The sequence below is a fragment of the Pseudorhodoplanes sp. genome, from assembly GCF_059499825.1.
This window is the reverse complement of sequence record NZ_JCABZI010000002.1, coordinates 164,948-279,393: the sequence shown is the minus strand read 5'-3', so window position 1 is coordinate 279,393 and position 114,446 is coordinate 164,948. Positions and strand designations below refer to the sequence as shown.

Annotated in this window: 103 protein-coding genes, 1 tRNA gene and 1 pseudogene (1 of these 105 cut by a window edge); 73 read left to right on the top strand and 32 right to left on the bottom strand. The window is 63.2% G+C overall.

Translation table 11 applies throughout. The annotated features are described in order from the left end of the window. Positions 1–3 carry the 5' end (the start) of a UDP-glucose dehydrogenase family protein gene (locus AC5I5I_RS04705; protein ID WP_495970387.1) on the bottom strand. It extends 1,299 nt beyond the left edge of the window, so 3 of the gene's 1,302 nt are visible here — the first part of the coding sequence; the start codon lies at positions 1–3; its stop codon lies beyond the left edge, outside the window. A 165-nt stretch (positions 4–168) separates the two neighbouring features. On the opposite strand from AC5I5I_RS04705, the gene AC5I5I_RS04700 reads away from it, so the two are divergent. The 16 genes from AC5I5I_RS04700 to AC5I5I_RS04625 all read left to right on the top strand — a co-directional run bounded on the left by AC5I5I_RS04700 (position 169) and on the right by AC5I5I_RS04625 (position 16,317). Next, a complete protein-coding gene (locus AC5I5I_RS04700; protein WP_495970385.1) occupies positions 169–735 on the top strand; it encodes a hypothetical protein in 567 nt (188 codons plus the stop codon). Positions 736–802: 67 nt separating this feature from the next. Further along, complete coding sequence (locus AC5I5I_RS04695; protein WP_495970383.1) at positions 803–1,825, top strand: glycoside hydrolase family 108 protein; 1,023 nt, start codon at positions 803–805, stop codon at positions 1,823–1,825. A gap of 1 nt (position 1,826) precedes the next feature. Continuing rightward, positions 1,827–2,261, top strand: coding sequence for a hypothetical protein (locus AC5I5I_RS04690; RefSeq protein ID WP_495970381.1), 435 nt, complete (start codon positions 1,827–1,829; stop codon positions 2,259–2,261). Between the two features lie 2 nt (positions 2,262–2,263). Next, positions 2,264–2,617, top strand: a complete 354-nt coding sequence (locus AC5I5I_RS04685; protein WP_495970379.1) for a hypothetical protein — start codon at positions 2,264–2,266, stop codon at positions 2,615–2,617. Continuing rightward, positions 2,583–2,915: a DUF6968 family protein gene (locus tag AC5I5I_RS04680; RefSeq protein ID WP_495970377.1), complete on the top strand. Its 333-nt coding sequence runs from the start codon at positions 2,583–2,585 to the stop codon at positions 2,913–2,915. The genes AC5I5I_RS04685 and AC5I5I_RS04680 overlap by 35 nt, the downstream gene beginning before the upstream one ends. An 85-nt stretch (positions 2,916–3,000) precedes the next feature. Next, positions 3,001–3,675, top strand: coding sequence for a nitroreductase (locus AC5I5I_RS04675; RefSeq protein ID WP_495970375.1), 675 nt, complete (start codon positions 3,001–3,003; stop codon positions 3,673–3,675). 251 nt (positions 3,676–3,926) lie between these two features. Beyond that, on the top strand, positions 3,927–7,049 hold the full coding sequence (locus AC5I5I_RS04670; protein ID WP_495970373.1) for an FG-GAP-like repeat-containing protein: 3,123 nt from the start codon (positions 3,927–3,929) through the stop codon (positions 7,047–7,049). Positions 7,050–7,259: 210 nt separating this feature from the next. Further along, positions 7,260–7,616, top strand: a complete 357-nt coding sequence (locus tag AC5I5I_RS04665) for a PepSY domain-containing protein (protein ID WP_495970371.1) — start codon at positions 7,260–7,262, stop codon at positions 7,614–7,616. An 18-nt stretch (positions 7,617–7,634) separates the two neighbouring features. Then, positions 7,635–8,303 carry a response regulator transcription factor gene (locus AC5I5I_RS04660; RefSeq protein ID WP_495970369.1) on the top strand — a complete coding sequence of 223 codons (669 nt, stop codon included), beginning with the start codon at positions 7,635–7,637 and terminating at the stop codon, positions 8,301–8,303. 152 nt (positions 8,304–8,455) lie between these two features. Then, a complete protein-coding gene (locus AC5I5I_RS04655) occupies positions 8,456–9,823 on the top strand; it encodes an ATP-binding protein (protein ID WP_495971128.1) in 1,368 nt (455 codons plus the stop codon). A 221-nt stretch (positions 9,824–10,044) separates the two neighbouring features. Further along, entirely contained in the window at positions 10,045–10,521 is a 477-nt protein-coding gene (locus tag AC5I5I_RS04650; protein ID WP_495970367.1) for an RT0821/Lpp0805 family surface protein, read from the top strand. A gap of 85 nt (positions 10,522–10,606) precedes the next feature. After that, positions 10,607–12,025, top strand: coding sequence for a hypothetical protein (locus tag AC5I5I_RS04645; RefSeq protein ID WP_495970365.1), 1,419 nt, complete (start codon positions 10,607–10,609; stop codon positions 12,023–12,025). 163 nt (positions 12,026–12,188) lie between these two features. After that, positions 12,189–13,376 (top strand): c-type cytochrome biogenesis protein CcmI, encoded by a 1,188-nt coding sequence (gene ccmI / locus AC5I5I_RS04640; protein ID WP_495970363.1) that lies wholly within the window; start codon positions 12,189–12,191, stop codon positions 13,374–13,376. 6 nt (positions 13,377–13,382) lie between these two features. Next, positions 13,383–13,844, top strand: a complete 462-nt coding sequence (gene ccmE / locus AC5I5I_RS04635; protein ID WP_495970361.1) for a cytochrome c maturation protein CcmE — start codon at positions 13,383–13,385, stop codon at positions 13,842–13,844. After that, positions 13,841–15,820 carry a heme lyase CcmF/NrfE family subunit gene (locus tag AC5I5I_RS04630; protein ID WP_495970359.1) on the top strand — a complete coding sequence of 660 codons (1,980 nt, stop codon included), beginning with the start codon at positions 13,841–13,843 and terminating at the stop codon, positions 15,818–15,820. Before ccmE ends, AC5I5I_RS04630 begins: the two co-directional genes overlap by 4 nt. Positions 15,821–15,822: 2 nt before the next feature. After that, positions 15,823–16,317 (top strand): cytochrome c-type biogenesis protein, encoded by a 495-nt coding sequence (locus tag AC5I5I_RS04625; RefSeq protein ID WP_495970357.1) that lies wholly within the window; start codon positions 15,823–15,825, stop codon positions 16,315–16,317. Here AC5I5I_RS04625 and AC5I5I_RS04620 read toward each other — a convergent pair. Beyond that, entirely contained in the window at positions 16,314–16,886 is a 573-nt protein-coding gene (locus tag AC5I5I_RS04620; RefSeq protein ID WP_495970355.1) for a hypothetical protein, read from the bottom strand. The two genes, AC5I5I_RS04625 and AC5I5I_RS04620, sit on opposite strands and share 4 nt — an antisense overlap. Positions 16,887–17,120: 234 nt before the next feature. Here AC5I5I_RS04620 and AC5I5I_RS04615 point away from each other — a divergent pair, with 234 nt between their 5' ends. The 4 genes from AC5I5I_RS04615 to AC5I5I_RS04600 all read left to right on the top strand — a co-directional run bounded on the left by AC5I5I_RS04615 (position 17,121) and on the right by AC5I5I_RS04600 (position 24,387). Then, positions 17,121–18,665, top strand: a complete 1,545-nt coding sequence (locus tag AC5I5I_RS04615) for a Do family serine endopeptidase (protein ID WP_495970353.1) — start codon at positions 17,121–17,123, stop codon at positions 18,663–18,665. A gap of 400 nt (positions 18,666–19,065) precedes the next feature. Then, positions 19,066–19,749 (top strand): response regulator transcription factor, encoded by a 684-nt coding sequence (locus AC5I5I_RS04610; protein WP_495970351.1) that lies wholly within the window; start codon positions 19,066–19,068, stop codon positions 19,747–19,749. Positions 19,750–19,807: 58 nt separating this feature from the next. Beyond that, positions 19,808–21,262, top strand: a complete 1,455-nt coding sequence (locus AC5I5I_RS04605; protein ID WP_495971126.1) for a sensor histidine kinase — start codon at positions 19,808–19,810, stop codon at positions 21,260–21,262. Between the two features lie 134 nt (positions 21,263–21,396). Beyond that, entirely contained in the window at positions 21,397–24,387 is a 2,991-nt protein-coding gene (locus tag AC5I5I_RS04600; protein ID WP_495971124.1) for a bifunctional [glutamine synthetase] adenylyltransferase/[glutamine synthetase]-adenylyl-L-tyrosine phosphorylase, read from the top strand. A gap of 29 nt (positions 24,388–24,416) precedes the next feature. Here the strand turns inward: AC5I5I_RS04600 and AC5I5I_RS04595 are convergent, their stop codons facing one another. Beyond that, positions 24,417–26,720, bottom strand: a complete 2,304-nt coding sequence (locus AC5I5I_RS04595) for an ATP-binding protein (protein ID WP_495970349.1) — start codon at positions 26,718–26,720, stop codon at positions 24,417–24,419. A gap of 210 nt (positions 26,721–26,930) precedes the next feature. After that, entirely contained in the window at positions 26,931–29,570 is a 2,640-nt protein-coding gene (gene pepN / locus AC5I5I_RS04590) for an aminopeptidase N (RefSeq protein ID WP_495970347.1), read from the bottom strand. A 138-nt stretch (positions 29,571–29,708) separates the two neighbouring features. Here pepN and AC5I5I_RS04585 point away from each other — a divergent pair, with 138 nt between their 5' ends. After that, positions 29,709–30,674, top strand: a complete 966-nt coding sequence (locus tag AC5I5I_RS04585; protein WP_495970345.1) for a Bug family tripartite tricarboxylate transporter substrate binding protein — start codon at positions 29,709–29,711, stop codon at positions 30,672–30,674. Positions 30,675–30,851: 177 nt separating this feature from the next. On the opposite strand, the gene AC5I5I_RS04580 is transcribed toward AC5I5I_RS04585, so the two are convergent. After that, entirely contained in the window at positions 30,852–31,349 is a 498-nt protein-coding gene (locus AC5I5I_RS04580; RefSeq protein WP_495970343.1) for a hypothetical protein, read from the bottom strand. Between the two features lie 137 nt (positions 31,350–31,486). Between AC5I5I_RS04580 and dusA the strand changes: the two genes are divergently transcribed. The 5 genes from dusA (at position 31,487) to AC5I5I_RS04555 (ending at position 35,101) form a co-directional block, all read left to right on the top strand. Further along, positions 31,487–32,524: a tRNA dihydrouridine(20/20a) synthase DusA gene (gene dusA / locus AC5I5I_RS04575; protein WP_495970341.1), complete on the top strand. Its 1,038-nt coding sequence runs from the start codon at positions 31,487–31,489 to the stop codon at positions 32,522–32,524. A gap of 45 nt (positions 32,525–32,569) precedes the next feature. Beyond that, the gene (locus tag AC5I5I_RS04570; RefSeq protein ID WP_495970339.1) at positions 32,570–33,400 is read left to right on the top strand and encodes a sulfite exporter TauE/SafE family protein; all 831 of its coding nucleotides are present in this window, start codon (positions 32,570–32,572) and stop codon (positions 33,398–33,400) included. A gap of 14 nt (positions 33,401–33,414) precedes the next feature. Continuing rightward, a complete protein-coding gene (locus tag AC5I5I_RS04565) occupies positions 33,415–34,284 on the top strand; it encodes a helix-turn-helix domain-containing protein (RefSeq protein WP_495970337.1) in 870 nt (289 codons plus the stop codon). A 62-nt stretch (positions 34,285–34,346) separates the two neighbouring features. Next, entirely contained in the window at positions 34,347–34,772 is a 426-nt protein-coding gene (locus AC5I5I_RS04560) for a VOC family protein (RefSeq protein ID WP_495970335.1), read from the top strand. After that, positions 34,769–35,101: an MmcQ/YjbR family DNA-binding protein gene (locus AC5I5I_RS04555; protein ID WP_495970333.1), complete on the top strand. Its 333-nt coding sequence runs from the start codon at positions 34,769–34,771 to the stop codon at positions 35,099–35,101. Before AC5I5I_RS04560 ends, AC5I5I_RS04555 begins: the two co-directional genes overlap by 4 nt. A 10-nt stretch (positions 35,102–35,111) precedes the next feature. Here AC5I5I_RS04555 and AC5I5I_RS04550 read toward each other — a convergent pair whose 3' ends face one another. The 3 genes from AC5I5I_RS04550 to AC5I5I_RS04540 all read right to left on the bottom strand — a co-directional run bounded on the left by AC5I5I_RS04550 (position 35,112) and on the right by AC5I5I_RS04540 (position 37,706). Continuing rightward, positions 35,112–35,813 carry a TIGR02281 family clan AA aspartic protease gene (locus AC5I5I_RS04550; RefSeq protein WP_495970331.1) on the bottom strand — a complete coding sequence of 234 codons (702 nt, stop codon included), beginning with the start codon at positions 35,811–35,813 and terminating at the stop codon, positions 35,112–35,114. A gap of 4 nt (positions 35,814–35,817) precedes the next feature. Continuing rightward, positions 35,818–36,036 (bottom strand): DUF1289 domain-containing protein, encoded by a 219-nt coding sequence (locus AC5I5I_RS04545; RefSeq protein WP_495970329.1) that lies wholly within the window; start codon positions 36,034–36,036, stop codon positions 35,818–35,820. 74 nt (positions 36,037–36,110) lie between these two features. Beyond that, positions 36,111–37,706, bottom strand: coding sequence for a sensor histidine kinase (locus AC5I5I_RS04540; protein WP_495970327.1), 1,596 nt, complete (start codon positions 37,704–37,706; stop codon positions 36,111–36,113). Positions 37,707–37,971: 265 nt separating this feature from the next. Here AC5I5I_RS04540 and AC5I5I_RS04535 point away from each other — a divergent pair, with 265 nt between their 5' ends. Together AC5I5I_RS04535 and AC5I5I_RS04530 are read left to right on the top strand one after the other, a co-directional pair. Next, on the top strand, positions 37,972–38,583 hold the full coding sequence (locus AC5I5I_RS04535; RefSeq protein WP_495970325.1) for a glutathione S-transferase family protein: 612 nt from the start codon (positions 37,972–37,974) through the stop codon (positions 38,581–38,583). A 202-nt stretch (positions 38,584–38,785) separates the two neighbouring features. After that, positions 38,786–40,804, top strand: coding sequence for a caspase family protein (locus tag AC5I5I_RS04530; protein WP_495970323.1), 2,019 nt, complete (start codon positions 38,786–38,788; stop codon positions 40,802–40,804). A gap of 84 nt (positions 40,805–40,888) precedes the next feature. Here the strand turns inward: AC5I5I_RS04530 and AC5I5I_RS04525 are convergent, their stop codons facing one another. Beyond that, positions 40,889–41,761: an NAD(P)-dependent oxidoreductase gene (locus AC5I5I_RS04525; RefSeq protein WP_495970321.1), complete on the bottom strand. Its 873-nt coding sequence runs from the start codon at positions 41,759–41,761 to the stop codon at positions 40,889–40,891. Positions 41,762–41,903: 142 nt separating this feature from the next. Here AC5I5I_RS04525 and AC5I5I_RS04520 point away from each other — a divergent pair, with 142 nt between their 5' ends. Both AC5I5I_RS04520 and AC5I5I_RS04515 read left to right on the top strand, forming a co-directional pair. Beyond that, positions 41,904–43,034, top strand: coding sequence for an Mrp/NBP35 family ATP-binding protein (locus tag AC5I5I_RS04520; RefSeq protein WP_495970319.1), 1,131 nt, complete (start codon positions 41,904–41,906; stop codon positions 43,032–43,034). Between the two features lie 121 nt (positions 43,035–43,155). Then, positions 43,156–43,587 carry a hypothetical protein gene (locus tag AC5I5I_RS04515; protein ID WP_495970317.1) on the top strand — a complete coding sequence of 144 codons (432 nt, stop codon included), beginning with the start codon at positions 43,156–43,158 and terminating at the stop codon, positions 43,585–43,587. A gap of 30 nt (positions 43,588–43,617) precedes the next feature. Here the strand turns inward: AC5I5I_RS04515 and AC5I5I_RS04510 are convergent, their stop codons facing one another. Beyond that, a complete protein-coding gene (locus tag AC5I5I_RS04510; RefSeq protein ID WP_495970315.1) occupies positions 43,618–44,280 on the bottom strand; it encodes a Fe2+-dependent dioxygenase in 663 nt (220 codons plus the stop codon). Positions 44,281–44,430: 150 nt separating this feature from the next. On the opposite strand from AC5I5I_RS04510, the gene AC5I5I_RS04505 reads away from it, so the two are divergent. The 3 genes from AC5I5I_RS04505 (at position 44,431) to AC5I5I_RS04495 (ending at position 47,834) form a co-directional block, all read left to right on the top strand. Continuing rightward, the gene (locus tag AC5I5I_RS04505; protein ID WP_495970313.1) at positions 44,431–45,312 is read left to right on the top strand and encodes a hypothetical protein; all 882 of its coding nucleotides are present in this window, start codon (positions 44,431–44,433) and stop codon (positions 45,310–45,312) included. A gap of 178 nt (positions 45,313–45,490) precedes the next feature. Further along, a complete protein-coding gene (locus tag AC5I5I_RS04500; RefSeq protein WP_495970311.1) occupies positions 45,491–46,579 on the top strand; it encodes a TRAP transporter substrate-binding protein in 1,089 nt (362 codons plus the stop codon). Between the two features lie 166 nt (positions 46,580–46,745). Continuing rightward, the gene (locus AC5I5I_RS04495; protein ID WP_495970309.1) at positions 46,746–47,834 is read left to right on the top strand and encodes a TRAP transporter substrate-binding protein; all 1,089 of its coding nucleotides are present in this window, start codon (positions 46,746–46,748) and stop codon (positions 47,832–47,834) included. Between the two features lie 109 nt (positions 47,835–47,943). Here the strand turns inward: AC5I5I_RS04495 and AC5I5I_RS04490 are convergent, their stop codons facing one another. From AC5I5I_RS04490 to moaA, 4 genes are all read right to left on the bottom strand, one after another. Beyond that, entirely contained in the window at positions 47,944–49,608 is a 1,665-nt protein-coding gene (locus tag AC5I5I_RS04490) for a TRAP transporter large permease (protein WP_495970307.1), read from the bottom strand. Between the two features lie 22 nt (positions 49,609–49,630). Next, on the bottom strand, positions 49,631–50,215 hold the full coding sequence (locus tag AC5I5I_RS04485) for a TRAP transporter small permease subunit (RefSeq protein ID WP_495970305.1): 585 nt from the start codon (positions 50,213–50,215) through the stop codon (positions 49,631–49,633). A 112-nt stretch (positions 50,216–50,327) separates the two neighbouring features. Beyond that, positions 50,328–51,227 carry a DMT family transporter gene (locus AC5I5I_RS04480; RefSeq protein ID WP_495970303.1) on the bottom strand — a complete coding sequence of 300 codons (900 nt, stop codon included), beginning with the start codon at positions 51,225–51,227 and terminating at the stop codon, positions 50,328–50,330. A gap of 24 nt (positions 51,228–51,251) precedes the next feature. Next, the gene (gene moaA / locus AC5I5I_RS04475; protein ID WP_495970301.1) at positions 51,252–52,295 is read right to left on the bottom strand and encodes a GTP 3',8-cyclase MoaA; all 1,044 of its coding nucleotides are present in this window, start codon (positions 52,293–52,295) and stop codon (positions 51,252–51,254) included. An 85-nt stretch (positions 52,296–52,380) separates the two neighbouring features. On the opposite strand from moaA, the gene AC5I5I_RS04470 reads away from it, so the two are divergent. Further along, a complete protein-coding gene (locus tag AC5I5I_RS04470) occupies positions 52,381–52,761 on the top strand; it encodes a gamma-butyrobetaine hydroxylase family protein (RefSeq protein WP_495970299.1) in 381 nt (126 codons plus the stop codon). A 46-nt stretch (positions 52,762–52,807) separates the two neighbouring features. Here AC5I5I_RS04470 and AC5I5I_RS04465 read toward each other — a convergent pair whose 3' ends face one another. The 4 genes from AC5I5I_RS04465 to gph all read right to left on the bottom strand — a co-directional run bounded on the left by AC5I5I_RS04465 (position 52,808) and on the right by gph (position 55,213). Then, positions 52,808–53,398 carry a L,D-transpeptidase gene (locus AC5I5I_RS04465; protein ID WP_495970297.1) on the bottom strand — a complete coding sequence of 197 codons (591 nt, stop codon included), beginning with the start codon at positions 53,396–53,398 and terminating at the stop codon, positions 52,808–52,810. A 217-nt stretch (positions 53,399–53,615) separates the two neighbouring features. Continuing rightward, a tRNA-Val gene (locus AC5I5I_RS04460) sits at positions 53,616–53,690 on the bottom strand. Positions 53,691–53,742: 52 nt separating this feature from the next. Beyond that, positions 53,743–54,321, bottom strand: coding sequence for a PEGA domain-containing protein (locus AC5I5I_RS04455; protein ID WP_495970295.1), 579 nt, complete (start codon positions 54,319–54,321; stop codon positions 53,743–53,745). Between the two features lie 178 nt (positions 54,322–54,499). Beyond that, a complete protein-coding gene (gene gph, locus AC5I5I_RS04450) occupies positions 54,500–55,213 on the bottom strand; it encodes a phosphoglycolate phosphatase (protein WP_495970293.1) in 714 nt (237 codons plus the stop codon). A 113-nt stretch (positions 55,214–55,326) separates the two neighbouring features. On the opposite strand from gph, the gene rpiA reads away from it, so the two are divergent. The 9 genes from rpiA (at position 55,327) to AC5I5I_RS04405 (ending at position 65,306) form a co-directional block, all read left to right on the top strand. Further along, positions 55,327–56,034 (top strand): ribose-5-phosphate isomerase RpiA, encoded by a 708-nt coding sequence (gene rpiA, locus AC5I5I_RS04445; protein WP_495970291.1) that lies wholly within the window; start codon positions 55,327–55,329, stop codon positions 56,032–56,034. A gap of 29 nt (positions 56,035–56,063) precedes the next feature. Continuing rightward, a complete protein-coding gene (locus AC5I5I_RS04440; RefSeq protein ID WP_495970289.1) occupies positions 56,064–56,567 on the top strand; it encodes a DUF2059 domain-containing protein in 504 nt (167 codons plus the stop codon). Positions 56,568–56,586: 19 nt separating this feature from the next. Continuing rightward, a complete protein-coding gene (gor, locus tag AC5I5I_RS04435) occupies positions 56,587–57,972 on the top strand; it encodes a glutathione-disulfide reductase (protein WP_495970287.1) in 1,386 nt (461 codons plus the stop codon). Between the two features lie 61 nt (positions 57,973–58,033). After that, positions 58,034–58,894, top strand: coding sequence for a carbon-nitrogen hydrolase family protein (locus AC5I5I_RS04430; RefSeq protein WP_495970285.1), 861 nt, complete (start codon positions 58,034–58,036; stop codon positions 58,892–58,894). A gap of 215 nt (positions 58,895–59,109) precedes the next feature. After that, positions 59,110–60,195 carry a transporter substrate-binding domain-containing protein gene (locus AC5I5I_RS04425; protein WP_495970283.1) on the top strand — a complete coding sequence of 362 codons (1,086 nt, stop codon included), beginning with the start codon at positions 59,110–59,112 and terminating at the stop codon, positions 60,193–60,195. 124 nt (positions 60,196–60,319) lie between these two features. Further along, complete coding sequence (locus AC5I5I_RS04420) at positions 60,320–61,708, top strand: class II 3-deoxy-7-phosphoheptulonate synthase (RefSeq protein ID WP_495970281.1); 1,389 nt, start codon at positions 60,320–60,322, stop codon at positions 61,706–61,708. 235 nt (positions 61,709–61,943) lie between these two features. Further along, a complete protein-coding gene (locus AC5I5I_RS04415; protein ID WP_495970279.1) occupies positions 61,944–63,140 on the top strand; it encodes an omptin family outer membrane protease in 1,197 nt (398 codons plus the stop codon). Positions 63,141–63,168: 28 nt separating this feature from the next. Beyond that, the gene (locus tag AC5I5I_RS04410) at positions 63,169–63,528 is read left to right on the top strand and encodes a diacylglycerol kinase (RefSeq protein WP_495970277.1); all 360 of its coding nucleotides are present in this window, start codon (positions 63,169–63,171) and stop codon (positions 63,526–63,528) included. A 44-nt stretch (positions 63,529–63,572) separates the two neighbouring features. Beyond that, positions 63,573–65,306 (top strand): NAD+ synthase, encoded by a 1,734-nt coding sequence (locus tag AC5I5I_RS04405; protein ID WP_495970275.1) that lies wholly within the window; start codon positions 63,573–63,575, stop codon positions 65,304–65,306. Positions 65,307–65,362: 56 nt separating this feature from the next. Here the strand turns inward: AC5I5I_RS04405 and AC5I5I_RS04400 are convergent, their stop codons facing one another. The 4 genes from AC5I5I_RS04400 to AC5I5I_RS04385 all read right to left on the bottom strand — a co-directional run bounded on the left by AC5I5I_RS04400 (position 65,363) and on the right by AC5I5I_RS04385 (position 68,784). Beyond that, positions 65,363–66,487: a DUF2865 domain-containing protein gene (locus AC5I5I_RS04400; RefSeq protein WP_495970273.1), complete on the bottom strand. Its 1,125-nt coding sequence runs from the start codon at positions 66,485–66,487 to the stop codon at positions 65,363–65,365. Between the two features lie 119 nt (positions 66,488–66,606). Continuing rightward, complete coding sequence (locus AC5I5I_RS04395; protein ID WP_495970271.1) at positions 66,607–67,518, bottom strand: DMT family transporter; 912 nt, start codon at positions 67,516–67,518, stop codon at positions 66,607–66,609. A 35-nt stretch (positions 67,519–67,553) separates the two neighbouring features. Then, positions 67,554–68,186 carry a maleylacetoacetate isomerase gene (gene maiA / locus AC5I5I_RS04390; RefSeq protein WP_495970269.1) on the bottom strand — a complete coding sequence of 211 codons (633 nt, stop codon included), beginning with the start codon at positions 68,184–68,186 and terminating at the stop codon, positions 67,554–67,556. 88 nt (positions 68,187–68,274) lie between these two features. After that, positions 68,275–68,784 (bottom strand): MarR family winged helix-turn-helix transcriptional regulator, encoded by a 510-nt coding sequence (locus AC5I5I_RS04385; RefSeq protein WP_495970267.1) that lies wholly within the window; start codon positions 68,782–68,784, stop codon positions 68,275–68,277. 156 nt (positions 68,785–68,940) lie between these two features. Between AC5I5I_RS04385 and AC5I5I_RS04380 the strand changes: the two genes are divergently transcribed. Both AC5I5I_RS04380 and AC5I5I_RS04375 read left to right on the top strand, forming a co-directional pair. Then, positions 68,941–70,188, top strand: a complete 1,248-nt coding sequence (locus tag AC5I5I_RS04380) for a cytochrome P450 (RefSeq protein WP_495970265.1) — start codon at positions 68,941–68,943, stop codon at positions 70,186–70,188. An 84-nt stretch (positions 70,189–70,272) separates the two neighbouring features. After that, positions 70,273–71,271: pseudogene (locus AC5I5I_RS04375) on the top strand (class I SAM-dependent methyltransferase); the annotation flags it as partial. Between the two features lie 19 nt (positions 71,272–71,290). On the opposite strand, the gene AC5I5I_RS04370 reads toward AC5I5I_RS04375, so the two are convergent. The 3 genes from AC5I5I_RS04370 to AC5I5I_RS04360 all read right to left on the bottom strand — a co-directional run bounded on the left by AC5I5I_RS04370 (position 71,291) and on the right by AC5I5I_RS04360 (position 73,994). Beyond that, positions 71,291–72,097 (bottom strand): transglutaminase-like domain-containing protein, encoded by an 807-nt coding sequence (locus AC5I5I_RS04370; RefSeq protein WP_495970263.1) that lies wholly within the window; start codon positions 72,095–72,097, stop codon positions 71,291–71,293. A 148-nt stretch (positions 72,098–72,245) separates the two neighbouring features. Further along, entirely contained in the window at positions 72,246–72,518 is a 273-nt protein-coding gene (gene infA, locus AC5I5I_RS04365) for a translation initiation factor IF-1 (RefSeq protein ID WP_325607840.1), read from the bottom strand. Positions 72,519–72,542: 24 nt separating this feature from the next. After that, positions 72,543–73,994, bottom strand: a complete 1,452-nt coding sequence (locus tag AC5I5I_RS04360) for a DEAD/DEAH box helicase (RefSeq protein ID WP_495970260.1) — start codon at positions 73,992–73,994, stop codon at positions 72,543–72,545. 481 nt (positions 73,995–74,475) lie between these two features. Here AC5I5I_RS04360 and hmgA point away from each other — a divergent pair, with 481 nt between their 5' ends. From hmgA to AC5I5I_RS04330, 6 genes are read left to right on the top strand one after another with little or no spacing between them, the layout of a single operon-like run. Continuing rightward, positions 74,476–75,771: a homogentisate 1,2-dioxygenase gene (gene hmgA, locus AC5I5I_RS04355; protein WP_495971122.1), complete on the top strand. Its 1,296-nt coding sequence runs from the start codon at positions 74,476–74,478 to the stop codon at positions 75,769–75,771. Between the two features lie 14 nt (positions 75,772–75,785). Next, positions 75,786–76,346 (top strand): chlorite dismutase family protein, encoded by a 561-nt coding sequence (locus AC5I5I_RS04350; RefSeq protein WP_495970258.1) that lies wholly within the window; start codon positions 75,786–75,788, stop codon positions 76,344–76,346. Next, on the top strand, positions 76,346–77,365 hold the full coding sequence (locus AC5I5I_RS04345; protein ID WP_495970256.1) for a fumarylacetoacetate hydrolase family protein: 1,020 nt from the start codon (positions 76,346–76,348) through the stop codon (positions 77,363–77,365). The genes AC5I5I_RS04350 and AC5I5I_RS04345 overlap by 1 nt, the downstream gene beginning before the upstream one ends. A gap of 37 nt (positions 77,366–77,402) precedes the next feature. Then, entirely contained in the window at positions 77,403–78,353 is a 951-nt protein-coding gene (locus AC5I5I_RS04340; protein WP_495970254.1) for an MBL fold metallo-hydrolase, read from the top strand. Positions 78,354–78,356: 3 nt separating this feature from the next. Continuing rightward, positions 78,357–78,818, top strand: a complete 462-nt coding sequence (locus AC5I5I_RS04335; protein WP_495970252.1) for a hypothetical protein — start codon at positions 78,357–78,359, stop codon at positions 78,816–78,818. 28 nt (positions 78,819–78,846) lie between these two features. Next, a complete protein-coding gene (locus AC5I5I_RS04330) occupies positions 78,847–80,448 on the top strand; it encodes an FAD-dependent oxidoreductase (RefSeq protein WP_495970250.1) in 1,602 nt (533 codons plus the stop codon). Between the two features lie 49 nt (positions 80,449–80,497). Here AC5I5I_RS04330 and AC5I5I_RS04325 read toward each other — a convergent pair whose 3' ends face one another. Then, positions 80,498–80,947 carry a four-helix bundle copper-binding protein gene (locus AC5I5I_RS04325; RefSeq protein WP_495970248.1) on the bottom strand — a complete coding sequence of 150 codons (450 nt, stop codon included), beginning with the start codon at positions 80,945–80,947 and terminating at the stop codon, positions 80,498–80,500. Positions 80,948–81,072: 125 nt separating this feature from the next. Here AC5I5I_RS04325 and AC5I5I_RS04320 point away from each other — a divergent pair, with 125 nt between their 5' ends. Then, positions 81,073–81,273 (top strand): DUF2783 domain-containing protein, encoded by a 201-nt coding sequence (locus AC5I5I_RS04320; protein WP_495970246.1) that lies wholly within the window; start codon positions 81,073–81,075, stop codon positions 81,271–81,273. Between the two features lie 19 nt (positions 81,274–81,292). On the opposite strand, the gene AC5I5I_RS04315 is transcribed toward AC5I5I_RS04320, so the two are convergent. Both AC5I5I_RS04315 and AC5I5I_RS04310 read right to left on the bottom strand, forming a co-directional pair. After that, a complete protein-coding gene (locus tag AC5I5I_RS04315) occupies positions 81,293–83,569 on the bottom strand; it encodes a hybrid sensor histidine kinase/response regulator family protein (RefSeq protein WP_495970244.1) in 2,277 nt (758 codons plus the stop codon). A gap of 121 nt (positions 83,570–83,690) precedes the next feature. Then, entirely contained in the window at positions 83,691–83,999 is a 309-nt protein-coding gene (locus AC5I5I_RS04310) for a hypothetical protein (protein WP_495970242.1), read from the bottom strand. 258 nt (positions 84,000–84,257) lie between these two features. Between AC5I5I_RS04310 and cysS the strand changes: the two genes are divergently transcribed. From cysS to AC5I5I_RS04280, 6 genes are all read left to right on the top strand, one after another. Then, the gene (gene cysS / locus AC5I5I_RS04305) at positions 84,258–85,604 is read left to right on the top strand and encodes a cysteine--tRNA ligase (RefSeq protein WP_495970240.1); all 1,347 of its coding nucleotides are present in this window, start codon (positions 84,258–84,260) and stop codon (positions 85,602–85,604) included. Beyond that, positions 85,604–86,119, top strand: coding sequence for a GNAT family N-acetyltransferase (locus tag AC5I5I_RS04300; RefSeq protein ID WP_495970238.1), 516 nt, complete (start codon positions 85,604–85,606; stop codon positions 86,117–86,119). The genes cysS and AC5I5I_RS04300 overlap by 1 nt, the downstream gene beginning before the upstream one ends. 227 nt (positions 86,120–86,346) lie before the next feature. Then, positions 86,347–87,942, top strand: coding sequence for a citramalate synthase (gene cimA / locus AC5I5I_RS04295; RefSeq protein ID WP_495970236.1), 1,596 nt, complete (start codon positions 86,347–86,349; stop codon positions 87,940–87,942). Positions 87,943–88,074: 132 nt separating this feature from the next. Then, positions 88,075–88,449 carry a VOC family protein gene (locus AC5I5I_RS04290; protein WP_495970235.1) on the top strand — a complete coding sequence of 125 codons (375 nt, stop codon included), beginning with the start codon at positions 88,075–88,077 and terminating at the stop codon, positions 88,447–88,449. Between the two features lie 115 nt (positions 88,450–88,564). Beyond that, positions 88,565–89,941, top strand: coding sequence for an MBOAT family O-acyltransferase (locus AC5I5I_RS04285; protein ID WP_495970233.1), 1,377 nt, complete (start codon positions 88,565–88,567; stop codon positions 89,939–89,941). Positions 89,942–90,021: 80 nt separating this feature from the next. Beyond that, positions 90,022–91,050 (top strand): hypothetical protein, encoded by a 1,029-nt coding sequence (locus AC5I5I_RS04280; protein WP_495970231.1) that lies wholly within the window; start codon positions 90,022–90,024, stop codon positions 91,048–91,050. Between the two features lie 3 nt (positions 91,051–91,053). Here AC5I5I_RS04280 and AC5I5I_RS04275 read toward each other — a convergent pair whose 3' ends face one another. After that, positions 91,054–91,659, bottom strand: a complete 606-nt coding sequence (locus AC5I5I_RS04275; RefSeq protein WP_495970229.1) for an LOG family protein — start codon at positions 91,657–91,659, stop codon at positions 91,054–91,056. A gap of 162 nt (positions 91,660–91,821) precedes the next feature. On the opposite strand from AC5I5I_RS04275, the gene AC5I5I_RS04270 reads away from it, so the two are divergent. Genes AC5I5I_RS04270 through AC5I5I_RS04250 form a run of 5 tightly spaced genes read left to right on the top strand, consistent with a single transcriptional unit; the run spans position 91,822 to position 97,021 of the window. After that, positions 91,822–93,795 carry an ABCB family ABC transporter ATP-binding protein/permease gene (locus tag AC5I5I_RS04270; protein ID WP_495970227.1) on the top strand — a complete coding sequence of 658 codons (1,974 nt, stop codon included), beginning with the start codon at positions 91,822–91,824 and terminating at the stop codon, positions 93,793–93,795. A 3-nt stretch (positions 93,796–93,798) separates the two neighbouring features. Next, positions 93,799–94,497 carry a phosphatidylserine decarboxylase gene (locus AC5I5I_RS04265; RefSeq protein WP_495970225.1) on the top strand — a complete coding sequence of 233 codons (699 nt, stop codon included), beginning with the start codon at positions 93,799–93,801 and terminating at the stop codon, positions 94,495–94,497. 59 nt (positions 94,498–94,556) lie between these two features. Beyond that, on the top strand, positions 94,557–95,453 hold the full coding sequence (pssA, locus tag AC5I5I_RS04260; protein WP_495970223.1) for a CDP-diacylglycerol--serine O-phosphatidyltransferase: 897 nt from the start codon (positions 94,557–94,559) through the stop codon (positions 95,451–95,453). Positions 95,454–95,481: 28 nt separating this feature from the next. Next, on the top strand, positions 95,482–95,943 hold the full coding sequence (locus AC5I5I_RS04255; protein WP_495970221.1) for an urease accessory protein UreE: 462 nt from the start codon (positions 95,482–95,484) through the stop codon (positions 95,941–95,943). A 31-nt stretch (positions 95,944–95,974) separates the two neighbouring features. Next, the gene (locus AC5I5I_RS04250) at positions 95,975–97,021 is read left to right on the top strand and encodes a TRAP transporter substrate-binding protein (protein ID WP_495970219.1); all 1,047 of its coding nucleotides are present in this window, start codon (positions 95,975–95,977) and stop codon (positions 97,019–97,021) included. Here AC5I5I_RS04250 and AC5I5I_RS04245 read toward each other — a convergent pair whose 3' ends face one another. After that, positions 97,022–97,666: a glutathione S-transferase family protein gene (locus AC5I5I_RS04245; protein WP_495970217.1), complete on the bottom strand. Its 645-nt coding sequence runs from the start codon at positions 97,664–97,666 to the stop codon at positions 97,022–97,024. Positions 97,667–97,921: 255 nt separating this feature from the next. Here AC5I5I_RS04245 and AC5I5I_RS04240 point away from each other — a divergent pair, with 255 nt between their 5' ends. Genes AC5I5I_RS04240 through AC5I5I_RS04220 form a run of 5 tightly spaced genes read left to right on the top strand, consistent with a single transcriptional unit; the run spans position 97,922 to position 102,418 of the window. After that, a complete protein-coding gene (locus AC5I5I_RS04240) occupies positions 97,922–98,896 on the top strand; it encodes an ABC transporter substrate-binding protein (RefSeq protein WP_495970215.1) in 975 nt (324 codons plus the stop codon). Between the two features lie 4 nt (positions 98,897–98,900). Continuing rightward, positions 98,901–99,746 (top strand): ABC transporter permease, encoded by an 846-nt coding sequence (locus AC5I5I_RS04235; protein ID WP_495970213.1) that lies wholly within the window; start codon positions 98,901–98,903, stop codon positions 99,744–99,746. Further along, positions 99,743–100,543 (top strand): ABC transporter ATP-binding protein, encoded by an 801-nt coding sequence (locus AC5I5I_RS04230; protein ID WP_495970211.1) that lies wholly within the window; start codon positions 99,743–99,745, stop codon positions 100,541–100,543. Before AC5I5I_RS04235 ends, AC5I5I_RS04230 begins: the two co-directional genes overlap by 4 nt. Beyond that, entirely contained in the window at positions 100,533–100,922 is a 390-nt protein-coding gene (locus AC5I5I_RS04225) for a hypothetical protein (protein WP_495970210.1), read from the top strand. Before AC5I5I_RS04230 ends, AC5I5I_RS04225 begins: the two co-directional genes overlap by 11 nt. Then, on the top strand, positions 100,919–102,418 hold the full coding sequence (locus tag AC5I5I_RS04220; protein WP_495970208.1) for an amidohydrolase family protein: 1,500 nt from the start codon (positions 100,919–100,921) through the stop codon (positions 102,416–102,418). The genes AC5I5I_RS04225 and AC5I5I_RS04220 overlap by 4 nt, the downstream gene beginning before the upstream one ends. A gap of 8 nt (positions 102,419–102,426) precedes the next feature. Here AC5I5I_RS04220 and AC5I5I_RS04215 read toward each other — a convergent pair whose 3' ends face one another. Next, positions 102,427–103,923 (bottom strand): CoA-acylating methylmalonate-semialdehyde dehydrogenase, encoded by a 1,497-nt coding sequence (locus tag AC5I5I_RS04215; protein WP_495970206.1) that lies wholly within the window; start codon positions 103,921–103,923, stop codon positions 102,427–102,429. A 226-nt stretch (positions 103,924–104,149) separates the two neighbouring features. On the opposite strand from AC5I5I_RS04215, the gene AC5I5I_RS04210 reads away from it, so the two are divergent. From AC5I5I_RS04210 to AC5I5I_RS04190, 5 genes are all read left to right on the top strand, one after another. Then, a complete protein-coding gene (locus tag AC5I5I_RS04210) occupies positions 104,150–104,923 on the top strand; it encodes a motility protein A (RefSeq protein ID WP_495970204.1) in 774 nt (257 codons plus the stop codon). Between the two features lie 15 nt (positions 104,924–104,938). Next, on the top strand, positions 104,939–105,763 hold the full coding sequence (locus AC5I5I_RS04205; protein ID WP_495970202.1) for an OmpA/MotB family protein: 825 nt from the start codon (positions 104,939–104,941) through the stop codon (positions 105,761–105,763). 96 nt (positions 105,764–105,859) lie between these two features. Then, positions 105,860–107,794, top strand: a complete 1,935-nt coding sequence (locus AC5I5I_RS04200; RefSeq protein ID WP_495970200.1) for a potassium transporter Kup — start codon at positions 105,860–105,862, stop codon at positions 107,792–107,794. A 107-nt stretch (positions 107,795–107,901) separates the two neighbouring features. Next, a complete protein-coding gene (locus tag AC5I5I_RS04195; protein WP_495970198.1) occupies positions 107,902–110,052 on the top strand; it encodes a carboxypeptidase-like regulatory domain-containing protein in 2,151 nt (716 codons plus the stop codon). A gap of 274 nt (positions 110,053–110,326) precedes the next feature. After that, on the top strand, positions 110,327–112,243 hold the full coding sequence (locus AC5I5I_RS04190; RefSeq protein ID WP_495970196.1) for a potassium transporter Kup: 1,917 nt from the start codon (positions 110,327–110,329) through the stop codon (positions 112,241–112,243). A gap of 191 nt (positions 112,244–112,434) precedes the next feature. Here the strand turns inward: AC5I5I_RS04190 and AC5I5I_RS04185 are convergent, their stop codons facing one another. Further along, on the bottom strand, positions 112,435–113,856 hold the full coding sequence (locus AC5I5I_RS04185) for a L,D-transpeptidase scaffold domain-containing protein (RefSeq protein WP_495970194.1): 1,422 nt from the start codon (positions 113,854–113,856) through the stop codon (positions 112,435–112,437). Between the last annotated feature and the right edge of the window lie 590 nt (positions 113,857–114,446).

The window sequence follows — 114,446 nt, the reverse complement described above, 5'->3', positions numbered from 1 at the left end:
CATGGAGAGCCTCCGGAAGGAAGCTGCATGATCAGCCTCCCGTCCGCGACATGCGTGCGAATTATCTCAGGTTTGTAACAGCGGGGTGAAAGTTAGACGAAGTTCGCTGCGCCGACTCAATCTGTCGGCGTCTTCATTAAACCGTCACAAGGACTCACAGGTCATCGCATGACAGACCGTCCACACGGCGCGCCGTTGCGCGCCTTTCTCATTCATGGGCTGGCCGGTGGCCGGCCCTTTCACTTTTCCGGCGGGCTCGATGTGCTTGCCCGCAAGCTCAACGCGCAAGGCGTGTCGGCCAGCGTGCATGCGCAAGGTTCGTTCCTGCGTCCTTACGGCGAGGTGGGATTGATCGCGACTGCAGCGCGCGCCGCTGCCGGGACAGGCGCGCGGCCGGTGCTGATCGGGCATTCGATGGGAGCGGATGCGGCGCTGAAGGTCGCGGCTCAACTCGATGCTGCGCGGATCGCGGTGCCGCTTGTGGTGTGTTTCGACCCGACCAGTTTCCGGCTTCTGTTCGGACCGCCGCCGGTGCCGGCGAATGTCGCGCGGGCGCTGTGCTTCTATCAGAAGGTCAGCCCGCTCGGCCGCGGCTTGCTTAAGGCGGCGCCGGGCTTCAAGGGCGCACTGATCCAGGAGCAGGTGGCGACCATCCACAGCGTGGTCGATGACGATCCCGCACTTCATGCGCGTGTGCTTGCCGAGGTGAGGTCGTTGCGCCAGCCGGCCGCCTGATCGGCCTGAGCTGCTCATTCAACGCCGCGCATCCGAGCGCGTCCTTTTCATTTTCCAGGAGACCTCCATGGCGGCTTCGAATTACGACGCCTCGCTCGCGCGCGTGCTGAAGCATGAGGGCGGTTACACCAACCATCCGTCCGACCCCGGCGGGCCGACCAATTTCGGCATCACGATCCACGACTATCGGCGATACATCAAAGCGGACGGCACGGCCGCCGATGTGCGCAACATGCAGCTCGCCGATGCCGCGCAAATCTATCGCGCCCGCTATTGGCATGCGCTGCGTTGCGACGAATTGCCGGCCGGGCTCGATTACGCCGTGTTCGATTACGGCGTGAATTCCGGCATCGGGCGTGCGGCCAGGGTGATGCAGCGCCTGCTGAATATCGGGCAAGGCAAGAGCATGACCGATGCGGTGATCGCGGCCGTGCGCAAGACAAGCGCGGCGGCGTTGATCGAAAAGCTGTGCGACGAGCGAATGGCGTTTCTGAAAAGCCTGCGCACCTGGCCGGTCTTCGGTGCCGGCTGGAGCCGGCGCGTCGCCGAGGTACGACGCGATGCGCTGGCGATGGCCAGGGGTGCGGCGGTCGCGCCGCCGGTGGCTCCCCCCGCCAACGGCAAGGCACAGGTGCCTCAGCCAAAGGCCGCGCGGACCGCGACTACGGCGGGCGCTGTTGTTGCGGGCGGCGCAGCCGCGCAGGCCGCGGCATCGTCCGGAGCGTCATGGACGATGATCGCGGTTGTGCTTGTTGCGGGCGTTATGCTTGCCGTCGCCGGCTGGGTCGGCTGGACGCTGTGGCACAAGCACAGGCAGAACGCGCCGGCCATGGCTGCTGCCGGAACCGGCGTGCTGAGGGAAGCGGTGACATCGTTGCGCGAGCGTCTGAAGGGCTGGCGCACCCTGATCTTTGGCGGCGCCGTCACGCTGGCCGGCGCCGCACTCGACATTCTCGGCGCGTTCCAACTGGTCGATATCTCGCCGCTGCTGCCGCCCGAGCATGCGCTCAAGATCATTGCCGTCATCGGTGTCGTCACGGTGGCGCTGCGCCTCGTCACCACCGGCCGGGTCGGCAGCAAGGATTGCTGAGATGATGACCGCGATCCTGCTGAAGCTTGTGTCCCTGCTTGGCGGCGGTGCATTCGACGCGCTGCTCGGCCGGGTCGCCGACCTGCTCCAACGCAAGGCGAGCGACGATCTCGCGCGCTACCAGACCGGCGTTGCGGCCGACACCCAGATCGCGATTGCGCAGGTTAATGCGCAGATCGAGGCGCGCAAGGAGCAGGCAAAGCTGATGGAGGCCGATCGGGGCTGGTGGGTGACGGCATGGATCCGCCCGCTGATCGTCTATCCGTGCGTTCTGCATTTTGGGGCGATCGTGATCGATTCCACCTTTCGCCTCGGCTGGGGCATCGCCAAGCTACCGCCGCCCTATGACGGCTACGAGCAGGCGATCATCCTGTCATTCTTCATCGCGCGACCGTTCGAGAAAGTGGCGCGGGTGTTCGTGATGGGGCGGGGGTAGCGATGGATGAGGTCACACGTACAGAGATCGCACGTTTGCGTTGGCATCTAACGGCGCTGCGTTTTGAGCACGCCATGCTTCGACATTTTTGGGCATTGCGCAGCGTGAAATACGACCCGGATCAGCCCCGTGTTCCGGCCGGCAATTCGGACGGCGGCCAGTGGACGGGCGGCCACGGAGGAGAAGCCACTTTTTCCGCTGCGCGCAGGGTCTCTCCTGGTCTTGAAGCGCAATGTGATCTTCAATATCGCAGAGACATATTCCAGTGCCGGATGGTCGGATTACCTTCATGTTACACCGCTGAACTATTGAGGCCGTCAAATGATTGCGACCAGGACGCAAAAATTGCAGCGTGAGAACGGTGTGTTCGACATCGCGATCCGGATTTTTGCACCGGAGGGCAGCGGCCGCGCGTGGTCGTGTCGATACGAGATCGACTGGCCGGAAGGAATTCAAGTCATGCAGGCTTTCGGCGTGGACGCAGTTCAGGCTATCCTGCTTGCTTTTCAAATGATCGGCGCAGACATATACACTAGCAGCTATCACAAGTCCGGCAGGCTTATGTTCGATGAGCCGGGGCAAGGCTACGGATTTCCAGTGCCTGCAAGCATTCGCGATCAATTGATTGGAAACGACCGCAACTACGGTGCGTAGAGGTGCTCTCGCTCGATGCATGGACGGCTTGATCTCTGACGCGTCGCCCGTCTTTATGGGCGGGTTCGAACACGAGAGCCCACCCATGCACGTCCGCGACGCCGTCGCCTCCCGCTATTCCTGCCGCGCCTTCCTGCCGACGCCGATCCCCGAACAGACCGTTCGCGAGATCATCGAACGCGCCGCGCGCGCGCCGTCGGCCGGCAACATGCAGCCGTGGTGGATCGACGTGATCGCGGGCGCGCGGGTCGAAGCGCTCAAAGACCTGCTCGCACCGCGCATGAACGAATTGCCGCGCGCCGAGGGCACGGAATACACGATCTACCCGCCGGAGATGAACGCCACCTACCGCAAGCGGCGCTTCGAGGTCGGCGAACTGCTCTACCAGTCGATCGGAGTGCCGCGCGAGGACAAGCCGGCGCGCTACCGGCAATATGGCAGGAACTTCGAATTCTTCGGCGCGCCGGTCGGCATCTTCTTTTCCATCGACCGCGATCTCGGCGTCGCCCAGCATTCCGACCTCGGCGGCCTGATCCAGACCGTGATGCTTCTCGCACGCTGCTATGGGCTGCATACCTGCGCGCAGCAGACCTGGGCCTCCTGGCACATCACGGTGCCGGCCTTCCTCGAACTCCCCCCACACATGATGCTCTATTCCGGGATGGCGCTCGGCCATGCCGACGAGAGCGCCCCGATCAATTCCTGGCGCTCGCCGCGGGCGGCGCTGGATGAATTCGCGACATTCAGTGGCTTTGAGTGACGCCCTGGGGGTGACAGAGAAGGCCCATGGCCGGCTCGAATCGGGAACCACGTTTGTCGCCGCCGAGCCCCATCAGGTTCATGCGGACGATTTAATGCCTGAAGGACCGCCATTGCGGCCGTCTGGCGCATGTCCCGTGAACCGGAAGTAATGTTGCCGCTACCAACACCCTGAATGCCCCGGCGCGGGGCTTCGGGGGGACTTTCAGCGCTCTCCTGATATCTGAAAACCGGATTGCTCGGAGAGAGACGATGACCACGCTTTCGCAACTCGCCCAGTTGCAGCTCGAACTCATCAACCGTGCCCGTATGGACCCGGCCGCCGAGGCGGCGCGCTACGGTATGACCTCTTTGAATCAGTTCATTCAGGCCTCGTCCTCCGGCTTTCCCATCACGGCCGACCCCAAACAGGTCCTTGCCGGCAACAATCAGCTGACCGCCGCGGCTGTCGGACACAGCAACGAGGCCGCGCTGGATGGGTTTATCTCGCACACCGGAAACGGGGATGGCACCCCCGTGACGCGCATCATCAATGCGGGCTACACTGGAAACAATGTCCGGCGTGAAGAAAACATCGCGTTTAAGAATCAAAGCGCGTTTGCCTCGACTCCCGCCGACCTTCCGACGCGCGACCAGTGGGCCAAGCAGTTCTCCGAGCAATCACACTTCGACCTCTTCTTCGATGATCCGGCCAAAATGGATGGCGAAGACGGCGGCCATCGCCTTACCATGCTCGATCCGAGCTACAAGGAAGCCGGTATCGGCGTCACGATGGTTACAACCTATCCCACCTCGAACGGCGTGTCTGGCATCGATGCCAAATTCTACCAGACCCAGAATTTCGGCAATGCCGGTACCAATTCGTTCCTGACCGGCGCGGTCTACAACGACATCGACAAGGACAATTTTTACAGCCTCGGTGAAGCCGTAAAGGGCGTCACCGCCACGGTTCGCAATGCCTCCACCGGTGCGGTGATCGGCAGCGACACCACCGGCGACGGCGGTGGATGGTCGGTCGGCCAGCCGGGCGGCACCTACAAGGTAACGTTCTCGGGCGCCGGCAAGGGCGACGTCGCGGCGACCATCGAAGCCGGCTCGCTCAATGCCAAGATGGACCTGGTCAACGGCAACGAGATCTATGCGAACGCCAACACCACGCTCAACGAGGGCGCCATCGGTCTGCGTCTGATCGGCATCCAGAACATCAACGGCACCGGCAACGCGCTCGCCAACGTGATCACCGGCAACAAGGGCAACAACATCCTCACCGGGATGGGCGGCAACGACACCATCGACGGCCTCGGCGGCATCGATACGGTGGTGTTCTCGGGCAAGCAGTCGGACTACAAGATCGTCATCAACGGCAACACCGCCACCTTGCAGGACATGCGTGGCGGATCGCCGGATGGTATGGATACCATCACCAATATCGAGTTTGCGAAGTTCGCCGATGCCACGGTTGCCTATAGCGCGCTGAAGAACCAGACGCCTGCTGCGGCCGTCGCCGGTTCGGTGTCGATCAACGACATGGCGATCGCCGAGGGCAACGCCGGCACCAAGGTCCTGACCTTCACCCTGACGCGCGCTGGCGGCACCGCAGCCTTCGACGTGAACTTCGCAACCAGCAACGGAACGGCGATTGCAGGCGAAGACTTTGCCGCGACTTCAGGCGTCGTGCGCTTCGCGGCCGGCGAGACCACGAAGACGGTTTCCGTCACCATCAATGGCGATACCAAGTTCGAGGCCAACGAATCCTTCAACGTCAATCTCTCGAATGCCACCAACGGGGCGACGATTGCCGATGCGATCGGTGTCGGCACGATCCAGAACGACGACATCCAGGCCGTTGCCGGTTCGGTGTCGATCAACGACATGGCGATCGCCGAGGGGAATTCCGGCAGCAAGGTCGTGACCTTCACGCTGACGCGCGCCGGCGGCACCGCTGCCTTCGACGTCAACTTCGCGACCGGCAACGCTACGGCGATTGCGGGCGAAGACTATGCCGCGGCCTCAGGCGTCGTGCGCTTCGCCGCCGGCGAGACCAAGAAAACCGTTTCGGTCACAATCCTCGGCGATACCAAGTTCGAGGCCAACGAGACCTTTACCGTCAATCTCTCGAACGCCACCAACGGGGCGACGATTGCCGATGCGATCGGTGTCGGCACCATCACCAACGACGATGCCAACCGCGCACCGACCATTACCAGCAGCAATGTGAAGGTAGCTGCCGGAAGTTCGGTGGCCGTGACATCGATCTTCACCGCTCAGGATCTCGACGGCAATTCCACGATCACGAAATACGCCTTCTGGGACGCCGGCAACGGCGGCGGATTTTTCACGGTCAACGGTGTCGCGCAGGCCTCGGGCCAGTGGATCCATGTCGACGCTGCCAATCTTGGCAACGTGCGCTATGTCGGCGGTGTCAATGGCGGGGTGGAAAATCTGTGGGCGACCGCTTTCGATGGGAACGCCTGGTCGGTCAACAAGTCGGCTGTGGTGACCACGCTGCAGCGCGCGCCGGAGGACTTCAACAGGGACGGCAACACCGACATCCTGTTCCACAACAATAACGGCTCGGTGGCGATGTGGCAGATGGACGGGACCAAGGTCCTCGCCAATGTCGGCGTCGGCAGCCAAGCCTCAAGCTGGCACGCCAAGGATGCGTTCGACTTCAACGGCGACGGCAAGGCCGACATCCTGTGGCACAACGACAGCGGCGCGGTGCAGCTCTGGCAGATGGATGGCGCGAAAGTCGCCCAGAAGCTCGATCTCGGATCGATGGCGACCAACTGGAAAGTCGCCGACGTGAACGACTTCAACGGCGACGGCAAGGCCGAGGTGCTCTGGACCAACGAAAAGGGCCAGCTGCAGATGTGGAACATGAATGGTGCGGCTCACACCACCACCAATGTCGGCACCGTTGCCGCCGGCTGGACCATCCAGGACACCGCCGACTTCAATGGTGACGGCAAGGCCGACATCCTGCTGCGTAACGGCAAAAATCTCGCGATGTGGCAGATGGACGGCGGCCAGGTCGCCAAGACCACCACATTCGGCAACATGGGCGATGCGTTCCAATTCGCCGCGACCGGCGACTTCAATGGCGATGGCAAATCGGACATCCTCTGGCAGAACGACAGCAATGGCCAGATCGTGATGTGGCAAATGGACGGCACCGCGATCCTGAGCAACACGACAGTCGGAACGGCGAAGGGGTGGGATATCGCCAAGGTCGGGGACTTCAACCACGATGGCCGCGCCGACATCCTGTTCCAGAATGCCGCCGGCGTGATTGCGGAATGGCAGATGGACGCAAACAAGATCCTGGCCAACCAGACGGTCGGCTCGGTTTCCACCGACTGGCATATCGTTTGAGAGATGCCGGTTTGAGAGAAACGGCGAGGGACCGCTCGCGAGCGATGGCTCCGGCGGTCCCTTGCGACGGTTGACCCGAGCGCCGGATCCCGCCGGCGCGTCTGCAACTTTCGTCGGCTTCACGGCTTAGTGTCCGGGCCGGTTCCGGTCTCTCAATTCCTACGCCTGATATTCACCCGATATTCACGGGCCAACCCCTACACGCTGCCGATGTATCCCCGATCGCCGATTCTTCCTGTGGCTGTGCTGACCGCAGCGCTCGTTTCGCTTCCGGGCGCGCCGCTTGGCGCCCGCCCGGTGGCCGCTGCGGAACTGACCACCATCGCCCAGGCCAAAGCGCAATGCCTGACCCCGGCCCAACGCCGCAGTGTCGCCGCCAGCGGCAAGGTGGTGCCCCTGTCGCGGGCGATCCGCGCCGCGCGTGCCCGCAAGACGGATGTGGTTGACGCCAAGCTCTGCAAGGGGCCAAAAGGGCTGGTCTACCTGCTGACTCTGCTCGCGCAGGATGGCAAAGTCACCCGCGCTACCGTCGATGCCGCGAGCGGGTTGCTTACGGACGGCGGCTGATCCGGAGGGTTTTCAGTCTTGCGCCTCCTCGTCATCGAGGATGATCCCGACCTGAACCGCCAGCTCGCGACCGCACTGACCGAAGCCGGTTATGTGGTGGATCGCGCGTTCGACGGCGAGGAGGGGCATTATCTCGGCGAATCCGAACCCTATGACGCGGTCATCCTGGATATCGGGCTGCCAAAGATGGACGGGCTCTCGGTGCTGGAGGCGTGGCGGCGATCCGGGCGGGCGATGCCGGTGCTGATGCTGACCGCGCGCGATCGCTGGAGCGACAAGGTCCAGGGCTTCGATGCCGGCGCCGACGATTATGTGCCCAAGCCTTTCCATATGGAGGAAGTGCTGGCCCGCGTGCGCGCGCTGCTGCGCCGTTCGGTCGGCCACGCCAAAAGCGAGTTCAATTGCGGCCCGGTCCGGCTCGACACCCGCACCGGCCGCGTGGCGGTTGACGGCAATCCGGTCAAGCTGACCAGCCACGAATACCGGCTGCTGTCCTACCTCATGCACCACACTGGCCGCGTGGTTTCGCGCACCGAACTGGTGGAGCATCTTTACGATCAGGACTTCGACCGCGATTCGAACACCATCGAGGTGTTTGTCGGCCGCATCCGCAAGAAACTCGGGGTCGACGTGATCCAGACCGTGCGCGGGCTCGGCTATCTGCTGACGCCGCCCGATGTGCGCTAGCGTTCCGATTGCGCTTGTCTCGTTCGCGCCGGGGCTTTCGGGACACGGCATCGCTTCGCTCGCTTGTATTGCGAATCTCCGCGCCTTGAATTGTCGCCAGACGACAGGCGGGATTGGCGGGGACAAACCCGGCCATGCCCAATAGACAAGTGATGCGCGCGAACTCGCTGGCGCTGCGGCTGTTTCTGTGGGCCGCGGGCTGGACGATCGCCATCGTGCTGGTCACCGGCATCGTGCTGTCGTCGCTCTACCGCGACGCGGTGGAACGGGCGTTTGACGGGCGGCTGCAGGTCTATCTGCGTACGCTGGTGGCCGATCTGGCGGCGCCGGAAATTCCCGACGACAAGCTCGCACAGGGTGTCAGCGAACCGTTGTTCGAATTGCCGCTGTCGGGCTGGTACTGGCAGGTCACCAGGCTGGACAGCGCCAAGCCGGAAATCCACGCCTCGCGCTCGCTTTGGGACGGCGGCCTGGCGCGATTGCCGGTTCCTACAGCGGCGGCGGCGTTCGGCGTGCGCACCGGCTATGTCAACGGACCAGAGGATCAGCGGCTGCGGCTGGTCGAACGCAATGTCGATCTCGGCGAAGAGGGGAGTTATCTGGTTGCCGTCGCCGGCGATGCCGCCGAAATCGAAGACGACATCAGAAGCTTCAATCGGGCGCTGTTCGTGACCTTTTGCGCGTTGGCACTGGTGCTTCTGCTGACCACTGCGTTCCAGGTGCAGTTCGGCCTGGCGCCGCTCAAGCGTATCTCCCAGCAGCTCGCGGCGATCCGGTCAGGTCAGGCCGAGCGGCTGGAAGGCAGGTTTCCGGTCGAGATCGCGCCGCTCGCCCGCGAAGCCAATGCGCTGCTCGATGCCAATCGCGAAATCGTCGAACGCGCGCGCACCCATGTCGGCAATCTCGCGCATGCGCTGAAGACGCCGCTATCGGTGGTGATGAACGAGGCCGCCGCGCGCGCCGACGATCCGCTCGCGCAGAAGGTCCGCGAGCAGGCCGAGGTGATGCGCGACCAGATCACCCGCCATCTCGAACGCGCGCGCATGGCGGCGCGGCTCACGGTGGTGGGGACAGTGACCAATGTGTCGCCGGTGGTTTATGCCATTGCCCGCACGATGGAAAAGACCAACCGCGACAAGGACCTTCGGCTGAAGGTCGACACGCCGGAGGATGCACAATTCCGCGGCGAGCAGCAGGATCTGGAGGAGATGGTCGGCAACCTGGTCGACAATGCCTGCAAGTGGGCGCAGTCGCGGGTGGCGATCGAGGTGCTGAAGGAGCGGGCCGACGACGATCGTCAGGTCATTCGCATCATCGTCGACGACGACGGACCCGGGCTGACGCCGGCCGAACGCGAGCAGGTTGCGCGCCGCGGCCGGCGGCTCGATGAAACCAAGCCCGGCTCGGGCCTGGGTCTGTCGATCGTGGTGGAGCTCGCCGCGCTCTATGGCGGGACGTTCACACTCGGCAGCGCCCCGCTCGGCGGCCTGCGCGCGGAACTGGTGCTGCCAGCGGCGTGAGCCGGCATACGGCCGTAGCGCCTCTGGCCTGCCTTGTCCCCCAAATGCTTAAGCCGCTCCGGCGGTCGCTCGAAAGCGGCAGCAAATTTTTACATTTCGGTGTCAATAGTACGCGGTCGGCGAAGCCATGGTCGCGGCCAATGAAATGCCGCATTCCGTGTTGTTTAGTAAATGCCCGTAGCGACCTGTCGCGACGTCGGGGAAGTATCACCGGAGGGGGCATGCGTTCGATCGGAGTGGCAATCGCGGCAGCGGCGTTCGTGGCTGGCTGCGCCGGCGATCCGAATACCGGCGCCGGTCCGCGCGAAAATACCGGCACGCTGGTCGGTGCGCTTGCAGGTGCGGCGATCGGCTCTCAGATCGGCGGCGGCACCGGGGAGCGGATCGCAGCCGGCGTCGCGGGTGCGGCCATCGGCGGCCTGATCGGCAACCGCATTGGCGCCGGCATGGACGACGAGGACAAGCGGCGCGCCTATTACGCGCAGGTCGAGGCGCTGGACCGCGGTGCATCCGGGGCGCCGGTCGCGTGGGAAAATCCGGATTCGGGACGCCGCGGAACCATCGTGCCGGGTCCGCAATATGACCGTCGCGGCGCGCAATGCCGCAGCTTCACCCACACCATCTATATCGACGGACGGCCTCAGGTTGCGCGCGGCGATGCCTGCCGCAACCCGGACGGAACCTGGCAGCTGGTTTAATTCGCCGCGTTCGATCGTGTCTAACCGGTTCTTAACGCCGCCGCGCTAGAGCTTGTGTTCCGGGTACAAGCGGTGAGTGGTGCGTATGGCCGACGGGCTTCTCGTCGAGCGTTTGCGACAATATCTCAAGGATCTCAGTCCTGAGGCGCGCACGCTGTTGATGACCGAGCTTGAGCGCGGTCTGCTGCGCGGCGAAGATATGCCGGGCGCAGAACTGGTCCTGCAGGAATTGCGGCGCAACGCCCGGGACGTTGTCCGCCCGAAACGTCCCGGCACGCTGGCGCGCCTGTTCTTTCAGCCGCTCGAGCCGATCCTGGTCGACGATTCCGCAACCCATAATCATCCCGGCCGGGTGGCGCGGGTGGTGCTCGATCCAGTCTGGGACTGGATCTGTCGCGACCTGATGCCCGGCGAAGCCAAGGCGGTGACCGATCAGGTCGCGTTGGCGTTCGAGGATGGCGAGTCCGAGCGCGCCGAAGACATTGCGCGTGCGTTCCAGGATCGTGTCGCCATCCGGATCCAGGAGGTGCTGACCGCTGCGCGCTCCGACGACAAGGTGCGGCGGAAGCTTTCCGGTCAGATCGGCACGCCGCGTCCGATCGAGGACGCGACCGCGATCCTGAATGTCATCATGGCCCGCGACACGCTTGCGGCCTTCGGCTCGCAATTGCCGAATCACATCAAGAATTTCGACGAGAACACCGTCACCACCGTGAAGGCGATGATCGATGCCCCGACCGCCGGCGGCCCGACGCTGTTCGTCTATGTGCTGGTGATGACCATGAGCCGGCTGGCGTCGCCGTGGCAGTTGATCCGGCTCGCCGTCCGGGCAGCGGGCAGCGACAATGCGACCCGGATCGCCGAAACGCCCTACGCCGTGACCGTCGACATTGTGCTCGCCGAAGTTCAGCGCATGATCCGGGAACTCAAGGCCGAGCTTCGTTCCGGACGCGGGCTTGCGGTGGGTGCGCTGCTGAAGAGCATTCACGACGCCTCCCGCGGATTGCGGTCCGAGATCAATTTCGCCCATGAATCGCCATGGGGCCGCGGCCTGGCGGCCTTGCGGGCGCAGGTGTCCGACCTGCTAAAAGGCGAGATCGAAACCCTTCCGGGCCGCGTGCGCAGGCTCCTGCGCCCCCGGCCGATCAAGGAAATCGCGCCGAATTCCACGCTCGATCAGAACGACGTTACCGAGACCGAAGCGCAGATCGAGTTCGTCAACACTTGCAGGGCCTATGCCGGCGAGCTCGCGCTCAGCGAGTTGACCACGCGGACATGGTCCGACCTCGAACATTATCTCGATCCCGCGACCGCCTCTCTGGTCGAGAATCTGCGTGCGGCGGGGGAATCCGACCGTCTGTTCCGGCAATCGCAGCTCGATGCCGCTGTGCGCTTCTGCCGCAAGGTGTTCGGCGACGAATATGCCGCACTTCTGCTCAAGGCGCGGGATGTGGCGGCGCGCGACGTGGCGGCTGCGGCCGAGCGCAAGGCCGCGAAAGGCTGAACCCGCCAGTCTCCGCCGCTTCGGGAGGTTCCGGGCCGCGGCTCGAACGCCGGTTCCCCAGGACCAGTGGGCAAGTCCGCGGATCGTCCGGGCGGTAGCCTGCGGCTCCGATCACCGGATCGGTATTTTGTACGCCGCCCGTGGGTGATGTAAACCCACCGGCATGAGCCTCTATCTGATCCTCGCCCTGATGACGGCGGTCGCCATTTTCGCGGTGCTGTGGCCGCTGTCGCGCGAGCAGCAAACGGCTGGCGCCGGCGGTCAGGAAGTCGAGGTCTATCGCGACCAGCTCGAGGAGATCGAGCGCGACCGCAAGGCCGGGCTGATTGGAGACAGCGACGCGGAAGCGGCGCGAGTCGAAATCTCAAGACGGCTGCTCGCCGCTGCCGACTCGTCCGGCAAGCCGGGCTCGTCGCCGTCGTCGTCCCCGGTCTGGCGCAGGCGCGCCGCGGCTCTGATCGCGCTGCTGGTGCTGCCGGCCTTGTCCGCAGCCCTTTATATCACGCACGGTTCCCCACAATTGCCGGGCGCTCCGCTGGCGGGCCGGCTCAACGCTCCGCTGGAAAACCGTTCGATCGAGAGCATGGTGGCGCAGGTCGAGGCGCATCTGGAGAAAAATCCGAACGACGGTCAGGGGTGGCAGGTCGTGGCGCCAGTCTACATGCGGATGGGCCGTTTCAGCGACGCGGTCCGGGCACGAGCACAGACCATCCGCCTGCTGGGCTCGAACGCCGATCGGGAGGCCGATCTCGGCGAGGCGCAGGTCGCCGCTGCGAACGGCGTTGTGACGGCGGACGCCAAGGCGACGTTCGAGCGCGCGCTCAACGCGGATGCCGGAAATCTCAAGGCGCAGTACTTCACGGCACTTGCCGCCGAGCAGGACGGTCGGCCGGAGGACGCGGCGCGGATCTGGCGCGTTATGCTCGAGCGGGCGCCGCCCAATGCGCCGTTCCGCACACTCATCCAGCAGTCGCTGGCGCGGGTGGACCCCAAAGCTGCCGAACAAAAATCTGCCGAAACGAAGCCCGGCGACTCCAAGTCCGCCGCGGCGATCGAACCGAACGCCGCGCCGCCGGGACCAAGTCAGGAAGACATGGCGGCGGCCCAGCAAATGACGCCGGAACAGCGGCAGGAGATGATCCGCGGGATGGTCGACCGGCTGGCCGAGCGGCTGAAGACGGATTCGTCGGATTTCGAAGGCTGGTTGCGGCTGGTGCGCGCCTATGCCGTGATGGGTGACAGGGACAAGGCGCGCGAAGCCTTTGTCTCCGCGCGCAACACCATCGGCGATGACGCGGACAAGCGTAAGCGGCTGGACGATCTTGCAAAGGGGCTCGGCATTGAAGGGTAACGTGACATGACCCGCAAGCAGCGGCGTCTGGTTCTGATCGGATCGAGCCTCGTGGTGCTCGCATTCGCCGTTGGGCTGGTGCTCACGGCGATGCGCGATTCCATCGTGTTCTTCAATTCGCCCACCGACGTGGTCGAGAAGAAGGTGCAGGCCGGCACCCGCATCAGGCTCGGCGGACTGGTTCAGCCCGGCACGGTCATCCGCAAGGACGTCGATGCGACCTTCGACATCAGCGACGGCAAGAACGTGGTGCGCGTCAGCTATCGCGGCATCCTTCCCGACCTGTTCCGGGAAGGGCAGGGCGTGGTGACGGAAGGCACGCTGATCGACGCGACGTCTTTCCGCGCCGATAGCGTGCTCGCCAAGCACGACGAGAATTACATGCCCAAGGAGGTGGCCGACGCGCTGAAGAAGCAGGGCCACTGGAAGGACGATTACGGCAAGACGCCGGGAGGGGCGAAGAAATGATCGCAGAGATCGGGCATTACGCGCTGGTCCTCGCGCTGGCGCTCTCGCTCATCCAGGGCACGCTGCCGATCGTCGGCGCGCGGCTGAACGATCGTCTGCTGATGGGAATTGCCGAGCCGGTGGCGCTGGTGCAGTTCCTGTTCGTCGCGGTGTCGTTCGCGGCGCTGACGGCACTCTACGTGACGTCCGATTTCTCGGTCATCAATGTCTATGAGAACTCGCATTCGGCCAAGCCGATGCTCTATAAAATCACCGGCGTGTGGGGCAACCATGAAGGCTCCATGCTGCTGTGGGTGCTGATCCTGGCGCTGTTCGGCGCGCTGGTGGCGCTGTTCAGCCGCAACCTGCCGCAGACGCTGCGCGCCAATGTGCTGGGCGTGCAGGCCTGGATCGCTTCGGCCTTCTTCCTTTTCATCCTGGCGACGTCGAATCCGTTCGCGCGCATCGCCCGTGCGCCGTTCGAGGGCCGCGACCTCAACCCGGTGCTGCAGGATATCGGGCTCGCGGTGCATCCGCCGCTGCTCTATCTCGGTTATGTCGGGTTCTCGATCTCGTTCTCGTTTGCGGTCGCGGCGTTGATCGAAGGCCGGATCGATGCCGCCTGGGCGCGCTGGGTGCGGCCCTGGACACTGGCGGCCTGGTGTTTTCTCACGCTTGGAATTTCGATGGGCTCCTACTGGGCCTATTACGAACTCGGCTGGGGTGGCTGGTGGTTCTGGGACCCGGTCGAAAACGCGTCACTGATGCCATGGATCTCCGGCACGGCGCTGCTGCATTCGGCGGTGGTGATGGAGAAGCGCAACGCGCTGAAGGTCTGGACCATCCTGCTGGCGATCCTGACGTTTTCGTTATCGCTGCTCGGCACTTTCCTGGTCCGCTCCGGCGTGCTGACATCGGTGCATACCTTCGCCACCGATCCGTCGCGCGGCACTTTCATCCTGATGATCCTGATCTTCTTCATCGGCGGCTCGCTTGCGCTTTATGCATGGCGGGCTTCCGCGTTGAAACAGGGCGGACTATTCGCGCCGATCTCGCGCGAGGGTGCGCTAGTGCTCAACAATCTGCTGCTGACCACCGCCTGCGCCACCGTATTCGTCGGCACGCTTTATCCGCTGGCGCTGGAGGCGCTGACCGGCGACAAGATTTCAGTGGGGGCGCCGTTCTTCAATGCCACCTTCGGTCCGCTGTTCCTGCCGCTGATGATCGCGATGCCGTTCGGACCGCTGCTGGCCTGGAAGCGGGGCGATCTTTACGGCGCCGCGCAGCGGCTGACCCTGGCTTTCGCCGTCGCGCTGGTCGCAATGGGCGCGACCTTCGCGATCACGCAGGGCGGGCCGGTGCTGGCGCCGTTCCTGATCGGAGTCGCGTTCTTCTCGATGACCGGCGCGCTCATCGATCTCGGTGAACGCATCCAGCTGTTCCGCCAGTCCTTCGGCGTATCGATGCGAAGGCTTGCCGGGCTGCCGCGTTCGGCGATCGGGACCGCCATCGCGCATTTTGGACTCGGCGTGTGTCTTCTCGGGATTGCGTCCGAGGCCTATTACGGCGCCGAGCGCATTCTCTCGATGAGGCCCGGACAAACCGTCGCGGTTCGCGGCTACGATCTCACCTTCGACAACCTCGTCTCGCGGCCGGGCCCGAACTACAGCGAACTGGTGGCAAAGTTCACCGTGAAGTCCGGTGGGGACACCATCGGCGTGATGGAGCCATCGAAGCGCACCTTCGCCGCTCGCAAATCCTCGACCACGGAGGCGGCGCTTCTGACACGCGGCTTCAGCCAGCTCTATCTCTCGCTCGGCGATGCCGGCGAGGACGGTTCGATTGCCGTGCGGCTCTATCACAAGCCGCTGGTGCTGCTGATCTGGCTCGGCACGGTGGTGATGGTGATCGGCGGCGCGTTCTCGCTGTCCGACCGTCGATTGCGGGTCGGTGCGCCGCGTGCGGCGCGTCGACCGAAACTGCAGCCCGCGGAGTGACCATGCGTGCATATGCGCGGGCTTTCGGTTTTGCCGTCGCAATAAGCGTGGCGCTGCTGGCGGCGCCGGTTCATGCGGTGCAGCCCGATGAAGTCTTGCCCGATCCGAAACTCGAAGAGCGCGCCCGCAACCTGTCGCGCGAATTGCGCTGCATGGTGTGCCAGAACCAGTCGATCGACGATTCCGATGCGCCGCTGGCGCGCGATCTGCGGCTGCTGGTGCGCGAACGCCTGACCGCCGGCGACAGCGACAAGCAGGTGATGGACTTCCTCACCACGCGATACGGCGATTTCGTGCTGCTCAACCCGCCGATGAATGCCAAGACCTTCCTGTTATGGGCGTTGCCCTCCGGTTTGCTGGTCCTCGGTGGAATCGTGATGGTGCTGGCGATGCGCCGGCGCAGCGAGGTTGCGGCAGGTGCGTCGGCGGCGCTGACGGCCGAGGAAGAACGCAAGGTCGCCTCGCTGCTGGAGAGCGATCCTCGGACCAAACTTTAGTTCAGCACATTGCCGCAATTACTGATAATGGCCTGCATAACAGCAGTTCCTTGTGATCGCTTTCCGTCGTCGTCGATGTAGCGCACGCTGTAGGTGACCCGGACGCTTTTCGCGGCACGGCCAAAGACCTCGTGCCACCAGCTCAACATCGTTGACGAGCGATCATGCGGCACGATCTTGCAGCAATCTGGGTTCAGCCGGCGGAATTCTTCCTTGTCACGGTACCGGATCTGGTTCTTGGGTGCGAATTGCGCGTATCCGCCGGTCGGCGTTTCCGAAACGTGGACAGGCATCTTTATTGCTTCATCGATCGCAACGTCGATTGCTTCCTCATCGGATAGAAAGCCGATCTTGTAATGGGGAATGCCGCCGTCGCGCGGTTTCGCGCACACTCCAAAGCCATTGTACAAAAGCATCGCGGGAAAGCAGATCACAGCCGCTATGGTGACCACGACGGTGCTTCTGGACATTTGACGGCCCGAGTCCTGTGCCGAGCAACCTAAGGCGGCCGATGTTAACCAGCAGACAATGATGCGAATCGGCGCGTGGAGGACCTTTTCGGAAAGCATCAGACATTTTTCACGCAATCGTATGTCGTGAAGGTTGATCAAAAAACAGCCGAAATATGATCTAAGTATATGAAGTTTATGAGTTTATGGCCTCACGCGCCATTACCAAAGTTTAATCCGCCCGACAGGTGGCTGTAAGGCGCGAACCCCCATCTTCACTCACGAACGGCGCCGGGATTCGTCCAGTCGAGGCCCCCCGGCACGTCGCGAAATTAGGAAGATGGAGTGAACCCTATGACCTCAACAACGCCTCCCAGCCCGGGCGGCTTCTTGCGTGGACGCCGGGCCTTGTTGCTCGGCACGACGATTGCGAGCCTCGGTGCGGCGGCCCTGTTTGTTGCGCCCGATGCGGCGCGCCATGCGGCCGTTGCGCAGAACGTGACTCAGCAGGCGCAGACCGTGCAGCGCCCCGTCGGTTTTGCCGACATCGTCGAGAAGGTGAAGCCGGCTGTTATCTCCGTCCGCGTCAAGGTGAACGCAGGCACGCAGAATTCCTCGTTCGAAGGCGCGCAAGGCCAGTTGCCGCAGGGCTTCGAGCGCTTCTTTCGCCGCTTCGGCGAAGACATGAACCCGGATATGCCGAACCGCGGCATGCCGGACATGCAGCAGCGCGGTCCGCGTCAGCGCACCTCCGGCCAGGGCTCCGGCTTCTTCATCTCGGCCGACGGCTATGCGGTGACCAATAACCACGTGGTCGATCGCGCTGAAGAGGTCGAGGTCCAGACCGACGACGGCAAGACCTATTCGGCGAAGGTCATCGGCACCGATCCGCGTACCGATCTGGCGCTGATCAAGGTCGACGGCAAAAACTTCCCGTTTGCCAAGCTTGCCGGCCACGCGCCGCGCATCGGTGACTGGGTGCTGGCTGTCGGCAATCCGTTCGGCCTGTCCTCGACCGTGACGGCGGGCATCGTGTCGGCACGCGGCCGTGACATCGGCGCGGGCCCGTATGACGACTTCCTGCAGATCGACGCCCCGGTGAACAAGGGTAACTCGGGCGGCCCGACCTTCGACATCGACGGCAACGTCGTCGGCGTCAACACGGCGATCTTCTCGCCGTCGGGCGGCAACGTCGGCATTGCCTTCGCGATCCCGGCATCGACCGTGGACTCGGTGGTGACACAGCTGCGCGACAAGGGCTCGGTGACCCGCGGGTGGATCGGCGTCCAGATCCAGCCGGTGACCAAGGATATCGCCGACAGCATGGGCCTGAAGAACACGGATGGTGCGCTTGTCGCCGAACCGGCGCCGAACAGCCCGGCGGTGAAGGCCGGCATCCAGTCCGGTGACGTGATCGTTGCGGTCAACGGCGAGCGTATCGCCAATGCCCGCGAGCTCTCGCGTCGCATCGGTTCGATGTCGCCTGGCAACTCCGTCAAGCTGACGCTGCTGAAGGGTGGTTCGGAACGGACCGTCAACCTGACGCTCGGTGAATTGCCGGCTCAGGCCGGTCTCGACCGCCGCGGTGGCGAAGAGCGCGGTGGTCCGGCTCAGGAAGAAATGACGCTCGGTCTGCAGCTTGCGCCGGCCGCGTCGGTTGCTGGTTCCGGTGACGAGGGTGTTGTTGTCACCCGCGTGCTGCCGAACAGCCCCGCCGGTGAGCGTGGCTTCAAGACCGGCGACGTGATCCTCGAAGTCGCGGGCAAGGCGGTGTCCAACCCGGCCGAGGTCCGCAAGGCTCTCGAGAGCGCGCGCGGCGATAACAAGCGCACCGTGCTGATGCGCGTGAAGTCGGGTGAGGGCACCCGCTTCGTCGCGCTGCCTGCCGGCCGCGCCTAACGAAATCGCCCGCGGCGCTTGCCGTCGCGGGCAACGCGAAAGGGACGTGTCTCCGGCTACCGTCGCCCCCGCCGGTGCCACGAAACCCTGGGGACGGGCGAAAGCCCGTCCCCACCAATAAAAGAGGGACGGGCGCAAACCCGTCCCCACCAGACACGGGACCGGCGCAAGCCTGTCCAAGCCAAGCACGAGACGGGCCTCGAAATCCGATCTCGTGAACCTAACCCTCGAAACCCGGCTACCGTCGCCCCTGCCGGATCGGGGTCAGCTGAGGGGGTGGCGGAGTAGCGTTAAGAGTCGCCGCCCCCTCATGCCCATTCATTCAAATCCCGCCGAGCTTGCAAATTCCCTCGTAACAGGCGATTCCGTCCTGGATGCCGCCACGGGGCAACATGACATCATGCGCCTGCTGATAATCGAGGACGACCGCGACGCCGCGGACTACCTCGTCCGCGCCTTTCGCGAGACCGGCCACGTCGCCGACCACGCTGCCGACGGCGAGGAGGGTCTGGCGATGGCACTCGACGGCGATTACGACGTCCTGATCGTCGACCGCATGCTGCCGAAGCGTGACGGACTTTCCGTTATCGGCGAGTTGCGCACGAAGAAGGTCGAGACGCCGGTTCTGATCCTGTCGGCACTCGGCCAGGTCGACGACCGGGTCAAGGGCTTGCGCGCCGGCGGCGACGATTATCTCCCCAAGCCATATTCGTTCTCGGAACTGCTCGCGCGCATCGAGGTGCTGGCGCGCCGGAGAGGTGGCCGCAACGAGGAGACGGTCTATCGCGTCGGCGATCTCGAACTCGACCGGCTTTCGCACAGGGTCACGCGCGGCAAGGACGAGGTGGTGCTGCAGCCCCGCGAATTCAGGCTGCTCGAATATCTGATGAAGCATGCCGGTCAGGTGGTGACACGGACCATGTTGCTGGAGAATGTCTGGGACTATCACTTCGATCCGCAGACCAACGTCATCGACGTGCATATCTCCCGCCTGCGCTCCAAGATCGACAAGGGCTTCGCGCAACCGCTCCTGCATACGATCCGCGGTGCCGGTTACATGATCCGCGACGGGTCGCGGACCTGACGCTCGTCGAGGGCGCGGGGTGCTTTTGAGGCGCGGCAGAGCGGGCGCGCGGTTGATGATGACGGCGCTGGGCAAGCTGTTTCGAACGACGGCGTTCAAACTGACGCTCGTCTATCTCACCGTGTTCGCTTTGTTCGCGGTGTTTCTGCTCGGCTATTTCGCTCTCAACACCAAGCGGCTGTTCACCGAGCAGGTGACCGAGGTGGTCAATGCCGAGATCACCGGGCTCGTCGACCACTTCAACGCGGGCGGAATCCGGCGACTGACGCTGGTCGTCGAAGCGCGGTCCCGCCGTCCCGGTTCAAGTCTCTACCTCGTCACTACGCCCGCGGCTGACGGACTTGCCGGCAATGTCGGCTCGTTGCCGACCGGCGCAATGGACAAACAGGGCTGGACGGAAACCATCTACCGGCGGATCGAGGAGGGCGATAGTTCGGATCTTCATCGGGCGCTGGCGCGAGTCTACCATCTTCCCGGTGGGTTCAAGCTTCTGGTGGGGCGCGACCTCGACGAGCGGGACCGGCTGTTCCAGGTGGTTCTCGATGCCGGCAAATGGTCGGCCGCCGTGGTCATCGTGCTTGGGTTGATCGGCGGTTTCTTCGTCGCACGGCGCGTGCTCGCCCGTGTCGACGCAATGACCGAGACGACGCGCACGATCATGGGCGGAAATCTTTCGGGCCGTTTGCCGATCGCCGGCAGCGGCGATGAGATCGACCGTCTCGCGCATAATCTCAACGAGATGCTCGACCGGATTGAGGCGCTGATGCGGGGGCTGAAGGAAGTCTCCGACAATATCGCGCATGACCTGAAGACGCCGCTCACCAGGCTGCGCAACCGTGCAGAAGAGGCATTGCGAACGGCCAGCAGCGAGAAGGATTACCGCGCGGCGCTCGAAGGGACGATCGAAGAGTCGGATTCGCTGATCAAGACCTTCAACGCGCTGCTGATGATCGCACGCGCCGAATCCGGCCAGGCGCGCGACAACATGCTCGACTTCGATGCAGCGGAAGCAGCCCATGGCGTCGGCGAGCTCTACGAGCCGCTCGCAGAAGAGCAGGGCTTGACGCTCGATGTCGATGCGCCGGGCGCGGTGCCGCTACGGGGCAACCGCGAACTGATCAGCCAGGCTCTCGCCAATCTCGTCGACAACGCGATCAAATATGCCGGGCCTGCCGCAAGGGCCAGCGGCACGCCGTCGAGCGTAACGGTATCGGCCCGCAACGAGGGCGACCGGGTGTTGCTCAGTGTCGGCGATCGTGGCCCGGGGATAGCGGAGGGCGACCGCAGCCGCGCAGTCGAGCGTTTCGTCCGGCTGGAAAAGAGCCGCACAATTCCTGGATCCGGATTGGGACTCAGTCTTGCTGCCGCGGTCGCGCGGCTGCATGGCGGCGAATTGCGGCTCGAAGACCATGCACCGGGTTTGCTTGCCGTTCTGGTGCTGCCGCGTGGTGGGCCGCAAGCCGCCGCAACCGCGCCGGTTCCCGGCGCCGCGGACGATCCGAACAGAGCATAATCACCGCGAGCATGCCTGCTGCGAGTTTGCGGCGGTGCACCAAAAGCGGATAATGAGTGAGGCTGCTGTGCGAGATGTCGCCGCGTAGCCGTCGCCTCTCCCAATTTGCCGCAAGCTGGTCTATGCCCAAGCCGATGATTCAAGGCGCGGCTGCCGGGCAGCAAATCACCGAAGACTTTTCGTCCGCCGGCACCCTGGCTGCGCGGATTGTCGATGTTCCATTTCTGCCCGAGCCGGAACAGAGCCTCGCGAGGCTGGAGGACTGGCGGTCCGGGCTCGGCGGAGCGCCTGAAGCAGAGGCGCTGCGCGCGATTTTCGAAGCGTCGCCAAGGGCGCGCGATCTGATCGCCGGCCTGTTCGAATATTCGCCCCATCTCACCGATCTCGTCCGCGCCGATGCCGGCCGGCTGGTCCGGCTTCTCGGCGTCAATCCCGAAAGCCATCTGCAGGGCTTGCTCGCAAATGTCGTCGGTGCGCTGTCCGCAATGTCCGACGAGAGCGAGGCCATGGGGTTGCTCCGGCGAACCAAGTCGGAAGCCGCACTACTGCTCTCGATCGCCGATATCGGAGGCGTCTGGCCAGTGCTGCAGGTCACGCGCGGACTGACCGAGCTCGCGGACCGCATGGTGCAGGGCGCGGTGCGCTTCCTTCTCAACGATGCGGTGCGGCGAGGCCGGCTTACGCCCGCCGACCCGGCCGAGCCCGAGCGTGGCTCCGGCTATATTGTGCTTGCCATGGGCAAGATGGGTGCGTTCGAGCTGAATTACTCGAGCGATATCGATCTCATCGTCTTCTACGATCCGGAGGCGCCCGCAATCCCGGATGAGACCGAGGCATCCGCGCTCTACATCCGGGTGACTCGCGGGCTGGTGAAGCTGCTGCAGGAGCGAACCGCCGACGGCTACGTGTTTCGCGTCGACCTGCGGCTGCGCCCGGATCCCGCCTCCACCCAGGTGGCGATCTCGGTTCCCGCGGCGCTGGATTACTACGAACATCGCGGCCAGAACTGGGAACGCTCGGCGATGATCAAGGCGCGTCCCTGCGCCGGCGACATCGCCGCGGGCGAAACGCTGCTCAAGGCGCTGTCGCCGTTCGTCTGGCGCAAATATATGGATTTCGCCGCGCTGGCGGACATCCACGCGATGAAGCGGCAGATCCACGCCTATCGCGGTCATGGCGAAATCGCCGTCGCCGGTCACAACATCAAGCTCGGTCGCGGCGGCATCCGCGAGATCGAGTTCTTCGTCCAGACTCAGCAATTGATCGCCGGCGGCCGCCATCCCGAGCTGCGCGATCTGCGTACACTCACCACGCTTGCTGCACTCGCCGATGGGCAATGGGTCAGCGGCCTGGCCGAGCGCGAACTCGAAGCGGCCTATCTGTTCCTGCGGCGCGTCGAACACCGGCTGCAGATGGTCGCGGATGAGCAGACCCATACCTTGCCGGCCGGCGATTCCGAGCTTCAGAGATTCGTGCGTTTCCTCGGCTACGACGATACGCCATCGTTCTCGGATGTGCTGCTGCTCCACCTGCGCAATGTACAGCAGCACTATTCGCGGCTGTTCGAGCCGGTGGTTCAGGCTCCCGAAACGACGCTGCAATTTCTTCCCGATCAGGATAGTCGCGATACACTGGATCGCCTTTCGGCGATGGGATTTCGCAATCCGCTGGAAATCTCGGAACTAGTGCGGGGCTGGCTGGGCGGGAAATATCTTGCGCTGCGCAGCGAGTTTGCCCGCGCTCAACTGCGCTTGTTGGTGCCCTCCCTGATCGAGCACTTGGCGCGCAGCGAAAACCGCGAGCAGGCGGTTCTCTCCTTCGACAAATTCCTGGCCGGACTGCATGCGACGGGCGGCGCGCGGCTGATCTCACTGCTCCTGCAAAACCCCGATCTGCTGGCGCTGGTTGCCTTGATGCTCGGCACCGCGCCGCGGCTTGCCGATATCCTCGCCCATCAACCGCAGGTCATGGATGCGCTGATCGATCCGGCATTTTTCGGCGCGTTGCCCGATACGGATACGCTCGGCAACGAGTTGGCCCGCTCGCTCGACCAGTCCGTTTCGTATGAGGACATGCTGGACCGGCTACGCCTGTTCGGGCAGGAGCACATGTTCCTGATCGGCGTGCGCATTCTTTCGGGCACGGTTTCGGCGGAGCAGGCGGGAGAGGCTTTCGCGCGGCTTGCCGATGTGATCATCAGGGCGTTGCATCGTCAGGTCGAAGATCTTTTTGCCAAGACGCATGGCCGGATCGCCGGCCAGAAGACCGCGCTGCTGGCGCTCGGCAAGCTCGGCGGGCGCGAGATGACCGCCAGCTCCGATCTCGATCTCATCCTGGTCTACGATTTCGACGACGAGCATCCTGAATCGGACGGCGTGCGCCCGCTATACGGTGCGCAATACTTCGCGCGCCTGACCAAGCGGCTGGTCTCGGCGCTGACGTCGCGGACGAATTACGGCGCGCTCTACCATGTCGACATGCGGTTGCGGCCGTCCGGCCGTTCGGGGCCGGTTGCGACCAAGCTCGATTCCTTCCGCGACTATCAAATGACCGATGCCTGGACCTGGGAGCACATGGCGCTGACGCGCGCGCGCGTTGTGTCCGCTGCACCGGAATTCGGCGAAGCGGTCGAGGCGCTGATCCACTCCGTGATCGCACAGGAGCGGGACGCGCGAACGATCGCCGGCGACGCCTACGAGATGCGGATGGCGATCGCGACCGAAAAGGGCGAGGCCGATCGCTGGGACCTCAAATATGCCGCCGGCGGCCTCACCGACATCGAGTTCATCGCGCAATATCTGCAACTCGTGCACGCCGCGCAACATCCGGAGATTCTCGATCCCTCGACGGCGCGTGTGCTCGAACGCGCAGCCCGGATCGGATTGCTGTCGGCGGAAGATTCCGAGGTGCTGCGTCCGGCGGTTCAGCTCTATCAAAATCTCAGCCAGATCCTGCGGCTCTGCCTGTCGGGCGCATTCGATCCGAAAAAGACCGATCCCGGTTTGTTGAGGCTGCTGGCGCGCGCAGCCGACGTTCCGGATTTCGCAACGCTCGATGCCTATGTGATCGAGACACAGGCGCGGGTGCGAAAGCGCTTCGAGGTGCTGCTCGGCCCCGGGGATTAGGTTCGCTCCCTGGCGACCCAGCCATAAGCTCAGAGCGGCAGAAGCTGTTGAGCCTCGGTTTCGTCGAAGACCCGCCGGCCAGCAGGAAGGCGCACGAGCACCGTCGTGCCGCGTCCGGGCACCGAGCGGATGCGCATCATGCCGCCATGCAAGGCGATCAGGGACTTGGCAATGGCAAGGCCGAGTCCCGAGCCGTGCTGGGTTTTGGTCAGCTGACTTTCGACCTGTTCGAAGGGAACGCCAAGCTTTTGCAACGCGTCCGGCGCAATACCGATTCCCGAATCGCTGATCGCGATCGACACGCAGCCGCCGGCGCGACGTCCGCGTACGGACACATGGCCGCCGGGACCGGTGAACTTGACGGCGTTCGACAGGAGGTTCAGCGCGATCTGTTTGAGCGCGCGCCGGTCCGCGAGGGCGATGATATCTGGTGCAATGCGCGAAGACAGCGTCAGCCCTTTTTCTTCCGCTCGCGTGGATACCACCCGCAATGAATCGGAGAGAATATCCTCGATCACAACGTCTTCAAGCTCGAGCTTCATCCGCCCGGCCTCGATTTTCGACATATCGAGGACGTCGTTGATCACGTCGAGAAGGTACTGCCCGCTCTGATGGATGTCCCGACAATATTCATGGTATTTGTCGACACCGAGCTTGCCGAACATTCCCTTCTCCATGATTTCGGAGAAGCCGATGATCGCATTGAGCGGCGTCCGTAGTTCGTGGCTCATGTTGGCCAGGAATTTCGACTTGGCCTGATTGGCGTCTTCTGCCCGGGTTTTTTCCGCCGCATATTTTTCGGCGAGATCCTGAAGCTGTTGCTTCGATTGACGCAGATCCTCGACCGTCGCCAGCAGGCGGGTTTCGCTGTTCTTCAGCTTGCGTTCGTGCTGCTTCAACCGGGTGACGTTGGTGCCGACCGAAACATAGCCGCCGTCCTTGGTGCGCCGTTCACTGAACAGCCAGTGGCCGTCATCCAGTTGCGCCTCGAATGACCGGGCGCCGGGAAGATCGGGGCTGACCAGCGACACATTGCCGAGCTGAAGATTTTCGCGGCCGGCAGCGAGCACGCTCTCGTAGGTGGCGCCAGGGGTTACGAGCTCGTCGGGCAGCTTGTGCAGTTCCTGGAAATTCGAATTGCACAGCACCAGCCGGTTGTCGGAATCCCACAGCACGAAGGCCTCCGGAATGGTTTCGATCGCGTCGCGCAATCGCATGTCGGCTGCGGTGGTGCGCTCGACCAGGGTCTTCTGCTCCGTGACGTCGACCGCGATCCCGATCAGATGCAGGCCGGGTTCGCCCGGCTGGCGGACCACCTCGCAGCGCACGCGCAGCCACACCCAGCGGCCGTTGGCGTGCAGCATGCGGAAGTCGTGATCGATCGCATTCAGCTTCGCATCCGCGACCTGGGTGGCCAATTCGTAGAGGTCGATGTCGTCCGGATGGACGTATTTGTTGATCTCGCCGAAGGTCATCAGGTCGTCGCGGGCGTCCAGCCCGAGGATTGCGAACATCGAGTGTGACCAGAAGATCCGGCCTCGTGCGAGATCCCAGTCCCACAGCCCGCAGCGTCCGCGATTGAGCGCAGTATCGATGCGGCTGCGGACGGTGTCGTAGATGATGTCGGCTTCGCGGGCGCGGGTGGCCTGCCAGTGGAAGGCGAAGCCGAGGATCAGCAGGACAAAGCCGGTGGTTGCCGACAGGGTAACGGTCAGCGCGGTGTCGGAACGCCAGGACGCGAGCGCGTCGTTGCGACGCTGATAGATCGCGATCTGGCCGAGCGGTTCCTGCATGGCGCGGGCTGCAGCCAGTGCGCGCTTGCCGTCCGGCAGCCGGATATCCATGACGCCGGCGCCGGCACCGAGGATGGTGAGAGGCGTATCCCCGAGAATGTCGGTCAGTGGCCGTCCGGTAAAGCCGGCGCCATGCGGGGCGGCGGCGATTATCATGCCTTCGGGGCTGGTCACCAGGATCTGGCGGCCGGCTGCGGTGGTGCGCGGTGTGCGGGCCATGTCGAGTTCGGTCTGCACCCGGCGCCAGACATTGGCGCGGTCGCCCTTGAGCGGGCGCTCGAGACGCTGTGCCAGCACTTCCGCGATGGTCTCGATGTCCTTGGATGCATCGGCCAGCGCGCTGCGGCGATGATCCAGCACCTGCACGAACGCACCGATCGCGATCGTGATCAGGAAGGCGATGATGAGGGCGGGGACTGCGCGCCGCAGAGCCGGCTCAGCAGTCAGCAGTCGTCTGTAAGCGGGCTTTGCGATCGACTGCGCCAATCCCTTGATGGAATCGGAACGCGCAGACGCGTGCGCGGTATCGGCGCGCGCCATGAATATTGCCCCCATGTCGGATTGCTGCCCCTAAAACAACCCATGACCGGGAGGATGTGTGCCGCATCGCGTCCCGAATCGAGAATCATAAGAATCGATGCTGGGTGATTTGTCGAGAGTCCGCGGAGTCAAGAACGTAAATAATTTACTAACATTCCCGCGCTCGCGCCGGACTTCGCGCAAAGCGAGTCCGGCCGCGAGCAGGCAACTTCAATTCGGTGCCAGTGCGCGATTGACGATGTCGCTGACATCGGCCGACAGCGTTGACGCGGTGGCGATCCGCCGCAATGCCGCTTCGGCCTTGCCGCGCCGCACACTCTCAAGCGCACGCCATGACCGGAAGGCTGTCGCGAGGCGTGCGGCCACCTGAGGATTCTTGCTGTCGAGCGCAAGCACCAAGTCTGCGACGAACTCGTAGCCCGCACCGTCGGCGCGGTTGAATTGCGTTGCGTTGCCATGCGCAAAAGAGCCGATCAGCGCGCGGACGCGGTTCGGATTGTTCATGGAAAAAGCCGGATGGGCCGTCAGCTCACGGACGCGATCGAGCGTACCGGCTTCCGGAATCATCGCCTGCAAGCCGAGCCACTTGTCGATGATGAGCGGGTCGCTCTGGTAGCGCTGATAGAAGTCGCGCAGGGCCTCGGTCCGTTCCGGACAATCATGGAATGCGAGCGTCGCCAGCGCGGTCATCCGGTCGGTCATGTTGTTGGCCTGACGGTATTGCGTCATCGCACGCGCGATGGCCGCGGGTTGGCCGGTTGCCGCCATCAGATCGAGCGCAGCATTCTTGAGCGAACGCCGGCCCGCACTGGCGGCATCAGGGCTGTAGGGCGCGCTGCTGGCGAGCTTTTCATACGTGGCGGCCAGAGCCTCACCCAGCGCGCTGCCGATAACGGACCGCAAGTGCGCCCGCGCGGCGAAATTCGCCTGCGGATCGACGTCGCGGCCGAGGTCGCGGGCGATGTCGGATTCGGTTGGCATCGTCAGCGCCAGCGACACGAAGGCCGGCTCGAGCTTTTTGTCGTCCAGGATGGCGGCGAGGGCGGCCGTCAGACCGTCGTCGGTTTCCGCCGGCTTGCCGGCTCGGAGCAGGCCGACGTTCTTGAGCAGCAACCGCGTCGCCAGGGTCTGCAAAGCCTGCCAGCGATTGAACGCGTCGGAGTCACGCGCGGCGAGCCGGTACAGATCCTCGGCCGACAGATTGGTGGTGAGTTTCACCGGGGCGGAGAATTCGCGGTTGATCGAGAGAACCGGACGCTCGGACACGCCCTCATAGACGATGGTTTGCGACGGCCCGGTCAGGGTGATGACGTCGCCGGTCGGTTTGCCGCCGACCTGGAGCGGCAGGTCCGCGCCATCGGCGCCGACCAGCCCCAGTTTCAGCGGGATCACCACCGGCTCCTTCACCGGCTTGCCCGGTGTCGGCGCCAGCGATTGCGACAATTGCAGCGTATAAGTCCTGGCGGCCTGATCGTATTGTCCGTCGGCGATCACGTCCGGAGTACCGGCCTGCGAGTACCAGCGCATGAATTGCGACAGGTCGCGGCCCGAGGCATCGGCGAAACAGCGCACGAACTGCTCGATGGTGGCGGCTTCGCCGTCATGCCGATCGAAATAAAGGTCCATCCCCTTGCGGAACGCGTCGCCGCCGAGCAGCACGCGCAACATGCGAATGACTTCCGCGCCCTTCTCGTAGATCGTGGTGGTGTAGAAGTTGTTGATCTCGTGATAAAGCTCGGGCCGCACCGGATGCGCGAGCGGACCCGCATCCTCGACAAACTGGTGTGAACGGAGATTGCGCACATCGCCGATCCGCTCCACCGCGCGCGAGCGCATGTCGGCAGAAAATTCCTGGTCGCGATAGACCGTAAGGCCTTCCTTCAGGCAGAGCTGGAACCAGTCGCGGCAGGTGATGCGATTGCCGGTCCAGTTGTGGAAATATTCGTGAGCGATGATCGCCTCGATTGCGGCGAAGTCGCCATCCACCGCGGTTTCGGGCGAGGCCAGCACATAGCGATCGTTGAAGACGTTCAGCCCCTTGTTCTCCATCGCCCCCATATTGAAGTCGGACACCGCGACGATCATGAAGATATCGAGATCGTATTCGCGGCCGAAGGCTTCCTCATCCCAGCGCATCGAGCGCTTGAGTGCGTCCATTGCATAGTCGCAGCGGTCTTCCTTGCCCGGCTCGACATAGATCCGCAGCGTCACCTTGCGGCCGGACATGGTAATGAATTCGTCTTCGACACAGCCGAGTGTGCCGCCGACCAGCGCAAAAAGGTAGGACGGCTTCGGAAACGGATCGTGCCACACGGCATAGTGCCGGCCTGCCGGCAACTCACCGCTTTCGATCAGGTTGCCGTTGGCCAGCAGCACCGGTGCCTGCGCTTTGTCGGCCTCGATCCGGGTGGTGTAGACCGCCATGACATCGGGGCGGTCGGGGAAGTAGGTGATGCGGCGGAAGCCTTCCGCCTCGCATTGCGTGCAATAGGTGTTGCTCGACCGGTAAAGGCCCATCAACTGCGTGTTGGCGGACGGATCGACGGTGGTCTCGATGGTCAGCGTGAACGGACGCTGCGGCGGCTGCGCGATGGTGAGGCGATCCGGGGTCGCGACGAACGAAGCCGCCGGCAGCGGCTGGCCATCGACGAGGATAGAGTCCAGCGTCAGGCCGTCGCCATCGAAGACGATGGGGGCGGGCGCCGTGTCCGGATTGGGCCGCAGGCGAAGTTCCGAGCGGACCCGGCTTGCGGTCGGATGCAGTGAGACGTCGAGCCGAACCTCGTCGACTAGCCAGTCGGGAGCGCGATAATCCTGAAGACGAACGGGGCGGGCCTGCTCGGTGCGCATGGAGGGGGCACTTCTTTCGATAAGGTGAAAATTGCAGTCGATTTTGTATCAGGTTGTGACCTGCATATCCGGATTTTGTGTGACCTGATAGAAGGGCCCCAGCCGGCGGGAGCCGGAGACAAAAAACGGGAGGAGTTCATGCGGAAGTTCTGGTCGGCGCTGTTTGCAGCGGCCGCCGTTTTGTTTGTGTCGTCCGTCGCGTCCGCGCAGCAGGGCTATCCGAATCAACTGGTGCGGATTGTGGTGCCGTTCTCGGCCGGCAGCGCCACCGATCTGCTGGCCCGCGCGGTGGCCGACAAGCTCGGCGAGAAGTGGAAGCAGCAGGTGATCGTCGAGAACCGCCCGGGGATCGCCGGAACTGCGTCCGTCGCGAAAAGTGCGGCGGACGGCTACACCCTGATGCTGACCTCGAACGGGCATACGGTTGCAGGCGTCCTGAACAAGAGCCTGCCATTCGATCCGGTAAAAGATTTTGCCGGCATCACACCGGTCGCCTCTGTGCCGCTGGTGCTGATCGTCAATCCGGAACTGCCTGCAAAGACGTTGAAGGAACTCATCGATCTCGCCAAGTCAAAACCCGGTACGCTGAATTTCGCATCTCCCGGCCTCGGCTCGACCACCTTTATCGCGGGCGCGTTGTTTAAGGATGCGGCGAAGCTCGACCTGGTGCATGTGCCCTACAAAGGCGCGCCGGAATCCAACATGAGCGTGGTGCGCGGCGACTCCCACATGTATTTCACCCCGGCCAGCACGGCCCTGGAGCTTGTGCAGTCGGGAAAGGTTCGTGCGCTCGGCGTCGCGACAGACAAGCGGGTCGAATCGATGCCGGATCTGCCGACCCTGAAGGAGGCCGGACTTCCGGGCTTCGTCTATGAATCCTGGTTCGGGCTGTTGGCGCCGGCCGGTACGCCGGCGGGGGTCATCGAAAAGATCAACAAGGATACGGTCGAGATGCTGCAGGACAGGGCCTTGCAGGAGCGCATGGCAAAGCAGGGCGGCGTGGTGGTGGTGACCTCGACACCCAAGCAGTTCGACGAGACCATCAAATCGGATACCGAGCGTTATACCAAGATCTTCCAGGACGCCGGCCTCGCGGCGAAGTAAGCCCGCGCACCACTATAGGATCCTGGACGCCGGGCCGCTTGTGCGGTCCGGCGTTTTTCGTGTTTGGCTCTTCAACGGGGCGGCCCGGCATCCAGATGCGGGCGGACCCTTCGTTCGATGACGGATTGCGCGCGAAGGCGGCCCATGCGGGATCGACTATGCGTTGAGGGTGGAGGTTCAGCGCCGCCTGAAACCGATATAGCCGCCGTCGGCATCGTACAGCATGTCGAAGCCATTGAGCAGGTGGAAGCTGGTATTGACGAAGGTGCGGTCGTCAGCGACGCGCAGATGCGTCGTCGATGGCGCGAGCAGAGAGCCGTCGTCGACCGTGAAGCGATACAGATGAAATCCGGCTTCCGGTCCGCCGACGCCGATCGACACCTCGGTGCCGGGCGCGAGCGATCCGGCTTGCCCTTGAGTCTGCGACTGCGGCAGCGTGATGAACATCGCCGACACGCCGGTATCCATCAGCATCGTGCCGCAGGCGGGCGGGGTCTGTCCGTTGATCGAAATGCAGGCCGGCAGAGGCGCCCAGTCCGGGCGGTCGGCAGCGCGCGAGAGCTTGATATAGCGGAAATCGCCCTGCGTGTTGGCCGGCGTCAACCCGATATGGACGCCTTGCGGCGACAGGATATAGCCGCGCCGTCGTTCGGCGCTCGAGCCAGCGATCCGCAACAGCGGATTTTTGTCCGGCGTGCTCTGGCTCTGGTGATCGCCCTGGCGAGCGGGAACTTTCCGGGTTGCGAAAGGAGGGTGGGGGCACCATAAAGCCCTCAGGTACAAAGACCGTTCGGCAAACCGCTCGACTTGTAATGAACAGCCCGGCACCTCAGGTTCCCGCGGACAGCACGCTGCAGGCGCGGCGTTTTTCCGTTGCACCCATGATGGACTGGACCGATCGTCATTGTCGGTCCTTCCACCGTCTGCTGACGCGCCATGCGCTGCTCTATACCGAGATGGTCACCACCGGCGCGATCCTGCATGGCGACCGGCAGCGGCTGCTGCGCTTCGATGCGGCAGAGCATCCGGTGGCGCTGCAACTCGGCGGGTCCAATCCGCGCGATCTCGCTGAGAGCGCCCGCATCGTCGAGGATTTCGGCTACGACGAGGTCAATCTCAATGTCGGCTGCCCGTCCGATCGCGTGCAGGACGGCCGCTTCGGCGCCTGCCTGATGGCGGAGCCGCAACTCGTTGGTGAATGCGTCGCCGCGATGAAGCAGGCTGTCCGCATGCCGGTTACCGTCAAATGCCGCATCGGCATCGACGAGCAGGATCCCGAAGCTGCGCTCGATGCGCTCACGGCAGCGGTCACCTCGGCAGGCGTCGATGCGTTGACCGTCCATGCCCGCAAGGCATGGCTCAAGGGTCTGTCGCCGCGCGAAAATCGCGATATCCCGCCGCTCGATTACGGCCGTGTCTACCGGCTGAAGGCCGCTTATCCCGATCTGCATATCTCGATCAATGGCGGGGTCGGCTCGATCGAAGCCGCACGCGATCACCTCTTGCACGTCGACGGCGTCATGATGGGCCGCGCCGCCTATCATGAGCCGTGGCGGCTGCTCGCGGCCGATCCCATCCTGTTCGGCGGGGATGCAACCTTCGCCAACCCGAAACAGGCGCTGGAAGCGTTTTTCCCCTATGTCGAACGCGAACTCGCGCAGGGCACCCGCCTGCATGCGATGACGCGGCATGTCCTCGGGCTGTTCCATGCCGTGCCCGGTGCGCGCGCCTTCCGCCGCCACATCGCCGTTCATGCCGTGAAGCCCGATGCCGGCATAGCAGTCCTGCGCGATGCGCTCGCGCTCGTGATGGACACCGGCGCGCCGATGCCGCACACCGCTGCGGCCTGACGCCGGTCGGAGCTCGTTGCCCGGCGTTTCCCCGGAGTAGAGGATATGTTCGGTATTCCCGCCGGCGAGCTTGCCTTGCTTGCGCTCGCGATCGTCATCGGCGGCGTCCTGACCGGACTCCTGGCCGGCCTGTTCGGGGTCGGGGGCGGCGCCATTATCGTGCCGGTGCTGTACGAGATTTTCCGCATTCTCGGCGTTTCCGAAGACATCCGGGTGCAGCTTTGCGTGGGCACCTCGCTTGCGATCATCATCCCGACCTCGATCCGCTCTTATCTGGCGCATCGCGCGCGGGGCACGCTTCCGACGGGCGTGCTGAAAACCTGGATCGTGCCGATCACGGCGGGCGTGATCGTCGGCAGCGTCATTGCGGCGGTGGCGCCGGCGCCCGTGTTCAAGAGCTTTTTCGCCGTCATGGCGTTTCTGCTCGGTCTGAAATTCCTGTTCGCGAAGGATAGCTGGCGGATCTCCGATACGCTTCCGGGCCGGGCGATGATGTGGGTCTACGGTCTCTTCATCGGCTTCTATTCGGCGATGATGGGCGTCGGCGGCGGCGCGGTGTCGACCCTGATCCTCAGCCTTTATGGCCAACCGATCCATACCGCGGTGGGCCTGTCGGCGGGGGTCGGCGTGATCATTTCGCTGATCGGCACTGTGGGCTTCGTCATCGCCGGGCTGCCCTATCAGGCGCTGATGCCGCCATTGTCGATCGGCTATGTATCGCTGCTCGGCGTGGCGCTGATGGCGCCGGTCAGCGCGCTGGTCGCGCCTTACGGCGCCCGCATTGCGCATGCATTATCCCGGCGCAAACTGGAACTCGCGTTCGGGATTTTCCTATGGATCATCGCAATCCGGTTTATCGTGAGCCTGCTGCCTTAGGCTGAGCTTGAGCGATGACGGATACGCCGACCCTCGCGCAAACCGATCATGTGTCGGAATACGGGCGCTGGACCCTGTTCCGGCGCAGGCCCCGTCATGTGCTTGCACCTTACGTGCATGAAATTCAGGGCTATTTCGAAGAGGGAGGCGATGCCATCGTGCGGCGCGAGGTGCCGTCCGGTGTGGTCCCGCTCATTATCGTGTTCGGTCCCGGCTTCACGTTGTGGGATCGGGAGGCTCCGCGATGGCGCCGCCTCGACCGCAGTTTCATCGCCGGGCTACACCGTCACCACTCGCTGGTCGGATCAGCAGGCCGCGCGTTGTGCATGCAGGTCGATTTCACCCCATGGGGCGCGCGCCGATTCCTGCGCACTGACATGGCCGAGCTTGCCGACAGGGTGGTCGACCTCAACGAACTGACCGGAGCATTCGCTGACCGGCTGGAGGAGCGGCTGGCTGAGACCGAAAGCTGGGAGGCGCGCTTCGATCTGGTCGAACGCGCGATCATGCAGCGTATCGGAGAACGTGATGACGAGCCTCTTGCGGCGCAGGCGTGGAGCCGTCTCGCAGCGTCGCATGGCGGGCTGGCGATTGAACATCTGGCACGCGATCTCGATTGCAGCCGAAAGCATCTCGCGATGCTGTTCCGGCGTCATGTCGGCTTGCCGCCCAAAACCATGGCGCGCATCTTTCGCTTCGAGCGGGCGATGCAGCGTCTTGCCGCCGGCCGCTTTCGGAGCCTCGCGGATCTCGCGTCGGATTGCGGCTATGCGGATCAGGCGCATTTCAACCGCGACTTTGCCAGGTTCGCCGGCGAGACGCCGCGCGTCCTCAAGGGGCATATCCTCGCCGACGGAACCGGCGTGATGGCGGATGGACGGTAACAAACGTTCAAGACCGGACGGTGTCCCTGACTTACTCCTTCGCCGAACCGAAGGAGAAAATCATGTCACCGGAAAATGGCAGTACCGTCGTCCCGTGTCTGACTTATCGCAACGCATCGCGGATGATCGACTGGCTGTGCGAGGCGTTCGGGTTCAGACGCCACGCGGTCTACGAGGACGGCGCGGGCGGGATCAGCCATGCGGAACTGACGCTGGGCAACGGCATGATCATGCTGGGATCGGAGCGAGAAGAGGGCGCCTTTGCCATGGTTCAATCGACACCAGCGAAACTCAAGGGCACGACGCAGAGTCCCTATCTTGTGGTGGCGGACGCGGACGACGTGCACAGGCGGGTCGCAGCGATGGGCGGCGAGATCGTGATTGCGATCGAGGACAAGCCCTATGGCGGCAGGGCGTTCTCGTGCCGCGATCCGGAAGGGCATCTGTGGAATGTGGGCACCTACGATCCGTGGGCCCGACCTGCATGACGGTGCGCGCAACCGATCTGCGGCGCATCGCGCTATCGCTGGACGGTACGATCGAGGCGCCGCATGTCGATCGCGCGGCCTTCAAGGTCAAGCGGATTTACGCGACGCTTGCGGCGGATGAACGAAGCGCCAACTTCAAGTTCACGCCCGAAGAGCAGGAATTCAAATGCATGCTGGCGCCGCATGCATTCCAGCCTGTCGCCGGCGGGTGGGGACGACAGGGATGGACCACGGCCACGCTGTCGGAACTGAACCTCGCCGAGCTGCGGCAGGCTCTTGAAATCGCCTGGCGGAACGCCGCGCCGGCGCCACGGAAGCGAAAGCGTTGAGGCGGGCCCTTTAGGGGTAGCCGCGCATGATCAGCTTGTCGCCGCGAACCTCCCAGCTTTCGAGCCGGTTCAGGAAGCTCATGCCGAGAAGGCTGGTGCGTAATTGTCCGGGCTGCGCGATCAGTGCCGGCACCGACCGTTCGACCAGACCGCCGACGCTGACACTGTCGAGGGTAACGGCGGCGGCGCGGGTCTTGCCGTTCGCGGTATCGACGACGACGCTGTAGCTCAGCACTTCGAGCGGCAGACCGGCGGCCTTGGCGGCTTCTTGCGTCAGCACCACGGCGCTCGCGCCGGTATCGAGCACCATGGTAACGGGTCCGCCGTTGACGCTGGTCGAGACGTCGAAGGATCCGCCGCGGCCGCGTGCGAATTCGACCACGCGGCCCCGCGATGCCGCGCGTCCTGGCACCATCTCCGCCATCACCCGGTCGTAGACCCCGCGCAACTCGAACCGGTAGGTGTAGCCGAGCGCCAGCGCGAGGCCGATCACGACCCAGACCAGCGCGATCTGCAACGCCTTGCCGATGCTTTCGCGGAACACCACGAGCGCGCTGCTGCCGAGAAATACCAGCAGCGCGATCTTGAGCGCGAGCGAGGCGAAGTCGTCGGTCGTCAACGGTCCGACGGTGCCGGCGTCGTGCCGTGCGATCAGCACGATGGCCGCCAAGCCAAGGCCGACCAGCAGGAGCCAGAATATCGGGCTGCGCAATGGATTATTCCTTCAGGCCCGGGCCGGCGCGCTTGGTCATGGACAATGCCGCGCGCGACCCGATGGCCGCGATTCGATCCGGCAACAATGCCATGACGCGGCGGCGCTCGCCCTCGGACATGGCGCCCCAGCCGGCGATTTCATCGATGGTGCGGCCACAGCCACGACACAGCCCGGAACCGGGCTCGAGCGCGCAGACCTTCAGACAGGGCGTTTCGATCAAGCGGGTTTGTCGCTGGCATGGGGAGGATAATGGGCTGCAACATATGGCCGGGACAGCGAAAGGCAATGCGGCGGTTATTCGCCGGTCTTGCCCGCGGCCGCTTTGCCGGTCGCGGTCCTGCTCGCGCCGCCACCCCGCTCGATCGCCAGGTGGGGCAGAGGTGAGTCCTTGGGCTGCAACGCGGGCGAGGGCTCCGACAGCGGCGCCAGCGCCGCCATGATTCGTTCCGGCGGCAACGCAATGATCACCTCGGTTCCGACGCGCAATTTCGATTTCAGCGTGAAGCTGCCGCCATGCAGGTCGACCAGGCTCTTGGCGATCGGAAGGCCGAGGCCCGCGCCCTGTTCGGCGGACTTGATCGCGTTCGATCCCTGCCCGAACGATGCCAGCACCACCGGGATTTCGTCTTCGGGAATGCCGGGGCCGCTGTCCTTCACGCTGATATATTGACCGCCGGACGCGGTCCAGCCGATCTTGATCCAGATGTCGCCGCCCTGCGGGGTGAACTTCACAGCGTTGGACAGAAGGTTCAGCGCGATCTGGCGGATCGCGCGTTCGTCCGCCCATACCCGCGGCAGATCCGGTTCGAACACCTCGTGGATGGTGATCTTCCGGTTCTTGGCGCGCAGCTTCATCAGGTGATGGCAGTCCTGCACGACGGTGCCGAGCGAGATCGCTTCCTCGTTCAGCTCGTAACGGCCGGCCTCGATGCGCGACAGGTCGAGAATTTCGTTGATGAGGCCGAGCAGGTGCTGGCCGGAATCGTGGATGTCGTTCGAATAGTCCTTGTAGGCGGCGACCGTATGCGGTCCGAAAATCTCGTTCTTCATCACCTCGGAGAAACCGAGAATGGCGTTCAGCGGGGTGCGCAACTCGTGGCTCATCTGCGCCAGGAAGCGCGACTTTGAGATATTGGCCGCCTCGGCGCGATGGCGCGCCTCGTCGGAAATGGTCTTGGCCTGTTCCAGTTCGCCGATCAGCATGTCCTTTTCGGCGCGGGCCTGCAGCGTCTGCAGCGCGGACGAATAGAGGCGGTGCGCCAGCAGCAGGAAATAGCCTTGCGCCGTCACCGCCATGGTCGCCAGAATGTAATCGTGCAGATTGCCTTTCAGGGCGAAGTTGACCGCGACCGCGCCGGTCACCGGTACCGTTGCGGCGAACACGGCAATCGGCAGCGAGAAAGCCAGCATGCTGGCCACCGCAACAACCAGCAGCATCACGAACAGCATGAATGTGCCGGTGTTGTCCGATACCCCGACCGGCTGTACCAGAATGAACATCCAGGCGAGGCCGAAGAAAAGGTCGAGCAGCACGAAGCGGATGCGCCACGCCTTGACGCTCACGTCAACCGGCGGTGTCGCAAGGAACTGACGGCACTTCGTCACCATGACCGCATGGATCAGCAGCACCGATGCGGTCCAGATGCCGGCGGCGGCCGCACCGGTCCACAGGCTGGACAAAAAGCCGACGGTTGCGACCAGAAGCAGGACGACCAGGGAGGCGGACAGCCGGTTCTGGGCGAACATCCGCAACAATTCGTAGTCGAAGGCCGGGCTCGTACCGCTGGTCGAGGTCAGCCGGTCGCGCGCGTCCCGGACCCGCTGCGACGCCGCACGCCGCCGCTTGGCGGCAGCTTCTTCCCGTGCGTCGCTCGCGTTACTTGTGGTCATACGCGGACCTGAAAGACTTCCCAGACAGACCGTCGCCTCGAAACCGCAATTCGCCCTGATGCGTGGCAGACAAGGCGCGAAAGCCGGATTCGAGGGAAGGCTAGCAACTCATTGATTCCGATGTGGGTTGGGCCAGGAAAAGCCCCCGGCGCCGAGGCGGAGGCGCGAGCGGGGATTTCTGAACCATCACACTGGTCAAGCTCGCTGAAAAACCTTAAGGGCAACCTTAACCAGCTCCGGAAACCGGACTAACCGAGGGTTACACGTGCGGCTCTATGACGGCGGCCGAGCGCCCAATCCGCGGCGCGTCCGGGTGTTCCTAAAGGAGAAGGGGATTTCGGTCCCGATCGCGCCTGTCGACATGGGTGCGATGGAGCACAAGTCGGACCAATATGCCGCGGTCAATCCGCTGCGGCTGGTGCCGGCCCTGCAGCTCGATGACGGGACCGTTATCACCGAGTCGATTGCGATCTGCCGGTATTTCGAGGCGCTTCAGCCTGAGCCAGCGCTCTTCGGAACCGGTCCGGTCGAAATCGCGCTGGTCGAGATGTGGCAGCGCCGGATCGAACTGCACCTTCTGGCCGGCGTTCAGCAGGTGTTCCGGCATCTCCATCCCGGCATGAAAGATCACGAGGTCCCGCAGGTGGCGGCTTGGGGCGAGGCCAACAAGCCGCGGGTGCTCGAATTCCTCGCCCTGCTGGACCAGGAGCTGGCCCATCGCCGCTTTGCCGCAGGAGACCGCTTTTCGGTCGCGGACATTACCGGGCTGATCGCCCTGGATTTCATGCGGGCGGCCAAGCTGTCGGTGCCTGCGGAGTTCACCCACGTCGGGCGCTGGCATGCAGAACTCGCGGCCCGACCCAGCGCCAAAGCCTGATCGGCGACTTTCATTAAGCCTCTGATTGCATTTGTCTTTTTGTTGATCTTGCGGCAGGGCGCTCCAGCGCTGCAGACCTACGCACGAAGGTGTGACCGCGCGCGGACGCTCCCAAGCCTCCATCGTCATCCCGCCGGTGAACCCGGCCCCTAGCGCCTGCGACGAACCTCCAAGTCATTACATTTTGCTCATGGAGGACGTCATGTTTCGGAAGGGGTTCGCGTCGTTCCTGATCGCCGCCGCCGCCACGGCGGCCCTGTCGACCTCCGTGACCGCCCAGGTCCGGACCGCTGCGCTGCAGTCGACCGGCTTTCAACTCGCCCAGGCAGCCCAGGCTGAGAGCCGGGTCGCGCTGGTCATTGGCAATTCCGCCTATCAGGTGAACAAGCCGCTGAATAATCCGGTGAACGACGCCCAGGCGGTGTCGCAGATGCTGAACCAGGCCGGGTTCGAGGTCGTTATGGCGTTCGATCTGACCCGCGATATCATGAAGCAGACCGTCGAAGAGTTCGCCGCCCGCGTTCTCGAAAAGGGTAGCAACACCGTCGCGATGGTCTATTACGCCGGCCACGGCATCCAGGCCGACGGCGAAAACTACCTGATCCCGATCGACGCCAAGTTTTCCGACGAGGACGACCTGCCGGAGCAGGGCGTGAAGCTCGCCGATGTCGTCGCCGCGCTCGAGGCAACCCAGACCAAGGCGCGGATCGTCGTGGTCGATGCCTGCCGCAACAACCCCTTCGGTGGCTCCGCCAACGACGACAATGGCGGCCTCGCTCTCGTCGACGCCCCGGAAGGCGCCCTGATCGCCTATTCGACGGCGCCCGGTACGGTGGCTTTCGACGGTCTGGGCAAGCACAGCCCGTATGCGGCGGCCTTCATGCGCACCGCGCGCACCCCCAACCTGCCGGTCGAGCAGGTGTTCAAGAAGGTGCGCCTGCTGGTCAACGACTCCACCGACAAGAAGCAGACCCCGTGGGACAGCGCGCGGCTCAACACCGAATTCGTGTTCTTTGCCAGTGCGGACGCCGCGGCTCCGGCGGTCGTGCCGGTCAGGGTCGCGGTGGCCGAGCTTGGATCACGTCCCGTGCGTCAGGCCTACGAGATCGCGATCGCGGAAGACTCCGAGGACTATTACGAGGAATTCGTCCGCGTCTACGGCGCCGATCCGCTCGCCGATCACGTTCGCCGCGTTCTCAACCGGCGCAAGCAGATGGTCGCGTGGCAGAACGTCACCCACCGCAATCGTCCCGAAGATTACGCCGATTTCGCACGCCGTTTCCGCAACACCGGTCTCGGGTTCCGGGCTCAGCGTCTGCAGGAGCGTCCGCGCCAGATCAACATCGCGTTCCCCCGCCGTGGCGAAGGCCGGTTCGGTGACGGCCGGTTCGGCAACGTGCGCATCAATATCGGCAACGACGGTCGTCGTCTGATCAAGCTTGGTGGCCGCGAAGGCTTCGGCAATGGCGGGCGGCAGGTCATCAATTTCGCCAATGTCGGCAACAACAATGGTCGTCCGGGCTTCAACCAGAATGGCGGCAACAATAACGGTCGTCCGTTCAACCAGAATGGCAATAACGGCAACAGCGGCCGCCCGGGTCAGAATGGCAATATCGGCAATGGCAACAACGGCAATGGCCGGCCGGTGATCAACCAGAACGGTCAGAACGGCAACAACAATGGTGGTCGTCCCGTCATCAACCAGAATGGCCAGAACGGCAATAACAACGGCGGCCGTCCCGTCCTCGGCCAGAATGGCAACAACGGCAACAACAACGGCCGTCCGGGCCAGAATGGCAACGGCAACAACGGTAACGGCAACAATGGCAACGGCCGTCCGGTGATCGACCAGAACGGCAACAACGGTGGCCGTCCGGTCATCAACCAGAACGGTCAGAACAACGGTCGCGTCATTCCCTTCCAGAACGGCAATACCGGGATCACCGGCCGCGGCCGGCCGAACCCGGCCAACGTGGCGGTCAATCAGGGTCGCCGGGACTTCCAGCCTCAGGTGATCCGTAACGAGCAATTCCAGCAGCGCGCCCCGCAGATCCAGCGCCAGAACGTTCAGGCGCCGCGCCAGAACTTCCAGCCGCGGGCTTTCAACGGCGGCGGCGGCGGTGGCAACCGGTTCGCAAGCGGCGGCGGCGGTGGTGGCAATCGCTTCGGTGGTGGCGGCGGCTTCGGTGGCGGTCGCGGCGGCGGCGGAGGACGCCGCTAGTCAGAGAGCCCGAAATACAGAGAAGGCCGGCGCAATGCCGGCCTTCTTCTTTTGCGAATAAGCGCAGGCGACCACGCAAAGCCGCTAGAAGCGGTCCAGGCGCGCGATCAGGCTCGATGTGTCCCAGCGCTTTCCGCCCATCGCCTGGACCTCGGAATAAAACTGGTCGACTAGCGCGCTGACCGGAAGATGCGCGCCGTTCCTGCGGGCTTCGGCGAGGCAGATGCCTAGATCCTTGCGCATCCAGTCGACCGCGAAGCCGAACTCGAATTTGCCTTCGGCCATGGTCTTGTAGCGGTTCTCCATCTGCCACGATTGCGCCGCGCCTTTAGAAATGGTGGCGATCAGCTTCTCGATGTCGAGCCCGGCCTTCTTCGCGAAATGCAGGCCCTCCGAGAGGCCCTGCACCAGCCCCGCGATGCAGATCTGATTGACCATCTTGGCGAGTTGGCCTGCGCCCGCGGCGCCCATCAGGTTGCAGGCGCGCGCGTAGGCCGCGATTACCGTCTCTGCGCGTCCGAACGGGCCGGCATCGCCGCCGCACATCACGGTCAAAACTCCGTTCTCGGCGCCGGCTTGCCCGCCCGAGACCGGCGCATCGATCACCTCGAAGCCGCGTTCCTTCCCCGCCTGGTACAATTCGCGCGCAATCTCGGCCGACGCGGTGGTGTGATCGACGAAGACCGATCCCTTTTTCATCGCGGCGAAGGCTCCGTCCGGCCCGAGCGTCACCTGCCGAAGATCGTCGTCATTGCCGACGCAGCACATGACGAAATCCTGACCCTCGGCCGCCTGTTTCGGCGTCGGCGCGCTATTTCCGCCGAATTCGGCGACCCATTTCGCAGCTTTGGCGCCGGTGCGGTTGTATACGGTGACCTCGTGACCGCCCTTGGTCTTCAGATGCCCCGCCATCGGATAGCCCATGACACCGAGACCCAGAAACGCCACCTTCGCCATTGAAGTCCTCCCGTCGATGCATTGGGGCGCTCGTCTGCTACCGATCCGCCGCCCGGTCCTTCGATCGGCGGCCAATGTGACGCCTTGTGCGCCCCCGTCAACCCGCCCTATCTAGGGCCTGAAAATCGGCGAGGAGACCGACGTGGCACCCACAAACGATCAGATCCGTGAGCGGCTTGCGGCCATCGCAGCGCCGGGCGGAGGGACGCTCGTCGATCGCGGCGTCCTGTCCGACATCGTGGTGACGGAGGGGAAGGTTTTCTTCTCGCTCAGCGTCGATGCGGCCGAGGTGAAGGCCTGGGAGCCGGTGCGCAAGCAGGTCGAGGACACGGTCAAGGCGATGCCGGGTGTCGTCTCCGCCATGGTGGCGCTCACCGCCGAGCGCGCGGGCGGTGCGAAAAGCGCGCCGCCGCCGCAGGCGGCTTCGCCAGCGAAGGGGCAGGCTAAAGGCGCGCCGTCCGGACCGTCCGGAGTTCCCGGCGTCAAGGCGATCATCGCGGTCGCCTCCGGCAAGGGTGGCGTCGGCAAATCCACCACTTCGATCAATCTGGCGCTGGCGCTGCGCGATCTCGGCCTGAAAGTCGGCGTGCTCGACGCCGATATCTATGGCCCGTCGATGCCGAAGCTGCTGGCGATCCGCGAAAAGCCGCAGACCGTGGGCGGCACGCGCCTGAAGCCGATCAGCCGTTACGATCTCCAGGTGATGTCGATCGGGTTCCTGATCGAGGAAGAAACGCCGATGATCTGGCGCGGCCCGATGGTGATGTCGGCGCTGACCCAGATGCTGCGCGAGGTGGAGTGGGGCCAACTCGACATCATGGTGGTCGACATGCCGCCCGGCACCGGAGATGCGCAGCTCACCATGGCGCAGCAGGTGCCGCTGGCCGGCGCCGTGATCGTGTCGACGCCGCAGGATCTGGCACTGATCGACGCGCGGCGCGGGGTCGCCATGTTCAAGCGGGTGAATGTGCCGATTCTCGGCGTGATCGAGAATATGAGCTATTTCGTATGTCCCAGCTGCGGCACGCGCTCCGACATCTTCGGTCACGGCGGCGCCAAGCACGAGGCGGAACGGCTGAATGTGCCGTTCCTCGGTGCCGTTCCCCTCGACATGACCATCCGCGAGACGTCCGATTCCGGGCTGCCGGTGGTTGCAACCCAGCCGGATGGACCGCATGCCAAGGTCTATCGCGACATCGCGCAGAAGCTCCGGGACTCCCTGGCGGGACCGGGGGCGGGGCGTGCGGCACCGAAGATCGTGATCGAGGCCTAATGGCGCACCATCTTGTCCTCTCGCCCCGCTGACGGCATTGTTGGCGGACGATATCCGGAATTCAGGGGAATGGAGGGGCCGAATGCGTGCTCGGCAGAATGGATCGCTTCAGGTTTTTTGCGTGGCCGTTGCGGCAGCGGCTGGCGCGGTCTGGGCTGTTCCGGCACATGCCCAGAAGCCGCCGGAACCGGCCCAGCAGGAGATCCTGATCAAGACCACGCTTCTGACCTTCAATGATGCGAATCTGACGCAGAATTACACGGTGCTGCATTCCAAATTGTCGAAGCCGTTCCGCGACCAGTTTTCGCCCGAGCGGCTGAAAGAGGTGTTCAAGCCATTCGTCGAACAGAAGATCGATATCGATCTGATTGCGGCAAAAACGCCGGTGGCGGACAAGCCGGCCGAGGTCGATGACCGCGGCGTGCTGTCGCTCAACGGACATTTCGACACCACGCCCAGCCACGTTTTCTATGACCTCGGCTACGTGATGTCCGATGGCGAGTGGAAGCCGATCAAGATCAACGTCAATGTGAAGCCCCCGGAAAAAAAATGACGGCTGTGCGTTCGCACGCGTCCGATTGACCTAGTCGTCGGCCCACATCCGCAGCAGGTTTGCGAGCGATTTCGAAATAAGGTCGAATTCCGCGGTCTTGCCATCGCGCGCGAAAATCGTGCGGCGCGCGGTATCGAGATCGAACAGGAGTTCGCGTTGCGCTGCGTCGCGCACCAGGCTTCTCGCCCAGCCCGCAACCACATGCCGCTGTCCGCGCGTCACCATCGCGACTCGGTGCAAGGTCGTGGCCGGATAGACGATCATCGAACCGGCCGATAGCTTGATCGCGCTGTCGTCGGCGGCGCTCTCGATCACGAGCTCGCCGCCGTCATAGGCGTCGGGTGGATCGAGAAACAGCGTGAAGGCGATGTCGGTGCGCATGCCGCCCATGATCGCATCGTCGACATGCACGCCATATTGCATGCCGGTTTCGGTGCGCGAGAAAAGCAGCGGGCTCAGCGCTTTCGGTCGCGCTGCGATCCGGAACAGATCGTTGTCCATGATCCGCGCCGCGACCAGGCCGCGAGCCGCGTCAAGACTTTTGTCCCCGGAATCGGCCTGACGATTGTCCTTGACCTGGCGCGCGGCGAAACCTGCGGTCTCGCGACCGTCGATGAAGCGAGCCTTCGCCAGCGCGGCGTGGACCGTGGTGAGGTCGTCGGGTTTCAGAATATCTGCAATCGCGATCTGCATGGCCTGACGCCTTGCCACGAAAATACGCGGTTTCGCAAATGCACCGGATTTGAATTGGAAAAATTCAAATACATCGCTGTTGGCCTCGTCCGTCCGCGGGACTATGGATTCACATTAGGTATCGCTGCATAGCCTTGGTGAGACAACGTGATGAACAAGAGCCGCAAGATCTGGATCGGCGTCGGCGCTTTCATTGTCGCCGGTCACGCTGGATCGTCACCGGTGCCTGCAGCGGATGGGAATGATCAACTGGTCCGGCCGGCGCAATCGTCAACGCATGATGGCATGAGTGCCGACCTGCGGCGGCAAATTCTCGCGCAGGCGCTCACGGTCGGCCAGGGCGGAGAAGGTGGCGAAGGCGGGGAGGGCGGCGAAGGCGGCATCAACGTCGAAGCCGCCGCCAAGGACCCGGTGGAATATGGCGTCGCGCTCCAGGTGATCGCCGCGCATTATTATGCCGGGCTCGCGGCCTATCAGGGCCAGGAGCAGGAGGCCGGCGCGCAGATGTTCGCGCACGGCCTGTCCGAGATCTACGTCGCGATGGAAGAGGTGTTCAAGACGCTCGGCGTCACCGGCCTTGGCGCCAAGCTGGAAGCTGCCGTTGCCGCCGCGGCCGAGAAGAAGCCCCTGGCTGAGGTCACGCGAAAAGCAAATGCGGTATTCGCGGCCCTTGCCGAAGCGAACAGGAAGGCGCCCAAATCGAAGCTTCCCGCCCAGGCCGTACGCGCGCAAATCGCGGCCGAACTCGCCGATCGCGCTGCAGCACAATACGTGGTGGTGCAGAAAGACGATGGCCTGGAGGCCTATCTGGACGGCCTTGGTTTCGCGATGGCGGCGCGCGCCGAGGCCCGGGATGCGCTGCCTTACCTGAAAAAGATCGATCCCGGTAAGGAAGCCGCTTTGCGACGGGCAGTGACGCTGGGTGAGCAGGCTTTTCCCGGCATCAAACGTCCCGAAAAGCCGAAGGTCAGCGCGGCGGACCTGCAATCCGCAGCGTCGGCGGCCAAATTGGCGGTATCCGGCCTGCGGTAGCCGGTTTTCTGCCCCCTAGAGCGCGTCCCCAACCGAATTGTGCATTGACGCTGCGCCGGTGATTTGTGAAAGCCGAGCCCCTTGCCTGGGTCCGGCAGGAGCGTCATCGTCGCCGCCGGCCATGCTGGCCGCTCGCCGGGCCGGGAACCGCAATCAAAAGCCTCTACGGGAGAAGGATATGAAACGCCGTCAATTCATCGCGACGATTGGAGCGGGCGCGGCTGCGGCCGCGATTGCCAAACCCGCCATCGCGCAATCAAGCCCCAACGTCAAATGGCGCCTGACCTCGAGTTTCCCGAAGTCGCTCGACACATTGTGGGGCGGCGCCGAAACGTTCTGCAAGGCGGTTGCGGAAGCAACCGACAACAAATTCCAGATCCAGCCATTCGCCGCCGGCGAAATCGTACCCGGTCTTGCCGCGGCCGATGCCGTCACCAACGGTACCGTCGAGATGTGCCAGACCGCGTCTTATTACTATGTCGGCAAGGATCCGACTTTCGCACTCGCCAGCGCCATTCCGTTCGGTCTGAATACGCGCATGCAGAATTCCTGGCTCTATCAGCATGGCGGCAGCAAGCTGATGGATGAGTTCTACGCCAAGTTCAAATTCATCGCGCTTCCGGCTGGCAACACCACCGGTCAGATGGGCGGCTGGTTCCGCAAGGAGATCAAGGAGGTTGCCGACCTGAAGGGTCTCAAGATGCGGATCGCCGGTCTGGCCGGCCAAGTCATGTCGAAACTCGGCGTGGTGCCGCAACAGATCGCCGGTGGCGAAATCTATCCTGCGCTCGAAAAGGGCACCATCGACGCTGCCGAATGGGTCGGGCCGTACGACGACGAGAAGCTCGGCTTCCAGAAGGTCGCGCCGTACTATTATTACCCCGGCTGGTGGGAAGGCAGCACGTCGATCCATAACTTCATCAATATCGATAAATGGAACGAGCTGCCGAAGGGCTATCAGCAGGTCGTTCGTTCCGCGTCCGATACTGCCAACATCACGATGACGGCGAAGTACGACGCGGAAAACCCACTCGCGATCAAACGTCTGGTGGCCGGCGGCGCGCAGTTGCGGCCGTTCTCGCAACCGATCCTCGATGCCTGCTTCAAGGCGTCGAACGACATCTATGCCGAGATTACCGCGAGCAATCCGAGTTTCAAGAAGATCTACGACAATCTGATTGCGTTCCGCAGTGACGAATATCTCTGGTGGCAGGTCGCGGAATACGCCTTTGACAGTTACATGATCAGGGCGCGAACCCGCTCCTGATCCCGCGGCGTCAGGTGCTATCTTAGGAGCCGGCCCCAACGGGCCGGCTCTTAATCTTTGTGGATATTGCGTTTCGGTGTGCGCATGATTGCGGGGGCGAGCAGAACGACCGCAAGCGCAACCACGGCACGCAACAGGCCTCGCCCATTTTTTGGAGAGGGACCCCATGAAACGCAGATCGTTCTTGCAGGCGACGGCCGCGGGATTTGCGGCCAGTACAATTGCAGCACCCGCCATTGCGCAATCGAGCCCTGACATCAAATGGCGCCTGACGTCCAGCTATCCGAAGTCGCTCGACACCATCTTCGGGGCCGCCGAGGTCTTTTCCAAAGCTGTGGCCGAAGCCACCGACAACCGGTTTCAGATTCAGGTGTTCGCCGCCGGCGAAATCGTCCCCGGTCTGCAAGCCGCCGATGCGGTCACCAGCGGTACGGTCGAGATGTGTCATACCGCTTCGTATTATTATGTCGGCAAGGACCCGACCTTCGCCTTCGGTACGGCGATTCCGTTCGGCTTCAACCAGCGCATGATCGACGCCTGGATGTTCAACAGCAACGGCATCGAGCTGATGAACGACTTCTACAAGAAGTACAACATCATTGCGTTTCCCGCGGGAAATACCGGCGCACAGATGGGCGGATGGTTCCGCAAGGAGATCAAAAGTACCGCCGATCTGAAGGGACTGAAGATGCGGATTGGCGGATTTGCCGGCCGCGTGTTGGCGAAGCTTGGTGTGGTGCCCCAGCAGATTGCCGGCGGTGACATCTATCCGGCTCTCGAGAAGGGAACGATCGATGCCGCGGAATGGGTCGGTCCCTATGACGACGAGAAACTCGGTTTCAACAAGGTCGCGCCCTATTATTATTATCCCGGCTGGTGGGAAGGTGGCCCGATGCTGCATAACTTCATCAATATCGGCAAATGGAACCAGTTGCCGAAAAGCTATCAGTCCATCGTCAGTTCCGCGTCGCATGTCGCCAACACCATCATGATGACCCGCTACGATGCGGCCAATCCGGCGGCGCTGCGTCGCCTGGTCGGCGGCGGTGCACAACTGCGTTCGTTTCCGCCGTCGGTGATGGATGCCTGCTATGCCGCCGCGAATGAGCTTTACACCGAGACCTCGGCCAAGAATCCGGGCTTCAAGAAAGTTCTCGACAGCGTGATGGCGTTCCGCAACGAGCAATATCTGTGGTGGCAGGTCGCCGAATATGGCTACGACAGTTTCATGATCCGCGCCCGCGCCCGCGGCTGAGCGGGACCGCAATCCGGCTGGTGCAAGTTCGTTGCGGCATGGCCGCAAGGCCTGATGGCCCGAGACTTTACGCGTCGTCCAACCGCGCCCGCTCAGTCCGTCAACGCTGTCACTTGATGACCGGCGGCATGTCGAACTGAATCGGCGGCGGCATTTCGATGCCCGGCAGATTTCTGAGCTGTTCCTCGACCTTCGAGGGGTCGGCCGCCACTCGTCCGGATTTGTAGTGCATGACCATGCTCGGGAAGGCGATGACTAGCGCCACCATGATGCACTGGATGAATACGAACGGCACAGCGCCCCAGTAAATCTCCCCGGTCGTAACCGGTGGCATGGTCTTGCCGGTGACCCGGTCGACATAGGATGTTCGCGGCGCCACCGATCGCAGATAGAACAGCGCGAAACCGAACGGTGGGTGCATGAAGGACGTCTGCATGTTGACCGCAAGGATCACGCCAAACCAGATCAGGTCGATGTCGAGTTTGGTGGCCGCGGGAGCGAGCAGGGGGATGACGATAAAGGCGATCTCGAAGAAATCGAGGAAGAAGGCCAGCAGGAACACGAACACGTTCACGACAATCAGAAAGCCAGTCTGTCCGCCGGGAAGTCCGACCAGCAATTGCTCAACCCAGTGGTGACCGTCGACGCCGTAGAAGGTCAGCGAAAACACCCGCGCGCCGATCAGGATGAAAATCACGAACGACGCCAGCTTGGCTGTGGATTGCGCGGCCTGCCGCGTCAGATCGAAAGTCAGACGGCCCTTGGAAATGGCGAGCAACATCGCCCCGACCGCGCCCATGGCGCCGCCTTCCGTCGGCGTTGCGACGCCGATGAAGATGGTGCCGAGCACCAGGAAGATCAGCGCCAGCGGCGGCACCATCACGAAGATGACCTGCTCGGCCATCACCGAAAGCAGCTTTAGCCGTGTGATGCGGTTTATGATCGCGATCGAAAATGCGATCGCGACCCCAAGCGACATGGTCAGGACGACGAAGTCGGAGCCTGCGGTGACATTCGTGGTGCGCATGTAAAGATAGGCAGCAACGCCGGAGAACACGACCACGATGAAGAGTGACGGCAAGCCGCGGCTGCCGTCCGGCTCCTTGTATGTCAGCGCCTCAAGCGGCAGGCCAGGGGCGGCTGCAGGCTTCAGGCTCGCGACCAGGAAGACGTAGCCTGCATAGATCGCCGACAGCACGAGGCCGGGAATGAAGGCGCCTTCGTACATGTCGCCGACTGAACGGCCGAGCTGATCGGCCATCACGATCAGGACCAGCGACGGCGGAATGATCTGGGCCAGTGTGCCGGACGCCGCGATGATACCGGTCGCGACCCTGCGATCGTAGCCGTATCGCAGCATGATTGGCAGTGCGATCAGTCCCATCGAAATGACCGACGCCGCGACCACGCCGGTTGTTGCGGCAAGCAGGGCGCCGACGAAAATGACCGCATAGGCGAGGCCGCCACGAATGGTGCCGAACAATTGCCCGATGGTGTCGAGCAAATCCTCCGCCATGCCGGAGCGTTCGAGGATCAATCCCATGAAGGTGAAGAAGGGGATCGCCAGCAGGGTGTCGTTGTTCATGACACCATAGACGCGCTCCGGAAGCGCGCCGAGAAAATCGGGACGGAACAGCCCGAGCTCGATGCCGATCAATCCGAAGAACAGGCCGTTTGCCGCCAGCGCGAACGCAACAGGATAGCCCAGCAGCAAAAACACCACCAGGGAGCCAAACATAATCGGCGCCATGTAGTGAATCAGGATCTGGGTCATGGCTGGGCGATACGCTCGGCTGTCATTTATCGGGCTTGATGTCGGCGAGAAGGCGTTCGGCCTCGGCTTCCGCGGGATGCAGCGTCTGTTCGAACGGGTCGGGGATGAGGCCGCGCATCACGGCAATGCGCTTGATCAGTTCGGATATGCCCTGAAAGAACAGCAGCGCGAATCCGATCACCACGAGCGACTTGGCCGGCCATTGCGGTAGTCCGCCGGCATTGAAGGACTGCTCATTGAGCCGGAAGGACGCGAGGAAGAACGGCCAGCCGGTCACGATCATGACGACGGTGAAGGGCAGCAGGAACGCAACGTGACCGAATATATCGATCGAGTCGCGAACTCTTTTGGGGAACATGCTGTTCACGATGTCGATGCGGATATGTTCGTTGGACATCAGCGTCCATGGCGAGCAGGCCATGAAGATCACGCTGAACATGATCCACTGCAGCTCGAGCCAGGCATTTGAGGACAGCCCGAAAAGCTTGCGGCTGATAGCGTTCGCGGTCGAAACGATGACGACGACAACGATGAGCCATGAAACCCATTTACCGAGACGCAAATTGATCGAATCGATAACGCGGCTCACTGCGAGCAAAGCTTGCACGGTAACGGAATCCCCTCGATCCCGGCGCTGGAAAGCGCTCACGGACGGCCGCCCCGGCCATCGTGACCACAGCTAATCCGAACCTTGCCGCGCCCGTCAATGGAAAGTTTGGCTAGGCCGGCGGAAGGGCCTTGGCCGCAAGCTCACGCCGCGCCACTGCCTCGCGGTGAAGTGCATAAAGTCCGCTCAGCGCGATGAGTCCCGCGCCGACGATTGCCCATCGATCCGGCACTTCGCCAAAACCGACATAGCCCGCGATCCCCATCCAGAGCAGGAGCGTGTAGCGGAACGGCGCGACTGCCGCGATCTCGACGCCGCGGAAGGCATGCACCACCAGATACGTGCCGATACCCAGAAAGGCCGCTGCGATTGAGATGAACGCCCATTGCCCGGAGGTTGGCATCGTCCATCGCTCGCCAAGACCGATTGCAGCGCCCGCTAGCGTCACCGCGATGGTGCCGTAGAGCCCAACCACGAGTGACGGCACGGTGTGGTCGATACGCCGGGTTGCAAGGTCGCGCCCGGCCGAGAAAAAGGCCGCAGCCAGGCCGGCGAGCGCCCAGACGTCAAAGGTCGCGGCCGTCGGCTTGACGATGAACAGCGTGCCCGCCAGTCCGATGCCGATCGCGGCCCAGCGCCGCCAGCCGACGCGGTCGCCGAGTGTGAGCGCGGCAAGCGCGGTCAGGATTAGCGGCGAGGTCATGACCACGGCCGAGAGGTCGGCGATCTTCATGTTGACGAGCGCGGCAATGAAAAAGATCGTGCCGAGCGCGTCGAACAGCGCGCGCCACATTACGATCGGCTTGCCGGCGGTGAGGATGTGCCGGAACCCGCCGGTTGCCGCAATCACCACAACGAAGATGACCGCGGACAGCGCCCCGCGCAGGAACAGGACCTGGCCGAAGGGCAGTTCGGCCGCCACCAGCTTCACGAAGGCATCGTTGACGCTGTACGCGGCCATGCCGAACGTCAGCGCGATCATGCCGCGACGGTTGGCAGCGGATTGGCTCACCGGGATGTTCCGAAAAGTCCGCCGTCAGCCGCCGGTGACGCTCATGTGGCGGGGGAGAGCGGGGCGGGTGTGGCGGCGGTCGATGACGAAGTCATGGCCCTTCGGCTTGCGTGCCACCGCGGCTTCGATCGCGGCATGCAGCAGTTCGTCGGATTCCGAAGCACGCAGAGGTGCGCGCAGGTCGGCCGCGTCCTCCTGCCCGAGACACATGAACAGGGTGCCGGTGCAGGTCAGCCTGACGCGGTTGCAGGATTCGCAGAAATTATGCGTCATCGGCGTGATGAAGCCGAGCCGGCCGCCGGTCTCGGCGACGCGGACATAACGGGCGGGTCCGCCGGTGCGATAATCGATCTCGTCCAGCGTGAAGCGTTCCGCCAGTCTGCCACGGACCATCGACAGCGGCAGATACTGATCGAGCCGCGCTTCGCCGACGTCGCCGAGCGGCATGACCTCGATCAGCGTCAGGTCCATGCCGCGGCCATGCGACCACGCAACCAGGTCCGCGATCTCGTCCTCGTTCACGCCCTTGAGCGCAACCGCATTGATCTTGACCTTGAGGCCGGCAGCCTGCGCGGCGTCGATGCCGGCGATCACGCGAGACAGATCGCCCCAGCGTGTGATGGCGCGGAATTTGTCCGGATCGAGGGTGTCGAGCGATACGTTGATCCGCTCAACGCCATGGTCTTTCAGTTCGCTGGCGTATTTCGCGAGCTGCGAGCCATTGGTGGTGAGGGTCAGTTCATCGAGCGCACCGTTGCGCAGGTGGCGCGACAGCGAGGCAAACAGCGTCATGATGCCGCGCCGAACCAGCGGTTCGCCGCCGGTCAGGCGCAGCTTGCGCACCCCGCGCGACACAAAGGCGGAGCAGAGCCGGTCGAGTTCCTCCAGCGTCAACAGATCGGCTTTGGGCAGGAACGCCATGTCTTCGGACATGCAATAGACGCAGCGGAAGTCGCAGCGGTCCGTGACCGAGATCCGCAGGTAGGAGATCGCACGCGCGAACGGATCCACCAGCGGCGGGCGCGACGCGGAGCGGTTCAGTTCAATCGGTTGCGGTGCAGCATTCATGAGTAGGCCTCGACCCTTCATATAGGGGTTTCGGGGCTGCGGCAAAACCCTTGGAACAGGCGCGATTTGGGCGCTATCAGGAGGCATGAGCACCGCGCAAGCCTGGCCGACCGAACTTCGCCTGAGCAAGGACCGCAGGACCCTGATCGTCGCATTCGACAGTGGCGAGCGGTTCGAGCTTCCGGCTGAATATCTTCGCGTGAAGAGTCCGAGCGCGGAAGTGCAGGGGCACTCCCCGGACGAGCGCAAGACCGTGCCGGGCAAGCGCGACGTGATGATCCTGGAGATCCAGCCGATCGGCAATTACGCGGTGCGTCTGATCTTCGACGACATGCATTCCACCGGCATCTATGCGTGGGACTATTTCGCCGAGCTGGGCCGCAATCACGCGCGCTACTGGCAGGATTATCTCGACGAGCTTGCGGTGAAGGGGCTGACACGCGAGCCGGCCGCGCGGCCGGCCTAGAGTCTTCCGGATGCGCCCTTGAGCCGCATCCGGACCGACACAGGGCTCACTTCACGACGATGACCTTGGCGCCGACCTTCACGCGCTCGTAGAGATGGACGATGTCGTCATTGGTCAGCCGGATGCAGCCCGACGAGTCGGCCTCGCCGACGGAATCGGGATCGTGCGTGCCGTGGATGCGATAGATCGTCGAGCCGATATAGAGCGCCCGCGCGCCGAGCGGATTGCCAGGGCCGCCCTTCATGTGAACCGGAAGGCCGGGCTGGCGCTTCCGCATTTCCGGCGGCGGCCGCCAGTCGGGCCATTCGCGCTTGTTTGAGACAGTGTGGATGCCGTTCCACGTAAAGCCGTCGCGGCCGACGCCAACCCCGTAGCGGATCGCGCGGTTGTTGCCGAGCACGTAATAGAGTTTGCGGTCCTTGGTGAAGACGATAACGGTGCCGGGCTTTTCCTTGGTCTCGAACCCGACCTCCTGGCGCCGGAGCGCGAAGATCTCGAACAGCCCCCTCGACTTGGCGCCCTGCGCGGCGCCGCCATCGAGCCGGCCATCGGGATCGGTGATAACCGGACTCGCGACCGAAGCCGACGACACCGCGATCGCGGCAACGAAGCCCGCGGTCAGGAGACGCACCAGCATTTCACGGCTCCCCAAGCGGAAATGACGAGGCCGGCGAACCGGCACAGGGCATAGTAAAATCATTCGGACGCACGTGCCGCAAGCGCATTCCACGGTGCATGGCGACAGGTCGCGTGCGCGGCGCACCGGTGGTCGTGCGAACAGAGAAGACGAGTTTGATGGGATCGGAAGCACACGGCGGCTACCACAACCGCATCGTGACTTTTCATGGCAATGATGGTGGGCGCGACAGGGATTGAACCTGTGACCCCTCCCGTGTGAAGGGAGTGCTCTCCCGCTGAGCTACGCGCCCGAAAGGCCCGGCACTTAAGTGTTGCCGCCGATACCTGTCAAGCGATGCGCGATCAGCGCGTCTGCGACGGTGCCGGCCAGGCGCCGGCCGGATTTTGCTGCTGAGTTTGTCCGAATCCGCCGCTCTGGGCCGGGGGCGGATTGAAGCCGCTGGTCGAGGGCGGCGGCGCGAACCCGCCGTCGGCTGACGGCTGCTGGGCACGCTGCCGCGGCGCTGCCGCGGGCTGCTCTGCGGGCGGCTGATTGGCGACCCGCGGCCGCTTGGCGGGCGCACGGCGCGGCGCCACTTTCGTCAGCTCGGCGACCACCGGATTTTGGTCGAAGCGGGGCGGCGCGCCGGTCAGACCCATTTCCTCGTTGCCGCGAATGTCTTCGGGCGGGATCAGTTTCACCGGGATGGTCTGCGGTTGATAGCCGTTCAGGCTGTAGGTCACCTGGAAATCGGCCGCCGGAACCGCCAGCGCGCAGGGGGTGCGGCAGGTCTGCCCGCCCGACGTCTTGATTTCCGCGCCCGGAGGGGTGGATTCGAATTGCAGCGGGACGGTCGGCGTTGCGGTCCGCATCAAGTCGCCCGAGCTGGAACAGCCGGCGAGGGCGATGCCACACGCAAAAATCGTCAGGTATTTAACCATGGGTCTTGTCCATCGCTGGGCCGATTTCGGCGCCACGACCCTCTGGCCGGGACCATAAGAGCCGAGCCCCCTGTGCAACCACCGAAAGGTCCTCTATCGCGCCTTACAAGATGACACGCGTGTGAATGAAAAAGCCGCAAACAGCGTCAATTTTACGGCTGTTTTGGTTCCATTATGGTTAATTCCTACCGCCCGCCGGGCTCTGGCCTGCAACTACAACGAGATCGAACACGGCAGCAGGCAGAGCATCGAAATGTCCGATCAGACGATCCGGCCGGAGTTCGGCCATGGGGGTCCGGGTGTAGCCGAAATCGACCCCGATCACTGGAATTCCCGCCGCGCGAGCAACACTCACATCGGTTTCGGAATCGCCGACCATGACGGCGCGGGTCGCATCTCCGCCGGCGCGCGCGATGGTGAGCCGCAACGAATCGGGGTCCGGCTTTTTCATCGCGAACGTGTCCTGCCCGCAGATCGCGGCGAAACGCGAGGTCAGCCCAAGCGCATCCAGCAGCCGCAGCGACAGCGCCTCGTATTTGTTGGTGCAGACCGCGAAGGTGAAACCGTCTGCGCCGAGCCGGTCCAGCGCATTCTCCAGCCCGGGATAGGGGCGGGAGCGGTCGGCGATATGGTCCTGGTAGCGCCTGATATAGCGCGCAAACAGCTCATCCATTGCCGCTTCGCCCGGGAATTGTCCGCGTTCAGCGAGCGCCTGTTCCAGCAGCGGTCGCACCCCGGCGCCGATCATCGGCCGCGCGATGTCAAAGGGGATCGCCGGTATGCTTTCGTCCCCGAGGATCGCATTCAGAGCGTGGATCAGGTCGGGCGCGGTGTCGACGAGCGTTCCGTCAAGGTCGAAGACCACGATGGGCGGGGGCGGGCGATCGGGCATGGCGCCGGGCTAAGCCGCTGCGGCGGCGAAATCAAGTCTTGCCGAGGGGCTAGGTTCCTGGGCGGATCGGGGCTAGACAACCGGCCGGTTATTCTTGAGGACAGACGGTCTCCATGACGTCCGATGCAATGAAACGGCAGGCTGCCGCCCGCGCACTCGATTTCGTGCGCCCCGGGATGCGGCTCGGCCTCGGCACCGGGTCGACGGCGCGCCATTTCGTCGAATTGCTGGGTGAGCGCGTGGCGGCGGGCCTCGATGTGATTGGCGTCCCGACGTCGGAGGCGACCGAAGCCGACGCCAGACGGGTCGGCGTACCGCTGACGACCCTCGAAGAAACACCCCGCCTCGACCTGACGGTCGACGGCGCCGACGAAATCGGACCGGGCCTCGCGCTGATCAAAGGTGGCGGCGGCGCGCTGCTGCGTGAGAAGATCGTGGCGGCGGCCTCCGCCCATATGATCGTGATCGCGGACGAATCGAAACTGGTGCCGGCGCTGGGCGCCTTTCCGTTGCCGATCGAGATCGTGCCGTTCGGCATGGCTGCGACCGTGATGGCGATCGGTCACGCGCTGGAATGGCTGGGCCTACCCGCCAATCTGAGACTGCGGATGGGAGCGGACGGTCACGCATTTGTCACCGATGGGGGGCACCGCATCATCGACGCGTCGCTGGGCCGTATTCCCGATCCCGATAAACTCGCCGACGCGCTTGTCGCGATACCGGGAGTGGTGGAGCATGGACTTTTTCTGGAGCTCGCTGGTACCGCGATCGTTGCCGGTCCCTCGGGAATTCGAGTGATCGAGCGGCAAACCGGATCATGATATCTTTCAGACTCAAAGGAGTTGTCTCAATGAGTGTTCAACCGCTGGTTCGTTTGGCCGCCGCCGGTCTTGCAGCATTTCTGCTTTCAGCAACGCCGACGCTTGCGCAGCAGCCATCGAAGGCTTCGCTGGCGCTGGCCAACGAAATCCTCGAGATCAAGGGGTCGATGTCGATTTTCGACGCGGTGATTCCGGGCGTGATCGAGAAGTCGAAATCCTCGCTGATGCAGATGAATCCGAACCTGTTCAAGGATCTGAACGACGTGGCCAACAACCTGCGCAAGGAATTTGCGCCGCGTTTGGACACACTGCGTGCCGACGTTGCCAGAATTTACGCCTCGCGCTTCACCGAGCAGGAAATGAAGGACACGATTGCGTTCTACAAATCGCCGCTCGGAAAGAAGATCCTGACCGAAGAGCCGGCTTTCGTCGATCGCTCGATGACGGCCGCCCAGGAATGGGCGATCAAGCTGAACGATGAAATTCTTCAGCGCTTCCGCGCCGAAATGAAGAAGCGCGGCCATCCGTTCTGAGTCCGGTCGCGCCCGCATCATGACCGATTTCGACGTCGATCTTTTCGTCATAGGTGCCGGCTCCGGCGGCGTGCGTGCGGCGCGGATCGCCGCAGGCCACGGCGCGCGAGTGACGATCGCAGAGGAATTCCGCGTCGGCGGCACGTGCGTGATCCGGGGCTGCGTTCCGAAAAAACTCCTCGTCTATGCGTCCCGCTTCGCCGACGAGTTTCATGACGCCGCCGGCTATGGCTGGACCGTAGGCGAGCCGGTTTTCGACTGGCCGACGCTAATCGCCAACAAGGATCTGGAGATCGACCGGCTGGAGCGAGCGTATGTCTCCAATCTCGAACGCTCGAAGGTCAACATCGTGCGCAGCCGCGCGGTGCTCGAGGATGCCCATCGTGTGCGTCTGGTCGCGACCGGCGAGATCGTGCGCGCCAGACATATCCTGATCGCGACCGGCGGCTGGCCTTCGCACGGTGCCGATATCGCGGGACTGGAGCACGTGATCTCGTCGAACGAAGCGCTCGATCTGAAGGCGCTTCCGAAGCGCATCCTGATCCAGGGCGGCGGCTATATCGCGGTCGAGTTCGCAGGCATCTTCCGCGGACTGGGGTCGGAGGTCACTCTGGTTTATCGCGGCGACAACATCCTGCGCGGATTCGATGACGATATCCGCGAGCATTTGCGCAGCGAGATGGAGAAGCGCGGCATCCGCATCCTGACCCGCAAACTTGTCGAGGGGGTGGAGAAGGTCGACCACGGCCTCTGCGTTTCGCTGTCGAATCATGAAGCCGTGGTGGTCGACCAGGTCATGTTCGCGACCGGCCGCCGCCCGAATGTATCCGGGCTTGGGCTTGAGCGGGCCGGCGTGCAACTGAACGAAAAGGGCGCGATCAAGGTCGATAAGTTTTCGCGCACATCGGTGCCGCATATCTACGCCGTCGGCGACGTCACCGACCGGATCAATCTCACGCCGGTTGCGATCCGCGAGGGTCATGCCTTCGCCGATACCGTGTTCGGTGGCAAGGAAGTCATCGTCGACCACACCGATATCCCGACCGCCGTGTTTTCGGAGCCGGAAGTCGGGGTGATCGGATTGACCGAAATGGAAGCGCGGCACGCCTATGCGCGCGTCGACATTTACAAGTCGAGCTTTCGCACCCTAAAGATGACGCTCGCGGCGCGCGACACCCGATGCTTCTTCAAGCTTGTGGTCGATGGCGAGAGCGACCGGGTGCTGGGCTGTCATATCGTCGGTCCGGACGCGGGCGAAATGATCCAGCTGGTCGGGATCGCGATCAAGATGAATGCGACCAAGGCGGATTTCGACCGCGTGATGGCGGTTCATCCGACGGCCGCGGAGGAGCTGGTCACCATGCGCACCAAGGCCGCGACCTATGTACGCGAGGCTGCGGAATAGCCGCGCAGCCGAATTCGCCGAGCGCGGCACTGCGTTCTAAATCCCGGCCCTGGAGTGACCCATGACTGCGTTTCGTATCGGCTTGGCCCAGCCCTTGGCTCATGATCCCGCGGAGGCTGAGAAGAACGTCGCCGACGCGATCCGTTTCATCCAACGCGCCGCCGCCGGCGGCGCTGACTTCGTCTGCCTGCCGGAGAGCTATCCCGGTCCGTGGCGAATGCCGGCGACGTTCGATCCTGCACCCGCGATATCGCGCGCCGCGGTCGAGAACAAGATTCATGTCGTGTTCGGAACGCTGGAGCCGATCGATCCGGCGAAAGCGACGGCCTACAATCTGACATGCATGGCCTATCCCGACGGCACAGTCGTCAGCTATCGGCGCACCCATCCCAATGGACCATGGATTTATACCGGCGGAACGGCGTGGGAATTCCAGTATGTGCCGGGGGACGATTACCCGGTCTTTGACACCGTGCACGGCAAGGTCGGCCTTTCGATGTGCTCGGAGGTCTACATGCCGGAGGTGACACGCGCGCTGGCCTTGCGCGGCGCGGAGATCATTTTCATGCCGGCAGGAACGCCAAAGGGGCGGTTGCACGAGGGCTGGCGAACGCTCCTGTATGCGCGCGCGATCGAGAACCTCGCCATTGTGGTATCGACCCAGAATATGCTGAGCGAGACCGACCGCGGCCTCGCGATCGTAGCCGCTCCCGAGCAGGTCCTGTTCGAAAGCGAAGCGCCCGGATTGTTCTTCGTGGACGCTGACATCTCCCGCATCAGGCAGATGCGCACAGGTCTCGACAGTGTCAGCGCGTCAAAGTCGTTTGGCGCGAAGCAGGGCGTCCTTGGCCCACAATGGCAGCGCCCCGAATTGTACGGCAGTTTCTTTCCGCCGCTGCCGCAACGCGAGGCAGCGGAATAAACCTGCGGAAATCTCCGACATCCGCGTCGATCCCGCCGCGTTGAGGCTATGCCACGGTTCACGGACCGGGCCATCGCTGCCGTTAACTCTTCGCCCGCAGGAATCCTGAATCCTGTGCTTCTGTGATATGGAACCGGATCGGGTCGAAACCGCAGCATCCGGGAATGAGCTCTCCTTCGCGCAGATACCTCCGGCGAATGTGCCGGTTTGTCACGGTGCTTACAGCCGCCATCATGGTCGCAGCGGCGCCGGCTTTTGCACAATCCGCGAAGCCGTCGGACCTCGAGTCGTTGCTCCAGCGCGAGATCGTCGTCGGCACCAAGGAAGCGGCCCCATTCGCGATGAAGGGCCCGGACGGGCAGTGGACCGGTATCAGCATCGAGCTCTGGCGGCGGATCGCGGAGAAGCAGAACCTCAAATTCCGTTTCCATGAAGAGGAAACCGTACCCGGGCTGATCGACGCAACGGCTCAGGGGAAAATCGATATTGCGGTGGCGGCATTGACGGTGACCTCCGCGCGCGAGGAAATTCTCGACTTCACGTCCGCCTTCTATGGCACCGGGCTCGGCATCGCGGTCGCGTCCGGTGAAACCGCAAGCTTCGCGCCGGTGATGCGGACGCTCACGTCCTTCAACTTTCTGCGGGCGGTGCTGGCGCTGATCGGTCTCGCACTCGTGGTCGGCTTCGTCGTCTGGCTGCTGGAGCGGCGCCACAACGAGGAATTCGGTGGCGGCGTCGCCAAGGGGCTCAGTTCGAGCGTCTGGTGGACCACGGTTGCCATGACCCAGCGTGGCATCGGCCAGCAGGGCCCGCGCACCATGCCGGGCCGCTTCGTGGCGATGCTCTGGATGGTGGGCTCGATCATTACCATTGCGGTCTTCACGGCGGCCATTACCTCGGCCCTGACCGTCCGGCATTTGCAGGGCGCGGTCCAGGGCGTGACCGACCTGTCAAAGGTGCGGGTCGGTGCGGTCGCCGGCTCCTCAACCGAGGAGACGCTCAAGAAATTGCGGATTGCGTTCGACAGTTTTCCGACCGCCAGGGACGGCCTGAAGGCGATCCGTGACGGCGACCTCGATGCGTTCGTCTATGACCGGCCGCTGCTGGCCTGGACCATCAACCAGGATTTTCGCCGCAGCATCGAGTTGCTCGACGTGGTCTTCGACCAGCAGCATTATGCCTTCGCGCTGCCGGCCGGCAGCCCGCTGCGTAAGCCGGTCAGCGTGACATTGCTGACAGAAGTGCGAAGCCCGTGGTGGGGCGAGACGCTGTACCGCTATCTCGGCTCGAAAGGGCAGTAGCGGACCCGGCTTCCGGCCCGAAATTCGCGCGGAACGCGGGCGTGGCGGCTTGAACCAAGTGCGGGTATAACGCCGCCAAGACAGACGGGCCGGGGAGATCGCCGCGGCCGCAGGAGTACCGATTATGCCGGAGCGTTGGACGCCCGAAAGCTGGCGCAAGAAGCCCATCGTGCAGGTGCCGGAATACCCGGACCAGGCGGCGCTCGCCGCCGTGGAGAAGCAGCTCGCCAGCTTTCCGCCGCTGGTTTTTGCAGGCGAGGCCCGCAATCTGAAGAAGCAGCTGGCGCGGGTGAGCGCCGGCGAGGCGTTCCTGCTCCAGGGCGGCGACTGCGCCGAAAGCTTCGCCGAGCACGGGCCGAACAATATCCGCGACTTCTTCCGCGTCTTCCTGCAGATGGCGGTGGTGCTGACCTTTGCCGGCGGATCGCCGGTGGTGAAGGTCGGTCGCATCGCAGGCCAATTCGCCAAGCCGCGTTCTTCGCCGACCGAGAAGAAGGGCGATGTGGAATTGCCGAGCTATCGCGGCGACATCGTAAACGGCAACGAGTTCACCCCCGAGGCGCGCATTCCCGATCCGCGACGCCAGATCGAGGCCTATCGCCAGTCTGCCGCGACCCTGAATCTGTTGCGCGCCTTTGCTCATGGCGGCTACGCCAATCTTGCCACCGTGCATCAATGGATGCTGGGCTTCGTGAAGGACTCGCCGCAGGCCCGCCGCTATCAGGAGCTGGCCGACCGGATTTCCGAGGCGCTCGGCTTCATGCGCGCCTGCGGACTCGATCTCGAAAGCCAGACCGAGTTACGCACCACCGATATCTATACCAGCCACGAAGCGCTGCTGCTCGGCTTCGAGGAAGCTATGACGCGCGTCGATTCCACGAGCGGCGACTGGTACTGCACCTCGGGTCATATGGTCTGGATCGGCGACCGGACCCGCCAGCCCGATCACGCCCATGTCGAGTTCTGCCGCGGCATCAAAAATCCCATCGGGCTGAAATGCGGTCCGTCGCTCAAGCCCGATGATTTGATCCGGCTGATCGACATCCTCAATCCCGATAACGAGCCGGGGCGGCTGACCCTGATCGGCCGTTTCGGCAACGAGAAAGTGGGTGAGCATCTGCCGGCTCTCATCCGCGCGGTGAAGCGCGAAGGCAAGGTCGTGGTGTGGTCCTGCGATCCGATGCACGGCAACACCATCAGCTCGGTGTCGGGCTACAAGACCCGGCCGTTCGACCGCATTCTCGACGAGGTGAAGGCGTTCTTCGCCGTGCATGCGGCCGAAGGCACCTATGCCGGCGGCGTGCATCTGGAGATGACCGGGCAGAACGTCACCGAATGCACCGGCGGCGCGCGCGCGATCTCCGACGCCGAGCTGAACGATCGCTATCACACCTTCTGCGATCCGCGGCTGAACGCCGAACAGTCGATCGACATGGCGTTTCTGGTCGCCGAATTGCTGAAAAAGGAGCGCGCGGTGCACGCCCAACCGTTGCCGCAGGTGGCGGGGCTCTAGCCGCGGCGCGGTCCAGCGCAGCATAATGAAGGAAGTCTTGATGCTGAAAAGGCCCGGTTTACCGGGCCTTTTTTCATAGCCGGCACGGTTGCGTGCCGCGAAATTTGCCGGCCGTTAACGCTGCGACCGTTGACCCTCTTATGCCTGCCATCGTGGAAAGGAATTGCAGACAATTTGAATCAATTCTGGTCCCCAGATGCGCTGCAAAAGCGCACGGCAAAACAGGGGGCTCAACGTGGCGCTTCGGATCTATCCGGCCACGCTACTTGTTGCGATCGCGGCCGTGCTCGGCATGGCCGCGATCGCCAACGCCGCACAGGATGACGCTGCGCGCTGGCCGAACATTTACGAACCGCAATGGCCGAACGTATCGGTGTCCACTGGTGGCGATCAGCAAAAGCCCGCGGGCGTCACGGCAGTTGAAAAACCGGCAAGCGTCCCGGCGGCGCCGGTGCTGTCAGCGCCGGAGACGATGGTGACGGGTTCGGCGCCGTCGCCGGTGGCGAAACGCTGGCACGATTTCAAGGCTGCGCCCGTGATCGTGGTGCCGGCCTTCCAGGGCGAGTTCGGGCTGCGCTACTGGATGAATTTCGGCGAGACCGCGAAGAACCTCTACAACATCGCGGGAAATGCGATGGTCTCGCGGCTGACCTATGACGGGCTGCAGGGGCATGCGATCGAAGCCTATGGCCGCGTCGATCACACCTCCGGATTCTATCTGAAAGGCTATGCCGGCATTGGCATCGTCAACCGCGGCAATCTCAACGACGAGGATTTCCCGCCTTTCATCACGCCGTATTCGTCCACCAACAGCGAGCAGCGCGAGGGCACCTTGGCCTATGCCAGCATCGACCTCGGATACAATCTGATCCGCCGCCCGGATTTTCGGCTTGGCGCGTACGCCGGCTATCACTATCTCGATCAGAGCGTGAGTGCCTATGGCTGCGGACAGATCGCCGCGAACAATGCGATCTGCGGCAATCCGGTCCCGAACGATGTCCTCGTCATCACCCAGAGCAATCACTGGAATTCGTTGCGCGTCGGGCTCGACGCGACAATCAGGTTGGGCGGGCCGTTCAGTCTGACGCTCGACGCCGCGTGGCTTCCCTATGTGAAGCTGAATGGCGGCGATTCGCACTGGCTGCGCATCGGCACGTCGCCCGGCAGCTTTACAGGCGAAATCCCGGAAGACGGGCAGGGGAATGGCTACCAGCTTGAGGCCGCCCTGACTTATGCCGTGAACCGCGATGTCAGTGTCGCTGTGGGTGGCCGCTACTGGCGCATGGACAGCAACGGTCTCACCCATTTCGAGGGCAATGTGGTCGGGGCAAATGCCTTTCCGCAGCCGGTCGACTGGAAGGTCGAGAGCTACGGCGTCTTTGTGCAGGGGTCGTTCAAATTCGGGCCCTATCCCACGAGCGGCATTTTCTGATTTAGTCCGCCGCGGGCAGGGGGCCGATATGCAGCGAATGTGGCGGGCGACGCTCAATACCATGAACGGCCTGCGCGCTGCTGCGTCCAGCGAGGCGGCGTTCCGGCAGGAATTGATCGCGCTGGCGATTGCCGCGCCGCTAGCCCTCATCATCGCCACCACCGCTTCGTCCGCGCTGGCCCTGATCGGGGTCGTGGTTGCGGTGATGATCGTGGAATTGCTCAACACCGCGATCGAGAAGCTGGCCGACCGGGTGACGCTGGAGCACGATCCAATCATCGGCAAGGTCAAGGATATGGGCTCGGCCGCGGTCGGCCTGACCCTGCTGCTCGCCGGCGCGGTTTGGCTGGTGGCGATCTGGGAGCGGCTGTCGGAGCTGATGCGCTGACCGCGCAATTGCGGTCCGGCCATGGCCCGCGCTAGATCAACCCCATGAACGCTCGCCCCGCCGACACCCTTACGATCGCCCTGGCGCAGGTTAATCCCGTAGTCGGGGCTGTGGCCGGCAACGCCGCTAAGGTGCGCGCCGTGCGCGAGCGCGCTCGCGATGCCGACCTGATCCTGTTTCCCGAGCTGTTTATAGCCGGTTACCCGCCGGAAGACCTGGTATTGAAGCCGGCCTTTCAGGCGGCCTGCCGCGCGGCGATCGAGGAGCTTGCGCGCGAAACGGCGCAGGGCGGGCCGGCGTTGATCGTCGGCACGCCTTGGGTCGAAGACGGCAAGCTCTATAACGCCGCGGCGCTGCTGGAGGGCGGACGGATCGCCGGATTGCGCTTCAAGGTCGATCTGCCGAATTACGGCGTGTTCGACGAAAAGCGGGTGTTCGCGGTCGGGCCGATGCCGGGCCCGATGGCGTTCCGGGGGGTGCGGATCGGGGTTCCGATCTGCGAGGATATCTGGGGACCAGAGCCGTCCGAATGCATCGCCGAAACCGGTGGCGAAATCCTGTTGGTGCCGAACGGCTCGCCCTATCGGCGCGGGGTGGTGGACCAGCGGCTCAGCGTCGCGGTCGCGCGAGTCAAGGAAACCGGGCTGCCGCTGATCTATGTGAATCAGGTCGGCGGGCAGGATGAACTCGTGTTCGAGGGCGGCTCCTTCGTGCTGAACGCGGATGCTTCGCTCGCGGTGCAGCTTCCGGCCTTCGCCGAGGCGGTGGTGACAACGCGTTGGCAGCGCGGCACGGAGGGCTGGCATTGCGAAGCAGGCGAGATCGTCCCGATGATGCCGCAGGACAAGTCCGATTACACGGCCTGCATGCTGGGGCTGCGCGACTATGTCGGCAAGAACGGGTTTCCGGGCGTCGTGCTCGGGCTGTCGGGCGGCATCGATTCCGCTCTGGTCGCGGCGATCGGCGTCGATGCGCTGGGACCCGATCGGGTCCGCGCGGTGATGTTGCCGTACAAATTCACCTCGCAGGAATCGCTCGACGATGCCGCCGCGGTCGCGAATGCGCTCGGCATCCGTTATGACGTGCTGCCGATCGAGACCGCGGTGCTGGGCCTGGAGCAAAGTCTGTCGCCGCTATTCGAAGGTCTCCCGCGTGATGTGACCGAAGAAAATCTGCAGGCGCGCGCGCGCGGCACCATCGTGATGGCGCTGTCCAACAAGTTCGGTTCGATGGTGATGACTACCGGCAACAAGTCCGAAATGTCGACCGGTTACGCGACGCTGTATGGCGACATGAATGGCGGCTTCAATCCGATCAAGGATCTCTACAAGACCGAGGTGTTCCGTCTCAGCGCCTTGCGCAATGGCTGGAAGCCCGATAATGCGCTCGGTCCGGATGGCGTGGTGATCCCGCGAAACGTGATCGAGAAGCCGCCGACGGCGGAGTTGCGCGAGAACCAGAAGGATCAGGATTCGCTGCCGCCCTACGACATTCTGGACGGCATTCTCGAGCGGCTGGTCGAGCGCGAGCAGCCGATCGCGGATATCGTGGCGGAGGGCTACGACGCCGCAATCGTCATGCGCGTCGACCGGATGCTGAATCTGGCGGAATACAAGCGGCGGCAGGCGGCGCCGGGCGTGAAGGTGACGTTGCGCGGCTTCGGACGGGACCGGCGCTATCCGATCACCAACAAATTCCGCGATCCGGGCACGCCATTGCCGAAGCCGGATACGACCATCGTCAGCGCAACGCCGAGATCGGACGCGTTCGATTTTTGAGTGGTGTCACTTGCGGCGTGCGTGCAATCCGCACGCCGGAGTGACAGCAGCCCGAATCATTGCTCGATGAATTTTGGCCCGACGGTGCGGATCGGCTTTTTCGGCGCGTTCGGATCGACCGGCTCGGGCGGGGGAGCGGCAGTCTGGACCGGTGCGGTCGCGGTCGCGCCCTTCTTCTGTCCAGGCGGCAGGATCGGCCGGCCCTTGGCGTCGCGCGGCGCATTCATGACCTTGGCGCGCTCCTCGGTCACTACAATATCGCCTTGCGCCGATTGTGGCGCGTTGGGATCCTCCTTCACCGCATTGGCCCAGCTTTCATCCGCCGCCTTGCAGGTGCAGGTCTTGCTCCACTCGGTCTTGTATTTGAATGCGTTCGGGATCTGCGTGTAGAGCTGTCCACTGGTCGATACCGCCTGCTGCATGTCCTCGCCTGAGGTACGATGCGAGAACAGCATCACTTCGGCGGCCGGGCACATCCGCTGGCAGGTCGCCTCGTCGTCGACAAAGCGATCCTGCGAGGTCGAGAACGAGATCGGGAAGAAATAGCCGTCGCAGGTGCGCACGCAAACCGTGCGGTACCCGCCCACGCCGGTATCCTGTTCGGGCCCTGAGGTCGAACCCGGCCCGCCGAACAATTGCTCGAAGAAATTGCCCGGCGTGCCGCGTGCGGCCTGCGCGCGGTATTGCGGGCCGCAATCGTTCTGGGCCAGCGCGTTCAGCACGCTGCGGCGCTGTCCCTCGCGTTCGAAACCGGGGCTGTTGGAACTCTGAAGCTGCTGCAAATCACCCTGCACGCGCGCGAGATTGGTGCGCATCTGCTGGATGCGGGTGTTCAGCGGGGCGCATTGCTCAGACCGGCCGCCGCCGCCGAAAAGCTGGAAGAAATTGGGCTGATCACAGCCCTGACGCCGCGCCTGGGTCTGCGCGCGGTCGAGTTCGGCCTGCTGGCGGCCCATCTGATCTTCGAGCCGCCGGATCTGGTCGGCGCGCGCAGCATCGCCACCGGAGCCGATTGCGGCGAGCTGGGCTTCCAGCCGCTGGCAGGTCTGCTCGCGGGCGCTGATCGTCGCCCCCGACGGCGGATAGGCCGGAGGCGGAAGCGGCTGCTGGGCGAGTGCCGCCGATACGGTGCCGGCCCATGTCAATGCCGCCAGACCGGTCAATCGTGCGAATGCTGCCATGAAATTCCCCGCGAACCCCCACGCCCAGTGGACTGGGAATGCGGCGGCGCGATGGTTATCAAATGGAAAAAGCCCCAGTAAAGCGAGAAAACGGCAAAGCGGGAAAACGACAAAACCCCCTAGGGCCGCTCCGGGGTGCCTTCGTCTTCGGGCAGCGCCACATTCCGCGAATCCCGTGCTTCCAGCCGCAAATTCCACAGAATGCCGGACAGAATGATCGCCGCGCCCACGAACACCAGTGCATCGACGGATTCGGCGAAGAAAAAGTAGCCCACCAGCGCGATCAGCGGCACCCGCAGGAAATCGAGCGGTATCACCACACTTGCGTCGCCGTAGCGGAACGCCCGGGCCATGCAGTAATGCGCGGCGAGGCCGGCGACGCCAACCCCGATGATCGGAGCGGTTTGCCAGGGTTCCAGCCGCAGGACGAACAGCGGATCGCTGCCCGACAGCGCCAGCGGGAATTGCAGCAGGTTCATCCAGAAGACGATCGCGAACGTCGTTTCCGTGGAGGTCATCTGCTTGGTGGCGACATTGAAGACGGCATAGAGAAACGAGCACAGCAAAACGAGGAGGGAGGCCGGCTGGAACGCGATTAGTCCCGGCCGCAGGATCACCAGACAGCCGATGAAGCCAAGCACAATCACCACGATGCGGCCGGATGTGAGCTTCTCGCCCAGCACGGCCACGGCGAGGATCAGCACCCAGACCGGCAACGTGAATTCGAGCGCGAACACGGTCGCGAAGGGCAGCAGCGTCAGCGCGGTCGCCCAGCAATATTGCCCGCCGAAATGCACCGCCGAGCGGAAGAAGTGCATCGGAATGCGCTTGGTGCGCAATTGCGGCCTGAGCGCCGGATTCACCGCCAGCAACGAGAACAGGATGGTCAGGGCGCCAACGCAGCGTATCGTCAAAATCTCGAACACCGACAGCGAACCTGCGAGCAGGCGGATTGAAACCGCCATGATCGAGAACGACAGCAGCGTGCCCGTCATCCACAGGACGACACGTCCGATGTTCTGTCTTTGCACGCCGCGCTCGCTTTTCGTTGTCCGCAGTCTGGATGCTACTCGGCGTCGGGCTGGTTTTCGGGACGCGCCTTGTCGAAGGCGGGCAGCTTGGCGCAGGCGGCCTCGACGGCTGCAATCTTCGGGAACGCCTCGACCTGCACCTTGAAACGCCGGGCATTGAAGACCTGCGGCACCAGGCAGACATCCGCCATCGTGACCCGCGATCCGAATGCATAGGGGCCGGGCTTGAGCAGCGGTTCGATCGCCTCGAACCCGGCGATTACCCAGGAGCGGTACCAGTCGTCGACGGTCGCCTGATCATGCCCGAGCTTCTTCAGTGTGTTGAGCACGATCAGGTTGTTGATCGGATGAATGTCGCAGGCGATGATTTCGCACACCGCACGGACATGCGCGCGATCGAGGGCGTCGACCGGCAGCAGCGCCGGTTCCGGATACACCTCTTCCAGATATTCGATGATCGCCAGCGACTGGATGATGGTGTCGCCGCTCGACAACGTCAGCGCCGGAACCCGCATCTGCGGATTGATCGCGCGATATTCGGGGGTGTGCTGCTTGCCGCCATCCTTGGTCAGATGGATCGACACCATCTCATAAGGCTGATCCTTCAGGTTCAGCGCGATGCGCACCCGATATGCGGCCGACGAGCGGAAATAGGTATAGAGTTTCACAGGTCTGTCCCCGGGCGGCTGTTGTTTTCGCGACCAAACGCCAAGGCGAAAGGCTTGTCCAGCCCCGCGGCGCCATGCCCGGCATGCGCTACCGATCGGGGTCCTCGGTCGCTTCTTCGGCGAGCGGTTTCGCACGCTCGATCAGGCGCGATAATGCGCGCGCGAACGGTTCGCGGTCGGCGGGATCGATGGCGTCGGTCAGGTGGCGGGCGAGGTCCGTCGCACCCGGAGCGAGATCGTTGTAGATGGCGCGTCCCTCCGGTGTGAGTGACAGGAAGGATTCCCGCAGGTCCGACCGGTTGACGCGCCGCACCAGAAACTTCCGTTTCTCGAGCAGGGCCACCGCGCGCGACACCTTGGTCTTGTGCATATGGCTGTGTTCGCCGATGGCCTTGCCGGTCATGGTCTCGAATTCGCCGAGCGTGACCAGCACCCGCCATTCCGGCACGCCGATGCCGTAGCGTTCCGCATACAGGCGGGACAGCGCCTGCGATACCAGGCTCGCCACCACATTGAGCTGATAGGGCAGGAAATCGTCGAGCCGCAGCGGGGCGTCCTGGCTGGACCGCCTTTCGCCGGCAGCGGTTGACCCTTTCATCTGCGTCGTCATGACCGAATTTCGTCGTCACCCGTCTGCGGAGCGAGCAGCCGGACCATGGCGTAACTCGCGCTGCGGCGCAACGGCGGCGGAGGCAGTTGACAGGCGGACTGCGCCCGGTGTGCAAGGGGGGCAGGGTGACTGCCGGGACACCAGATGGCGACATTCAAAACCGTTGAGGCGGCCGAAACGGCGGCCCGCGCTTTCGACCTGAAGCGGCTGCCCGCCGATTTCATCGACGATCCATATCCGTATTTTCATGCCTTGCGCGAGCACGATCCGGTCCACCGTATGCCGGACGGCAGCTATATCATCACTCGCTACGACGACTGCGAGACGCTCTACAAGGACGCGAAGACCTATTCCTCCGACAAGAAGATCGAGTTTCGCCCGAAATTCGGCGACTCGCCTCTGTTCGAGCACCACACCACGAGCCTCGTCTTCAACGATCCGCCGTTGCACACGCAGGTGCGGCGCGCCATAGCCGGTGCGCTGTCGCCGCGTGCGATCGCCGAAATGGAAATCGGCCTGGTCGAACTGGTCGACCGTCTGCTGAACGAACTCGAGCGCAAGGGGCGAGAGACGGGTCAGGTGGACCTGATCGAGGATTTCGCCTCTGCCATCCCGGTCGAGATCATCGGCAATCTGCTCGGCGTTCCGCATGACGAGCGTGGTCCCTTGCGTGCCTGGTCGCTCGCAATCCTTGGCGCACTCGAACCGGTTCTCACCGACCAGCAGCTGAAGACCGGCAACGATGCGGTCACCGAATTTCTCGCTTATCTGAAAATCCTGACCGACGACCGCCGCCGTAATCCCGGCGATCCCAACAAGGATGTGCTGACCCGCCTGATCAACGGCGAGCATGACGGCCGCAAGCTGACCGAAACCGAACTCCTGCAGAACTGCATCTTCATTCTCAATGCCGGACACGAAACCACAACCAACCTGATCGGCAACGCGCTGTATACGCTGCTGCTATGGCCCGAGGAGAAGGCGCGGCTGATGGCCGATCCCTCGCTGATGCGCTCTGCGGTCGAGGAGGTGTTGCGCTTCGAGAGCTCGAACCAGCTCGGCAACCGGCGCGTCGTTGCGAGTACCGTGCTCGGCGGCGTGCCGATGAAAGAGGGCGATCTCATCACCATTGCCATCGCCGCCGCCAATCGCGATCCGAAATACTTTCCCGATCCCGACCGCTTCGATGTCGGCCGAAATCCCAACCGGCATCTGGCCTTTGCCAGCGGGATCCACGTCTGCGCCGGAATGAATGTGGCACGGCTGGAAGGCCGTATCGCGCTGGAGCGGTTCCTGGCACGCTTTCCGGACTATCGGCTTACGGGTGAGCCGGTGCGTTCGCCGCGCGCACGGTTTCGTGGGTTCGTGTCATTGCCGGCGAAGGTGGGCTGACCGCGGGAGGGCGCCAATGACCAATGCAACGGAAGGCATGGTCGGCGGCGGCTATTACGACGCTCATTCGTCTTCCAGGCCGAGACGGCGGCAAGCGTCGCGGCGCTCCTTCAGCAGGCGGTGGCGGCCCTGACCATGCCGGTCGATGGGCAGGTCATCGTCGCCGATTACGGTTGCTCCGAGGGCAGGAATTCGATGGCGACCGTGACGACGGCGCTCGATCTGCTTTCGGCCCGCGGCGCGAAGGGCTTCGGTGTCGTGCACAACGACCTGCCGACCAATGACTGGAATACGCTGGCGCGCAATCTGTCGTCGCCGGATTCCTATCTCGCGAAATTCCCGCAGGCCCACGCCTTGTTTGCGCCGCGCGGCTTTTTCGAAAAGGTCACCACGCCCGCGAGCATCACGCTTGGTACGTCCGGCTCTGCTGCGCACTGGCTGTCGCGGCAACCGCCGGACCTCGACATGCCGCGCTCGCTCTATCGTTCAGATGCGCCGCCCCCGGAGCTTAGGAAAATCCTGAAGCAGTCCGCCGACGACTGGCAGAGCTTCCTCGCCGCGCGCGCGGAGGAATTGCAGCCGGGTGGGGTACTGCTGGTGCAGATGCTGGGTACGGACGGCAGCGCCGAGCCGGCGCGGGTCAGCGCAGCCGGATTGCTGAAGCTTATGAACGAGTGCGCGCTACAACTCGTCGATGCGGGTGAAGTGCCGCGGGATGTCTATAGGCGTTACTGCTTTCCGGTGGTGCCGCGCACCATCGAGGAGGCGACAGCGCCGGTGACGGGTGCTTTGGCCGAAAAGCTCGAACTGCTGCATTGCGGGCTGACGCCGGTCGCATCGCCATATCAGGCGGTGCTGGAGAAAACCGGCGATGTCGCCGCGTTTGCGAAGAGCTATACCGCGTTCACGCGGGCCTTCAGCGAGAGCAGTCTGAGAGATGGATTGTTTCGATCTGGACAGGCCAGCGCGGATGACTTGGCCGACCGGTTCTATGCGGCGATGGAGAAGGCGCTGACCACGCGTCCGAACGATTATCCGTTCGACGATCTGACGCTTGCCGTCATGGTGCGAAGGCGCGACTGATGCACAGAGCGATCTGCGCCTAGACGACCTCGTCGGTCCAGACCTTGAAACTCACCAGCGTATTGGGGCCGAAGGTGTGGGTGATCGGCACGTCCGACGCGTCGCGGCCGATTGCCATCAGCACGCGGCCGATCCGCGGCTCGTTGTTGCGCGGGTCGAAGGTATACCAGCGGCCGCCGAGATAGGCCTCGAACCAGCCCGCGAAATCCGGTGTGCCGTAGGGCAGTGGCGTCCCGATGTCGCTGAGGTATCCGCTGCAATAGCGCGCCGGAATGTTCATGCAGCGGCAGAAGGTGATGGCCAGATGCGCGTAGTCGCGGCACACACCCTTGCCTTCGTGATAGACGTCGAAGGCGGTTTTCGTCGCGCGGGCGTGCTCGTATCCGAACGCGATGTGATTGTGGACGTAATCGCAGATCGTCTGCACCCGGGCCCAGCCCGGCGGCGAGTTCGCAAACAGCTTCCAGGCGATGTCCGACAGGCGATCGGTCTCGCAATAGCGGCTGCCGAGGAGATAGATCAGCGTGTCGGCCGGCAAATCCTCGACCGCGTGCTGCGGGGCGGTTGGAGCAACAACGTCCGGCTGTCCGCTGTCCTTGACCAGGCCATCGGCCGAAAGGGTCACGCGGCCGGCAGGAGCGACGAGGCGGCTGCACCAGTTTCCGAACACGTCCCGGTAGGGTGAGATCGGTACGGCAGGATCGATTGTCAGATAATCCGGCACGATCACGTCCGACGCCCGGGTGAAATGGGTACCCAGAACCATGATCATCGGCGTGGGCTGCGGGAAGTCGTAGATCAGCTCGTAGCCGACACGAATTTTCATCGGATGTCTCTGCTTTTGCGGTTCGAATGACCCGGAGAGCCATTGACGCCCGCCCCAAATAGAATGGCCGGGCATAGCCCGGCCATGACGTGCAGAGAACAGGACGCTCGTGAGGTGCGGTGCCGCCGCGCCTACGCGGCGACGAAAGTCAACGCTTCCGCACGAAGGTCTGCCGCCTTGTGGGCGGCGCCGGCATCGCGTTGCCGCGATGGCGGAAGCTGATGCGGCCGCGCGAGAGGTCGTAGGGCGACATCTCCACGATCACGCGGTCGCCGACGCCGGTGCGGATGCGGAATTTCCGCATCTTGCCGGCGGTGTAGGCGAGGATTTCGTGGTCGTTGTCGAGTTTCACGCGGAAATTTCCGTCCGGCAGCACCTCAGTGACGGTGCCGTCGAATTCGAGCATCTCTTCTTTCGACATCCTTGGTCCCTTGAGCGAATGCGATCAGCGCGGGGATTGCGCGTGCGGCCGCTTTTCGCGGCGCTCAGGCTTACGGTCCCGCATGAATCCCATTGATGATAACGCACCATCGCCGGTTCCGCCATTCTGTCCCTGCGGGGTTGAGAACGCCTGCGCGGGAGCCCTTTGCTCGGCCCGGTGCTCCTGCGGACGTCCGTTCTGGCCGCCAGCACCGGTCTTGCCACCCGCCTTGGCCTCCTGGTCGCGCCGGCGACCGCGCTGTCCGGGACGGTTGCGTGACCGGTTCTTGGCCGGCTGACCGGGGGCGTGCCCTCGGCCGGCGGACGGGGCTCGTGCCTCGACCGGCTGGCCGGTCCGGCCATCGGTCGCGGGCAGGGCCATGCGGATCAGCTTTTCGATATCGCGCAGATAGGCGCGCTCCTCGTTGTCGCAGAACGAGATCGCTATGCCGTCGGCGCCGGCTCGCGCCGTGCGGCCGATGCGGTGCACGTAGCTCTCCGCCACGTTGGGCAGGTCGTAATTGAAGACATGGGTGATGCCGTCGACATCGATGCCACGCGCGGCGATGTCGGTGGCGATCAGGGTCTTGACCTTGCCGTTGCGGAAGGCGGCGAGCGCCCGCTCGCGCTGGCCCTGCGACTTGTTGCCGTGGATCGCTTCCGCCGCGAGACCAGCCTGGCTGAGCTGGCGGACCACGCGGTCGGCGCCGTGCTTGGTGCGGGTGAAGACGATGGCGCGGTCGATTGGCTCGCTCTTCAGGAGGTCGGCGAGCAGGTTGGCCTTGCCGGCCTTGTCGATATGCACGACGCGCTGGGCGATCCGCTCGACGGTCGAGGCCTGCGGCGTCACCGCCACCCGGGCGGGGTCACGCAGCATCAGGCGGCCGAGCTCTTCGATCGGCGGCGGCATCGTGGCCGAGAAGAACAGCGTCTGCCGCTGCGCCGGGCATTTGGCGACGATGCGGCGAATATCGTGGATGAAGCCCATATCGAGCATGCGATCGGCTTCGTCGAGCACGAGGATCTCGACTTTATCGAGCGTTACGGCGCGCTCCTGCATCAGGTCCAGCAGGCGGCCCGGGGTCGCAACCAGCACATCGACGCCGTTCGCCATCGCCCGCATTTGCTTGCCGATCGGAACGCCGCCGATGGCGAGCGTCACCGAAACTTTCATGTATCGGCCATAGGTCCGGAAGCTCTCCATGATCTGGCCGGAGAGCTCGCGCGTCGGGCTCAGAACCAGCACGCGGCAGCTTTTTCGCTCTGCGCGGATGCGATTCTTAGCCAGATGATTGAGGATCGGCAGCGCGAAAGCCGCGGTCTTGCCGGTACCGGTCTGCGCAATGCCGACGACGTCGCGTCCGGCGAGCACGTGCGGAATGGTCTGCGACTGGATGGGAGTGGGGGTCTCGTAGCCCTCTTCGATCAGGGCACGGGTGATCGGCTCAGCGAGCCCGAGTTCAAGAAAAGCGGTCAAAATACAATCTTTCGTGCAGCTCGAACGCCGGGTCCCGGAATAGGACGCGGACGCTTCGCGCGGGGTTCGGAGGACATCCCGCGTGTTCAGGGCTGCCGGATATGAGGAAAGTGTTGGCGGGCCGAAAGTCGCTGCACGAGGTGCAATCTGATTTTCGTTCACGCGGCCCGCTAGCGACTCAAAGGACTGAGTCGGCCTCGATGGGCGTTCATATGGACTGTCTGCGCGGCGGATTCAAGGCAAATAGCGCGAATAGTGAACACGCCATTGACGTTAGTTACGAATGAAACTATCGTATGGCGCCTAAACAAGAGCAGTAATTGCCCAAAATCAAGAACCGTCCACAGCCGGACGGCGTTCGCATCAGGGAGAATACGTGATGGCCGATATCGACACCGCGCCGCGCGTCCGGCGGCAAGCGTCCCCCGCAGCGGTTACCGACCGGATCCGCACCGAACCGTTGGTCGATGCCGCGGAGTACATGTCCGGCTTCGGTAATTCCTTCGAGACCGAGGCGCTGCCCGGCGCTTTGCCGGTCGGGCGAAACTCGCCACAAAAGATCAATTACGGGCTCTATGCCGAGCAATTGTCCGGTTCGCCCTTCACCGCGCCGCAGGCGACCAACCAGCGCTCCTGGCTCTATCGCATCCGCCCGACCGTGCGCCATACCGGCCGCTTCAAGAAGATCGACCGCGGTCTTATGCGCACCGCGCCGGAGCGCGACGACACCGATCTGACCATCGGGCAATTGCGCTGGAGTCCGACGCCCATTCCCGAGGCCAAGCTCAATTTCGTCACCGGGCTGCGCACCATCACCGTGGCCGGCGATAGTGAGGCGATGAGCGGCATGGCGGCCCATGTGCTGGTCGTGACCGAGTCGATGCTGCGCGAGCATTTCTTCAACGCCGACGGCGAATTCCTGATCGTGGCGGAGCAGGGCAATCTCCGCTTCCGCACCGAGTTCGGTTTGATCGAGATCGCGCCGGGCGAAATCTGCGTCATCCCGCGCGGTGTGATTTTCCGCGTCGAACTGGTCGACGGTCCGGCGCGCGCCTATGTCTGCGAGAATTACGGCGGCGCGTTCACCTTACCGGATCGCGGTCCGATCGGGGCCAATTGCCTTGCCAATCCGCGCGACTTCCTGACGCCGGTCGCCGCCTACGAGGATGTCGAGGAGCCGTGCACGCTTTACGTGAAGTGGGGCGGTGAGCTGTTCGAAACCAAACTGCCGCATTCGCCGCTCGACGTAGTGGCGTGGCACGGCAATTACGCGCCTTACAAATACAATCTGCGATACTTCTCGCCGGTGGGCGCGGTGCTGTTCGATCATCCCGATCCGTCGATCTTCACGGTGATGACCTCGCCGTCGGAGACGCCCGGCACCGCCAATATCGACTTCGTGATTTTTCCGGAGCGCTGGGGCGTGGCCGAAAACACGTTCCGGCCGCCCTGGTATCATCGCAACATCATGTCGGAATTTATGGGCCTGGTTTACGGCGTCTATGACGCGAAGCCGGAAGGTTTCGTGCCGGGCGGGTTCTCGCTGCACAACACCATGCTGCCGCACGGACCCGACGTCGATGCTTTTGAACATGCCAGCAATGTCGAACTCAAGCCGGTGAAGCTTGCCAATACCCTCGCTTTCATGTTCGAGACCCGCTTCCGGCAACGCGTCACCAAATACGCGGCCGAGCATGAAACGCGGCAGGACAATTACATCGACTGCTGGAAGGGGCTAAAGAAGCACTTCGATCCGAATCGCCGAGAGCCGAAATAGGATTTGGTCAAGGCATGCCGGCTCAGAACATGTTTAGTTTTGTTGCCGGAAATATTGGCGATTGGCGCATCGAACGCATGGACGTGATTTGCGGTGACGGCCTTCCACCCGCGCGAAACTTGTCAATGCTTCGTGGTCACGTGGACGCAGATGAGGGGACGGCTTGGGTGTTGCGCGGCGTGACCTCCAATCTGCGCTATACGACGGATGCAGAGCGCAGGAGCTTGGTAAGCCGGCAGGCTGGTCTGGGGCGAAGCGAGGCGCTATGCGCCGCGCTGATCCCGATCAACAAGACTGCGCGCTGGTGGCAGCTCGCGCAGGACGAGCGTCGCAGGATTTTCGAGGAGACTTCGCACCATATCGAGATCGGGAATCAATATCTGCCGACGATCGCGCGACAATTACATCATTGTCGCGACCTTGGCGAAGCGTTCGATTTCCTGACATGGTTTGAATATAGTGTGAGCGATGAAGCAGCTTTCGACGAATTGGTCGAGAAGCTGCGAGCAACGGAAGAATGGCGTTACGTCGATCGCGAGATCGACATTCGCCTGACGCGGGACGGAAAGGCTTAATGAAACTTGCATCCTTGAAGAGCGGCCGCGATGGCCGCCTGGTCGTTGTGTCGCGCGATCTGTCGCGCTGTGCCGATGCGTCTGCCATTGCGCCGACGCTGCAGGCCGCGCTCGATGACTGGGATTCCGTGGTTCCGCGTCTGACCGAAATGGCGGACTCGCTTGAGGCGAACCGGATCGCACATATGCCGTTCGACCCGGCGAAAGTGGCATCGCCATTGCCGCGCGCCTATCAGTGGCTGGACGGCTCCGCCTATGTGAACCATGTGGCACTGGTGCGCCAGGCACGCGGCGCAGAGGTGCCGGAATCGTTCTGGACCGATCCGCTGATGTATCAGGGCATTTCCGACGTGGTGATGGCGCCGCGCGATCCGATCCAACTGGCGGATGAGGCCTATGGTGCGGATATCGAGGCGGAGGTTGTCGTCATTCTGGGCGACGTGCCGATGGGCGCAACCCGCGAACAAGCGGCCAAGGCCATCCGGCTGATCATGCTGGTCAACGACGTGACGCTGCGCAACATCGTGCCGCAGGAACTGCCCAAGGGCTTCGGCTTCCTGCAATCGAAGCCGCCGTCGGCCTTTACGCCGGTCGCAGTCACGCCGGACGAACTGGGCAAGGCCTGGGACGGTGCCAAGGTCGATCTGCCACTGTTGAGTTTCATCAACGGCAAGCCGTTCGGCAAGCCGATGTGCTCGGTCGACATGACGTTCGATTTTCCGACGCTGATCGCGCACGCGGCAAGGACAAGGCCGCTCGGCGCCGGCACGATCCTCGGCGCCGGTACGGTGTCCAACCGCGATGCGTCGGGTGGACCGGGCAAGCCGATCTCCGAAGGCGGCCTCGGCTATTCCTGCATTGCGGAAATCCGCACCGTCGAGACGATCCTGCACGGCAAGCCGTCGACGCCATTCCTCAAGTTCGGCGACACCGCGCGTATCGAAATGAACGACAAGGACGGTCGCTCGATCTTCGGCGCTATCGAGCAGGAAGTGGTGCGCTACACGCCTCCGAAATAACGACAGGCCGCGATCCGAGCGGCGGACAGGGTGGACCATGGCCAAGGGCTTTGCTTCGACCGCCGATACGGCGGAAAAGACGATTTCGTTCGATGAGATTGGGCGCGATCTCTATGCCTTCACCGCGGAAGGCGATCCGAATTCCGGGATCATCGTCGGCGACGACAGCGTCATGGTGGTTGACGCGCAGGCGACGCCGGTGATGGCGCTGGAGGTGATCGAGCGGGTGCGCAGGGTCACCGACAAGCCGATCAAATACGTGTTGCTCAGCCACTATCATGCGGTGCGCGTGCTTGGCGCGTCGGCGTATGTGGATGCGGAGATTTTGGCATCCGACGCGACGCGTGAACTGATCGTCGAACGCGGACAGCAGGACAAGGATTCCGAGATCGGCCGTTTCCCGCGGCTGTTTCGCGCGGTGGAATCCATCGAAGGCCTGACCTGGCCGACCGTCACTTTCCCGCAGCAGATGTCGGTGTGGCTCGGCAAGCGCGAAGTGCGGATCATGCATATCGGGCGCGGGCACACGGCAGGCGATGTCATCGCCTGGGTGCCGGACGCCAATGTCGTGTTCTCCGGCGATCTCGTCGAATATCATTCGGCCTGTTATTGCGGCGACGCACATCTGGCCGACTGGCCGAACACGCTCGACCGGCTCAGCGCCTTCAAGGCCAATGCGCTCGTGCCCGGCCGTGGAGCGGCGCTTGCGACGCCGGAGAAGGTGCAGGCCGGGATCGAAGGCACGCGCGATTTCCTCGCGACACTCTACGGCTCGGCGCAGAACAGCGTCGCGAAGGGGCTGTCGCTGAAAGACGCGTTTGCGGCTGCGCGCGAAGCCATGGATCCGAAATTCTCGAGCTATGCGATCTACGAGCATTGCATGCCGTTCAATGTGGCGCGCGCTTACGATGAGGCGAAGGGCATCGGACATCCGGTGATCTGGACTGCCGAACGCGATCGCGAGATGTGGTCGGCGCTGCAGGGGTGACCGATGCGCGGTTTCTGGTGCGGCCTATTCGTTGCGTTGCTGTTTTGCGCCGCATCGTCGCAGGCCCGACCATCGAATCAGGACGAAACGGTTCGGCAATTGCTCTCCCTCGCGCTGGACAATATCCAAAAAGGTGTTTGCGCGAATGGCCAAGCCTGTTCGCCAGCGACCGCAGATGAGCGTGCCAATCCCCCGCTGACGATTAATGAGGCTAAGGCGATCGTCGGACGTGGCGTTGTCAGTGCGATGGCCGAGCGCTGTGGGCTGGATTGGCGGCGTCTCAATTATCTTCCGATGATGGCGTACTGGCGCACGACGCTCAAATCGCCAGAGCGGAAGTTGACATTGATCTCGTTGTTGCATGGCATCACGCAAGGCCAGATCGAAAAAGCTCTCCTCAAGCGCGGTCCGTGTTCCGACGGGGAGCGTCGCCATATCGAGTCCAGCCTGCCATTCAGAACGTGACGGGCAAGTGAAGACAGGAGCACGTGCCGTGGCAAACGAACGGAAGTCGCTGTTTCACTTCGGTTACCGGCGGTCGCCGGATCAGGATGCGGCGAAGCCCGCGCGCCACACGGTCGTCATCGTCGGCGCCGGCCCGGTCGGCCTGTCGATGGCGATCGATCTGGCGCAGCGCGGCGTGCCTTCGGTGCTGCTCGACGACGCCGACCGGATCGGCGAGGGGTCGCGCGGGCTCTGCTATTCGAAGCGCACGCTGGAAATACTGGATCGCTTGGGCGTCGGCGAGAAGCTGGTCGAGATGGGCGTGACCTGGAAGCTCGGCCGGGTCTATCTTGGCGACCGGCCGGTCTATGCCTTCGACCTGCTGCCCGAGGACGGCCACAAGATGCCGGCCTTCATCAACCTTCAGCAATTCTATCTCGAGAAGGCGCTGGTCGACCGCGTGCAGGACTTGCCGCAGATCGATCTGCGATGGCGCAACCGCGTCACCGGGATCGAGAAGCGCAACGATGGCGTCACGGTCACGATCGAGACTCCGGACGGTCCATATCGGCTCGACGCAGCCTGGGTGATCGCCGCCGATGGCGCGCGCTCGACCATGCGCGATCTCATGGGCCTGGAATTCAAGGGGCATACCTTTGAGGAGAAATTCCTGATCGCCGATCTACGCATGCCGGCGGACGATATCCCCACCGAGCGGCGTTTCTGGTTCGATCCGCCGTTTCATACCGGCCAGTCGGCGCTGATGCACCGGCAACCCGATGAATCGTGGCGGGTGGACCTGCAACTTGGGCCCGATGCCGATATCGAACACGAACTGAAGCCGGAGAACTATACGCCTCGCATCCGCAAGATGCTGGGCGATCGCGATTTTCATGTCGACTGGGTGTCGATCTACCGCTTCAACTGCCGCCGAATCGATCGCTTCGTGCATGGACGCGTGGTGTTTGTCGGCGACGCTGCGCATCAGGTCTCGCCATTCGGGGCGAGGGGCGCCAATTCGGGTGTGGAGGACGCGGAAAATCTCGCGTGGAAGCTTGTCGCCGTGCTCCGCGGTGACGCCGGCGAGGCGCTGATCGCGAGCTACGACCACGAGCGCATGCAGGCGGCCGACGAGAATATCGGTCACTCCACGCGGTCGACCGACTTCATCGCGCCGCGTTCACCGGCCGAGCGAACGCTGCGCAATGCCGTGCTGTCGCTTGCGCCGCATGCAGACTTCGCCCGGCGCATGGTCAATTCCGGGCGGCTGTCGGTGGCGAGCATCTACGACACGCCGCTGTCGACTCCCGATGAGGACACCTTCATGGGAGCAGCCCAACTCGGCGGCCCGGCTGTCGACGCGCCGATGATGGCGGCGGACAAGTCCGCTTGTCACCTGGTGGAGAAACTATCCGATGGTTTTGAATTGCTCTATGTCGCGAACGGGACTGCCCCGGTCATTCCGGACGGCATCAAGCTTACGGTGATCGGCCGCGACCTGATCGACGCGCGCGGCGATTTTGCCAATCGCTTCGACGCGCAGCCGGGCTCTGGTTATCTGCTGCGGCCGGACCAGCACATCTGCGCGCGCTGGCGCGCGCCGACGACGGAAAAGGTTGCGGCCGCGCGCGAACGCGCGCTCGCTCTTTAGGCAGGCTTCGCGTGATCTTTTCCCGACACCTGTCCCCGGTTTTTTGGGATCAGGTCGGCATGCGCATCGACGACAGCATCTCGGTGCAGGCGTTCACGCAATGCTGACAGACCTTGGCGCAGACCTCACAATGCTTGTGCATATCAGCGTGGCGCTGGCACTCGGTCGCGCAGGCGCGAGCGAAGGCAATGCAGGTGGTGAGCTGCGCTTCGAGAAGTTGCCGGTGGCCGACCTTGTTGGCGCGGGACAGGATGCTGCCGGTCGCGGCGCAAACGGCGGCGCAGTCCTGGTTGAGCCGGATGCATGTGATGAGCCGCTCGACATGCCTCTCGGCAAGGCACGCATCTGCGCAGGCCGTGGAGGTCTCCACGCAATCGAAACATGCGTCTATGCATGTGCTGAGGGCATCGGCATGGCTCGGTTGCTCAGGATGCGAGCGGAACATCGATCTGACGGCAACGGCGGACATGGGAACCTTCCTTTTGAGCGCGCGTGCCATACAACCCGCATTACCGGACTATGTTCCGCCGCAGGCAAAGTTCCGACGTTCGTCGCTCTGAATAAATTGGTTCCGCTCAACACTGGTCGCAACCAGTAGTCTGGCCGACCCACGGAGTTTCTGCGATGCCACTTATGACCCAATCGCGATTCAAGGATTCGGATCAGGCCTTCGTTACCCTGGTCGAAGCGAGGCGCGGCCTGTCCGAATCCGAGGCGTCGGAACTGGATGCGAAGCTCGTTCTCATACTCGCCAATCACATTGGCGATATCGACATTCTGCGTGAGGCGATTGCGTTTGCGAAGCAGACCATGCCCGCGGCATGACCGGTCGCGCACTCAGCCGTCAATCCTGCGATTTGTTTTTGATGTTGTCGAGTACCGCGCTCACCCGCGCAACCGGGTCGGATGAATTCATATCGAGGATCTGACGCACTTTTTCGGCGAGCGCTTCGGAGGTGAAGGGCTTGGTCAGGAGCTCGACATCGGCATCGAGCCGGCCGTGATGGATGATGGCATTGCGGGTATAGCCGGTGGTGAACAGCACCTTGAGGTCCGGTCGCCTGCGTCGCGCTTCATCGGCAAGTTGCCGTCCGTTCATGCCGCCGGGCAGCACCACGTCCGTAAACAGCAGTTTCACGTCGGGATTGGCATCGAGCAGCCGCAGGCCGCTTGCCCCTTCATGGGCCGCGATGACGTGATAGCCTTCGTCACGCAGCACTTCGCTCGAGAAACGGTTGACCTCTTCGTCATCCTCGACGAGCAGGATCTGTTCCGGACGCTGTACTGAAGCCGAGCTATCGCGCGCGGGCTCGCTCGGCTCCCACGGTTCGATTCCGGCTTCGTCCGCGAGCCGCGGCAGATAGATCTTGATCGACGTGCCTTCGCCGGTCTCGCTGTAAATCTTGATATGTCCGCGGGATTGCTTCACGAAGCCATAGACCATGCTCAGTCCAAGACCGGTCCCGGCGCCCATCGGCTTGGTCGTGAAGAATGGCTCGAAGGCGCGGTCTACCACGTCCTTGGTCATGCCGGCTCCGGTGTCGCTGACCGCGACCAGCACATATTGGCCCGACGACATATCCGCAGCGTTGGCGGCGACATAGGCGTCGTCGAGATAGGTGTTGGCGGTCTCGATGGTGAGGCGTCCGCCCTCCGGCATGGCGTCGCGGGCATTCACGGCGAGGTTCAGGAGCGCGTTTTCGAGCTGGTTCGGATCGACCGCGGTCTTCCACAGGCCACCGGCAAGCACGGTCTCGACCGTGATGGTCTCGCCGATGGTTCGCCGCAGCAATTCCGACATGCCCTGGACGAGGCGGTTCACGTCGACCAGTTTTTCCTCCAGCGGATGCTGGCGCGAAAAGGCGAGCAGGCGCTGCACGAGACTCGCGGCGCGTTCCGAGGCCTGACGGGCCGAATGCAGCGAGCGCCGCAGCCGGTCGTCACCCTCCGGCACCCGGCGCAGGGCGAGGTCGACATTCCCCAGGATCGCGGTGAGCAGGTTGTTGAAGTCGTGCGCGACGCCGCCGGTGAGGCGGCCGACGGCCTCCATCTTCAGCGCCTGCTGGAGCGCGAGTTCGGTGCGTTCGCGCCGCGCGACCTCCTGTTGAAGTTGTGCATGCGCGATTGCTTCGCGCCGCGTGCGTTTCAGGGCGACGAAGCCGAGACCGATCATGGCAATCGTGGCGGGCAACCCGAAGATCAGGTGGCTGCCCATGTTGGTGAGCCATTCGCGAATCACCACGTCGCTTTCGATTCCTGACACGACGTAAATGTTGTAACGCGGCATCTTGCGATACGCGAACAGCCGCGTATGGCCGTCGAAAGACGACGTGCCGGTGACGAAGCCCTCGTCGGGATGCTCCCTGATGCTCCTCATCACCGTCGAGTCCGGTGAAAGCTTTTCAAGTCGCTGCGACAGGTCCGGGTAGCGCGCCAGGATCGCGCCGTCATCGCGGATGAGAGCGAACACGCCGGGCGGCGGCAGCTTGGCATAGAAGTTGATGAAATATTCGGGAGCGATCGAGACCGTCGTCACGCCGCCGAAACTGCCGTTCGGTCCGCTGACCGGGCGGCTCAGGGTGAAGAATGTGGTGTCGGCTGCGCGGGCCTTCAGCACCTCGCTGACGAAAACGCCGGCTTTCGCATTGTCCTTGTGGATCCGGAAATAATCCCGATCGGACAGGTCGATCTTGGGCATCGGGTAGATCGTGCCCGAGACCAGCGGCGCGCCGGACGCTGAAATGATCCACAGGTCGCGCAATTGCGGCAGGGCGTCGGTGATCGATTTCAGGCGCGCGTTGAACTCGGGCTCGCGTGACCGAATGTCCGCCTCGGTCGTCCCAGCGGTCAGTTCGTCAAGATAGCGGGCGCTGAGTTCGAAGGTGTCGAACACCTTCAGGGCGTGCTCGTAGATCGTGTTGAGGTTACGCTGAACGCGATCGCGGGCTTCCGCGAGATGTTGATGATAGGAAATCCAGGCCGCGAACAGGAAGATGGCGACCGGCAGGATGATCGAGGCGGCCACCAGAAGCCGCAGCGGCCGGAGCGTCGAAGCCAGGTCTTTCTTCGCTGTCTGATGTTCCCGCGCGGCGCTTGCTTTTGACTGTGGAACTTCGATCATCGGAACCGGAAAAGGAGGGCGGGGTAACGCCGATCCTATCGCCGGTACACGTTGTTTCCAAGCGCAACGGCGCCGCGTCTCGATCTATCTATGCTTCGGGAACTTTTTGCAGGTCGTGCGTTCAGCGCCTGCATACGATTGCGACGAAGTCGTCGCACCCGTTGCGTCCGCAAGAGCCGCTGGCGCGCACAGCGCCGGTGATCTCCTCGCGCTCGATCCTCCGAAAGGAGGCCGCGCCGGAAAACCGCTTCGACTGGCAATACGCCGCCGCCGCCGCCGCGCCGCAGGGTGCGCCCTGCGCCAGGCAACGATCCACTCCGTAACCATCGGGACTGTTGGCGATGATGAAGGTCCGCTTCTCCGCCGATGCCTGACCAAGGTGTGCCGGCAGGATTACAGCGGCAAGGGAAAGTGCCAGCAGGAATCGCATTGAATCGCTCGTACCGTCCGCAGTTTGTTGCAAATTGCGCCTTAATTCCTAAGGTTCTGTTAACCGTGATTTGTTTCCTGCTATCCTCTTGACGGGACGGTGATTTTCCCACATTTTCCGGCCATGACCGCCCGCAACGCAATTTTCGGCATTTGCCGGGAGATTATTCGCTAGCGCCTGAACGCTGGCTGCGGCTGTCTTTTATCCATCGCGATGAACAGAACGCCCGGGCCAGCAGGGCCTGAGGACTTATTGACGATGGAGCTCAAGCTCTACGATACGCTGTCGCGCGAGAAGCGGGAGTTTCGGCCGCTCGATCCGAGCAATGTCCGCATGTATGTGTGCGGGCCGACGGTCTATGACTTCGCCCATATCGGCAATGCGCGGCCGGTAATCGTTTTCGACGTGCTGTACCGGTTGCTGCGGCACATCTATGGCGCCGGTCACGTCAAATACGTCCGCAACATCACCGACGTCGACGACAAGATCAACGCGCGGGCGGCCGAGCAGGGCATCTCGATCCGCGATCTCACCGAAACCACCTACGCCAATTTCAAGGCCGATGTGGCCGCGCTTGGCTGCCTGCCGCCCGATATCGAGCCGCGCGCGACCGAACATATCGCCGAGATGAAGACGCTGATCGAGCGGCTGGTTGCGTCGGGTCATGCCTATGTAGCCGAGGAGCATGTGCTGTTCTCGGTGCCGTCGATGCCCGATTACGGCAAGCTCTCGAAGCGTCCGCTCGATGAGATGATCGCGGGCGCCCGTGTCGATGTCGCCCCGTACAAACGGCACGATCAGGACTTCGTGTTGTGGAAGCCCTCGAAGGAGAGTGAGCCGGGATGGCCGTCGCCTTGCGGGATATCAACGCCGGGCCGCCCTGGCTGGCATATCGAATGCTCGGCGATGTCGTGGAAGCATCTCGGCGAGACTTTCGACATCCATGGCGGCGGCATCGACCTGGTGTTCCCGCACCACGAGAACGAGATCGCCCAGTCGCGCTGCGCGTTTCATACCGGCGTGATGGCGAACGTGTGGATGCATAACGGCTTCCTGCAGGTCGAAGGCGAGAAAATGTCGAAGAGCCTCGGCAATTTCGTCACCATTCGCGAGGTGCTGCAGGACTGGCCTGGCGATGTGGTGCGATTGGCGATGCTTGCCACGCAGTATCGCCAGCCGATCAATTGGACGGTGAAGGGACTTCAGGAGGCCGAAAAAGCTTTGTCGGGCTTCTTCGATGCCGCGACCAGCGAGGCCGATGCGCGGCCGGCTCCGGGCGTCCTTGACGCTTTGCTCGACGATCTCAACACACCGAAGGCTATCGCCGAAATGCATGCGCTGAAGCACGCCGGCGGTCGCAAGGCGCTGGCCGGGACGCTCGCATTTTTCGGCTTCCGCGAGACGGAGTTGAAGGCATGGCAGCGTGAGCACGCGCCTGCGCCTGCCATCGCCTCTGCGGATATCGAGCGCTATATATCGGCTCGCAATGCCGCCCGCGCTGCGAAGAACTGGGCGGAGTCCGACCGGATCCGCGACGAGCTTGCCGCTAAGGGCATCAAGCTCACAGATTCCAAAGAGGGCACCACCTGGGAGGTCGCGCGCTGATGGCACCGGCCGATCAGAATCTCGCGCTGCGTCCCATGCTGCCGGCGGATATCCCGCTGCTGGCCGAGATTTTTCGCGCCAGTGTTGAGGAGATCGCGGTCGAGGATTATTCGGATTCGCAGATCGAGGCCTGGCTCGAAGCCGCCGACGATGAGGCCGCGTTTGGCAAGCGACTGACGGACCAGCTCACGCTGCTGGCAACGATGGATGGCGCGCCGGTTGGCTTTGCGTCACTCAAGGGTGCCGACGTCATCGACATGCTCTACGTGCATCCGGCTGCGGCGGGGCAGGGTGCCGCGACGATGCTGGTCCAGGCGCTCGAGAAGCTCGCAGCTGCCCGCGGTGCGAAAAAGCTGACGGTGGAAGCCAGCGACACCGCGCATGATTTCTTCAGCCGGCGCGGCTATGCCGCGAAAAGCCGCAACACCGTGTTGCGCGGCGACGAATGGCTCGCCAACACCACCATGGAAAAATCGCTTGGCGGCGATCATGCCGCCGCGGAGACATTGCAATGAACCTTCAGAAGCATCATTTCGTCGTCGGCATCATCGCAGTCCTGGTCGCCATAGCGCTCGCCTCGAACTACTACCTGTGGTGAGGCGATGAGGCGTCCCGACACTCCGTTTCCGCGTCACTGGCTCTATTACATTGCGCTCAAGATCGTGCTGATCGTGGCTGCGGTGGCGCTTGCGCTGAAGCTGTACGGTCTCTGGTAACGCCGGGCTGGATCAAGGATCACACCATGGCGCGCGAACGCCTCTATCTCTTCGACACCACGCTGCGTGATGGCGCGCAGACCAACGGCGTCGACTTCACGCTCGACGACAAGGTTGCGATCGCGCAGATGATCGACGGGCTGGGTCTCGACTATGTCGAAGGTGGCTATCCCGGCGCCAATCCGACCGACACCGAGCTGTTCGCGACCGATCGCGGCCTCAACACCACTTTCACGGCGTTCGGCATGACGCGCCGCCCGGGCCGTTCGGCGTCCAACGATCCGGGCGTCGCGGCGCTGCTCGATGCGAAGGCCGACGCGATCTGCTTCGTTGCAAAGTCGTGGGACTATCACGTCCGGGTGGCCCTCGAGACCACCAATGAGGAGAACCTCGCCTCCATCCGTGACAGCGTGACGGCAGCGAAAGCCAGGGGCCGCGAAGTCCTGGTCGATTGCGAGCATTTTTTCGACGGCTACAAGGCCAATCCCGATTACGCCCTGTCCTGCGCCAAAGCCGCCTACGATGCAGGTGCACGATGGGTGGTGTTGTGCGACACCAATGGCGGCACGCTGCCGCATGAAGTGGAAGAGATCGTCGGCGCGGTGGTCAAAGTTATTCCCGGCGACCATGTCGGCATCCATGCGCATAACGACACCGAACATGCGGTGGCCAATTCGCTCGCAGCGGTGCGTGCCGGTGCGCGCCAGATCCAGGGGACGCTGAACGGCATCGGCGAGCGCTGCGGCAACGCCAATCTGGTCTCGATCATCCCGACGCTGAAGCTCAAGAAGGACTTCGCCGAGAAGTTCGATATCAATGTTTCGGACGATCAGCTGAAGGCGCTGGCACCGGCCTCGCGCAAGCTCGACGAGATGCTGAACCGTCCGCCGAACCGCCATGCGCCCTATGTCGGCGACTCCGCGTTTGCGACCAAAGCCGGCATTCATGCCTCTGCGCTTCTGAAGGAGCCTCAGACCTACGAGCATGTGCCGCCAGAATCGGTCGGCAACCGTCGCCGTGTGCTCGTTTCCGACCAGGGCGGACGCTCCAACCTGCTGGCCGAGCTGGAGCGGATCGGGATGGTCGTCGACCGGAACGACCCGCGCATTGCGCGCCTCCTTGACGAGGTCAAGGAGCGCGAGGCGCATGGCTATGCGTATGAGGGCGCCGATGCCTCCTTCGAATTGCTGGCACGGCGTGTGCTCGGCACGGTGCCGGATTATTTCGACGTTGAGCAGTTCGATGTGAATGTCGAGCAGCGCTACAACGCGGTCGGCAAGCGCGTCACCGTGGCCATGGCGGTGGTGAAAGTGAAGATCGACGGCCAGACGCTGATTTCGGCGGGTGAGGGCAACGGACCGGTTAACGCGCTGGACGTTGCTTTGCGGAAGGACCTCGGCAAGTATCAGAAGCATATCGACGGGCTGAAGCTCATCGACTATCGCGTCCGCATCCTCAATGCCGGTACCGAAGCCGTGACCCGCGTGTTGATCGAAAGCGAAGACGAGGCGGGCGAGCGCTGGACCACGGTCGGGGTGTCGCCGAACATCATCGATGCTTCGTTCCAGGCGCTGATGGATTCGATCGTCTACAAGCTGGTGCGTTCGGGCGCGAAAGCGTGAGTGGAATCGCTCGCACTCAGGTGCCATCGTAGCGACGGTCTTGCAGGACGACGGGCCGGCATTGGCCGGTCTCCTTCGAGACTCGCGCCACTTGGACGTCAGGATGACGGATCGGGGAGCCTCCGAGTCGCCATGATCGATCATGTCTCCATTCCGGTTTCCAATCTTGCAGCCGCTGCCCGGTTCTATGAAACCGTCTTGGCCACGCTCGGCTATGCAAGGCTCGAGACACGACCGGCAACCGTCGCCTTCGGCAAGCGCTATTCCGAATTCTGGATCAATCACCGGGCCAACATGCAGTCCCGACCCGACAATAATGGCGTGCATGTCGCGCTCCGCGCAGCGAGCCGCGAGATGGTCGATGCGTTTCACGCCGCGGCGCTTGCCGCCGGCGGCGCCTCCGACGGTGTACCCGGTCCTCGTCCGCAACACGGCGACGGCTATTATGCGGCCTATATCCGGGATCCGGATGGAAACCGGGTGGAAGCGGTGACGTTCCTGAGGTAGCTTCCGGCTGTAGGTCGCGCGCGGGACGGGCGACGTTGCCAGTACCCCTTGCGTCGGAATTATTCGAGGATGTAGCTACAATGGCCGCATTTGGCGCGGCGCCGCCGCGAGTCAGATGCTTTTCCAGTCCCAAGTCTTCATCCTGATCTTCCTGCCGGCCGCGCTTGCCCTCTATTACGCGGTCTCGGGATCGGCCGCGGCCCGACAATGGGTGCTGATCGGTGCGTCGCTGATCTTTTATGGATGGTGGGACGCGCGTTTCGTTCCGCTCCTCGTCGGTCAGGTCACCGTAACCTGGTTGCTCGCGCTGCTCCACGAACGTGTTGCTGCGCGCTGGCCGCTGGTGCTCGGCGTGGTGATCAACCTCGCATCGCTGGCGACGTTCAAGTATGCCGAATTCCTGGTTCTGAATTTCGAGGCGGTAACGGGTCTCACGCTGTCGCGAACGGAAATCGTGCTGCCGATCGGCATCAGCTTTTTTTCTTTCCAGCTCGTCTCGTATCTTGTCGACCGCATGCGCGGCGATGCGCCGATCTATCCCTACCGGCCGTTTGCACTGTTCGTCATGGTGTTCCCGCATTTGATCGCGGGTCCGATCGTGCGCCACAACGAGCTGATCCCGCAATTCGCGCTCGATCCGCGCCGCGCCGGCCTGGCGCAACGCTTCGGCATCGGCTTTGTAATCTTTACTGTGGGCTTCGCCAAGAAGGTGCTTCTCGCCGACAAGCTGGCGCCGATTGTCGATCCATTGTTCGTGCGCGCCGGTCAGAAGCCTTTGACATTCGTGGAAGGATGGAACGCGGCGCTAGCCTTCACCTTCCAGCTTTTTCTCGATTTTTCAGCCTATACCGAAATGGCAATTGGCATCGCGCTGATGTTCGGGTTGATCCTGCCTGAAAATTTCCGGGGGCCGTATCTGGCAACCAGCATTCGCGATTTCTGGCGTCGCTGGCACATCTCGCTGTCTAATTTCCTGCGCGATTATCTCTACATTCCGCTCGGCGGCAGCCGCTCGGGAGAGGCCCGCTTTCTGCTCGCGACTTTGGTCACCATGTTTCTTTGTGGCCTGTGGCACGGCGCCGGATGGAATTTCGTCATCTGGGGCTTGTGGCACGGGGTCGGATTGATCACGTGTCACACGTGGCAGAAGCTCGGGCGGCCGATGCCGGCTTTGCTCGGCTGGGCCGTCACGATGATGTTCGTGGTCGTCGGCTGGGTGATCTTCCGGGCACTTGATTTTGACACCGCCCGCAATGTGCTGACGGCGATGGCCAGCCCGACTGCAATCGGCGGGAGCTTTGCAGGTGGAGCACTGATCGTGGCCTCGGCGCTCGTATCCGCGCTTGTTCCGTCGGCGTATGAGATCAAAGATCGACTGGAGGCCATGGCTCCGCGGCCCTGGTTCGCCGCTGCGGCTGCGAGCCTCTCAATTTACTGCATTCTGGAAGTCGGTCGCGGCGCGCCGGTCAATTTCATATATTTCCAGTTCTGAGACCGCATATGCAGGAAACAAGTCGGCAGGAACAGGAACTGGAACAAGCACAACAGGCGCGGTCATGGCGTCGTTTCGCCATGACATATGTGGGCGTCTTCGCCGGTGGTCTCGGCGCTATTTATTTATTCATCGCGCTGCTCGATCCCTATCACGCGGTCCCATTTTCGCTCCCGATGGAGCGGCCGATCGTCAGCATCAGCCAGCGCTACATGTATCCGCAAATCGTGCGCAGCGGCCGCTTCGACGGCGTCGTGGTTGGGAGTTCGACCGCACGCCTCATCGATCCGGAGATACTCAATCCGGGATTCGGGCGGAGCTTCGCCAATCTCTCCATGGATTCGATGACGGCTTGGGAGCAGCAGCAATTGGTGTCGCTGTTTCTGCGCGAGGTTGGCGCACCGAAGGCCCTGATTGTCGGCCTCGACGGCGTCTGGTGCGACCCAAATGCAGATCGCAGACGTATCACGCCGGCTGGGTTTCCGGATTGGCTCTACGACGCCAATCGTTGGAACGACCTGCTCTATATTCTCAATTCTGCGACGCTCGAAATCGCTTTCAGGCTTGCTGGCAACAAACTCGGGCTGTATCGCGAACGTCTGCGAAGTGACGGTTTTGGCGTATTCGTGCCGCCGGAGGACGAATACGACTTCGAGCGCGCGCAGGGCCACATCTGGTCGAGGGGGCGGCACGCGAAAGTGCCGCGGCAGCCTCCCGTCGTGCTTTCGGACGCGGAACGGGAGGAGTTGCGCTTTCCGGCCCTGGACTATCTCGAAACCATGCTGGCCTCGCTTCCGCGCGACACCGAGGTGGTGCTCGCGTTCATGCCGGTCCATGTTGCCGCCCAGCCCGCGCCGGGAACACGTGCCGCTGCGAACGAGGCGGAATGCAAGGCCCGCATCGCCGCGATCGGAGCGTCACATAACGCGACCGTGGTCGACTGGCGCATTCCCTCGTCGATTACGACCGAGGACAGAAATTATTGGGACAATCTGCATTACCGGCTTCCGATCGCGCACCGCATTGCGGGCGATCTTGCGGGGCCTGTCCGGCAGGGGCAGCCCGCGACAGACGGCACCTATCGCGTTCTGGTAAGCCCCCGGCGCTAGCGGCTACATCCGTTCGGCCGCGCCCGATTCCATCAGCTTCTCGGCCTCTGCGATCGGGCGCGCAGCCTCCTGAAGCTTGGGGAGAATATCCTCCACGCGATCGGCGACCAGCAGACTGACCGACAGGCCGCTGCGGATGAACGCCAAAGCGCGCATATGGTCGAGCAGCGCGCAGAGCGGATCCCAAAAGCCGCCGATATTGGCGGCCAGGATCGGCTTCTTGTGGCGGCCGAGTTGTGCCCAGGTGAGCTGTTCGACCAGTTCCTCCAGCGTGCCGATGCCGCCGGGAAGGGCGACAAACGCGTCCGACCGCTCGAACATGATGCGCTTGCGCTCGTGCATGTCGCGGGTGACGATGAGCTCCTGCGCGTCCGTGAAAGGCCGCTCCTTGCTGGACAGGAACTCCGGGATGATTCCGGTGACCCGGCCGCCGCGGGCGAGCGTGGAGGCCGCGACCGCGCCCATCAGTCCGACCGACCCGCCGCCATAGACGAGGCCGATGTCGTTCTCGGCCAGGATGGCCCCGAAGGCGTGTGCCGCCTTGACGAAATGCGGATCGGTGCCGGGGCCGGAGCCGCAATAGACGCAGATATTACGAATCGTGCTCATGCATTCCCTTGTGGCATAGGGCGGAAAGGGCTGTTGGGGTGGGTATATCGCGGTTGATGTACAGGTCCAATGCGCCTATTCCAAGGATGCTAACAAACGGGCCGCAAGACCCTATATCCGTGGGGTAAACCCGCTCACGATCAGGCGCTTCCCCTTTCGCTGATGACCGACATCTCCGCCCCCACCGGCGAGGCCCCGAGGCCGCAAGTCACTGCGCAAAGGGGGCTGCTCCGGACGCTTCTGGCACTCTGGCCCTATATCTGGCCGGGCGACCGGACCGACCTGAAAATCCGGGTCGGCTGGGCGATGGTGCTTTTGCTGGTCGCCAAGCTGGCCACCGTTACCGTGCCCTTCACCTTCAAATGGGCGACCGATGCGCTGGCCGGCAGTCCGAGCGCTCCGGTCGCGTCGTCATCCTGGCTCACCTGGGTGCTGGCTGCTCCGATCGCGATGACCGTCGCCTATGGCGGCATGCGGATCCTGATGGCGGTGCTGACCCAGATGCGCGACGGCGTGTTCGCCAAGGTCGCGATGCATGCGGTGCGACGGCTCGCCGACCTGACCTTCCAGCACATGCACCAGTTGTCCTTGCGCTTCCATCTGGAGCGCAAGACCGGCGGCCTGACCCGGGTGCTGGAGCGGGGACGGAACGGCATCGAGACCATCGTGCGGATGGTCATCCTGCAACTGATCCCGACCATCCTCGAAGTGGCGCTGATCGTCGGCGTGCTGTTCTGGCAGTTCGACTGGCGATACGTCGCCGTGATCCTCGTGACCGTCGTCGCCTACATGGTCTACACCTATTATGCGACGGAGTGGCGGATCGCGATCCGCAAGCGGATGAACGAGAGCGATACCGAAGCCAATACCAAGGCGATCGACTCGCTCCTGAATTACGAGACCGTCAAATATTTCACCGCCGAGGAGCGGGAGGCGCAGCGCTACGACCGCTCGATGGAGCGCTACGAGAAGGCGAGCGTTCAGACCTACACATCGCTCGCCGTACTCAATGCCGGGCAAGCCGCGATCTTCACCGTGGGTCTTGGCGCCGTGATGGTGATGTGCGCACGCGGCATCCAGGCCGGCACCAATACCGTCGGCGACTTCGTCATGGTCAACGCCATGATGATTCAGCTCTATCAGCCGCTGAACTTCATGGGCATGGTCTATCGCGAGATCAAGCAGGCGGTCACCGACATCGAGACCATGTTCCACATCCTGTCGCGCGATCCCGAGATCAAGGACAAGCCCGGCGCGCCTGCGCTGCATGTCCGCGAGGGCGCGATCCGCTTCGACAATGTCAGCTTCGCCTATGAGGCGTCGCGGCCGATCCTGAAGGGTATCAGCTTCGACGTGCCGGCAGGCCGCACGGTTGCGATCGTAGGGCCGTCCGGTGCCGGCAAGTCAACGATTTCGCGGCTCCTGTTCCGCTTCTATGACGTGACCGGTGGCCGCATCCTGATCGACGGGCAAGATATCCGCGACGTGACGCAGGTGTCGGTCCGCGCTGCCATCGGCATGGTCCCGCAGGATACGGTCCTGTTCAACGACACGCTGCGCTACAATATCCGCTACGGCCGCTGGGAGGCGACCGATGCGGAGGTCGAGGAAGCGGCGCGGCTTGCGCAGATTGACGGTTTCATCCGTCTGAGCACGAAGGGTTATGAGACCGAGGTCGGTGAGCGCGGGCTGAAACTGTCGGGCGGCGAGAAGCAACGCGTCGCCATCGCGCGGACGATCCTGAAAGCCCCTCCCATCCTCGTACTGGACGAGGCGACGTCGGCACTGGACAGCCATACCGAGAAGGAAATTCAGGATGCGCTCGAGCGGGTGTCGAAGAACCGCAGCACGCTCGTCATCGCGCACCGGCTTTCGACGATCGTGAATTCGGACGAAATCATCGTGCTTGATGCCGGCCGTATCGTCGAGCGGGGCACGCATCATCATTTGCTGGCGCATGGTGGTCTTTACGCCAGCATGTGGAATCGTCAGCGCGAGGCCGATGCCGCGCGTGAAAAGCTTGCAGCCGTTGGCGAGGATGTGGCGCCGAACCGTAACCCGCCGCCGATAAACGATGAGATTTCCGCAACCGCCAACGGGTCGCTGTCGCGCGCACCCGTGGATGCACTGGAGTAGATAATGTCGGTCGTTCGATCGATCTCTTCGCAGCTTGTGCCGATCCATCCGCAGGGGATGCCATTTATCGGCGCCTTCGCGCTGGTCAGTCTGATCCTGTTCTGGCTGTGGTCGCCGCTTGGCTGGATCGGCACCATTCTGACGGTCTGGTGCGCCTATTTCTTCCGTGATCCGCCGCGCGTCACGCCGGTGCGTGAGGGCATCGTGGTGTCGCCGGCCGATGGGCGCGTGAGCCTTGTCGTGAATTCCGTGCCGCCGCCCGAACTCGATCTCGGCGATCGGCCGTTGCTGCGGATATCGGTGTTCATGAGCGTCTTCGACTGCCATGTGAACCGCGCACCGGTGGCAGGACGCGTCGAGCGGATCGTGTATCGTGCCGGCAGCTTTCTGAATGCCGATCTCGACAAGGCCAGCGAGGATAACGAGCGCAACTCGGTGGTCATCGCAACCGCCTCCGGGCGGGTAGGCGTGGTTCAGATCGCCGGTCTGGTGGCGCGGCGTATCCTTTGTTTCGTGCGCGAAGGCGAGCCGATCGGTGTCGGCGACCGCTTCGGCATGATCCGGTTCGGGTCGCGGCTTGACGTTTATCTCCCCGAGGGGGCGCGTCCGCTGGTGGCGGAGGGGCAGACCGCGATTGCGGGGGAAACCGTGCTCGCCGATCTGAAGGGCTCGGAAGGCCCGCGCAACTTCAAGGTGGGCTGAGGTCGTCGTTAGCGGCACCGCGATGACAGGGTGCCGGATAGTCTGGTAGGGTGCCGCTCATGGTCTTCACACCCGTCGATCCCCAGGGCCGAGAGCCGCGCCGGCGGCGCTTCCGCGCCATTCCGATCCGCCTGCTCCTGCCGAACATGATCACGCTCCTGTCGCTCTGCGCGGGGCTCACGGCGATCCGTCTGGCGCTCGAGGGGCGGATCGAATGGGCGCTGGGCGCTATCGTTTTCGCGGCGGTGCTGGACGGCGTCGACGGCCGGGTGGCCCGGCTTCTCAAGGGGCAGTCCCGGTTCGGGGCCGAACTCGACAGCCTTGCCGATTTCGTCAATTTCGGCGTCGTGCCGGGCCTCATCCTGTATTTCTGGGGGTTGAACGAACTCGGCGCCATTGGCTGGATAGCGGCGTTGGTCTTCGCCATCTGCATGAGCCTGCGACTGGCGCGTTTCAACGTGATGGCCGACGATCCGAACCGCCCGGTCTGGGCCGGCAATTTCTTCACTGGCGTTCCGGCGCCGGCCGGTGCCATCATTGTACTGCTGCCGATCTACGTGACGCTTCTCGGCATGCCGCGGCTGACCACGCTGGCCTGTATCTACACGCTGGCTATTGCGTTCCTGCTGGTATCGACGCTTCCGGTTTTGTCGGGCAAGAAACTCGGCACCCGGGTCGCGCCGAACATGGTTCTGCCGGTCTTCCTGGTGGTGGTGTTGTTCGTGGCTTTGCTGCTCAGCTACCCTTGGTACGTGCTGACGATCGGATCGCTTGCATACATCGCGTCGCTGCCTTTCGGCTGGATGTCCTATCGTCAGTACATGCGCAAGGACGCTGAAGCGGCGGCCGCCAAGGCAGCACATGCTGCCGCCCATACGACGTCGGGAGCGACCCCGCCGGTTCATCCTGTTGCAGCGCAATCGGATGGCGAAGACCGGCCGAGCCGCCTGAACTGAACATTCGCTTTCGAATGGGGCGGTCGTGATGGCGCGCGCGGTATCGGTCGGCACCCGCGGCGACATGCGGATTCGCGATACGTTGTTGCTGAACCACGAACAGCGCCGCACGCCGCGCGGCCCGGTCACCGGATTGCGGGGGATTGCGGTCGAACTCGCGCTTCCGGCAGGGACTCACTTGCGTCACGACGATTGCCTGCTGCTAGACGATGGCGGTGCGGTCGAAATCGTGGCTCGTACGGAACCGCTGCTGGAGGTCCGTGCCGGCGACCTTGCGACGCTCTCGCGCGCGGCCTGGCTGCTCGGAGACCACCATATTACGGTCGAAATTCACGCGCGGTATTTGCGTCTTCTGCGGACGGATTCGGCGGAAGGCTTGCTGCGTAGTCTGGATGTGACCATGCGGCGCATCGAAGCGCCGTTCGAGCCTGAAGGTGGCGCCTATGATCACCATGCGAATGATCATCATCACGAGGCATCCGGCGCCTGACGTCGGTACGCCTGAGATGGGCTGAGAGTTCATGATTCGCTATGGCCGTCGCACATTTCTGACCGCAGCCGGTGCCGCGCTGGCCGCACCGGCGCTGACCCGCTTCGCCGGCGCCCAGACGCCGCAGGTCGTGCTCAAGCTGCACCATTTTCTTCCGCCGACGTCGAATGCGCAGGTCCGGTTCCTGACGCCATGGGCGCGCAGGGTGGAAAAGGACTCCGGCGGCCGCATCCGGATCGACCTCTATCCCAACATGCATCTCGGTGGCACCGCGGCCCAGCTCTACGATCAGGCCCGCGACGGCGTCGCCGATATCGTCTGGACGCTGCCGGGCTTAACGCCGGCGCGGTTTCCGAAGATCGAGGTGTTCGAACTGCCCTTCGTTGCGAACAAGTCAGCAGTCGCAAATGCTCAGGCTGTGCAGGCGCTGTATGAGGCGCAGCTTCGCGACGAGTTCAGGGAGGTGCATCCGATCTGCGTATGGGCGCACGACCAGGGTGTGATCCACACCGTTAAGCCGGTCGGCACGCTACCGGACATGAAGGGCCTGCGGCTGCGCGCGCCGACGCGACTTTCGGCCGATGCGCTGAAGGCGCTTGGCGCGAACGGCATTGCGATGCCGGTCTCGCAGGTGCCGGACGCGCTGTCACTGAAGGCGATCGACGGCTGCATCGTGCCGTGGGAGGTGTTGCCTGCGATCAAGGTCGGAGATTACGCGAAGTTTCACGCCGAGTTTTCGGCTCCGCCCGCGCTCTACACCGCAACGTTCATTCTGGCGATGAACAGGCAGCGATACGACACGCTGCCGGCCGATCTGAAGGCGGTCATCGACAGGAATTCCGGCCAGACCGCCGCGCGAGCCGCCGGAAGAATGTGGGACGATCAGGCATTGGTGGTGGCGGACGCGGTCAGGGAGCGCGGCAACACCGTTACCCAGATCGACAAGGCGGAGGCCGAGCGCTGGCAGAAGGCGACGCAACCGGTCACCGACGCCTGGCTGAAGGCATCGAAAAAAATCGGTGGCGAGAAACTGCTGGCCGACGCCAAGGCGCTGCTCGCGAAATATGGCGGGGCCTGATTACGCCGCGATCGGGTGCCCCGGCATCAGGTCGTAGGGATGCGCCCAGCCGGGCAGGGCCTTCATGCGCTCCAGCCAGGCAGCGATGTTCGGATAGGTCGCCGCGATGTCGAAACCGAATTCCTCGGCGGGGTAATAAAGATATCCGACCAGTGAAATGTCCGCGATGGTCGGGTGGTCGCCGATCACGAATGGTGCGCGCGCAAGCCTTCCGTCAAGAATGCGCAGCGAGTTGTCGATCCGCCCTTTCAGGAAGGCCATCGCTGCCGGATCTCCGGCGGGCTTGGCGAAATTGCGCAGGAAACGATACGGGCCGAGATAGCCGTTGAGCTTCTGGTTGTCGAAGATGATCCAGCGCAATGCCTCGAGCCGCTCGTCCTCGGTCTGCGGCTTGAACTTGCCGGTCAGGTCCGCGAGATAGGTAAGGATTACGCCCGATTGCGTCAGCCGTTTGCCGTTATGATCCAGTACCGGCACTTCGCCCATTTCGTTCACGTCGGCGCGCCATTCCGGTGTGCGTGGCAGCCCCTTCGCGAAAAAATCGACGAATTCCGGCTTCCAGTCGGCGCCAATCAAATTCAGCATCAGCGCGACGCGGTAGGCGTTACCGGACTGGGCAAAGCAGTGAAGCGTGAAATCGGACATGGCATGCCTTCGTTGGGGCAGACAGACGGACGCGGCGGCGGCTCGGGACTGGCGGGAGTCACGCGCCATGGATGGATTGCGCAGACCTGCGACATTCTAGCAGGGGCTCGCTGGGACGGCAGCATTTGCTTGCCGAATAGGCAAGGGTGCAAGTGCGTGTTTGTGTAGTATCGAAAAACTCCCTGCCGCCGCGTGGCATACGGATTGCATGCAATTTCGTATGCACTTTCGCCGTTGCCGGTCTGGGAGATTGTCATGAAGCGCCGAGACTTTCTGAAAACCACCGCCGCAGTCGCGGGCTCTGCTCTCGTCGGTGCGCCGCTGATCGCGCGCGCACAGGCTCCGGTCGTCAATGTCGGGCATCTGGTCGGCATCTGCATGTCGCCGCTGTTCTATGCGCATGCCCAAGGCTATTTCAAAGACGAAGGCCTGAACGTCCAGCTCAAATTCATGCCGAATCCGGGTGACGCCATCACCGCGCTCGTCAGCAACGCGATGGACATCATCCATAACCCCTTCACAAATGCCTATGTGGCGGCGGGGCAGGGCGCTCCGATCCGCATCATCGCCGGTAGCGGGGCGGGTGGACTGTTCCTGATCGCCCAGAAAGACTCCGGCATCACGAGCATGGCCGATCTCGCCGCCCGCAAGGGCAAGGGCCTGAAGATCGGCACCATGCGCTTCAACACCTTCGAGCTCACGCTGTACCGCAATCTTGTCAAGAACGGGCTGTCCTACGACGACTACAACATCGTCTGGTTCAACGACGTGCTGTCGATGGCGTCGGCCTTCGAGGCAAAAGCAATCGATGCGGTGACGCATGTCGAACCGTTCTCGACCAGGCTCGTCGATCAGATGGGCGGCGTGGCGCTCGCCAGCAATCTCGATGTGTGGGGCGAGCACGGCCCGGATTGTGTGACGAATACCACGACGCGTGTGATCCAGAGCCAGCCGGAGATGCTGCAGAAGTACCTCAAGGCAATTATGCGTGCCGATGCCGCGATCAAGGCAGATATGCCGAAGGCGGTCGAAATTCTCGACGCCGGGAAATATTATCGCGTCAACAAGGAGGTGCTGACCCAGGCCTTGCCTCGGCAGAAGCCGCAGGTCGACATCACCAAGGGTGGCGACAAGGGGATGGAAATCGCAGTCGCCGACATGGTTACGCTCGGTTACCTGAAGACCGCGCCGAAGATCATCGATACTACACTGCTTCAGAAGGTGGTCTGAGGTCATGAGCGGCGCCGACGCGCTCAAGGCAGTGTCCGCGGCGGAGCCGGTCAGCGCTCCGCGTATCCTGCCGCCCTGGTGCATCAGCGTCGCCAAGGCGCTGGCCCCGTGGATCGTTGTGGTCGCAATCTGGGAGCTGGCGTCGGCACGGGGCTGGAGCGGCGCGGTGCTGTTCCCGCCGCCATCCGCCTTCCTCAGTTATGCGGTCGAAAGCGACTTTCAGGTCGGGTTCGGCCGTGAGGCGATGACCATCCCGTTCGCCATTGTCGCGAGTGCGCTGCGGGTGCTGGCCGGTCTTGCCCTCGGTTTCGTGGCGGCGATCGGTGCTGGCATTCTGATCTCGGCCTCGCGCACGGTGTCCGACATGCTGATGCCGATCGTGCGCGGCCTCGCCCCCATCGCGCCGATCGCGTGGATCCCGCTCGGCATCGTGCTGTTCGGCATCGGTAACCCGACCGCGATCTTCGTGGTGTTCATGGGCGTCTTCTTCATCCTGACGATCTCGACCGTGGCGGCGGTCGGAAGCGTCGACCAGAAGCTGATCAAGACCGCGAAGAGCTTCGGCGCCACCAAATTCCAGGTCTGGACTCGGGTCATTTTTCCGGCGGTCCTGCCGCAGGTCTTCACCATGTTGCGGATCAACTTCTTCGCGGCCTGGATGGCGGTGCTGGCGGCGGAAATGGTCGGCTTGAAGAACGGACTCGGCATGATGATCATTCTCGGCCGGGAGATGTTCAACACAAACCTGATCCTGCTCGGCATGTGCATGGTGGGCGTGACCGGCTATCTGGTCGATGTGCTGCTAGTGCAGATTCAGCGCCGCATCCTGTGGTGGGAGCCGGTGCGATGAAGACGCTCGCCTGCCATCACGTCGGCAAGGTCTGGGCGTCTCCGGGCGGGCTGTCCGTCACCGCGCTGAGCGATATCAACCTGACCGTCCAGCAGGGCGAATTCATCGCCATCCTCGGTCCGAGCGGATGCGGCAAGAGCACGCTACTCGAACTCGCAGCCGGTCTTGAGCCGCTTTCGTCGGGCCGCATCACCCTCGACGGCAAGACCGTGACCGGACCGGAGCCGGGCGTGGTGATGGTGTTCCAGGATCATTCGCTGTTTCCATGGCTGTCGGTCGAGGATAATGTCGGCTTCGGCCTCACCGTGAAGCATGTGCCCAAGGCGGAGCGCCAGCGCCGGGTCGCTCAGGTGCTGGAGCGGGTGCGGCTTTCGCGTTTCGCGCAGCATCGGCCGTTCCAGCTGTCCGGCGGGATGAAGCAGCGGGTGGCAATCGCACGCGCGCTCGTCGAAAAGGCCGACTTCATCATGATGGACGAGCCGTTCGCGGCGCTGGATTTTCAGACCCGCGTGCTGATGCAGCATTTTCTGCTGGAGATCTGGCTCGAGTTCAAACCCACCATTATTTTCGTGACCCATCACATCGACGAGGCCGTGCTGCTCGCAGACCGTGTCGTGGTGATGAGCGCCGGACCCGGCCGCATTATCGACGATGTGCGGATCGACCTGCCGCGCCCGCGCAAGATCACCGACGCGACATTCAACGACTACCGCACCCGGCTGACGCTGTTGCTGGAGGATGAGGTGATGCGGGCCTACGCGAACGAAGAGGTGGGAGGCTTGACCGATGCCGCGTGAGCGCGTCGCGGACAAGCCTCATGCCCGTGAGGTGACCTTTGCGGAGCTGTTCGACGCTCTTGGCACTGACGCGCTTGGCTACGGGGCCGGCGCGAAGAACCTGAGCGGCTCCCGGGTTGCGGTCGAGGGCTTCCTGTCGCATTCGCACGGTTTCGATCGCAGCATCTCGCTGGTCCAGCAACCGGGCCTTTGCCCCGATTGCGCCGGTGTGCCGGTTGCGGTGATCGCGTTGCCGGGCATCGCCATGACGCCACGCGAAGGGGCGCGGCCGGTCCGCGTCGTCGGGCGGCTGGATTTCGGTTTACGGATTGTAGGCGGGACCGCATCGATGCTCCGCATCGAGGATGCGGCAATTTTCGAGACGGCGGACGCAGCGTGAAGCAACTGATCACAGGTGGACGCCTGCTCACGGCAGGCCGTCTCGACGGCGCCTATGCCGATCTTCTCCTTGACGGCGACACCATTGCGGCGGTGCTGAAGCCGGGAGAGCCGGTGACCGAGGACGCCCGCCGTATCGATGCGTCGGACCGGCTGCTGATGCCGGGTCTGATCAACACGCATACGCATGCCACCGGACAGCTCGGCAAGGGGCTCGCAGATCGCTGGTCGCTTGAACTCCTTCTCAATGCCTATCCCTGGACCGGCGGCGGCCGTACGATCGATACGAAGTATCTCTCGGCCTATATCGGTGCGGTCGAAATGGTGCGGAAGGGTTGCACCGCCTGTTACGACCTGACCGCGGAAATTCCGGCGCCGACGGTCGAGGGCATCGATGCAGTGGCGCGTGCCTATCACGATATCGGCATGCGCGCGGTGATCGCGCCGATGATGGCGGACACCAGTTTTTATCGCGCCATTCCTGGCCTGCTGGACGCGTTCCCGCCGCACCTGCGCGAGCGCGCCGAAGCCGTGCGGATGCAGCCCTATGACGTCAGCGTCGACACCTGCAAGACCATCATCGACGGCTGGAAATGGAACCGCGACCAGATTCGGCCCGCGCTTGGCCCGACCATCCCGCATCACTGTAGCGACGACTTCATCCGGGCCTGCCGCGACCTCGCGCGCGACCACGGTATCGGCGTGCAGATGCATGTCGCCGAGTCCAAGGCACAGGCCGTGGTCGGCCTGAAGCGCTACGGCACCACGCTGGTCGGCCACCTCGCCGAGGTCGGGCTGCTCGGCCCGAACTTCACCGCCGCACACGCGATCTGGCTCGACGACGACGATCTTGCCCGGCTGGCGGACCATGGCTGCACGGTCGCGCACAATCCCGGCAGTAACCTGAAGCTCGGCTCCGGGATTGCCGCCACCCGCAAGATGCGAGACCTGGGTATCGCGTTCGGGGTCGGAACCGATGGCTGCCTGTCGTCCGACAACCTCAACATGTTCGAGGCCATGCGGCTGGCAGCCTGCGTCTCTCGCGTGCAAGGCCCGGATCTGCGTCAATGGCTGACGGCCGCGGATGCTTTCGAGGCGGCAACTATCGGCGGTGCCAAGGCGCTCGGAATGGAGAAGACGATCGGGCGGTTAGAGGCTGGCTACAAGGCCGACATCGTGTTCCTCGATCTCACCAGCATCAACTACATTCCGATGAACGACCCGCTGCTCAACGTCGTGTTCTGCGAGGACGGCACCGGCATCGACCGGGTGATGATTGGAGCTGCCATGGTGGTGGACGGCGGCAAAGTGATCGGTGTCGATATGCCAAAACTGGCATCCACCGCCAGGGACGCGATCGCCCATCTCGACGAGGTCAACCGCGGCGCGCGCGATTTCGTCGGGGCGCTGGAGCCCGTCGTGATCGACTATTGCGTGGGACTGGCGAGCCAGCCCTACCACGTGCAGCGCTGGTGCGGCGACGCGCACCAGCATTGACGTTCAGGCTACCGCATCGTCGGAATGACGAATTCCGCGCCTTCTTTGGTGCCCGAGGGCCAGCGCGAGGTGACGGTCTTGGTCTTGGTGTAGAACCGGATCGAATCCGGTCCATGCTGGTTGAGATCGCCGAAGCCTGATTTCTTCCAGCCGCCAAAGGTGTGATAGGCGAGCGGCACCGGAATCGCGAAATTCACGCCGACCATGCCCACATTTACCCGGTCGGTGAAATCGCGCGCGGTGTCGCCGTCGCGGGTGAAGATCGAGACGCCGTTTCCGTATTCGTGATCCGAGGGAAGCCGGACGGCTTCCTGATAATCCTTCGCACGCACGATCGACAGGACCGGACCGAAGATCTCCTCCTTGTAGATCGTCATGTCCGGCGTCACGTTATCGAACAAGCAGCCGCCCATGAAATAACCGTTCTCGTAGCCCTGCATCTTGAAGTCGCGTCCATCGACCAGGAGCTTTGCGCCTTCCTTGACGCCGGTGTCGACATATCCCTTCACGCGGTCGAGCGCCTGCCTGGTCACCAGCGGTCCGTAATCGGCCTGCGGATCGTTTGACGGGCCGACCTTCAGGCTCTCCACCCGCGGGATCAGCTTTTTCACCAGCGCGTCGGCGGTCTTTTCGCCGACCGGCACCGCGACCGAAATCGCCATGCAGCGCTCGCCGGCGGAGCCGTAGCCCGCACCGATCAGCGCATCGACCGCCTGGTCGAGGTCCGCGTCCGGCATCACCACCATGTGGTTCTTGGCACCGCCGAAACATTGCACGCGCTTTCCATGCGCGCAGCCGGTTGAATAGATGTATTGAGCGATCGGGGTCGAGCCGACGAAGCCGACCGCCATGATGCGCGGATCGGTCAGGACGGTGTCGACCGCTTCCTTGTCGCCGTTGACGACATTGAGGATGCCTGCCGGCAATCCGGCCTCCATGAACAATTCGGCGATGCGCATCGGCACGGATGGGTCGCGCTCGGACGGCTTCAGGATGAAGGCATTGCCGCAGGCGATGGCGGGCGCACATTTCCAGAGCGGGATCATCGCCGGAAAATTGAACGGCGTGATGCCGGCGACGACGCCGAGCGGCTGGCGCATCGAATAGAGGTCGATGCCGGGGCCGGCGCCTTCGGTATACTCGCCCTTCAGCAGATGCGGCACGCCGCAGGCAAATTCGACCACCTCGACCCCGCGCTGAATATCGCCCTTGGAATCGGGAAGCGTCTTGCCGTGTTCGGAGGAGAGGAGCGCGGCCAGCGAATCCATCTCCTTCCCGATCAGCTCCAGAAACTTGAACATCACCCGCGCGCGGCGCTGCGGGTTGGTCGCGGCCCAGGCTGGCTGTGCGGCCTGCGCATTGGCGATCGCGGCCTCGACCTCGCTGCGGCTGGCCAGCGCAACCCTGGCCTGTACTTCGCCGGTATTGGGATTGTAGACGTCACCAAAGCGGCCAGACGTGCCGGCGACGGTTTTCCCGCCGATGAAATGGCCGATCTCGCGCATAGTGTTCTCCGCATTGAAATGCTTGGGTTTTTTGTCCGGCCCAAGCCAGGCGGGCAGGATTGGCCGCCGCTTGGCCGTTCAGATAGCGCAGTGGGCAGGCCGGTGCAAAGTGCCTGAAAATCAGGCCGGCACCGGTCGTTAGGCTTTACCCAACCTTAATGGCGACGCGTCTAGTCTCGCCCTGCATTTCGGGTTTGGGGCGCAGAATGCGTCGTGGGGTAACGCAATGGATATCGCAACCGGCCTTGGATTGATCGCCGGCGCAATCGTGCTTGTCTCGCTCATCCTGATGGGCGGCTCGATCGGCATGTTTCTGGACATGCACGCCTTTATCGTGATCGGCGGCGGCGTGTTCGCTGCGACCCTGATCCGGTTTCCGCTGTCTTCGATCTTCCATGGCCTGCCGATGGGGATGAAATACGCCTTCACCGTGCGACGTGTCGGCCCCCGTGATCTGGTCGACGAGATTGCCGGCCTCGCGGAGATCATGCGCAAGCAGGGGCCGATGGGTCTCGAAAAGGTCGAGATTTCGGACTCGTTTCTGGCCAAGGGCGTGCGCTACGTCGCCGACGGCTATGATTCAGACTTCATTCGCGACAATCTCGAGCGTGACCGCGACAATTTCCTGACCCACCTGGACGAGGGGTCCAAGGTTTACCGCTCGATCGGCGATTGCGCCCCGGCCTTCGGGATGGTCGGTACTCTGATCGGCATGGTGCAGATGTTCGCCAACATGACCGATCCGTCCAAGCTCGGTCCGTATATGGCGGTGGCGCTGCTCGCGACCTTTTACGGCGCGACCGTCGCCAACCTGTTTTGCCTGCCGATTGCCGACAAGCTGCATGTGAAGCTCGTCGACGAGGAAACCAATCGTACGCTGATCATTGATGGCGTGCTGATGATGCGCGATTCCAAGAGTCCCGCGCTGGTGCGCGAAATGCTTCTGACCTATCTGCCCGAGAAGCATCGGGATCATGGCGAAGAACTGGCTGCGGCCTAGACCGGGGTCGCTGGCATGGCGAAAAAGAAACGAGAAGTGCATGGCGGTCACGGCTGGTTCGTGACCTTTGCCGATCTGATGGCGCTTCTTGTCGCCTTCTACGTCATGCTGATTGCGTTCTCGACCCAGGACAGCGCCAAGATGCAGATTGTGGCGGGCTCTATGCGCGACGCCTTCGGCGTCCAGCAGAATGTCCGCTATTCGGGGATCATCGAGGTCGACGGGCTTCCGACCCGCCCCAAGGTCAAGAATGCCGCCAAGATCAATCCGGCGGACTCATCCGCAACGCCCGGGCCGGACGAGAAGGATCACGACAAGGTCTTCGAGACCCGGCTGAAAAAGGATTCGGCCTTCGCGCTCGCCTCCGCGTCGCTTCGCCAAGCATTGCAGGACATGCCGGAGATTGCGGAAATCTCCAAGAACATCATGATGGAGGAGACCGAGGACGGCCTCAATATCGAGATCGTCGATCAGGACGGCCGCTCGATGTTTCCGGAGGGGTCGAAGAACCCCTATGAGCGCACGCGGCGCCTGGTCCAGACGCTTGGCAAGCAGTTCAAGGCGATGCCGTATCGGCTGTCGATTTCCGGCCACAGCGCCGCGGTTCGCACGCCCGCACGGCCGGGTTACGGTCCCTGGGACCTGTCAGCCGACCGAGCCAACGCCATTCGCCAGATCCTGGAAGAAGCCGGCGTACCCTCATCGCACATATTCATGGTCGCTGGGCGCGCCGACACGCAGCCATTATTCCCGGATGACCCCTATATGGCGGCAAACCGCCGCGTGACCATCACCATGATGCGCGAGGCCCCCCCTGTGCCGGTGAACCTCAAGCCGTGAGCCGGGGTACAGAGGGCTGCCCTATTGCAGGCGCCCGCGCTGTAGGATAAGCCCCGCGCCTTGCCGCAGGGTGGCCCGTCGGGGCCAAGCCAGGTCATGAGCACCACGCCTGATGCTTCGTCAGCTCCGAAAGTCACGGCCGAGGCCGGGACCGAGAGCGGTTCCGACGGGCATGGCCGATCGCATTTCTGGAAACTGACCCTCGGCAGTGTCGGTGTCGTCTATGGCGACATTGGAACCAGCCCGCTTTACGCGTTTCGGGAGGCGGTCACGGCCGCCAGCGGCGAGGCCATTGCCTCGCAGACCCTGGTGCTCGGTGTCCTGTCGATGATCGTCTGGTCGCTGATCGTCGTGGTCACGCTAAAATACATCATAATCCTGTTGCGCGCCGACAATAACGGAGAGGGCGGAACGCTGTCGCTGACAGCGCTCGCATTTCGCGCGCTGGGTCACCGCACGACCCTGGTTCTCCTGCTCGGCATCGTCGGGGCGGCGATGTTTTACGGTTCGTCGCTGATCACGCCGGCGCTTTCGGTGATGTCGGCGATCGAAGGGTTGAAGACCCGGAATCCAGCCTTCGCGCCTTTCGTGCTGCCGCTGACGGTGCTTATCCTCGTCTGCCTCTTCGCCGTGCAGTCTCGCGGCACTGGGCGTGTCGCAGCGCTGTTCGGACCGATCACCGCAATCTGGTTTATCGTGATCGCAATCGCCGGCGGAATGCACATCATGGATTATCCGGGCGTGCTTCATGCCCTGAATCCATATTATGCTGCGATTTTCCTCGCCAGTAACGGCATGATCGGATTGATCACGCTTGGAGCCGTCTTTCTGGTCGTGACCGGCAGCGAGGCCCTGTACGCCGATCTCGGTCATTTCGGACGCAAACCGATCCAGACCGCATGGGTATTTCTCGTTCTGCCGGCGCTACTCCTGAACTATTTCGGGCAGGGTGCCCTTGTGCTCGCCGATCCGACCGCGATTGCCGATCCGTTCTACCGATTGATTCCGGATTCCATGCTGGTGCCGATGGTCGTTCTGGCCACGGTGGCCACCGCCATCGCCAGTCAGGCGGTGATTACCGGAGCCTATTCGATCACTCAGCAAGCCATCCAACTCGGCCTCCTGCCGCGCTTTGAAATCCGTCACACATCGGCAACCCATTACGGCCAGATCTATATGCCGCGCGTCAACACGACGCTGCTGATCGGTGTGCTGCTGCTGGTATTCATGTTCCGATCCTCCAGCGAACTCGCCCACGCTTATGTGCTTGCCGTTGCCGCGACCAGCCTGATGGCGACGTTGCTCGGCTTCGTGGTGATCTGGAAATTGTGGCGTTGGCGCCTGTGGACGGTCACGCTTTTGATGACTCCCTTTATCGTTGTCGATACGGCCTTCCTGTTTGCTTCGCTCCTCAAACTTATCGAGGGTGCCTGGGTGCCGGTGCTGTTCGGTATTGCGGTTGTCCTCATCATGCTCACATGGCGTCGCGGCACCCAGTTGCTGGCTCAGAAGACACGCAAGCTGGAAATACCGCTCGAGACGCTGGTCAAATCGCTGGAGCGAAAGCCGCCGCATGTGGTCCAGGGAACCGCGGTCTTCCTCACCAGCGATCCAGCCTTTGCTCCGACTGCGCTGATGCACAATCTCAAGCACAACAAGGTGCTGCACGAGCACAATGTCATTCTCACCATCGTCAGCGCCGATACGCCGCGCGTGCCGGAGGAGGATCGGGTGACGATGACCCAGGTAAGCGAGCATTTCAGTACGGTCACGATGAATTTCGGCTTCATGGAACAGCCGAACGTACCGAAGGCGCTCGCGATCGCACGGCGGCTGGGCTGGACCTTCGACATCATGTCGACATCCTTTTTCCTGTCGCGCCGCTCTCTCAAGCCATCGCCGCAATCGGGAATGCCCGGCTGGCAGGACCGGCTGTTCATCCGCCTCGCGCGGAGTGCAAGCGACGCCACGGACTTCTTCCAGATCCCGACCGGCCGTGTGGTGGAGATCGGAACCCAGGTCACCGTCTAGACGGGCGCCTTGCGCGCCCGCGCGGCAAAAATTTCTCCGGCTCCATGACTATGGCGCCATTTCGATTGTTTATCAGTCAAGCAATCTGAAAATGGAGGAACTCGTCGATGGGCCTGCGCAGCGTTCTTCTCTCAGGCGTCACGATTTTCGGGTTCATGGCAGGCGAGGCGGCACTCGCGCCCGGCACGCAAGCGCAGCAGCCGCAATCCGTGTCGATCGACACTGACGACATTGGCGGCATCGTTACAGGCCCGAACGGTCCCGAGCCCGGGGTCTGGGTGATTGCCGAGACCACCGACCTTCCCACCCGCTACACCAAAAGCGTCGTGACCGACGATCAGGGGCGTTATGTCATCCCCGATCTCCCGGTCGCCAATTACCAGGTGTTCGTGCGCGGCTATGGGCTGATTGACTCGCCGCGCGTGCGTGCGAAGCCCGGCCAGGTGCTGAACCATACCGCGGTGCCGGCGCCGAGCGAGCGGGCGGCCGCGCATTATTATCCGGCGATCTACTGGTACACGATGATGAAGATTCCGCCGGCCGCGGATTTCGGCGGATCGACCGACATCCCGAAGAACATCACGCAGGATATCTGGCGCCAGCGCATGGGCAATGTCGATTGCGTCGGATGCCACCAGCTCGGCCAGGAAGCGACGCGCACGGTGCCTGCGCAGTTCGGGAGTTTCGAGACCGGCGAGGAAGCCTGGATGCGCCGCATCGCCGCCGGTCAGTCCGGCGAGTCGATGACGAACCGCATCGCCGGTCAGCTTGGCGGCGTTCCTTACAAGTATTTCGGCGACTGGACCGATCGCATCGCGCAGGGCGAACTGCCCAGACACAAGCCGCAGCGTCCTCAGGGTGAAGAACGCAACGTCGTCGTCACGACGTGGGACTGGTCGCAACCGAACAAATATCTGCACGACCTGATCTCGTCGGATCGGCGCAACCCCACGGTCAATGCCAACGGCAAGCTTTATGGCGCTCCGGAATATTCGACCGACATGATGCCGATCCTCGATCCGAAAACGCACAGTGTGAGCACGTTCAAACTGCCGGTGGCCGATCCAAACATGCCGGTGTCGCTCGGACCCGGCCATGCCGGGGCGATCGAGCCGACCACGCCGTCGGCTTATTGGGGCGATGAGGTGCTGTGGGATACGCGCGCGAACAATCATAACTCGATGTTCGACGGCAAGGGCCGGCTCTGGCTTGCGGCGAGCGTGCGCGGATTGGACAATCCGGATTTCTGCAAGAAAGGCTCGGACCATCCCTCGGCCAAGGTCTTCCCGCTGGACCGTTCCAGCCGCCAGGCCGCGATGCTGGAGCCCGATACGATGAAATATCATTTCATCGACACCTGCTTCGGCACGCATCACCCGCAATTCGGCTACGACGCCGATAACACACTGTGGTTCTCCGGCACCGGACAGGTGGCAGGCTGGGTCAACACCAAAATCTGGGACGAGACTGGCGACGTGCAGAAGGCGCAAGGTTGGGCGCCCTTCGTGATCGACAGCAATGGCAACGGCAAGCTCGATGAATGGTCGGATGCCGGCAAGCCATCCGAGCCCGGAAAGGACATGCGCCTCAATCCGGGATCCGGTCCCTATGCGGTGATGCCACATCCGACCGATGGTTCGGTCTGGTATACGGTCGGCGTGTTTGCGGGACGGCCGGGCTTCATGCGCTTCGATCCCGCGACAAATCTGAGCGAGTTCTATGCCGTTCCGAAAGAGGCCATCGGTCTGCGTGGCGGCGACATCGACAGGAACGGCGTGCTCTGGGGATCGGGATCGAGCGGCCATCTGATTTCGTTCGATCGCCGCAAGTGCAAGGCGCCGCTCAACGGACCGAACGCCACCGGCGATCATTGCCCGGAAGGGTTCGCCTTGCATCGCTATCCCGGTCCGGGCTTCGATGGCTTTGAGCAATACAGCGCGGAGGCGAGCTATTACACCTGGGTCGACCAGCATAATGCGGTCGGGCTTGGCGAGAATGTACCGATCTCGACCGCCAATCTGCAGGATGGTTTCGTCGGCCTGAAGGACGGCAGAATGATCCTGATGCGGGTGCCGTATCCGATGGGCTTCTACGCAAAGGGCCTCGACGCGCGCATCGACGACCCCAATGCGGGCTGGAAGGGCCGTGGCCTTTGGAGTTCGAGCGGCGACCGCACGCCGTGGCTGAACGAACGCGGCAAGGGCGCACGTCCGATGGCCGTGCAGATCCAGGTGCGGCCTGATCCGCTCGCGAAATAGCTGACGACAGGTAAGGTCGAGACGGCGCGCTGAGGTCTGCCGCACATTTCCTGTGACAAGGCTCCGCGCGCAGGTTCACGCCGGCGTGAGGCCTTGCCAGAAATATCTTTTTGAATCATTGGGATAGCGAATAGTTGGTCGGTCCTGTCCGGCGGTTCGCGCATGGCTGTCCGATCCGGATTGCCGTGGGTCAGCCCGCGACAACGCGCCCTGAACGGCGTTATAGCGCCGCGCCCGCATTCAGCGGAGCAGCTTCCCGAAGGAGATTTCGACCATGGTTTCATCAGTCGCCGCCGGCGAGTCCGGCGGCAATCTGCATTCGGCCGAAACGCCGCGTGCAGGCTTCTTTGCGCTGATGCTCGGCAGCATCGGCGTCGTCTACGGCGACATCGGCACCAGTCCGCTTTATGCCGTTCGAGAATCGGTGACCGCTGCCGTTGGCCACGGCAACCCGGCAACCGAGGAAGCGGTCCTCGGCATCCTCTCGCTGATCATCTGGGCGCTCTTTCTTGTCGTTACCGTCAAATACGTCATCATTCTCCTGCGCGCCGACAACAAGGGCGAGGGTGGCACGCTTGCTCTGATGGCGCTGGCACATCGCGCCGTTCGCCGCGGGGGCGGTACCATCATCTTGCTCGGCATCGTCAGCGCCGCGCTGTTCTACGGAGACGCACTGATTACGCCGGCGCTGTCGGTGCTATCGGCGGTCGAGGGGTTGAAGATCGTTACGCCAGCGTTCGAACCCTATGTCGTGCCGCTGGCAGTGCTGATTATGTTCGCGCTGTTTGCGGTACAGTCGCACGGCACCGAGAAAGTCGCGCGTTTTTTCGGACCGATCACTCTGGTCTGGTTCATCGCGCTTGCCGCGGCCGGCCTGTACCATATCGGCGACAACCCATCAGTGTTGCGCGCCTTCAATCCGGTTCATGGCGTGAGCTTCGTTGCGAGCCATGGCATGATCGGGCTGCTCACACTCGGTGCGGTGTTTCTGGTCGTGACCGGCGCCGAGGCGCTTTACGCCGACCTTGGGCATTTTGGAAAAAAGCCGATCCGCATGGCCTGGCTGACGATCGTTCTTCCGGCGCTGATCATCAATTATCTCGGGCAGGGCGCACTCGTTCTCGCCAACCCGAAAGCGATCGAAAATCCGTTCTTCCTGCTCTATCCGGAATGGGCGATCCTGCCGATGGTCGCGCTCGCTACCGCGGCGACGGTGATTGCGAGCCAGGCCGTCATCACCGGCGCCTATTCGATCACCAGTCAGGCGATCCAGCTCGGCCTGCTGCCGCGGCTTGAAATACGTCACACCTCGGAGTCGCAGTTCGGGCAGATCTACATGCCGCGCGTCAACATGCTGCTGCTGATCGGCGTGCTCGTGCTCGTGCTGTTCTTCCGCTCTTCCAGCGCTCTGGCTTCCGCTTACGGCATCGCCGTTACCGGGACGATGGTGGTCACTGCGCTGATGGCGTTCGTAGTCATCTGGAAGGTCTGGAAATGGGGCCTCGCCGCAGCGCTCGCGATCATGCTGCCATTTCTGCTGATCGATCTCGTCTTCCTGTCCGGCAACCTGCTGAAAATCGTCGATGGCGGATGGATCCCGCTGGTACTCGGGGCGGCACTTATGCTGATCATGTATACGTGGCGAAATGGTAGCCGCGAATTGTTCCGCAAGACCCGAAAGCTCGAAACGCCGCTACGCGATCTGGTCCGGATGCTGGAGCGCAAGCCGCCGGTGCGCGTGCCGGGGACGGCCGTGTTCTTGACTGGAGATCCGGACAGCGCGCCTACGGCGCTGATGCACAGCCTCAAGCACTACAAGGCTTTGCACGAGCAGAATGTGATCCTGACGGTCGAATATGCCGAGACGCCGCGCGTGGATGAGAGCGAACGTGTGCGGATGGAACCGCTCGGCGATAGCTTCCGGCGGGTGGTCCTTCGCTTCGGGTTCATGGAGCGGCCGAACGTGCCGAAGGCGCTCGCCATCGCACGCAGGCTGGGGTGGACCTTCGACGTCATGTCGACCTCGTTCTTCCTGTCGCGCCGGACCTTGCGACCGGCGGCCAATTCGAAACTGCCGCGCTGGCAGGACCTCCTGTTCATCGGCCTCGCGCGAAGCGCGAGCGACGCGACCGACTATTTCCAGATCCCGACTGGCCGCGTGGTCGAGGTCGGAACGCAGGTTACGGTGTGATGGGTTACAAGATCGACGGCGGAGCGGACGGTGGTCCTGATTCGCCGTTACCGGAATAGGACATCGGACTGGTCTAACTGCAAACAGCCGGCCGTTCACGATGTGAAGTCCGGAGCCCGGCGCGCGGCATGTGACAGCCGCGCCTCATCGATGAGGTACGAGCCGAACGAGGTTGTCTTTCGAGCCTTCTCTCAGAAAAGTCCGAAAAAGACTCGTCTCTGGCCGTTGGAGCCCGGCCCTTGTCCCATCTGGTACTGCTGAGGCGGCGACACTGGGCGAGCTGCGCGGCTGACCGAGCTGCCGCGCTGACTGCGTTCCTGGACGACGATGTAGCGGCCCTTCAAGGCCGACCGCACGCGCGCGTCGTAATCATAAAGATCCGGCTTCACCACCAATTGTCCGTCCGCGACATAGGCGTTCATGTACACCAGATGGATCGGAACGCGGGTTGCGAGCCACATGACGCGCTCGCTCTTGTTGTACATGCCCGTCAATTGGGCCGGCGTGTAGTTGTTGCCTTGTGCTGCGCCAATCGACAGCACCTGTGCAGCGAACTGGTCGGGATTTTCGACCCGCATGCATCCGGAGCTGTAGGCACGCTTGTCGAGCTTGAACAGATGCTTGTCCGGCGTGTCGTGCAGATAGACGAGGAACGGATTCGGGAAATTGACCTTGATTTGCCCGAGTGCATTCTGAGGTCCCGGACGCTGACGCGCACCGACCGAGCCGTCGGCTCTTCGCGAGACCACAAAATCGCCGCGGCTGACCAGCCCCGGATTACGGGCCAGAATGGCCGGCGGCACATGCCATGTGGGATTGACCTGAACGGATTCGATCTCGTCGGAAAAAACCGGCGAGGGCGTGTCCTTCTTGCCGACGACAATGCGCGTGTGAAACGTCCGCTTTCCGCCGCGCATGACGCTCAGCGTATAGTCCGGGATGTTGACGATGACGTGGTTCTCGCCAAGATCGCGCGGCAGCCAGCGCCAGCGTTCCATATTGGCGATGACGGTTTCGATCACACTACCGGGCTCCGTGCGCTCGACCTTTTGGCTGCCAGGTTTTTGGCGATCAGGCTTGGCGCTGACGGGCTTGGTGCTGCCAGGCTTGGCGCGATCGAGATGCGCGCTGGCACCCCTCGCTCGCAGTTCACGCAGCTTGGTCCGGAGTTCCTTGAACCCGGCATGTGGCGGGTTGAAACTGTCGAGTGCAGCCGCGACATCGGCTGTATCCGAGATCGTGTTGAGCACCTGCAGCGAGTCCGGGACTGGCGGCGTGAAAGCGATGTTGACGCTGATGCGGGAGGGATCGGTTCGGCCGGCCTGTGCGTGCCGCGCATATTTCAGGGCCGACGCCATCAGCGAAAGCTCGGCGCGAACCAGCTTGTCAGGCGAATTGCCATCACTTGCGGGCATCGGATAATCGCTAGGGTCCAGGCCATCCTGGTCGGCAGCCTTGATTCGCGCGATAGCCGCGTGCATTTTTTCGGTTGCGCCGTCAGGGCGGACGAAAACCGGTGCATTGTTCCGCGCTGCATAGAATGCGCGCAACGCTTCCGCATCCTTGGCATCGTCAACCATGCCCTTGAGCGGACCGCTGACCGTTGCACGCATGGCCTCCGCCAAAATCTGGTCTGCGCTGGGGGCCGGGCTCGCGGTGATTGGCTCCTCGGCGGCGGGGGCGGTGGCAACAGGTTCGACTGCAGGTGCGGGACTGACGGGAGCGGGGGCTTCGGCGACCGGTTCATCGACTGTCGGGCGAGCAGTAACCGGTTCGTCCACCGTTGGGCTCGCGGCAGACGGAGTTTCCGCCGCGGGACCCGTCGAAGCGGGATTTGTCGAAGCAGGACTTGTCGAAGCAGGACTTGTCGTGTCCGAGGTGGCGTGTACTGGAAGCGGTGACAGAGTAGCGGTACCGACCGAGAGGGCCGAAATGACGCCGAGTGTAACGACCTGCCGCATTGCTGTATCCCGCCTCATCGCTTTCAGAACAACACTAGCCGGGCAAGGTTCCGGCGCAAGGGGAGCGGCCTCATGCCCCTCAAAATAAGGAGCAGGGGTTGCGGCTTCGCATCAGGGGCGCCATCAGGGAAACGCCAGCCAAAATCCATCCCAAGCCCCAGCGGCCCGGTGCAAGGCTGCAAACGGCCGCTTCGATTCAGGACTATATCACATAGGTTTTTGGAAGGTTGACGGCGGAGCAG

Bases quoted from the DNA above. Each gene is read 5' to 3' on its own strand.
- AC5I5I_RS04470 (WP_495970299.1), top strand. From the start codon at position 52,381: ATGAGCACCGCGCAAGCCTGGCCGACCGAACTTCGCCTGAGCAAGGAC.
- AC5I5I_RS04400 (WP_495970273.1), bottom strand. From the start codon at position 66,487: ATGGCAGCATTCGCACGATTGACCGGTCTGGCGGCATTGACATGGGCC.
- AC5I5I_RS04225 (WP_495970210.1), top strand. From the start codon at position 100,533: ATGCCGCGTGAGCGCGTCGCGGACAAGCCTCATGCCCGTGAGGTGACC.
- AC5I5I_RS04440 (WP_495970289.1), top strand. From the start codon at position 56,064: ATGAGTGTTCAACCGCTGGTTCGTTTGGCCGCCGCCGGTCTTGCAGCA.
- AC5I5I_RS04340 (WP_495970254.1), top strand. From the start codon at position 77,403: ATGGCCAAGGGCTTTGCTTCGACCGCCGATACGGCGGAAAAGACGATT.
- AC5I5I_RS04405 (WP_495970275.1), top strand. From the start codon at position 63,573: ATGAACGCTCGCCCCGCCGACACCCTTACGATCGCCCTGGCGCAGGTT.
- AC5I5I_RS04265 (WP_495970225.1), top strand. From the start codon at position 93,799: ATGTCGGTCGTTCGATCGATCTCTTCGCAGCTTGTGCCGATCCATCCG.
- AC5I5I_RS04300 (WP_495970238.1), top strand. From the start codon at position 85,604: ATGGCACCGGCCGATCAGAATCTCGCGCTGCGTCCCATGCTGCCGGCG.
- AC5I5I_RS04275 (WP_495970229.1), bottom strand. From the start codon at position 91,659: ATGAGCACGATTCGTAATATCTGCGTCTATTGCGGCTCCGGCCCCGGC.
- AC5I5I_RS04240 (WP_495970215.1), top strand. From the start codon at position 97,922: ATGAAGCGCCGAGACTTTCTGAAAACCACCGCCGCAGTCGCGGGCTCT.
- AC5I5I_RS04320 (WP_495970246.1), top strand. From the start codon at position 81,073: ATGCCACTTATGACCCAATCGCGATTCAAGGATTCGGATCAGGCCTTC.
- AC5I5I_RS04605 (WP_495971126.1), top strand. From the start codon at position 19,808: ATGACGGCGCTGGGCAAGCTGTTTCGAACGACGGCGTTCAAACTGACG.
- AC5I5I_RS04665 (WP_495970371.1), top strand. From the start codon at position 7,260: ATGTATCCCCGATCGCCGATTCTTCCTGTGGCTGTGCTGACCGCAGCG.
- AC5I5I_RS04380 (WP_495970265.1), top strand. From the start codon at position 68,941: ATGGCGACATTCAAAACCGTTGAGGCGGCCGAAACGGCGGCCCGCGCT.
- AC5I5I_RS04345 (WP_495970256.1), top strand. From the start codon at position 76,346: ATGAAACTTGCATCCTTGAAGAGCGGCCGCGATGGCCGCCTGGTCGTT.
- AC5I5I_RS04325 (WP_495970248.1), bottom strand. From the start codon at position 80,947: ATGGCACGCGCGCTCAAAAGGAAGGTTCCCATGTCCGCCGTTGCCGTC.
- AC5I5I_RS04570 (WP_495970339.1), top strand. From the start codon at position 32,570: ATGTTCGGTATTCCCGCCGGCGAGCTTGCCTTGCTTGCGCTCGCGATC.
- AC5I5I_RS04200 (WP_495970200.1), top strand. From the start codon at position 105,860: ATGAGCACCACGCCTGATGCTTCGTCAGCTCCGAAAGTCACGGCCGAG.
- AC5I5I_RS04555 (WP_495970333.1), top strand. From the start codon at position 34,769: ATGACGGTGCGCGCAACCGATCTGCGGCGCATCGCGCTATCGCTGGAC.
- gph (WP_495970293.1), bottom strand. From the start codon at position 55,213: ATGCCCGATCGCCCGCCCCCGCCCATCGTGGTCTTCGACCTTGACGGA.
- AC5I5I_RS04650 (WP_495970367.1), top strand. From the start codon at position 10,045: ATGCGTTCGATCGGAGTGGCAATCGCGGCAGCGGCGTTCGTGGCTGGC.
- cimA (WP_495970236.1), top strand. From the start codon at position 86,347: ATGGCGCGCGAACGCCTCTATCTCTTCGACACCACGCTGCGTGATGGC.
- gor (WP_495970287.1), top strand. From the start codon at position 56,587: ATGACCGATTTCGACGTCGATCTTTTCGTCATAGGTGCCGGCTCCGGC.
- AC5I5I_RS04525 (WP_495970321.1), bottom strand. From the start codon at position 41,761: ATGGCGAAGGTGGCGTTTCTGGGTCTCGGTGTCATGGGCTATCCGATG.
- AC5I5I_RS04195 (WP_495970198.1), top strand. From the start codon at position 107,902: ATGGGCCTGCGCAGCGTTCTTCTCTCAGGCGTCACGATTTTCGGGTTC.
- AC5I5I_RS04700 (WP_495970385.1), top strand. From the start codon at position 169: ATGACAGACCGTCCACACGGCGCGCCGTTGCGCGCCTTTCTCATTCAT.
- AC5I5I_RS04185 (WP_495970194.1), bottom strand. From the start codon at position 113,856: ATGCGTGCAACGGTCAGCGGTCCGCTCAAGGGCATGGTTGACGATGCC.
- AC5I5I_RS04620 (WP_495970355.1), bottom strand. From the start codon at position 16,886: ATGCTTTCCGAAAAGGTCCTCCACGCGCCGATTCGCATCATTGTCTGC.
- AC5I5I_RS04430 (WP_495970285.1), top strand. From the start codon at position 58,034: ATGACTGCGTTTCGTATCGGCTTGGCCCAGCCCTTGGCTCATGATCCC.
- AC5I5I_RS04675 (WP_495970375.1), top strand. From the start codon at position 3,001: ATGCACGTCCGCGACGCCGTCGCCTCCCGCTATTCCTGCCGCGCCTTC.
- AC5I5I_RS04255 (WP_495970221.1), top strand. From the start codon at position 95,482: ATGGCGCGCGCGGTATCGGTCGGCACCCGCGGCGACATGCGGATTCGC.
- AC5I5I_RS04540 (WP_495970327.1), bottom strand. From the start codon at position 37,706: ATGACCACAAGTAACGCGAGCGACGCACGGGAAGAAGCTGCCGCCAAG.
- AC5I5I_RS04235 (WP_495970213.1), top strand. From the start codon at position 98,901: ATGAGCGGCGCCGACGCGCTCAAGGCAGTGTCCGCGGCGGAGCCGGTC.
- AC5I5I_RS04490 (WP_495970307.1), bottom strand. From the start codon at position 49,608: ATGACCCAGATCCTGATTCACTACATGGCGCCGATTATGTTTGGCTCC.
- AC5I5I_RS04495 (WP_495970309.1), top strand. From the start codon at position 46,746: ATGAAACGCAGATCGTTCTTGCAGGCGACGGCCGCGGGATTTGCGGCC.
- AC5I5I_RS04370 (WP_495970263.1), bottom strand. From the start codon at position 72,097: ATGAAAATTCGTGTCGGCTACGAGCTGATCTACGACTTCCCGCAGCCC.
- AC5I5I_RS04410 (WP_495970277.1), top strand. From the start codon at position 63,169: ATGCAGCGAATGTGGCGGGCGACGCTCAATACCATGAACGGCCTGCGC.
- AC5I5I_RS04250 (WP_495970219.1), top strand. From the start codon at position 95,975: ATGATTCGCTATGGCCGTCGCACATTTCTGACCGCAGCCGGTGCCGCG.
- AC5I5I_RS04500 (WP_495970311.1), top strand. From the start codon at position 45,491: ATGAAACGCCGTCAATTCATCGCGACGATTGGAGCGGGCGCGGCTGCG.
- AC5I5I_RS04530 (WP_495970323.1), top strand. From the start codon at position 38,786: ATGTTTCGGAAGGGGTTCGCGTCGTTCCTGATCGCCGCCGCCGCCACG.
- AC5I5I_RS04695 (WP_495970383.1), top strand. From the start codon at position 803: ATGGCGGCTTCGAATTACGACGCCTCGCTCGCGCGCGTGCTGAAGCAT.
- AC5I5I_RS04190 (WP_495970196.1), top strand. From the start codon at position 110,327: ATGGTTTCATCAGTCGCCGCCGGCGAGTCCGGCGGCAATCTGCATTCG.
- AC5I5I_RS04280 (WP_495970231.1), top strand. From the start codon at position 90,022: ATGACATATGTGGGCGTCTTCGCCGGTGGTCTCGGCGCTATTTATTTA.
- AC5I5I_RS04610 (WP_495970351.1), top strand. From the start codon at position 19,066: ATGCGCCTGCTGATAATCGAGGACGACCGCGACGCCGCGGACTACCTC.
- AC5I5I_RS04310 (WP_495970242.1), bottom strand. From the start codon at position 83,999: ATGCGATTCCTGCTGGCACTTTCCCTTGCCGCTGTAATCCTGCCGGCA.
- AC5I5I_RS04595 (WP_495970349.1), bottom strand. From the start codon at position 26,720: ATGGCGCGCGCCGATACCGCGCACGCGTCTGCGCGTTCCGATTCCATC.
- AC5I5I_RS04600 (WP_495971124.1), top strand. From the start codon at position 21,397: ATGATTCAAGGCGCGGCTGCCGGGCAGCAAATCACCGAAGACTTTTCG.
- AC5I5I_RS04505 (WP_495970313.1), top strand. From the start codon at position 44,431: ATGAACAAGAGCCGCAAGATCTGGATCGGCGTCGGCGCTTTCATTGTC.
- AC5I5I_RS04285 (WP_495970233.1), top strand. From the start codon at position 88,565: ATGCTTTTCCAGTCCCAAGTCTTCATCCTGATCTTCCTGCCGGCCGCG.
- infA (WP_325607840.1), bottom strand. From the start codon at position 72,518: ATGTCGAAAGAAGAGATGCTCGAATTCGACGGCACCGTCACTGAGGTG.
- AC5I5I_RS04565 (WP_495970337.1), top strand. From the start codon at position 33,415: ATGACGGATACGCCGACCCTCGCGCAAACCGATCATGTGTCGGAATAC.
- rpiA (WP_495970291.1), top strand. From the start codon at position 55,327: ATGACGTCCGATGCAATGAAACGGCAGGCTGCCGCCCGCGCACTCGAT.
- AC5I5I_RS04615 (WP_495970353.1), top strand. From the start codon at position 17,121: ATGACCTCAACAACGCCTCCCAGCCCGGGCGGCTTCTTGCGTGGACGC.
- cysS (WP_495970240.1), top strand. From the start codon at position 84,258: ATGGAGCTCAAGCTCTACGATACGCTGTCGCGCGAGAAGCGGGAGTTT.
- AC5I5I_RS04585 (WP_495970345.1), top strand. From the start codon at position 29,709: ATGCGGAAGTTCTGGTCGGCGCTGTTTGCAGCGGCCGCCGTTTTGTTT.
- hmgA (WP_495971122.1), top strand. From the start codon at position 74,476: ATGTCCGGCTTCGGTAATTCCTTCGAGACCGAGGCGCTGCCCGGCGCT.
- AC5I5I_RS04560 (WP_495970335.1), top strand. From the start codon at position 34,347: ATGTCACCGGAAAATGGCAGTACCGTCGTCCCGTGTCTGACTTATCGC.
- AC5I5I_RS04645 (WP_495970365.1), top strand. From the start codon at position 10,607: ATGGCCGACGGGCTTCTCGTCGAGCGTTTGCGACAATATCTCAAGGAT.
- AC5I5I_RS04655 (WP_495971128.1), top strand. From the start codon at position 8,456: ATGCGCGCGAACTCGCTGGCGCTGCGGCTGTTTCTGTGGGCCGCGGGC.
- pepN (WP_495970347.1), bottom strand. From the start codon at position 29,570: ATGCGCACCGAGCAGGCCCGCCCCGTTCGTCTTCAGGATTATCGCGCT.
- AC5I5I_RS04215 (WP_495970206.1), bottom strand. From the start codon at position 103,923: ATGCGCGAGATCGGCCATTTCATCGGCGGGAAAACCGTCGCCGGCACG.
- pssA (WP_495970223.1), top strand. From the start codon at position 94,557: ATGGTCTTCACACCCGTCGATCCCCAGGGCCGAGAGCCGCGCCGGCGG.
- AC5I5I_RS04290 (WP_495970235.1), top strand. From the start codon at position 88,075: ATGATCGATCATGTCTCCATTCCGGTTTCCAATCTTGCAGCCGCTGCC.
- AC5I5I_RS04465 (WP_495970297.1), bottom strand. From the start codon at position 53,398: ATGCTGGTGCGTCTCCTGACCGCGGGCTTCGTTGCCGCGATCGCGGTG.
- AC5I5I_RS04680 (WP_495970377.1), top strand. From the start codon at position 2,583: ATGATTGCGACCAGGACGCAAAAATTGCAGCGTGAGAACGGTGTGTTC.
- AC5I5I_RS04670 (WP_495970373.1), top strand. From the start codon at position 3,927: ATGACCACGCTTTCGCAACTCGCCCAGTTGCAGCTCGAACTCATCAAC.
- AC5I5I_RS04230 (WP_495970211.1), top strand. From the start codon at position 99,743: ATGAAGACGCTCGCCTGCCATCACGTCGGCAAGGTCTGGGCGTCTCCG.
- dusA (WP_495970341.1), top strand. From the start codon at position 31,487: ATGAACAGCCCGGCACCTCAGGTTCCCGCGGACAGCACGCTGCAGGCG.
- AC5I5I_RS04685 (WP_495970379.1), top strand. From the start codon at position 2,264: ATGGATGAGGTCACACGTACAGAGATCGCACGTTTGCGTTGGCATCTA.
- AC5I5I_RS04625 (WP_495970357.1), top strand. From the start codon at position 15,823: ATGCGTGCATATGCGCGGGCTTTCGGTTTTGCCGTCGCAATAAGCGTG.
- ccmI (WP_495970363.1), top strand. From the start codon at position 12,189: ATGAGCCTCTATCTGATCCTCGCCCTGATGACGGCGGTCGCCATTTTC.
- AC5I5I_RS04630 (WP_495970359.1), top strand. From the start codon at position 13,841: ATGATCGCAGAGATCGGGCATTACGCGCTGGTCCTCGCGCTGGCGCTC.
- AC5I5I_RS04385 (WP_495970267.1), bottom strand. From the start codon at position 68,784: ATGAAAGGGTCAACCGCTGCCGGCGAAAGGCGGTCCAGCCAGGACGCC.
- AC5I5I_RS04315 (WP_495970244.1), bottom strand. From the start codon at position 83,569: ATGATCGAAGTTCCACAGTCAAAAGCAAGCGCCGCGCGGGAACATCAG.
- AC5I5I_RS04210 (WP_495970204.1), top strand. From the start codon at position 104,150: ATGGATATCGCAACCGGCCTTGGATTGATCGCCGGCGCAATCGTGCTT.
- AC5I5I_RS04350 (WP_495970258.1), top strand. From the start codon at position 75,786: ATGCCGGCTCAGAACATGTTTAGTTTTGTTGCCGGAAATATTGGCGAT.
- moaA (WP_495970301.1), bottom strand. From the start codon at position 52,295: ATGAATGCTGCACCGCAACCGATTGAACTGAACCGCTCCGCGTCGCGC.
- AC5I5I_RS04455 (WP_495970295.1), bottom strand. From the start codon at position 54,321: ATGGTTAAATACCTGACGATTTTTGCGTGTGGCATCGCCCTCGCCGGC.
- AC5I5I_RS04510 (WP_495970315.1), bottom strand. From the start codon at position 44,280: ATGCAGATCGCGATTGCAGATATTCTGAAACCCGACGACCTCACCACG.
- ccmE (WP_495970361.1), top strand. From the start codon at position 13,383: ATGACCCGCAAGCAGCGGCGTCTGGTTCTGATCGGATCGAGCCTCGTG.
- AC5I5I_RS04690 (WP_495970381.1), top strand. From the start codon at position 1,827: ATGATGACCGCGATCCTGCTGAAGCTTGTGTCCCTGCTTGGCGGCGGT.
- AC5I5I_RS04205 (WP_495970202.1), top strand. From the start codon at position 104,939: ATGGCGAAAAAGAAACGAGAAGTGCATGGCGGTCACGGCTGGTTCGTG.
- AC5I5I_RS04270 (WP_495970227.1), top strand. From the start codon at position 91,822: ATGACCGACATCTCCGCCCCCACCGGCGAGGCCCCGAGGCCGCAAGTC.
- AC5I5I_RS04245 (WP_495970217.1), bottom strand. From the start codon at position 97,666: ATGTCCGATTTCACGCTTCACTGCTTTGCCCAGTCCGGTAACGCCTAC.
- AC5I5I_RS04420 (WP_495970281.1), top strand. From the start codon at position 60,320: ATGCCGGAGCGTTGGACGCCCGAAAGCTGGCGCAAGAAGCCCATCGTG.
- AC5I5I_RS04335 (WP_495970252.1), top strand. From the start codon at position 78,357: ATGCGCGGTTTCTGGTGCGGCCTATTCGTTGCGTTGCTGTTTTGCGCC.